Annotated in this window: 109 protein-coding genes and 1 pseudogene (2 of these 110 cut by a window edge); 76 read left to right on the top strand and 34 right to left on the bottom strand. The window is 61.9% G+C overall.

Annotated elements, in window-relative coordinates; genetic code table 11:
• The 43 genes from EGJ27_RS12200 to EGJ27_RS11985 form a co-directional block, all read left to right on the top strand.
• Positions 1-2570 carry the 3' portion of a glycosyltransferase gene (locus EGJ27_RS12200; protein WP_125830996.1) on the top strand. The gene continues 1009 nt to the left of window position 1, outside the view, so the window shows 2570 of its 3579 coding nt (coding positions 1010-3579); the start codon falls outside the window, past its left edge; it ends in the stop codon at positions 2568-2570.
• A gap of 73 nt (positions 2571-2643) precedes the next feature.
• Complete coding sequence (locus EGJ27_RS12195; RefSeq protein ID WP_125830995.1) at positions 2644-5517, top strand: TIGR00180 family glycosyltransferase; 2874 nt, start codon at positions 2644-2646, stop codon at positions 5515-5517.
• Positions 5518-5827: 310 nt separating this feature from the next.
• Positions 5828-6754: a ketoacyl-ACP synthase III gene (locus tag EGJ27_RS12190; protein WP_177523008.1), complete on the top strand. Its 927-nt coding sequence runs from the start codon at positions 5828-5830 to the stop codon at positions 6752-6754.
• A gap of 573 nt (positions 6755-7327) precedes the next feature.
• Positions 7328-8176 carry a flagellin domain-containing protein gene (locus EGJ27_RS12180; RefSeq protein ID WP_125830993.1) on the top strand — a complete coding sequence of 283 codons (849 nt, stop codon included), beginning with the start codon at positions 7328-7330 and terminating at the stop codon, positions 8174-8176.
• Between the two features lie 71 nt (positions 8177-8247).
• Complete coding sequence (locus tag EGJ27_RS12175) at positions 8248-8640, top strand: flagellar protein FlaG (RefSeq protein WP_177523007.1); 393 nt, start codon at positions 8248-8250, stop codon at positions 8638-8640.
• 81 nt (positions 8641-8721) lie between these two features.
• Positions 8722-10143: a flagellar filament capping protein FliD gene (gene fliD / locus EGJ27_RS12170; protein WP_125830991.1), complete on the top strand. Its 1422-nt coding sequence runs from the start codon at positions 8722-8724 to the stop codon at positions 10141-10143.
• Positions 10144-10259: 116 nt separating this feature from the next.
• Entirely contained in the window at positions 10260-10646 is a 387-nt protein-coding gene (gene fliS, locus EGJ27_RS12165) for a flagellar export chaperone FliS (protein ID WP_125830990.1), read from the top strand.
• Positions 10647-10671: 25 nt separating this feature from the next.
• Positions 10672-10968, top strand: a complete 297-nt coding sequence (gene fliT / locus EGJ27_RS12160; RefSeq protein ID WP_125830989.1) for a flagellar protein FliT — start codon at positions 10672-10674, stop codon at positions 10966-10968.
• Positions 10969-11156: 188 nt separating this feature from the next.
• The gene (gene fleQ, locus EGJ27_RS12155) at positions 11157-12632 is read left to right on the top strand and encodes a transcriptional regulator FleQ (protein WP_125830988.1); all 1476 of its coding nucleotides are present in this window, start codon (positions 11157-11159) and stop codon (positions 12630-12632) included.
• A 122-nt stretch (positions 12633-12754) separates the two neighbouring features.
• Positions 12755-13969 carry a PAS domain-containing sensor histidine kinase gene (locus tag EGJ27_RS12150; protein ID WP_125830987.1) on the top strand — a complete coding sequence of 405 codons (1215 nt, stop codon included), beginning with the start codon at positions 12755-12757 and terminating at the stop codon, positions 13967-13969.
• Positions 13969-15372 carry a sigma-54 dependent transcriptional regulator gene (locus EGJ27_RS12145; RefSeq protein ID WP_125830986.1) on the top strand — a complete coding sequence of 468 codons (1404 nt, stop codon included), beginning with the start codon at positions 13969-13971 and terminating at the stop codon, positions 15370-15372. Before EGJ27_RS12150 ends, EGJ27_RS12145 begins: the two co-directional genes overlap by 1 nt.
• A gap of 251 nt (positions 15373-15623) precedes the next feature.
• Positions 15624-15953, top strand: coding sequence for a flagellar hook-basal body complex protein FliE (gene fliE / locus EGJ27_RS12140; RefSeq protein WP_177523006.1), 330 nt, complete (start codon positions 15624-15626; stop codon positions 15951-15953).
• A 15-nt stretch (positions 15954-15968) separates the two neighbouring features.
• Positions 15969-17762 (top strand): flagellar basal-body MS-ring/collar protein FliF, encoded by a 1794-nt coding sequence (gene fliF / locus EGJ27_RS12135; RefSeq protein ID WP_125830984.1) that lies wholly within the window; start codon positions 15969-15971, stop codon positions 17760-17762.
• Positions 17755-18771, top strand: coding sequence for a flagellar motor switch protein FliG (gene fliG / locus EGJ27_RS12130; protein ID WP_125830983.1), 1017 nt, complete (start codon positions 17755-17757; stop codon positions 18769-18771). The genes fliF and fliG overlap by 8 nt, the downstream gene beginning before the upstream one ends.
• A 15-nt stretch (positions 18772-18786) precedes the next feature.
• Positions 18787-19611 carry a flagellar assembly protein FliH gene (gene fliH, locus EGJ27_RS12125; RefSeq protein WP_125830982.1) on the top strand — a complete coding sequence of 275 codons (825 nt, stop codon included), beginning with the start codon at positions 18787-18789 and terminating at the stop codon, positions 19609-19611.
• The gene (gene fliI / locus EGJ27_RS12120; protein ID WP_125830981.1) at positions 19601-20959 is read left to right on the top strand and encodes a flagellar protein export ATPase FliI; all 1359 of its coding nucleotides are present in this window, start codon (positions 19601-19603) and stop codon (positions 20957-20959) included. Before fliH ends, fliI begins: the two co-directional genes overlap by 11 nt.
• Positions 20960-20965: 6 nt before the next feature.
• Positions 20966-21415: a flagellar export protein FliJ gene (fliJ, locus tag EGJ27_RS12115; protein ID WP_125830980.1), complete on the top strand. Its 450-nt coding sequence runs from the start codon at positions 20966-20968 to the stop codon at positions 21413-21415.
• 77 nt (positions 21416-21492) lie between these two features.
• Entirely contained in the window at positions 21493-21795 is a 303-nt protein-coding gene (locus EGJ27_RS12110) for an STAS domain-containing protein (protein WP_125830979.1), read from the top strand.
• Between the two features lie 4 nt (positions 21796-21799).
• Positions 21800-23506, top strand: coding sequence for a SpoIIE family protein phosphatase (locus EGJ27_RS12105; protein ID WP_125830978.1), 1707 nt, complete (start codon positions 21800-21802; stop codon positions 23504-23506).
• Positions 23507-23538: 32 nt separating this feature from the next.
• Positions 23539-23901, top strand: a complete 363-nt coding sequence (locus EGJ27_RS12100; protein ID WP_125830977.1) for an Hpt domain-containing protein — start codon at positions 23539-23541, stop codon at positions 23899-23901.
• Positions 23902-24030: 129 nt separating this feature from the next.
• Positions 24031-25407: a flagellar hook-length control protein FliK gene (locus tag EGJ27_RS12095; RefSeq protein ID WP_125830976.1), complete on the top strand. Its 1377-nt coding sequence runs from the start codon at positions 24031-24033 to the stop codon at positions 25405-25407.
• A 151-nt stretch (positions 25408-25558) separates the two neighbouring features.
• A complete protein-coding gene (fliL, locus tag EGJ27_RS12090; protein ID WP_125830975.1) occupies positions 25559-26059 on the top strand; it encodes a flagellar basal body-associated protein FliL in 501 nt (166 codons plus the stop codon).
• 9 nt (positions 26060-26068) lie between these two features.
• Entirely contained in the window at positions 26069-27037 is a 969-nt protein-coding gene (gene fliM, locus EGJ27_RS12085) for a flagellar motor switch protein FliM (protein WP_125830974.1), read from the top strand.
• 61 nt (positions 27038-27098) lie between these two features.
• Positions 27099-27557 (top strand): flagellar motor switch protein FliN, encoded by a 459-nt coding sequence (gene fliN / locus EGJ27_RS12080; protein ID WP_125830973.1) that lies wholly within the window; start codon positions 27099-27101, stop codon positions 27555-27557.
• Complete coding sequence (gene fliO / locus EGJ27_RS12075) at positions 27558-28025, top strand: flagellar biosynthetic protein FliO (RefSeq protein WP_371920851.1); 468 nt, start codon at positions 27558-27560, stop codon at positions 28023-28025.
• On the top strand, positions 28025-28777 hold the full coding sequence (fliP, locus tag EGJ27_RS12070; protein WP_125830972.1) for a flagellar type III secretion system pore protein FliP: 753 nt from the start codon (positions 28025-28027) through the stop codon (positions 28775-28777). The genes fliO and fliP overlap by 1 nt, the downstream gene beginning before the upstream one ends.
• A gap of 25 nt (positions 28778-28802) precedes the next feature.
• Complete coding sequence (gene fliQ / locus EGJ27_RS12065; protein ID WP_125830971.1) at positions 28803-29072, top strand: flagellar biosynthesis protein FliQ; 270 nt, start codon at positions 28803-28805, stop codon at positions 29070-29072.
• Positions 29073-29078: 6 nt separating this feature from the next.
• Positions 29079-29864 (top strand): flagellar biosynthetic protein FliR, encoded by a 786-nt coding sequence (gene fliR / locus EGJ27_RS12060; protein ID WP_125830970.1) that lies wholly within the window; start codon positions 29079-29081, stop codon positions 29862-29864.
• A gap of 1 nt (position 29865) precedes the next feature.
• Positions 29866-31005 carry a flagellar biosynthesis protein FlhB gene (flhB, locus tag EGJ27_RS12055; RefSeq protein ID WP_125830969.1) on the top strand — a complete coding sequence of 380 codons (1140 nt, stop codon included), beginning with the start codon at positions 29866-29868 and terminating at the stop codon, positions 31003-31005.
• A gap of 1049 nt (positions 31006-32054) precedes the next feature.
• Positions 32055-34184: a flagellar biosynthesis protein FlhA gene (gene flhA, locus EGJ27_RS12050; RefSeq protein ID WP_125830968.1), complete on the top strand. Its 2130-nt coding sequence runs from the start codon at positions 32055-32057 to the stop codon at positions 34182-34184.
• Positions 34185-34195: 11 nt separating this feature from the next.
• A complete protein-coding gene (flhF, locus tag EGJ27_RS12045) occupies positions 34196-35527 on the top strand; it encodes a flagellar biosynthesis protein FlhF (protein WP_125830967.1) in 1332 nt (443 codons plus the stop codon).
• A gap of 115 nt (positions 35528-35642) precedes the next feature.
• On the top strand, positions 35643-36476 hold the full coding sequence (gene fleN / locus EGJ27_RS12040; RefSeq protein ID WP_003343974.1) for a flagellar synthesis regulator FleN: 834 nt from the start codon (positions 35643-35645) through the stop codon (positions 36474-36476).
• The gene (gene fliA / locus EGJ27_RS12035; protein WP_125830966.1) at positions 36473-37213 is read left to right on the top strand and encodes an RNA polymerase sigma factor FliA; all 741 of its coding nucleotides are present in this window, start codon (positions 36473-36475) and stop codon (positions 37211-37213) included. The genes fleN and fliA overlap by 4 nt, the downstream gene beginning before the upstream one ends.
• A 251-nt stretch (positions 37214-37464) precedes the next feature.
• Positions 37465-37839, top strand: a complete 375-nt coding sequence (locus EGJ27_RS12030; protein WP_177523005.1) for a chemotaxis response regulator CheY — start codon at positions 37465-37467, stop codon at positions 37837-37839.
• Positions 37840-37858: 19 nt separating this feature from the next.
• Positions 37859-38644: a protein phosphatase CheZ gene (locus EGJ27_RS12025; RefSeq protein WP_125830964.1), complete on the top strand. Its 786-nt coding sequence runs from the start codon at positions 37859-37861 to the stop codon at positions 38642-38644.
• Positions 38645-38676: 32 nt separating this feature from the next.
• A complete protein-coding gene (locus tag EGJ27_RS12020) occupies positions 38677-40923 on the top strand; it encodes a chemotaxis protein CheA (protein ID WP_125830963.1) in 2247 nt (748 codons plus the stop codon).
• A 50-nt stretch (positions 40924-40973) separates the two neighbouring features.
• Positions 40974-42143: a chemotaxis response regulator protein-glutamate methylesterase gene (locus EGJ27_RS12015; RefSeq protein WP_125830962.1), complete on the top strand. Its 1170-nt coding sequence runs from the start codon at positions 40974-40976 to the stop codon at positions 42141-42143.
• The gene (locus EGJ27_RS12010) at positions 42143-42883 is read left to right on the top strand and encodes a flagellar motor protein (RefSeq protein ID WP_125830961.1); all 741 of its coding nucleotides are present in this window, start codon (positions 42143-42145) and stop codon (positions 42881-42883) included. Before EGJ27_RS12015 ends, EGJ27_RS12010 begins: the two co-directional genes overlap by 1 nt.
• Positions 42884-42889: 6 nt before the next feature.
• Positions 42890-43777 carry a flagellar motor protein MotD gene (gene motD / locus EGJ27_RS12005; protein WP_125830960.1) on the top strand — a complete coding sequence of 296 codons (888 nt, stop codon included), beginning with the start codon at positions 42890-42892 and terminating at the stop codon, positions 43775-43777.
• A 46-nt stretch (positions 43778-43823) separates the two neighbouring features.
• Positions 43824-44612 (top strand): ParA family protein, encoded by a 789-nt coding sequence (locus tag EGJ27_RS12000; protein ID WP_125830959.1) that lies wholly within the window; start codon positions 43824-43826, stop codon positions 44610-44612.
• Between the two features lie 102 nt (positions 44613-44714).
• Entirely contained in the window at positions 44715-45548 is an 834-nt protein-coding gene (locus EGJ27_RS11995; protein WP_125830958.1) for a CheW domain-containing protein, read from the top strand.
• Between the two features lie 57 nt (positions 45549-45605).
• Entirely contained in the window at positions 45606-46085 is a 480-nt protein-coding gene (locus tag EGJ27_RS11990) for a chemotaxis protein CheW (protein ID WP_003370201.1), read from the top strand.
• Positions 46086-46487, top strand: coding sequence for a DUF2802 domain-containing protein (locus tag EGJ27_RS11985; protein ID WP_125830957.1), 402 nt, complete (start codon positions 46086-46088; stop codon positions 46485-46487).
• A gap of 343 nt (positions 46488-46830) precedes the next feature.
• Here EGJ27_RS11985 and EGJ27_RS11980 read toward each other — a convergent pair whose 3' ends face one another.
• A complete protein-coding gene (locus EGJ27_RS11980; RefSeq protein ID WP_125830956.1) occupies positions 46831-47154 on the bottom strand; it encodes an EscU/YscU/HrcU family type III secretion system export apparatus switch protein in 324 nt (107 codons plus the stop codon).
• The gene (locus tag EGJ27_RS11975; RefSeq protein WP_125830955.1) at positions 47154-48761 is read right to left on the bottom strand and encodes a flagellar hook-length control protein FliK; all 1608 of its coding nucleotides are present in this window, start codon (positions 48759-48761) and stop codon (positions 47154-47156) included. Before EGJ27_RS11975 ends, EGJ27_RS11980 begins: the two co-directional genes overlap by 1 nt.
• A gap of 192 nt (positions 48762-48953) precedes the next feature.
• Here EGJ27_RS11975 and ccmA point away from each other — a divergent pair, with 192 nt between their 5' ends.
• Genes ccmA through EGJ27_RS11925 form a run of 10 tightly spaced genes read left to right on the top strand, consistent with a single transcriptional unit; the run spans position 48954 to position 56342 of the window.
• On the top strand, positions 48954-49595 hold the full coding sequence (gene ccmA, locus EGJ27_RS11970) for a cytochrome c biogenesis heme-transporting ATPase CcmA (RefSeq protein ID WP_125830954.1): 642 nt from the start codon (positions 48954-48956) through the stop codon (positions 49593-49595).
• Positions 49592-50263 (top strand): heme exporter protein CcmB, encoded by a 672-nt coding sequence (gene ccmB, locus EGJ27_RS11965; RefSeq protein WP_125830953.1) that lies wholly within the window; start codon positions 49592-49594, stop codon positions 50261-50263. The genes ccmA and ccmB overlap by 4 nt, the downstream gene beginning before the upstream one ends.
• Before the next feature lie 54 nt (positions 50264-50317).
• The gene (locus tag EGJ27_RS11960; RefSeq protein ID WP_125830952.1) at positions 50318-51106 is read left to right on the top strand and encodes a heme ABC transporter permease; all 789 of its coding nucleotides are present in this window, start codon (positions 50318-50320) and stop codon (positions 51104-51106) included.
• A gap of 1 nt (position 51107) precedes the next feature.
• Entirely contained in the window at positions 51108-51284 is a 177-nt protein-coding gene (gene ccmD, locus EGJ27_RS11955) for a heme exporter protein CcmD (RefSeq protein WP_125830951.1), read from the top strand.
• Entirely contained in the window at positions 51281-51748 is a 468-nt protein-coding gene (gene ccmE, locus EGJ27_RS11950) for a cytochrome c maturation protein CcmE (RefSeq protein ID WP_125830950.1), read from the top strand. The genes ccmD and ccmE overlap by 4 nt, the downstream gene beginning before the upstream one ends.
• Before the next feature lie 2 nt (positions 51749-51750).
• Positions 51751-53724: a heme lyase CcmF/NrfE family subunit gene (locus EGJ27_RS11945; RefSeq protein WP_125830949.1), complete on the top strand. Its 1974-nt coding sequence runs from the start codon at positions 51751-51753 to the stop codon at positions 53722-53724.
• Positions 53721-54254, top strand: coding sequence for a DsbE family thiol:disulfide interchange protein (locus EGJ27_RS11940; RefSeq protein WP_125830948.1), 534 nt, complete (start codon positions 53721-53723; stop codon positions 54252-54254). Before EGJ27_RS11945 ends, EGJ27_RS11940 begins: the two co-directional genes overlap by 4 nt.
• Positions 54251-54721 carry a cytochrome c-type biogenesis protein gene (locus EGJ27_RS11935; RefSeq protein ID WP_125830947.1) on the top strand — a complete coding sequence of 157 codons (471 nt, stop codon included), beginning with the start codon at positions 54251-54253 and terminating at the stop codon, positions 54719-54721. The genes EGJ27_RS11940 and EGJ27_RS11935 overlap by 4 nt, the downstream gene beginning before the upstream one ends.
• A complete protein-coding gene (gene ccmI / locus EGJ27_RS11930; RefSeq protein ID WP_125830946.1) occupies positions 54718-55911 on the top strand; it encodes a c-type cytochrome biogenesis protein CcmI in 1194 nt (397 codons plus the stop codon). The genes EGJ27_RS11935 and ccmI overlap by 4 nt, the downstream gene beginning before the upstream one ends.
• Before the next feature lie 11 nt (positions 55912-55922).
• On the top strand, positions 55923-56342 hold the full coding sequence (locus tag EGJ27_RS11925) for a hypothetical protein (protein ID WP_125830945.1): 420 nt from the start codon (positions 55923-55925) through the stop codon (positions 56340-56342).
• Positions 56343-56506: 164 nt separating this feature from the next.
• Here the strand turns inward: EGJ27_RS11925 and EGJ27_RS11920 are convergent, their stop codons facing one another.
• The 7 genes from EGJ27_RS11920 to EGJ27_RS11890 form a co-directional block, all read right to left on the bottom strand.
• Complete coding sequence (locus tag EGJ27_RS11920; RefSeq protein WP_125830944.1) at positions 56507-57505, bottom strand: sulfate ABC transporter substrate-binding protein; 999 nt, start codon at positions 57503-57505, stop codon at positions 56507-56509.
• A 98-nt stretch (positions 57506-57603) separates the two neighbouring features.
• Complete coding sequence (locus tag EGJ27_RS11915; RefSeq protein ID WP_125830943.1) at positions 57604-58437, bottom strand: ion transporter; 834 nt, start codon at positions 58435-58437, stop codon at positions 57604-57606.
• A 125-nt stretch (positions 58438-58562) separates the two neighbouring features.
• A complete protein-coding gene (locus tag EGJ27_RS11910) occupies positions 58563-59993 on the bottom strand; it encodes an efflux transporter outer membrane subunit (protein ID WP_125830942.1) in 1431 nt (476 codons plus the stop codon).
• A complete protein-coding gene (locus EGJ27_RS11905) occupies positions 59990-60874 on the bottom strand; it encodes an HlyD family secretion protein (RefSeq protein ID WP_125830941.1) in 885 nt (294 codons plus the stop codon). Before EGJ27_RS11905 ends, EGJ27_RS11910 begins: the two co-directional genes overlap by 4 nt.
• Positions 60871-61080 (bottom strand): DUF1656 domain-containing protein, encoded by a 210-nt coding sequence (locus EGJ27_RS11900; protein ID WP_125830940.1) that lies wholly within the window; start codon positions 61078-61080, stop codon positions 60871-60873. Before EGJ27_RS11900 ends, EGJ27_RS11905 begins: the two co-directional genes overlap by 4 nt.
• On the bottom strand, positions 61077-63161 hold the full coding sequence (locus tag EGJ27_RS11895; RefSeq protein ID WP_177523015.1) for an FUSC family protein: 2085 nt from the start codon (positions 63159-63161) through the stop codon (positions 61077-61079). The genes EGJ27_RS11900 and EGJ27_RS11895 overlap by 4 nt, the downstream gene beginning before the upstream one ends.
• Before the next feature lie 23 nt (positions 63162-63184).
• Positions 63185-63628: a MarR family winged helix-turn-helix transcriptional regulator gene (locus EGJ27_RS11890; protein ID WP_125830939.1), complete on the bottom strand. Its 444-nt coding sequence runs from the start codon at positions 63626-63628 to the stop codon at positions 63185-63187.
• A gap of 544 nt (positions 63629-64172) precedes the next feature.
• On the opposite strand from EGJ27_RS11890, the gene EGJ27_RS11885 reads away from it, so the two are divergent.
• Positions 64173-64841 carry a polysaccharide lyase family 7 protein gene (locus EGJ27_RS11885; protein ID WP_125830938.1) on the top strand — a complete coding sequence of 223 codons (669 nt, stop codon included), beginning with the start codon at positions 64173-64175 and terminating at the stop codon, positions 64839-64841.
• A 17-nt stretch (positions 64842-64858) separates the two neighbouring features.
• Here the strand turns inward: EGJ27_RS11885 and EGJ27_RS11880 are convergent, their stop codons facing one another.
• Both EGJ27_RS11880 and EGJ27_RS11875 read right to left on the bottom strand, forming a co-directional pair.
• The gene (locus tag EGJ27_RS11880; RefSeq protein ID WP_125830937.1) at positions 64859-66250 is read right to left on the bottom strand and encodes a heavy metal sensor histidine kinase; all 1392 of its coding nucleotides are present in this window, start codon (positions 66248-66250) and stop codon (positions 64859-64861) included.
• Positions 66223-66918 (bottom strand): heavy metal response regulator transcription factor, encoded by a 696-nt coding sequence (locus tag EGJ27_RS11875; protein WP_125830936.1) that lies wholly within the window; start codon positions 66916-66918, stop codon positions 66223-66225. The genes EGJ27_RS11880 and EGJ27_RS11875 overlap by 28 nt, the downstream gene beginning before the upstream one ends.
• Positions 66919-67137: 219 nt before the next feature.
• Between EGJ27_RS11875 and EGJ27_RS11870 the strand changes: the two genes are divergently transcribed.
• The 3 genes from EGJ27_RS11870 (at position 67138) to EGJ27_RS11860 (ending at position 69187) form a co-directional block, all read left to right on the top strand.
• Positions 67138-67743 carry a hypothetical protein gene (locus EGJ27_RS11870; protein ID WP_125830935.1) on the top strand — a complete coding sequence of 202 codons (606 nt, stop codon included), beginning with the start codon at positions 67138-67140 and terminating at the stop codon, positions 67741-67743.
• A gap of 68 nt (positions 67744-67811) precedes the next feature.
• The gene (locus EGJ27_RS11865) at positions 67812-68432 is read left to right on the top strand and encodes a cytochrome b/b6 domain-containing protein (protein WP_125830934.1); all 621 of its coding nucleotides are present in this window, start codon (positions 67812-67814) and stop codon (positions 68430-68432) included.
• The gene (locus EGJ27_RS11860; protein ID WP_125830933.1) at positions 68429-69187 is read left to right on the top strand and encodes a molybdopterin-dependent oxidoreductase; all 759 of its coding nucleotides are present in this window, start codon (positions 68429-68431) and stop codon (positions 69185-69187) included. Before EGJ27_RS11865 ends, EGJ27_RS11860 begins: the two co-directional genes overlap by 4 nt.
• A 225-nt stretch (positions 69188-69412) precedes the next feature.
• On the opposite strand, the gene efeO (EGJ27_RS11855) is transcribed toward EGJ27_RS11860, so the two are convergent.
• The 5 genes from efeO (EGJ27_RS11855) to ampC all read right to left on the bottom strand — a co-directional run bounded on the left by efeO (EGJ27_RS11855) (position 69413) and on the right by ampC (position 75115).
• On the bottom strand, positions 69413-70237 hold the full coding sequence (gene efeO / locus EGJ27_RS11855) for an iron uptake system protein EfeO (RefSeq protein WP_125830932.1): 825 nt from the start codon (positions 70235-70237) through the stop codon (positions 69413-69415).
• A gap of 29 nt (positions 70238-70266) precedes the next feature.
• Complete coding sequence (gene efeB, locus EGJ27_RS11850; RefSeq protein ID WP_125830931.1) at positions 70267-71577, bottom strand: iron uptake transporter deferrochelatase/peroxidase subunit; 1311 nt, start codon at positions 71575-71577, stop codon at positions 70267-70269.
• Positions 71578-71599: 22 nt separating this feature from the next.
• A complete protein-coding gene (gene efeO, locus EGJ27_RS11845; protein ID WP_125830930.1) occupies positions 71600-72808 on the bottom strand; it encodes an iron uptake system protein EfeO in 1209 nt (402 codons plus the stop codon).
• A 7-nt stretch (positions 72809-72815) separates the two neighbouring features.
• Positions 72816-73670 carry an iron uptake transporter permease EfeU gene (gene efeU / locus EGJ27_RS11840; protein ID WP_125830929.1) on the bottom strand — a complete coding sequence of 285 codons (855 nt, stop codon included), beginning with the start codon at positions 73668-73670 and terminating at the stop codon, positions 72816-72818.
• Between the two features lie 269 nt (positions 73671-73939).
• Positions 73940-75115, bottom strand: a complete 1176-nt coding sequence (gene ampC, locus EGJ27_RS11835) for a class C beta-lactamase (protein ID WP_125830928.1) — start codon at positions 75113-75115, stop codon at positions 73940-73942.
• 204 nt (positions 75116-75319) lie between these two features.
• Between ampC and EGJ27_RS11830 the strand changes: the two genes are divergently transcribed.
• Both EGJ27_RS11830 and zapE read left to right on the top strand, forming a co-directional pair.
• Positions 75320-76765, top strand: a complete 1446-nt coding sequence (locus tag EGJ27_RS11830; RefSeq protein ID WP_125830927.1) for a SulP family inorganic anion transporter — start codon at positions 75320-75322, stop codon at positions 76763-76765.
• A 38-nt stretch (positions 76766-76803) separates the two neighbouring features.
• Positions 76804-77919: a cell division protein ZapE gene (gene zapE / locus EGJ27_RS11825; protein ID WP_125830926.1), complete on the top strand. Its 1116-nt coding sequence runs from the start codon at positions 76804-76806 to the stop codon at positions 77917-77919.
• On the opposite strand, the gene rarD is transcribed toward zapE, so the two are convergent.
• Positions 77920-78804, bottom strand: coding sequence for an EamA family transporter RarD (gene rarD / locus EGJ27_RS11820; RefSeq protein ID WP_125830925.1), 885 nt, complete (start codon positions 78802-78804; stop codon positions 77920-77922). It lies immediately after the preceding gene.
• 244 nt (positions 78805-79048) lie between these two features.
• Between rarD and EGJ27_RS11815 the strand changes: the two genes are divergently transcribed.
• Positions 79049-80200: an MFS transporter gene (locus EGJ27_RS11815; protein ID WP_125830924.1), complete on the top strand. Its 1152-nt coding sequence runs from the start codon at positions 79049-79051 to the stop codon at positions 80198-80200.
• A gap of 6 nt (positions 80201-80206) precedes the next feature.
• Here the strand turns inward: EGJ27_RS11815 and EGJ27_RS11810 are convergent, their stop codons facing one another.
• A complete protein-coding gene (locus EGJ27_RS11810) occupies positions 80207-81040 on the bottom strand; it encodes a PhzF family phenazine biosynthesis protein (protein ID WP_125830923.1) in 834 nt (277 codons plus the stop codon).
• Between the two features lie 102 nt (positions 81041-81142).
• Positions 81143-82054 (bottom strand): LysR family transcriptional regulator, encoded by a 912-nt coding sequence (locus EGJ27_RS11805; protein WP_125830922.1) that lies wholly within the window; start codon positions 82052-82054, stop codon positions 81143-81145.
• Positions 82055-82389: 335 nt separating this feature from the next.
• Between EGJ27_RS11805 and EGJ27_RS11800 the strand changes: the two genes are divergently transcribed.
• From EGJ27_RS11800 to EGJ27_RS11785, 4 genes are all read left to right on the top strand, one after another.
• A complete protein-coding gene (locus EGJ27_RS11800) occupies positions 82390-83625 on the top strand; it encodes an OprD family porin (protein WP_125830921.1) in 1236 nt (411 codons plus the stop codon).
• 90 nt (positions 83626-83715) lie between these two features.
• A complete protein-coding gene (locus tag EGJ27_RS11795; protein ID WP_125830920.1) occupies positions 83716-84450 on the top strand; it encodes a DUF969 domain-containing protein in 735 nt (244 codons plus the stop codon).
• A complete protein-coding gene (locus EGJ27_RS11790) occupies positions 84447-85397 on the top strand; it encodes a DUF979 domain-containing protein (protein WP_125830919.1) in 951 nt (316 codons plus the stop codon). Before EGJ27_RS11795 ends, EGJ27_RS11790 begins: the two co-directional genes overlap by 4 nt.
• 187 nt (positions 85398-85584) lie before the next feature.
• The gene (locus tag EGJ27_RS11785; RefSeq protein WP_125830918.1) at positions 85585-85791 is read left to right on the top strand and encodes a DUF6434 domain-containing protein; all 207 of its coding nucleotides are present in this window, start codon (positions 85585-85587) and stop codon (positions 85789-85791) included.
• 184 nt (positions 85792-85975) lie between these two features.
• Here EGJ27_RS11785 and EGJ27_RS11780 read toward each other — a convergent pair whose 3' ends face one another.
• A complete protein-coding gene (locus EGJ27_RS11780; RefSeq protein WP_125830917.1) occupies positions 85976-87022 on the bottom strand; it encodes a class I SAM-dependent methyltransferase in 1047 nt (348 codons plus the stop codon).
• A gap of 344 nt (positions 87023-87366) precedes the next feature.
• Between EGJ27_RS11780 and EGJ27_RS11775 the strand changes: the two genes are divergently transcribed.
• Entirely contained in the window at positions 87367-89460 is a 2094-nt protein-coding gene (locus EGJ27_RS11775) for a PAS domain-containing sensor histidine kinase (RefSeq protein WP_177523004.1), read from the top strand.
• A gap of 133 nt (positions 89461-89593) precedes the next feature.
• Here the strand turns inward: EGJ27_RS11775 and EGJ27_RS11770 are convergent, their stop codons facing one another.
• Both EGJ27_RS11770 and katB read right to left on the bottom strand, forming a co-directional pair.
• Positions 89594-90142, bottom strand: a complete 549-nt coding sequence (locus EGJ27_RS11770) for an ankyrin repeat domain-containing protein (RefSeq protein ID WP_125830916.1) — start codon at positions 90140-90142, stop codon at positions 89594-89596.
• A gap of 59 nt (positions 90143-90201) precedes the next feature.
• Positions 90202-91680: a catalase KatB gene (gene katB / locus EGJ27_RS11765; RefSeq protein WP_177523014.1), complete on the bottom strand. Its 1479-nt coding sequence runs from the start codon at positions 91678-91680 to the stop codon at positions 90202-90204.
• 418 nt (positions 91681-92098) lie between these two features.
• Between katB and EGJ27_RS11760 the strand changes: the two genes are divergently transcribed.
• The 4 genes and pseudogenes from EGJ27_RS11760 to EGJ27_RS11750 all read left to right on the top strand — a co-directional run bounded on the left by EGJ27_RS11760 (position 92099) and on the right by EGJ27_RS11750 (position 95561).
• Positions 92099-92821 carry a GNAT family N-acetyltransferase gene (locus tag EGJ27_RS11760; RefSeq protein ID WP_125830914.1) on the top strand — a complete coding sequence of 241 codons (723 nt, stop codon included), beginning with the start codon at positions 92099-92101 and terminating at the stop codon, positions 92819-92821.
• A 169-nt stretch (positions 92822-92990) separates the two neighbouring features.
• Positions 92991-93773 (top strand): annotated as a pseudogene (locus EGJ27_RS25325) (MCP four helix bundle domain-containing protein); the annotation flags it as partial.
• On the top strand, positions 93768-94631 hold the full coding sequence (locus tag EGJ27_RS25320) for a methyl-accepting chemotaxis protein (RefSeq protein WP_371920855.1): 864 nt from the start codon (positions 93768-93770) through the stop codon (positions 94629-94631). The pseudogene EGJ27_RS25325 and the gene EGJ27_RS25320, both read left to right, overlap by 6 nt.
• A 78-nt stretch (positions 94632-94709) precedes the next feature.
• Positions 94710-95561 carry a CAP domain-containing protein gene (locus EGJ27_RS11750; protein ID WP_125830912.1) on the top strand — a complete coding sequence of 284 codons (852 nt, stop codon included), beginning with the start codon at positions 94710-94712 and terminating at the stop codon, positions 95559-95561.
• Between the two features lie 43 nt (positions 95562-95604).
• Here EGJ27_RS11750 and EGJ27_RS11745 read toward each other — a convergent pair whose 3' ends face one another.
• From EGJ27_RS11745 to EGJ27_RS11725, 5 genes are all read right to left on the bottom strand, one after another.
• Positions 95605-96033: a nuclear transport factor 2 family protein gene (locus EGJ27_RS11745; protein WP_125830911.1), complete on the bottom strand. Its 429-nt coding sequence runs from the start codon at positions 96031-96033 to the stop codon at positions 95605-95607.
• Positions 96034-96399: 366 nt separating this feature from the next.
• On the bottom strand, positions 96400-98469 hold the full coding sequence (locus tag EGJ27_RS11740) for a TonB-dependent siderophore receptor (RefSeq protein ID WP_371920854.1): 2070 nt from the start codon (positions 98467-98469) through the stop codon (positions 96400-96402).
• Between the two features lie 270 nt (positions 98470-98739).
• Positions 98740-99489 carry a thioredoxin family protein gene (locus EGJ27_RS11735; protein ID WP_125830909.1) on the bottom strand — a complete coding sequence of 250 codons (750 nt, stop codon included), beginning with the start codon at positions 99487-99489 and terminating at the stop codon, positions 98740-98742.
• A gap of 90 nt (positions 99490-99579) precedes the next feature.
• Positions 99580-100524: an alpha/beta hydrolase gene (locus tag EGJ27_RS11730; protein ID WP_177523003.1), complete on the bottom strand. Its 945-nt coding sequence runs from the start codon at positions 100522-100524 to the stop codon at positions 99580-99582.
• Positions 100525-100634: 110 nt separating this feature from the next.
• A complete protein-coding gene (locus EGJ27_RS11725) occupies positions 100635-101522 on the bottom strand; it encodes a LysR family transcriptional regulator (protein ID WP_125830908.1) in 888 nt (295 codons plus the stop codon).
• An 80-nt stretch (positions 101523-101602) separates the two neighbouring features.
• On the opposite strand from EGJ27_RS11725, the gene EGJ27_RS11720 reads away from it, so the two are divergent.
• Positions 101603-102559 (top strand): DMT family transporter, encoded by a 957-nt coding sequence (locus EGJ27_RS11720; RefSeq protein WP_158619348.1) that lies wholly within the window; start codon positions 101603-101605, stop codon positions 102557-102559.
• Between the two features lie 79 nt (positions 102560-102638).
• Here the strand turns inward: EGJ27_RS11720 and EGJ27_RS11715 are convergent, their stop codons facing one another.
• The gene (locus EGJ27_RS11715; protein ID WP_125830906.1) at positions 102639-103562 is read right to left on the bottom strand and encodes a hypothetical protein; all 924 of its coding nucleotides are present in this window, start codon (positions 103560-103562) and stop codon (positions 102639-102641) included.
• A 362-nt stretch (positions 103563-103924) separates the two neighbouring features.
• On the opposite strand from EGJ27_RS11715, the gene EGJ27_RS11710 reads away from it, so the two are divergent.
• The 5 genes from EGJ27_RS11710 (at position 103925) to EGJ27_RS11690 (ending at position 108502) form a co-directional block, all read left to right on the top strand.
• Complete coding sequence (locus tag EGJ27_RS11710; RefSeq protein WP_125830905.1) at positions 103925-104407, top strand: GNAT family N-acetyltransferase; 483 nt, start codon at positions 103925-103927, stop codon at positions 104405-104407.
• Positions 104408-104837: 430 nt separating this feature from the next.
• The gene (locus EGJ27_RS11705; RefSeq protein ID WP_125830904.1) at positions 104838-105116 is read left to right on the top strand and encodes a DUF1652 domain-containing protein; all 279 of its coding nucleotides are present in this window, start codon (positions 104838-104840) and stop codon (positions 105114-105116) included.
• Between the two features lie 654 nt (positions 105117-105770).
• Complete coding sequence (locus tag EGJ27_RS11700) at positions 105771-107168, top strand: pyridine nucleotide-disulfide oxidoreductase (protein WP_256672802.1); 1398 nt, start codon at positions 105771-105773, stop codon at positions 107166-107168.
• A 96-nt stretch (positions 107169-107264) separates the two neighbouring features.
• Positions 107265-108200: a ketopantoate reductase family protein gene (locus EGJ27_RS11695; protein WP_125830903.1), complete on the top strand. Its 936-nt coding sequence runs from the start codon at positions 107265-107267 to the stop codon at positions 108198-108200.
• Between the two features lie 59 nt (positions 108201-108259).
• Positions 108260-108502 (top strand): hypothetical protein, encoded by a 243-nt coding sequence (locus tag EGJ27_RS11690; RefSeq protein ID WP_125830902.1) that lies wholly within the window; start codon positions 108260-108262, stop codon positions 108500-108502.
• A 52-nt stretch (positions 108503-108554) separates the two neighbouring features.
• On the opposite strand, the gene EGJ27_RS11685 is transcribed toward EGJ27_RS11690, so the two are convergent.
• From EGJ27_RS11685 to EGJ27_RS11660, 6 genes are all read right to left on the bottom strand, one after another.
• On the bottom strand, positions 108555-109403 hold the full coding sequence (locus tag EGJ27_RS11685) for a DUF3618 domain-containing protein (protein ID WP_125830901.1): 849 nt from the start codon (positions 109401-109403) through the stop codon (positions 108555-108557).
• On the bottom strand, positions 109400-109819 hold the full coding sequence (locus EGJ27_RS11680) for a phage holin family protein (RefSeq protein ID WP_125830900.1): 420 nt from the start codon (positions 109817-109819) through the stop codon (positions 109400-109402). Before EGJ27_RS11680 ends, EGJ27_RS11685 begins: the two co-directional genes overlap by 4 nt.
• Complete coding sequence (locus EGJ27_RS11675; protein WP_125830899.1) at positions 109819-110496, bottom strand: hypothetical protein; 678 nt, start codon at positions 110494-110496, stop codon at positions 109819-109821. The genes EGJ27_RS11680 and EGJ27_RS11675 overlap by 1 nt, the downstream gene beginning before the upstream one ends.
• A 257-nt stretch (positions 110497-110753) precedes the next feature.
• Positions 110754-110942 carry a carbon storage regulator CsrA gene (csrA, locus tag EGJ27_RS11670; protein WP_125830898.1) on the bottom strand — a complete coding sequence of 63 codons (189 nt, stop codon included), beginning with the start codon at positions 110940-110942 and terminating at the stop codon, positions 110754-110756.
• Between the two features lie 536 nt (positions 110943-111478).
• A complete protein-coding gene (locus EGJ27_RS11665) occupies positions 111479-112831 on the bottom strand; it encodes a GntP family permease (RefSeq protein ID WP_125830897.1) in 1353 nt (450 codons plus the stop codon).
• A gap of 137 nt (positions 112832-112968) precedes the next feature.
• The gene (locus EGJ27_RS11660) at positions 112969-113460 is read right to left on the bottom strand and encodes a gluconokinase (protein WP_125831126.1); all 492 of its coding nucleotides are present in this window, start codon (positions 113458-113460) and stop codon (positions 112969-112971) included.
• Between the two features lie 273 nt (positions 113461-113733).
• Between EGJ27_RS11660 and EGJ27_RS11655 the strand changes: the two genes are divergently transcribed.
• On the top strand, positions 113734-114307 hold the 5' portion of the coding sequence (locus EGJ27_RS11655) for a LacI family DNA-binding transcriptional regulator (RefSeq protein WP_125830896.1). The gene runs 443 nt beyond the window's last position; the window shows 574 of its 1017 coding nt (coding positions 1-574); it begins with the start codon at positions 113734-113736; its stop codon lies off the right edge, out of view.

Raw genomic sequence — 114307 nt, 5'->3', positions numbered from 1 at the left:
CGCGCATCGTGCCGATCATCATCGATGAAACGGGCGACCCGAGCCTGCTGGATATCACCCTGCGCAGTATTGTCGCGCAAGACTACCCGGCCCATGCGGTGGTGGTGCTGACCCAGGCGCAGGAAATCGCCGATCCACAGGTATTGCGCTTCACGCTCCAGGACAACCGCGCCCGGCAGCTCAACGAAGTGCTGCCGCTGCTGGAGCCGGCCGACTGGATCTACCTGCTGCGTGCCGGCGACCGATTGGTGGCGCCGGCATTGCTGGTCCTGGCCGAGCGCGTTGCCCATCGCACCGGCCTGCTGTGTGTCTACAGCGATGAGGGCGCGCTGGACGATGAAGAATCCCGCGAGCCGGTGTTCAAACCCGATTTCAATCTCGACCTGATGCGCGGCTATCCCTATGTCGGGCGCGCATTGGCGTTCGAGCGCCGTCACCTGCTTCAGATCGGCGGTTTCGACGAGCAGCATCAGGAACTGGCGCCTCAGGATGTGATCTGGCGCCTGGTCGAAAGCGTCGGGCCGCAGACCATCGAGCACATCGCCGAAGTGCAGGTCGAATCGACCCTGGCCTATGCCCAGTGGCTATCCCTGCCGCAGGTGATGCAAGGCAGCGAGGCGCTGGTCGCGGCGCACCTGCAGCGGATCGGTGTGGAGCATGTGATCCATCACGACGAGCTGCCGCTGCTCAATCGCATCGAATACCTGCACCCGGTACAGCCGCTGGTCTCGATCATCATCAGCACTCACGACCAGACGGCCTCCGTGGAGCGTTGCCTGGACAGCCTGCTGAGCAACACCACTTACCCGTTCTATGAAGTGCTGATCGTCGACCGGGCCAGCGAAACCACGCAGGCCAGGGACTGGTTCGCGGCCATGGCGGGGCTGGGCGGTGACAAACTGCGGATTCTCAGCCTGAATCTGGCGGACAACGATGCGGCCGCCTACAACCTGGCGGCGCAGCACGCGCGCGGGGATTACCTGCTGTGGCTCAGCCCGTTCGCGCTGATCCACCAGCCCGACTGGCTGCAAGGCATGCTCAATCATGCCCAGCGCCCGGAAGTCGGTGTGACCGGACCGCGCATTCTCGATCCCCAGGGCCTGGTGCTGTCTGCCGGCATGGTGCTGGGCATGGATGGTGTCGCAGGACGCCCCGGTGTCGGCACCGACCCGTCTGCGCCTGGCTACCTGCATCGCCAGCAACTGGCGCAGAACTGGAGCGTCCTGAGCGACAGCTGCCTGATGGTCCGCAAGGACGTGTTCGAGGCCGTCGGCCCGCTGGACGAGCAAGATTTCAGCCTGGGCCTCAACGGCATGGACCTGTGCCTGCGCGCCGGACGCGCCGGCTTTCTGGTGGTGTGGACACCCCAGACCAGCCTGTTCCTGGCCGAGCCGGCCGCACCCCAGCGCGATGACGCCTGGCGCGAACGGCTGCAACTCGAACAACAGCGGTTCGCCCTCAAGTGGCTGCCCGAGATCGCCCAGGAGCGAGCCTACAACCCGAACCTGGGGCAGACCGAAGCCATGGCGTTTCGAATGGACCCGGGGCAGCTGCATGGCTGGAATCCATTCTGCACGCGCCACCTGCCTTCGATCCTGTGCATGGCCATCAACACTTCGGCGGTGGGGCACTATCGCGTCAGCCAGCCGTTGCTGGAACTCGAGGCCGCAGGCCGGGTAGTGGGGCGCATGACCTACGAAATGCCGACCATTGCCGAAGTCGAGCGTCAGTCGCCGGATGTGGTGGTGATCCAGGGCCGGTACAGCGAGCACAAGGTCAAGGACATCGCTCAGATCAAGACCTTCTCCAAGGCCATGCGCATTTTCGAGCTGGACGATTACATTGTCGATGTTCCGCTCAAGAACGAGCACCGGCGCAGCATGCCCGACAACATCGAACATGCGTTGCGCACCGGAATCGGTATGTGCGACCGAGTGGTGGTGTCCACTCATCCGCTGGCCGAAGCGCTGTCGAGCATGCACAGCGATATCCGCGTGGTGCCCAACATGCTGGCCCCCGAGCTGTGGAGCACCCTCAAGGGCCGCCGCCGGACCTCCGACAAACCGCGCATCGGTTGGGGCGGCGGAACCAGCCACCGTGGGGATCTGGAATTGATCGCCGATGTGGTTCGCGAACTGGCCGACGAGGTGGAGTGGGTGTTCTTCGGCATGTGTCCGGACCTGCTGCGCCCATATATCCACGAGTTCCATACGGCGGTCGGCCTGCAGCGCTACCCGGCCAAGCTGGCCAGTCTGAACCTGGACCTGGCCCTGGCGCCGCTGGAATTCCACATCTTCAACGACTGCAAGAGCAACCTGCGCCTGCTGGAATATGGGGCGTGTGGTTATCCGGTCATCTGCTCGGACACCAAGGCCTACGCCGGCCACCTGCCGGCCACCCGAATCAAGAGCAACAGCGCCGAGGAATGGCTGGAGGCGATCCGCATGCACTTGTCGGACCCGGCCGCCAGCTACCGGATGGGCGATGATTTGCGTGACACCGTGCTGCGCGATTTCATGCTGCGTGGCGAAAACCTGCAGTACTGGGCCAATGGCTGGTTGCCGGACTGATCCGCGAGCGCGATGGCACTCGAACGAGCCCGGCACCTGAGGCGCGGGCTGTATCTGGATATTAGGAAGAATCATGCAGAGCGATAGCGACAGTAAAGCTCCCCTGAACCAGCGCCTGACCCTGGTGCTGCTGGCCGACGAACAGACGGATTTCCTGCACCGTGCCCTGACGTTCTATGGCGACTCTGCGGCCGCGATCATCGTTCAGGATGCCAGCGAACAGGTCGATACCCAGGCCGCGGCCCGGCCCGGCGTCAGCTACCGGCATACGCCTGGGCTGTCCGGGGCCACGCTTGCCCGGCGCATGGGTGAAGCCGTGGGGCAGGTGAGCACGCCCTTCGTGGTGTTTGCCGATGTCAGCAGTTTCCTGCTGCCCGAAGCCGTGCACCAGGCCCTGGCGTTTCTTGAAAGCAACCCCGGCCATGGCGCGTGCCAGGGCTACAGCCTGAGCTATCGGGCGCATATGGATCGCGTCGACTACCTGCGCCTGGACCACCAGGTGCACGAGGACTTCGACAGCGAAGACCCGGCCCGACGCACAGCGCGCTTTCTGGAACAGAGCGTGCCGCTGTTCAATGCGGTGACCCGCACTTCGCTGTTGCAAGGCTGGCTGGGCGCATTGCCGCCGGATACCGACGAGGTCTGGCAGGAAATCGCATTGGCCTGCTACCTGCTCAATGCGTCGCGGGTGCGCATTCTGCCGACCGGCTACGGGCTGCACCTCGACCACGAGGGTCGGCAGTCGCGCCATAACCAGAACATGGAAGCGGCGGTATGTCACATCGATCCCAAGGCCCGTGGCGAGCGTGAACGTATCGCCGCCACCCTGGCCTCGGCGCTCGGTGGTCAGGCGCAGCCGATCCTCGACGCGTTCCAGGCCATGGCCGACAGCCTCAGACAACAGCCGTATCAGGGCGGCGGCGAGCTGTTCAGTTCGCAGTGGAGTGTCGCGTTCGAGCGGCCCGAAGTGAGCTTCGCGCCCCGTCAGTTCGTCGAGATGCCGTTTTACAACCGGGCATTCTTCGACGGCCTGGCGCGTATCGAATTTTTGATCCACGTGTTGCCCGCCGGTGCCCGGCAACTCGACGAGCTGGAGGCCGTGCTGCTCAAGCAGGTTGAACTGACCGGGCCGCACAGCCAGGTCGACGCCCGCACTCGGCGCAGCAGTCTGTGGCAGGCCTACGGCGCCTATGCGTTCAACGCGGGTATCGTCGAGCGCCTGGGCGAGGTATTGAGCCAGACGCCGGGCGACGAGGAAGAAGCCGAGCGTATCCTGGCCTGGAGCCAGTGCCTGGGTGCGGTGTCGCAGCGCGACAACGGTTCGTTGCTGGCGGACATGCCTTCGGGACGCTTGCTGGACTGGTTGGCGTCACGCCGGCCCACGCCTGACGAGTTGAAGAAGCTCAACGCTCGTTCCGGCAGCCAGGGCAGCGGCGCGCAGATCGGTATTCTGCTGCTGGACCTGCAGGCCGATGTGTTCAAGCTGCAGGCCACCTTCGACAGCCTGATCAGCAGTGACTACCGCGCGTTCAAGGTGATCGTGTTCACCACCGGCGAGCTGCCGGCGACCACCACGGTGCAGAACACGGTGCATTTCGTGAAAGTCACCGAAAGCAACTATGTCGACAAGATCAACCAGGTGCTCAAGCAGTCGCCCAGCGACTGGCTGATGCTGGCCCAGGCCGGTGAGCAGTTCACCGCCAGCGGGCTGTTGCTGGCCAGCGCCGAACTGGCCGATGCCTCCGAGTGCCGAGCGGTGGCGGTGGATGAAATTCAGCGCCGGGCCGATGGCCGACTCGAACACTTGCTGCGCCCAGGCTTCAACCTCGACCTGCTGCAATGTGTGCCGACGCTGATGGCGCGCCATTGGCTGGTTCGCCGTGAGTTGCTGGTGGAAGTCGGCGGCTACAGTCGCGAACTGCCGCAGGCGCTGGAATTCGACCTGCTGCTGCGCCTGATCGAGCAGGGCGGCGTGGGCGGTCTGGCGCACCTGAGCGAGCCGGTACTGATCTGTGACGCGCCCCTGCTGGCGGTCAACGAAGACGAGCAGAAAGCGCTGACCCGGCATCTGGCCAATCGCGGTTATCAGGCCGAGGTCGGTTCGCCGGCGCCTGGCCTGTACAAGATCGACTACCGCCATGAGCATCGGCCGGTTGTATCGGTCCTGATCAACAGCCAGGACAATCTGGCGGATTTGCAACGTTGCCTGCACAGTCTGTTGCAGCGCACCCGGTACCCGCGTTTCGAAGTGCTGATCGGCGACAACGCCAGCCGCAGTGCCGAGCTGTCGACATGGCTCGACGAGCAGGAGAAGCTTTCCAGCCGGGTGCGCGTATTCCGTGCCGACCAGGCGATCGGCGCGGCGGCGATGTATAACCAGTTGAGCCAGCAGGCCAAGGGTGAATACCTGATCGTGCTGGATGCCGAAAGCCAGATCGTCAACGTGGGCTGGATCGAGTCGCTGCTCAATCAGGCCCAGCGTCCGGAGGTCGGCGTGGTCGGCGTCAAGCTGGTGGATACCGAGGGTTCGGTGACTCAGGCCGGCCTGATCCTGGGCTTCGACGGCAGCGTGGGCTCGGCTTTCGTCGGTGAGTCCAAGCGCGCTCGCGGCTACATGCAGCGGCTGGTGGTCGAGCAGAACTATTCGGCAGTGTCGGGCGCCTGCCTGATGATCGGTAAGGAGCTGTTCGAGGCGGTGGGCGGCATGGATGATGGTGTGTTCGCCGAGAGCCTGGCGGATGTCGACCTGTGTCTGAAGGTGGCCCAGGCCGGTTACCTGACGGTGTGGACGCCCCATGTCCAGGTGGTGCATTCCGGCCGGGTGCAGGCGTCGGACAGCGTACGTCAGGCACTGGCCGACAAATGGTCCGCACCGTTCGAGCAGGATCAGGCGTACAACGAAAACCTTGATCTGCACGGCCGGGGCTTTACCCTGAACGCCTTCTGACCTTCCCTTGAACCGGCGCTCCGCTCCCGTTACAGGGCGGATCGCCGGATCCTCGCCTGGCGGCATGCCACCGTGCCGCTGCCTGCGCCTCGGGCTTTGCCTTTCCTGTGAAACACACAAAGCGCACCGGCAGGAGTGACCTGCAGGTCATAAAGTGCATCTTCACAGTATCGTTTTGCGGGAATCGACGTTCGTCCGGCTTGCCTGAACAGGCTCCAGCCCTTGAAAATGTCCGCAACTCAACTTCATTCGGTAGCGCCCTGATATTTCTGGGACGAACATTGACCTGTTTACTAATCGGGAAGCCATGATGATTGGCATAAAAAGCATAGCGAGTTACGTGCCCACCGACGGCGTGGATAACTACGCTCAGGGCGCCAAATTCGGCAAGGATGAAGAATTCATCTTTGGGAAAATTGGCTCCACGTTCCTGCCGCGCAAGCAAGACGCCCAGGAAACCTCCGATCTGTGTGTTGAAGCCGCCAATGTGCTGTTTGCCAACAACCCGCAACTCAAGCGCGAAGACATCGATGTCCTGATCGTCGTCACCCAGAACGGTGATGAAGAAGGCTTGCCGCACACCGCAGCCATCGTCCAGGACAAGCTCGGCCTGTCGACCAATGTCGCCGCGTTCGACATTTCGCTGGGCTGTTCGGGTTATGTCTACGGCATCTACGCGATCAAGGGCTTCATGGAAGCCACGGGCCTGAAGAATGGCTTGCTGATCACCGCCGATCCGTACTCCAAGATCGTCGACCCCGAAGACCGCAACACCACCATGCTGTTCGGCGACGCGGCCACCGCCACCTGGATGGGGCACGATGCTCCGTGGCAACTGGGCAAGGCCAAGTTCGGCACCGACGGCTCCGGCGCACCGCATTTGAAGGTCAGCAACGGTGTGTTCTTCATGAACGGCCGCCAGGTCTTCAACTTTGCGTTGCTCAAGGTGCCGGCGCACTTGCACGAGCTGCTCGACGACTCCGGCCTGACGCCTGACGACATCGACGCGTTCTGCATTCACCAGGGCAGCGCGGCCATCGTCGATGCCGTCGCGCGGCGCTTCGAGGACAAGCCTGAGAAGTTCGTCAAGGATATGGTCGAGACCGGCAACACGGTGTCGTCCAGTATTCCGTTGCTGATCGAGAAGCACGTGCTCGATTCCAGCTGGAACCGCGTCGCACTGAGCGGCTTCGGCGTAGGCTTGTCGTGGGGCTCGGCGATAATCTATCGCGCCTGAACGACCTCGACCCGCAGTAGCGAGCGGGTCCGCGAAGGCGTGCTGTCCGGCGATAGATAGGTTGTGATGTACCGGCCTCTTCGCGAGCAAGCTCGCTCCTGCGGTGTGGGGTGAGTGAATGGCCGTGGCAGCGGACTGTTCGCGAAGGCGTGCTGTCCGGCGATAGATAGGTTGTGGATGTACCGGCTCTTTCGCGAGCAAGCTCGCTCCTGCGGTGTGGGGTGAGCGAATGGACGTGGGAGCGGACTTGTCCGCGAAGGCGTGCTGTCCGGTGATAGATAAGTTGTAGATGTACCGGCCCTTTCGCGAGCAAGCTCGCTCCTGCGGAAGCGGTACACCGCACATCTCCTGCGTGCGAGCCCTTCGGCGCGCATCTTGCTGACGCCATTTTCTCGTTGTTTTCGTCCCAAACCCTTGTTTTACAAGGGGTGGCAGGCTGCCAGCAAAATTTTTCAAAAAAATACTCAAGCAACCCGCCACCACGACGATAACTATTACGAAGGTTCTCTAGGCACACCCGGCGCTTGCAGGGGCCGGAAGCCACGTAGTACCCAAACCAACGAGGAATTCATCATGGCTTTAACAGTAAACACCAACGTTGCATCCTTGAACGTTCAGAAGAACCTTGGCAAAGCATCTGACGCTCTGTCGACTTCGATGACCCGTCTGTCCTCCGGCCTGAAAATCAACAGCGCCAAAGACGACGCCGCCGGCCTGCAGATCGCTACCCGCATCACTTCGCAGATCCGTGGTCAGACCATGGCAATCAAGAACGCCAACGACGGTATCTCGATCGCTCAGACCGCTGAAGGCGCTCTGCAAGAGTCCACCAACATCCTGCAGCGTATGCGTGAACTGGCTGTTCAGTCCCGTAACGACAGCAACAGCGAAAGCGACCGTACCGCTCTGAACAAAGAATTCACTCAGATGAGTGAAGAGCTGACTCGTATCGCCAACAGCACCAACCTGAACGGCAAGAACCTGATCGACGGTTCCGCCAGCACCATGACTTTCCAGGTAGGTTCCAACACCGGTTCCGAGAACCAGATCACTCTGAGTCTGAGCGGCAACTTCGACGCTGACACTCTGGGCGTTGGTTCGGCGATCACCATCGGTGGTTCCGACAGCGCTGCTGCCGAGACTAACTTCTCTGCTGCAATGGACGCGATTGACTCGGCTCTGTCGACCATCAACGCCACTCGTGCTGACCTCGGTGCTGCACAAAACCGTCTGTCCAGCACCATCTCCAACCTGCAGAACATCAACGAAAACGCCAGTGCTGCACTGGGTCGCGTACAAGATACCGACTTCGCTGCTGAAACTGCACAGCTGACCAAGCAGCAGACCCTGCAACAGGCTTCCACCTCTGTTCTGGCTCAGGCTAACCAGCTGCCATCCGCTGTACTGAAACTGCTTCAGTAATATCGGAATGAGTTTGGCGGGGGAGTGCGGAATCGTGCTCTCTCGCTTTTTTACTTTCAGAGGTCATGGTCATGGATATGAGTGTAAAGCTGAACGTATCTTATCCGGCCGCTCAATCGGCCGCTCAATCGGCTACTCCAGCGACTTCGGAACAGCCTGTTGATAAGCCCGTCGCCGAGCGCCCCGTCGCTGCGCCGACTGAAAGTAATGGCTCAGGCTTGAAGAAAGAAGATGCTCAGGAAGAGGCAAAGGTGAAAGCCGCCGCCGAAGATATTCAGAAATTCTTCCATTCGGTCAAACGCAATCTTGAGTTTTCGATCGATGAAGCGTCGGGTAAGGTGATCGTCAAGGTCATTGCAAGTGACTCCGGTGAAATCGTCAGGCAGATTCCCAATGCGGAAATCCTGAAACTGGCGGAAAGCCTGAGCGATGCGAACAGCTTGTTGTTCCACGCGCGGGCCTGAACTGGCACGTATCTTGTTGCAGGTTCGATGATTCCTTGAAAGGGTCAAAAGACCGACGGCAGTCCTGAAAGGAGATGCATCATGGCAAGTCCAATTACGACCTCGACCGGTTTGGGGTCGGGCCTGGAAATCGGCACGATCGTCGAAGCGCTCGTTTCTGCAGAAAAAACACCCAAGCAAAACCAGATTACCAAGTCGACCACGGCCAACACGGCTTCGTTGTCGGCTGTCAGCCAGCTCAAAAGCGCGCTGGCCACGTTCAAGACCACGCTGGATACCCTCAACAGCACCACCACGCCCGCGTTTCTCGGCTTCGCTGCAACGTCGTCCAATGAGTCGGCGGTCAAGGCTACGGCTACCAACTCCGCGGTCAACGGTACCTATTCCATCAAGGTCGTCAACCTGGCAACCGCCTCGAAGGTGGCCACAGCCGCGATCGACACAGCAACGGCAAGTGCTATTCCGAGTGGTGAGCTGACCATCAGTCAAAATGGCATTAACCACAAGGTCACCATAGCCGACGGTTCCACCCTCCAGCAGGTGCGGGACAAGGTCAACTCCGATCTGCAAGGCAAAGGCATTACCGCCAACATCATCACTGACCAGAGCGGCTCGCGCCTGGTGTTCAGTTCCACGACCACCGGCGCAGGTAGCGATATCTCGGTCAAGGGCAGTGGCTCGATCGGCACCTTGCTGGATATCGATGGGACCACCCGGATGACCGCGGGCGATGCGACCTCGGCGGGGGCGATCAAGGACCTGGCGACCGATGCGACCATCGAAATCGATGGCCTGACCGTCACCAGCAAGTCGAACAAGATCGATAGCGCGATTTCCGGTCTGACCATGGAGCTGCTCCCGGCCGCAGTGAACACCACGTCCACTGTTACCGTAGCCACCAACACCGAGGGCTTGCAGAAGTCCCTGCAGTCCTTCGTCGATGCGTTCAACACGCTGGTGACACTGACCAAATCCCTGACTTCCGCTACCCAGCAGACGGACGGCACGTACAAGAACGCCGCCATGACGGGCGACTCGATGCCGCGCGCGCTCCTGGCGTCGATCCGTAACGAGATCGCGACCGCGACATCGACCAGTGGCTTGGGCAGCCTGTCGCAGCTGGGCATCATGACCAGCCAGACCGACGGCAAGCTGACGCTCAACAGCACCACGTTCACCACCGCGCTCAACGACAAGAAACTGGGCAGCCAGATTCAGACGTTGTTCACCGGTGACAATGGTCTGTTGGCCCGCGTCGGCAAGGCCATCGAACCCTACACCAAAAGCGATGGCGTCCTGGCGCAACGGACCACCAGCCTGAACAAAACCACTACGCGTCTTGCCGCGGACCAGGAAGCGCTGGATCGGCGGATTGAAACCCTGACGACCACGCTGACCAAGAAATACAACGCCATGGACCTGGTGGTGGCGCAGCTCAAGGCCACCGCATCGAGCGTGACCTCGATCTTCGAAGCCATGAACGCTCAGAAAAATGCTTCGTAATTGAAGCAGGTGCCAAGAACCCGACTCCGTGTCGGGTTTTTGCTTTGGGTCTAAAGTTTTTTGACTCCACGTCGATAGCGTGGGTATACGAATCTGGAGTGGCTACGAGGTCCCCTATGAATCCGATGTTAGCGTTGCGTCAGTATCAGAAGATTGGCTCCCAGGCCCAGACGTCCGAAGCCAGCCCCCACCGTCTGGTTCAGATGTTGATGGAAGGCGGCCTGGACCGCATTGCCCAGGCCAAGGGTGCCTTGGCGCGTGGTGACATCGCCAACAAAGGCGTATGCATCGGCAAGGCCATTGCCATCGTCGGCGGCCTGCGTGAAGGTCTGGACCTCGAAGACGCAACGCCTGCACTGCGCAACCAGGACAATCTTTATCACTACATGATGAAGCGCCTCGCCGAGGCCAATATCAAAAATGATCCTAAGATGCTCGACGAAGTTGCCGGTCTCTTGACTACGGTCAAGGAAGGCTGGGATGCGATTGGCGCGCTGCAATAGTTTGCTGTATTGAGGAGGTCACACCATGAGTGCTGCGCTCAAGCGTATCGAAGAAACCCGTGAAGCCCTGGTCGGAGCATTGGCCGAGCGCGACTGGGAGGCCATCGGCAAACTTGATCTGGCGTGCCGGGAATGCGTCGAGGCGGTCGTCAGCGAAGCGCCGGCGGACGAGCCGGGCCTGCGCAGCAATCTGGAAGAGCTGCTCGGGGTCTACAGACAACTCATTGACGTTGCGAGTGGCGAGCGTCAAGCCATTGTCGACGAAATGACTCAGTTGCAGAACGCAAAAAACGCATCTAAGGTTTATCATCTTTTTGGCTAGCTTTTATTTGTCGTTTTAATTATCTTTTGATTGTCCGACAAAATGTTCGTCATTAATTTGACTGTGTGCGTTTTTTTGACTTAACTAGTGTTGTTTACTATTTTCTGGCATTTCCAGCCTTACAGTGGCTGAAACGTCAAGCTGCCCCTACTAGCGGGCATTGAGTTGACTAGGGAAGTTGCTATTGCATGTGGCGTGAAATCAAGATTCTGCTAATCGATGACGATAGCCAGCGCCGCCGGGATCTGGCGGTCATCCTTAATTTTCTAGGCGAAGAGAATCTGTCCTGCTCAAGCCAGGACTGGCAGCAGGTTGTAGGTTCTCTGGCATCCACTCGCGACGTGCTCTGCGTGCTGGTGGGCGCTGTCAATGCGCCGGGCAGTCTGCAAGGGCTCCTTAAGACAGTGGCGGCATGGGATGAGTTCCTTCCCGTATTGCTGATGGGTGAAAATTCTTCCCTGGACATGCCCGAAGACCTGCGTCGCCGGGTGCTGTCCTCGCTGGAAATGCCGCCCAGCTACAGCAAGCTGCTCGACTCACTGCACCGTGCCCAGGTCTATCGCGAGATGTACGATCAGGCGCGTGAGCGCGGTCGTCATCGTGAACCGAACCTGTTTCGCAGCCTGGTCGGCACCAGCCGCGCCATCCAGCATGTGCGGCAGATGATGCAGCAGGTGGCCGACACCGACGCCAGCGTGTTGATCCTGGGTGAATCCGGGACCGGCAAGGAAGTGGTCGCCCGCAACCTTCATTACCATTCCAAGCGCCGCGACGCGCCGTTCGTGCCGGTCAACTGTGGCGCGATTCCGGCCGAGCTGCTGGAAAGCGAATTGTTCGGCCACGAGAAGGGCGCCTTTACCGGCGCCATCACCAGCCGTGCCGGACGATTCGAGCTGGCCAACGGCGGTACGTTGTTTTTGGATGAAATCGGCGACATGCCGTTGCCCATGCAGGTCAAGCTGTTGCGCGTGCTTCAGGAGCGTACGTTCGAGCGGGTCGGCAGCAACAAGACCCAAAGCATCGATGTACGCATCATCGCGGCCACGCACAAGAATCTCGAGAACATGATCGAGATCGGCAGCTTCCGCGAAGACCTGTACTACCGTCTCAACGTGTTCCCGATCGAAATGGCGCCGCTGCGCGAAAGGGTCGAGGATATTCCGCTGCTGATGAACGAACTGATCTCGCGCATGGAGCACGAGAAGCGCGGTTCGATCCGTTTCAACTCGGCGGCGATCATGTCGCTCTGCCGGCATGGCTGGCCGGGCAACGTTCGTGAGCTGGCCAATCTGGTCGAGCGCATGGCGATCATGCATCCCTACGGGGTGATCGGCGTCGCCGAGCTGCCGAAGAAGTTTCGCTACGTCGATGACGAAGACGAGCAGATGGTCGACAGCCTGCGCAGCGACCTCGAAGAGCGGGTTGCCATCAACGGCAACACGCCGAACTTCGCCACCGGCGCGGTGCTGCCGCCTGAAGGCCTGGACCTCAAGGACTACCTTGGCGGTCTGGAACAGGGGCTAATCCAGCAGGCGCTGGACGACGCCAATGGGATCGTGGCCAGGGCCGCGGAGCGACTGCGAATCCGGCGCACCACGCTGGTCGAGAAGATGCGCAAGTACGGCATGAGTCGCCGCGATGGCGATGATCAGGCAGATGATTGACGCCTTTTCTGACGGTCAAAAATTAAACCTCTGATTTATCAGAGGTTTTTTTTCGGCATGAGGATTGCAAAGTCTCTTTCAACACACCGTTTACTGACGGTTCGCCATGCGAGAGATGATCAATGTCCAATGCCGCCCAGTTGTCTTCAGACGTATTCAGCCCAGCGCCATCTTCCTTTGAGCTTGAAAGTCGCAACGGCCTTGAACAGGCGTTTTCGCTGTTCAACCAGATGTCGTCCCAGTTGACCGATTCCTACGGACTGCTGGAAGCGCGGGTGGCCGAACTCAAGGGCGAACTGGCCCAGGCTGGTGTCGAACGCATGCAGGAACTGGCGGAAAAAGAGCGCCTGGCCAACCGTCTGCAGAACCTGCTGGATCTATTGCCCGGCGGCGTCATCGTGATCGACGGCATGGGCGTGGTACGCGAGGCGAACCCGGCGGCCATCGATCTGCTGGGCCAACCGTTGCTCGGCATGTTGTGGCGCCACGTCATCAGCCGTTGCTTCGCACCCCGCAAGGACGACGGCCACGAAGTCTCGCTCAAGGACGGTCGTCGGTTGTCCATCGCCACCCGTTCCCTGGACGCCGAGCCAGGCCAGCTGGTGTTGCTCAACGACCTGACTGAAACCCGTCGCCTGCAGGAGCAGTTGGCGCGCCATGAGCGCCTGTCTTCTCTGGGCCGGATGGTCGCGTCCCTGGCGCATCAGATTCGCACGCCGCTGTCGGCGGCGATGATCTACGCCAGCCATTTGACCGAACAGGCACTGCCGGTGGAAACCCAGCAACGCTTTGCCGGACGTCTCAAGGAACGCTTGCACGAGCTGGAACATCAGGTGCGCGACATGCTGGTATTCGCTCGCGGCGAGCTGCCGCTGACCGACCGCGTCAGTGCAGGTGCATTGTTCCAGGCCTTGCAGCAATCGGCGCAGACCCATCTGCAGGATGTCGCGGTGCGTTGGCAATGCGACAGCGTCGACGGCGAAGTGCTGTGCAACCGGGACACGCTGATCGGCGCGTTGCTGAACCTGGTCGAAAACGCCGTGCAGGCCAGCGCCGGTCGTACCCGATTGAAGATTCACGCGTACCGGCGCGGCGATGAGTTGCGCCTGTGCATCAGCGACAACGGCAGCGGTATGGACCAGGCTGCGCTGGCGCGTATCGGCGAACCCTTCTTCACCACCAAGACCACCGGCACCGGGCTGGGCCTGGCGGTGGTCAGCGCCGTGAGCCGCGCCCATCAGGGCCGCGTGCATTACCGCTCGCGGGTCGGCCGGGGCACCTGTGCGACGGTCAGCCTGCCGTTGATTCCCGCTGCCACTTCAGTGAGTAACCACTGATGTCGATCAAGGTGCTGCTGGTCGAAGACGACCGCTCTCTGCGCGAGGCGCTGGGCGAAACCCTGGAGCTGGCCGGTCATGGTTTCCACGCGGTGGGGTGTGCCGAAGAAGCATTGCTCGCGGCCGAACGCGAGCCGTTCAGCCTGGTGGTCAGCGATGTGAACATGCCGGGCATGGACGGCCATCAGTTATTGGCGCTGTTGCGCAGCCGCTTCCCGCAGCTGCCGGTGCTGTTGATGACCGCCCACGGCGCGGTCGAGCGGGCAGTGGATGCGATGCGTCAGGGTGCGGCGGATTATCTGGTCAAACCCTTCGAGCCCAGTGCCTTGCTGGCCCTGGTCGCCCGCCATGCCCTCGGGCGCCTCGGGCCGGTTGAAAGCGACGGGCCGATTGCCGTCGAGCCGGCCAGCCTGCAATTGCTGAACCTGGCCAGTCGCGTGGCTCAGAGCGATTCCACCGTGCTGATTTCCGGGGAGTCGGGCACCGGTAAAGAAGTTCTGGCGCGCTACATTCATCAAAAATCGCCACGTGCCGATAAGCCTTTCATAGCGATCAACTGCGCGGCGATTCCGGACAACATGCTGGAAGCCACGCTGTTCGGCCATGAAAAAGGCTCGTTCACAGGCGCCATCGCGGCCCAGGCGGGCAAATTCGAACAGGCGGACGGCGGGACCATCCTGCTGGACGAGATTTCCGAAATGCCCATGGGCTTGCAGGCCAAGTTGTTGCGGGTCCTGCAGGAGCGGGAAGTGGAGCGAGTCGGCGCGCGTCGGCCGATCAGCCTGGATATTCGTGTGCTGGCGACCACCAACCGTGATCTGGCAGGAGAAGTGGCGGCGGGGCGTTTTCGTGAGGATCTGTACTATCGGCTGTCGGTATTTCCGCTGGCATGGCAGGCGTTGCGTCAAAGGACTGCCGATATCCTGCCGCTTGCCGAGCGGCTGTTGGCCAAGCACGTCAAAAAAATGAAGCACGCGCCAGTCCGTCTGTCGGCGCAGGCTCAGGCCTGTCTGGTGGGCTACTCGTGGCCAGGTAACGTGCGCGAACTGGATAACGCCGTGCAGCGGGCGCTGATCCTGCAGCAGGGCGGGGTGATCGAGGCCGAGGATTTCTGCCTGGCCGGCCCCATCGGCGGCATGCCCGCGGCGGTGGCGCCGAGCGTGCCTGCGTTGGTCGTAGCCGAGCCGGCAGTACCGGGCGCGGTGGCCGAATCCGCCGGCGCATTGGGCGATGACCTGCGCCGTCGCGAGTTTCAAATGATCATCGACACCCTGCGCAGCGAGCGCGGGCGTCGCAAGGAGGCCGCCGAGCGCCTGGGCATCAGCCCACGGACCTTGCGGTACAAGCTGGCCCAGATGCGCGACGCCGGAATGGACGTCGAGGGCTATTTATTTGCCACCTGAGCGGCCTGAATCGATGGGCGGTCCGGTTTTGTTTGTTCAGCTGTATTACAAGTGAGGCATCGCGTCGCAGGGTCGGCGCGCTGCCCGCACCTTTGATTGCCTGGCCTGCAGGCACTGATTTAGCGGCAAGGATGCAACCTGACGTCACCTGCGGCAAAAGCTTGCCGCATAGCTGGCACTCTTGTTGCTATGTCTTGTGTATCCGCTGAATCAGTGTCAAAAATTTGCGGGCCTTACGAGAGAAAATGTCCATGAGCCAAGGTGTTGAATTTAATCGCTTGATGTTGGATATGCGGGCCATGCAGATGGATGCCATGGCTGCGCCCAAGCCCGCCTCCGGTCCTGCGGAAGTCGGCGCCAGCAGTTTTGCCGATCTTCTGGGTCAGGCCGTCAACAAGGTGGCTGACACCCAGCAGGCGTCCAGCCAGTTGGCCGGTGCCTTCGAGATGGGCAAAAGCGGCGTGGATCTGACCGACGTCATGATCTCGTCGCAGAAAGCCAGCGTCTCGTTTCAAGCCTTGACCCAGGTTCGCAACAAACTGGTCCAGGCTTATCAAGACATCATGCAGATGCCGGTTTAAAGGACGTACTGAGTCATGGCCGAAGCTACAGCCGATCCGGTTCCTGCACGCGCGGGCACTCCCGACAAAAAACCATTGTTTGGTCTGGCGTTTCTGGAAAACCTTTCCGAAATGACCATGCTGCGTCAGGTTGGCCTCATGGTCGGTCTGGCCGCCAGCGTGGCCATCGGCTTTGCCGTGGTCCTTTGGTCGCAACAGCCCGATTACCGGCCGCTGTACGGCAGCCTTGCGGGTATGGACAGCAAGCAGATCATGGACACCCTGACTGCCGCGAACATTTCCTACAACGTCGAACCCAACTCCGGCGCGCTGCTGGTAAAGGCCGACGACGTGCAACGTGCGCGCATCCAGCTGGCCCAGGCTGGCGTGGTGCAGAACGATGCCAACATCGGTTTTGAAATCCTCGACAAGGATCAGGGTCTGGGTACCAGCCAGTTCATGGAAGCCACGCGCTACCGCCGTGGTCTGGAAGGCGAACTGGCGCGTACCATTTCCTCCTTGAACAACGTCAAGGCGGCCCGCGTGCACCTGGCGATTCCAAAGAGTTCGGTGTTCGTTCGTGACGACCGCAAGCCCAGCGCTTCGGTATTGGTGGAACTGTATGCCGGTCGTTCGCTGGAGCCGAGCCAGGTGATCGCGATCACCAACCTGGTGGCCACCAGCGTGCCTGAGCTGAGCAAATCGCAGATCACTGTCGTCGACCAGAAGGGCAACCTGCTGTCGGACCTGGGTGAGAACTCTGAGCTGACCATGGCCGGCAAGCAGTTCGATTACAGCCGCCGCATGGAAGGCATGCTGACCCAGCGTGTGCAGAACATCCTGCAACCCATTCTCGGCACCGACCGCTACAAGGCCGAAGTCTCGGCGGTGGTGGACTTCAGTGCCGTCGAGTCGACCGCCGAAAGCTTCAACCCTGACCAGCCTGCCTTGCGCAGCGAGCAATCGGTCAACGAACAACGCTCCAGCAGTCTTGGCCCGCAAGGTGTTCCAGGCGCCCTGAGCAATCAGCCGCCCGGTCCTGCGACTGCGCCGCAAACCACCGGCGGTGCCGCCGGTGCGGCTGCGGCTGCCATCGCGCCTGGCCAGCCGCTGCTCGATGCCAATGGTCAGCAGATCATGGACCCGGCCACCGGCCAACCGGCCCTGGCGCCGTACCCGGCCGACAAGCGGGTGCAGTCGACCAAGAACTTCGAGCTGGACCGTTCCATCAGCCACACCAAACAACAGCAAGGCCGTCTGACCCGTCTGTCGGTCGCGGTGGTGGTCGACGACATGGTGAAAACCGATGCGGCCACCGGCGACGTGACCCGTGCGCCGTGGAGCGCTACCGATCTGGCTCGCTTCACGCGGCTGGTTCAGGATGCCGTCGGTTTCGACGCCAGCCGTGGCGACAGCGTCAGCGTGATCAACGTGCCGTTCTCCAGCGAACGCGCCGAAACGCTGCCCGAGATTCCGTTCTACTCGCAGCCCTGGTTCTGGGACATCGTCAAGCAGGCCGTGGGTGTGATCTTCATCCTGATTCTGGTGTTCGGTGTACTGCGTCCGGTGTTGAACAACATCACCAGCGGCAAGAGCAAGGAACTGGCCGGTTTCGGTGACGACGGTCTGGGCGGCATGGGTGGCATGGGTGGCGGCATGGACGGTGAACTGTCCAACGACCGCGTCAGCCTGGGCGGCCCGCAAAGCATCCTGCTGCCTAGCCCGACCGAGGGTTATGACGCACAGTTGAACGCAATCAAGAGCTTGGTGGCCGAAGACCCGGGTCGTGTGGCCCAGGTTGTAAAAGAGTGGATTAACACTGATGAATGATCGAGCCGTCGTAGCCAAACTGACCAAGGTCGAAAAGGCAGCGGTCCTGCTGCTGTCGCTGGGTGAAACCGACGCAGCCCAGGTGCTGCGGCACATGGGCCCCAAGGAAGTCCAGAAAGTGGGCGTGGCCATGGCTCAGATGCGCAATGTGCATCGTGAGCAGGTTGAAGAAGTCATGAGCGAGTTCGTCGACATCGTCGGCGACCAGACCAGCCTTGGCGTCGGATCCGATGGCTACATCCGCAAGATGCTTACCCAGGCACTGGGCGAAGACAAGGCCAACGGCCTGATCGACCGCATCCTGCTGGGTGGCAACACCAGCGGCCTGGACAGCCTCAAGTGGATGGAGCCGCGCGCCGTGGCGGACGTGATCCGTTTCGAGCACCCGCAGATCCAGGCCATCGTGGTGGCTTATCTGGACGCGGACCAGGCCGGTGAAGTGTTGGGCCATTTCGACCACAAGGTGCGTCTGGATATCATCCTGCGCGTCTCGTCGCTCAACACCGTGCAGCCGGCGGCCCTCAAGGAACTGAACCAGATTCTCGAGAAGCAGTTCTCCGGTAACGCCAACACCTCGCGTACCACCCTGGGTGGTATCAAGCGTGCGGCGGATATCATGAACTTCCTCGACAGCTCCATCGAAGGCGCGCTCATGGATTCGATCCGCGAGGTCGACGAAGACCTGTCGACGCAGATCGAAGACCTCATGTTCGTCTTCAACAACCTCTCCGACGTGGACGACCGCGGCATCCAGGCGCTGTTGCGCGAAGTGTCTTCGGACGTGCTGGTGCTGGCGCTCAAGGGGTCGGACGAGGCGATCAAGGAAAAGATTTTCAAGAACATGTCCAAGCGTGCCGCCGAACTGTTGCGCGACGACCTGGAAGCCAAGGGTCCGGTGCGTGTCAGCGACGTGGAAACCGCACAGAAAGAAATCCTCACCATTGCGCGTCGTATGGCCGAGGCCGGCGAGATCGTGCTCGGTGGCAAAGGTGGCGAGGAAATGATCTAAGGATTGGCCCGACTGATGTCCAGCTCCAGCAAAGAACCGCAAAGCGACCTGATAAGGTCCGAAGACATCCGTGGGTTCGACACCTGGGCGCTGCCCAGTTTCGATCCGCAGCGCGAGCCTGAACCGGAGCCTGAACCGGAGCCGGTGGACGAGCCGGCCGAAATGGAAGAAGTTCCGCTGGAGGAGGTCCAGCCGCTGACCCTGGAGGAGCTGGAAAGCATCCGCCAGGAAGCCTGGAACGAGGGCTTTGCCACCGGTGAGAAGGAAGGTTTCCACAGCACTCAGCTCAAGGTCCGCCAGGAAGCGGAAGTTGCGCTGGCGGCCAAGGTCGCCAGCCTGGAGCAACTGATGCAGCACCTGCTGGACCCGATTGCCAGGCAGGACACCCAGATCGAGAAGATGGTGGTTCATCTGGTCGAGCACATCGCTCGCCAAGTGATCCAGCGCGAGCTGCAGACCGATTCGGCCCAGATCGCCACGGTGCTGCGCGATGCGCTCAAGCTGCTGCCGATGGGTGCCAACAACCTGCGTATCTTCATCAATCCTCAGGATTTCGTGCTGGTCAAGGCCATGCGCGAGCGTTACGAGGAAAACTGGAAGATCGTCGAGGACGACGAACTGCTGCCGGGCGGCTGCCGGATCGAAACCGAACACAGCCGCATCGACGCCAGCGTCGAGACGCGCCTGTCGCTGGCCATCGCCAAAATGTACGACCAGATGCACGATCAACTCGTGCATCCGGCGGCGCCTGACGTGAGCGTGGAGATCGACGGTGGCTCGGCAGCCGCCGAGGCCGCGCCGGTAACGAAAACCGCTTTGGATGATCCCGATGCGCCTTGATCGCACCAGTCTGGCCAAGCGCCTGGGCACTTACGCCGAATCCATTCGACTGCCCGCGCAGCCGGTAGTGGAAGGCCGCCTGCTGCGCATGGTCGGCCTGACCCTCGAAGCCGAGGGGCTGCGCGCCGCCATGGGCAGCCGTTGTGTGGTGATCAACGACGACAGCCACCATCCGGTGGAAGTCGAGGCTGAGGTCATGGGCTTTTCCGGCGGCAAGGTGTTCCTGATGCCGGTCGGCAGCGTGGCCGGCATCGCGCCGGGCGCCCGGGTCGTGCCGTTGGCCGACACCGGCCGCTTGCCCATGGGCATGAGCATGCTCGGCCGGGTGCTCGACGGCGCCGGTCGCCCGTTGGACGGTCGTCCGCCGATCAAGGCCGATGACTGGGTGCCCATGGATGGCCCGACCATCAACCCCCTCAAGCGTGACCCCATCAGCCAGCCGCTGGATGTGGGGATTCGCTGCATCAACGGTCTGTTGACGGTCGGTCGCGGCCAGCGCCTGGGCCTGTTCGCCGGTACCGGCGTGGGCAAGAGTGTGCTGCTGGGCATGATGACCCGCTTCACCGAAGCGGACATCATCGTGGTCGGCCTGATCGGCGAGCGGGGTCGCGAGGTGAAGGAATTCATCGAGCACATCCTCGGCGAGGAAGGGATCAAGCGAGCAGTGGTGGTGGCGTCGCCTGCGGATGACGCGCCCTTGATGCGTCTGCGGGCCGCCATGTACTGCACGCGCATCGCCGAATATTTTCGCGACCAGGGCAAGAACGTTTTGCTGCTGATGGATTCGCTGACCCGTTTCGCCCAGGCCCAGCGGGAAATCGCCCTGGCCATCGGCGAGCCGCCCGCCACCAAAGGCTATCCGCCATCCGTGTTCGCTCGCCTGCCCAAGCTGGTGGAGCGCGCCGGCAATGCCGAGGCCGGCGGCGGTTCGATCACCGCGTTCTACACCGTGTTGTCCGAAGGCGACGACCAGCAGGACCCGATTGCCGACTCGGCGCGGGGCGTGCTCGACGGACACATCGTGCTGTCCCGGCGACTGGCCGAGGAGGGGCATTACCCGGCCATCGACATCGAAGCGTCGATCAGTCGGGTCATGCCGGCGGTGGTCACGCCTGAGCACATGGCCCGCGCCCAGCATTTCAAGCAATTGTGGTCCCGCTATCAGCAGACCCGCGACCTGATCAGTGTCGGCGCCTACGTGGCCGGTGGCGATCGGGAAACCGACATGGCCATTGCGCTGCAACCGGTGCTGGTGCGCTACCAGCGCCAGGGGCTGCGCGACAACGAGAGCATGCAGGCCAGCGGCGAGCAGTTGGCGGCCGTGTTCAGTCCGGCCCCCGGCGGCTGATAAACCATGGCTCAAAGTCGAGCGGCGCGTCTGGCGCCGGTGGTCGAAATGGCCGAGGCGGCCGAGCGCAGTGCGGCGCAGCGTCTCGGGTATTTCCAGGGGCAGGTCAACCTGGCCCTCAACAAGCTCCAGGAGCTGGACCAGTTTCGCCACGATTACCAGCAACAGTGGCTTTCCAAAGGCAGCACCGGCGTTTCCGGGCAATGGATGATGGGCTATCAACGCTTCCTCAGTCAGCTCGATACTGCCGTTGCGCAACAGAACAAAAGCCTGGAGTGGCACAAGTCCAATCTGGAAACGGCCCGTACCGCCTGGCAACAGTGTTACGCACGGGTTGAAGGGCTGCGCAAGCTGGTCCAGCGCTACATCGACGAAGCCCGTCGTCTCGAAGACAAGCGTGAACAGAAGCTGCTGGACGAACTGTCCCAGCGTCTGCCGCGCCACGAGCCGGACTGATCGACAATCACATCGCCGAATTCGCAAACACCCTCTAAACTCCGGGTGTCTCGGTGATGGAACATTCAGGGATTTCTATGACAGTCACTTCCGAGCTTTCCTCTGATCGTCAGCAGTTGACGATTTTCATCGAGGGCCGATTCGATTTCGGCGCCCACCAGGATTTCCGCGCCGCCTATCAGGACCGGCCGGGAAACCTCAACTATGTCGTCGATCTGCGCGGCACCCAGTACCTCGACAGCTCGGCGCTGGGCATGCTGCTGTTGCTGCGCGACCATGCCGGTGGTGATTCGGCCCGTGTCCGATTGATCAACTGCACACCCGACGTCATCAAGATCCTGACCATTTCCAATTTTTCGAAGCTGTTCCAATTGGGCTGAGCCTTTGCAAAACCTCATCAAAGGCTTGTGCATCCTGATTGCCGAAGACAGCCCAAGCGACCGGTTGCTGCTGTCGACCATCATCGGCCGCCAGGGCCACCGCGTCCTGAGTGCCGCCACCGGCATCGAGGCAGTGGCGATTTTCGAGGCCGAGCGTCCGCAATTGATCCTGATGGACGCCATGATGCCGATCATGGACGGCTTCGAAGCCGCGCGGCGAATCAAGAAGCTGGCCGGCGAGGCGTTGGTGCCGATCATTTTCCTCACCTCGCTTACCGAGGGCGAGGCGTTGGCCTACTGCCTGGAAGCGGGCGGCGATGACTTCATCTCCAAACCCTACAACCCGGTGGTGCTGGCGGCCAAAATCAATGCGATGAACCGCCTGCGGCTGTTGAACGAGACGGTGCTGCAGCAGCGCGATCAGATCGCCCGCCACCACGAGTACCTGCTGCACGAGCAGCAGGTTGCCAAGGCGGTATTCGATCAGGTCGCACATTCGGGTTGCCTGAACGCGTCAAATATCCGTTACCTGCAATCTCCCTACGCGTTGTTCAATGGCGATCTTATGCTGGCCGCCTATACCCCGGCCGGACAGATGCACGTATTGCTCGGCGACTTCACCGGCCATGGCCTGCCGGCGGCGGTAGGCGCCATGCCCCTGGCGGAAGTGTTCTACGGCATGACCGCCAAGGGCCACGGGATGGCGCAGATCCTGCGCGAGATGAATGCCAAGCTCAAACGCATCCTGCCGGTGGATATGTTCTGCTGTGCGACCTTGCTGTGCGTCAATGTCGCCCAGCAGCAGGTCGAGGTATGGAGCGGCGGACTGCCGGAAGGCTATCTGCTGCGCGGTCACGGCGGCGAGTTCACGCCGCTGGCGTCCAGGCACCTGCCGCTTGGGGTGCTCAGTGTCGAAGCCTTCGATACCCGCACCGAGGTTCATCCTTTGGCGCCCGGCGACCGGATCTTTCTGTTGTCCGACGGCGTACTGGACACCAGCAACAGTCGCGACGAGATGTTCGGCGTCCAGCGCCTGCACCAGGTGCTGGCCGCCAATCGCCAGCCTGAATGGCTGATTCAGGAAATTCTTCAGGCTTTGAATGACTTCGGTGGCAAGGCCCGGGATGACGTCAGCATGCTGGAGATCACTGCCGACGAAGCCGCGATGCCGGTGCCGCCGCCGTTGATCTATTCCGACAGCGGCGCGTCCAGCCCACTGGACTGGTCTGCCAGCTTCGAATTTCGTGCCTCGACGCTCAAGCGTTTCAATCCACTGCCGTATGTCGTGCAGTTGCTGCTTGAAGTACACGGCCTGCGCGCGCAGACCAGCGCCTTGCATAGCGTGCTGACCGAGCTGTACAGCAATGCCCTGGAACACGGGGTGCTGGCGCTCGATTCAGCGCTCAAACATGATGCCGCCGGATTTGCCAGCTACTATGAGCAACGAGCTGCACGCCTGGCGACGCTGGACAGCGGCTTCATCCGCCTGCATGTCGGCGTCCAGCCCACGGCGCAGGGCGGCCGGCTGACGATCAGCATCGAAGACAGCGGCCAGGGTTTCGATGCGCGCAAGGTCCTGGATACACCGCCCGCGCTCGACAGCCTGTACGGGCGAGGCATCAGGCTGGTTTGCGAGCTGGGCCAGCAGGCGCGCTGGACCACCGACGGCAGGACCGCCAGCGTGGAGTTTTCATGGAACGGGGTGGCATAATCGGCCCGGAATCTTGGTCAAGGAGCGAACAAGTGTCGAGTCATCTGGATAGCAGTGTTTTGATTACCTTGCAGGACGTCATGGAAGAGGAATATCCGACGCTGCTTGACGTATTCCTCAAGGATTCCGAGCAGCGTGTGGCGCAGTTGCGCCAGTGCCTGAACGGCCCCGCGCCCGATCTCCAGGCGCTCAGCCTGGACGCCCACAGTTTCAAAGGCAGCAGCGGCAACATGGGCGCGCTGCAGCTCTCCGACTTATGCCGACAGCTTGAAGAACAGGCGCGCCGCGGTCAGCGCGAAGGCCTGGAGTTGCTTGTCGATCAGATCAGCAGCGAATATTTGACGGTGCGCCGGCTGTTCGACGCCGAGCGCCAGTTATTCAGCGAACAGTCCTGACGTTTTCAGGAGTCAATGCCGGCCCTCTCGCCAGCAGGCGGCGATCCGTCTTGCTGGCGAAGACTGAACTGAACGTTGGCCCGCATCTTGCTGGTATCCAGGCAATCAGCTGCTCATGCGGAGTTTCACATGGCCCTTGCCACCAACGTCCTTCTTCAGGCCAATACCACTGCGGCGTCCAAGTCCAGTGCGGCCAATAATCCGATCAAGTCAGCCGACACCAGCAAGGACGGCGCTTCCAGCTTCTCGAACGTCTATGAGAAACAGGCCAGGGACAAGGTTGCCACCCATAACGACGCGCCTGTCAAACCCGCGCGGGACAAGGCCGCGCCGGAGAAAGACAAGCCGGTGGCCGGCAAGGACAAGACCGACAACGACCCGTCGGCTGCCGGTCCCGAGTCGACCGTTGCCGATAGCGGCAAGGGCTTGCCTGCCGAGTCAGCCGGTTCCGCCACCGATCAGCAGGCTGGCGAAGATCAGACTGGCGCTGACGGCAGCGTTGACCCGGCGCTGCTCGGTGCACTGAACGCCGACGGCCTTGACCCCGCGTTGCAGGCTCTGGCGGCCCAGGCCGCACCGGCGGTACCGGCTGCCGCCGCTGCCCAGGCCGACGACAATCCGGCCCTTGCGCTGCTGGCGACCACGCCCGCCACCGCCGTGGCCGAAGAAGCGTTCGACCCCGATGCCGACCCGCTCAAGGATCTGCCTGCCGTGCAGCTGGCTCTGGAAAGTGCCAACGCCAAGACGCATTTCACCCCCCACAATAATCAGCCCGCCAACAATGTGCCGGTCGATCCCGAAGCCGATCCCGGTCAGAACCTCGCCAATAACCTGGCGGCCCTGACCCAGCAGCAGGCATCCGATGAAAGCAGCACTGAAAGCAGTGACAAGTCGTTCTCCGGTCTGCTCGGTGAGGGTCTCAAGGATGTGAGCAGCGCGGCGGGCGATACCCGTGTGGACAACTTCGCCGAGCGTCTGGCGGCGTTGAGTCAGGCGGCGCAGCCGGCCAGGACCGCAACACCGACGGCGCCACTGTTGAGTCAGCCTTTGGCCATGCACCAGAGTGGCTGGAGCGAAGGCATCGTCGAGCGGGTGATGTACCTGTCGAGCCAGAACCTCAAGTCAGCGGAAATCAAACTTGAGCCTGCCGAACTGGGTCGTCTGGACATCCGCGTCAATATGGCGCCGGACCAGCAGACTCAGGTGACGTTCATGAGTGCTCACCTGGGCGTGCGCGATGCCCTGGAAAGCCAGATGGCTCGCCTGCGTGAATCGTTCACCCAACAGGGTCTGGGCCAGGTGGATGTCAACGTGTCCGACCAGTCCCAGCAGCAGGCGCAACAGCAGGCTCAGGAACAGGCCAGCCGGGCACAACGCGGTGGCCGCAGTTCAGGTGCGTCAGGCAGTGACAGTGGCGACGACAGCGCCATCGCCGATGCCGCCGCACCGGTCAGCCAGCCGGCTGCCCGGGTGATCGGCACCAGCGAAATCGATTACTACGCGTAACGCATCGTTGCCCTGTAGGAGCGCGCTTGTCGTAGGAAGCGCGCCTTACAGTCATCCGATCCTTTCATCACCGCTCGCCAACTCTGGCATAACACTTGCTCAACACCTGTCATGTATTGAACATCCCCCTCAATAGTGACGGATTATTGGCATGGCGAAGAGCGAAGAACCCAAAGACCCCGCGTCCAAAGGAAAACTAAAGATCATCATCGTCGCGGTGGTAGCCTTGCTACTGGCGGTGGGTCTGTCCGTGGGTGCGACCTGGTTCATCATGCACAAGCCCGAAAGTGCCCCGGACCCGGCGGCGGCCGCTGCTGCGGCGAACGTCAAGCCGGTGGCAGTGTTCGAACCTTTGACCCCGGCGTTCGTGGTCAACTTCAATGCCAACGGTCGCCAGCGTTACATGCAGGTCAGCATCACCATGCTGTCGCGCAATGCCGCCGACATGGAAGCGCTCAAGGCGCACATGCCGGTGATCCGCAACAATCTGGTCATGCTGTTCGCCGGGATTCCCTTCGAATCCCTGGCATCGCCGGTCGGCCAGGAAATGCTGCGCCAGAAAGCGACCGCCAGTATCCAGGAAGTGGCCCAGAAAGAACTCGGCAAGACTGTGATCGAGCAGTTGCTGTTCACTAACTTCGTATTGCAGTAGGACTTCGACATGGCCGTGCAAGACCTCCTGTCACAGGACGAAATCGACGCGCTGTTGCATGGTGTTGACGATGGTATGGTCCAGACTGAAAGCCCCGGCGAACCCGGCAGCATCAAAAGTTACGACCTGACCAGCCAGGACCGGATCGTCCGCGGGCGCATGCCGACCCTGGAAATGATCAACGAGCGTTTCGCGCGGTATACCCGCATCAGCATGTTCAACCTGCTGCGCCGCTCGGCGGACGTGGCGGTGGGTGGCGTGCAGGTCATGAAGTTTGGTGAGTACGTGCATTCGTTGTACGTCCCGACCAGCCTCAACCTGGCCAAGATCAAGCCGCTGCGCGGCACGGCGTTGTTCATTCTCGATGCCAAGCTGGTGTTCAAGCTGGTGGATAACTTTTTTGGCGGTGACGGCCGGCATGCCAAGATCGAGGGTCGTGAATTCACGCCCACCGAACTGCGCGTCGTGCGCATGGTGCTGGACCAGGCGTTCATCGACCTGAAAGAGGCCTGGCAGGCGATCATGGAAGTGAACTTCGAGTACATCAACTCGGAAGTGAACCCGGCCATGGCCAACATCGTCGGCCCGAGCGAAGCGGTGGTCATCTCCACCTTCCACATCGAACTGGATGGTGGCGGCGGCGACCTGCACGTGACCATGCCGTATTCGATGATCGAACCGATCCGGGAAATGCTCGACGCCGGCTTCCAGTCGGACCTCGACGATCAGGACGAGCGCTGGATCAATGCGCTCAAGGAAGACGTGCTGGATGTCTCGGTGCCGTTGACCACGACCATCGCCCAGCGCCAGTTGCCGCTGCGCGACATCCTGCACATGCGTCCCGGCGATGTGATCCCGGTCGAACTGCCCGAATCGCTGGTCATGCGTGCCAACGGCGTGCCTTCTTTCAAGGTCAAGCTCGGCTCGCACAAGGGCAATCTTGCCCTGCAAGTAATCGAACCCATAGAACGGCGCTGACTCAAAAGGTCGGCACCGGACATTTTTGCGTAATTGAATCACTGCCCGCAGAGGACAACCGATGGCTGATGAAAATGAAATGACGTCTGCTGAAGATCAGGCGTTGGCCGACGAATGGGCTGCTGCCCTGGGCGAAGCCGGTGAAGGCGGCCAGGACGACATCGACGCGTTGCTGGCGGCCGATGAAGGTAACTCCAACCGTATGGCGATGGAAGAATTCGGCAGCGTGCCCAAGCCTGCCGGTGCGGTGAAGCTCGACGGTCCGAACCTGGATGTGATTCTGGATATTCCGGTGTCCATTTCCATGGAAGTGGGCAGCACCGATATCAACATCCGCAACCTGTTGCAGCTGAACCAGGGTTCGGTGATCGAGCTTGATCGCCTGGCCGGTGAGCCACTGGACGTGCTGGTCAACGGCACGCTGATTGCCCACGGCGAAGTGGTGGTGGTCAACGAGAAGTTCGGGATTCGTCTGACTGATGTGATCAGTCCGAGTGAACGTATCAAGAAGTTGCGCTAAGTGAAGCGGTTTCTGGCTGTTCTGTCGTTCTCGGCCGTCATGGCCGTCACGCCGACTCTGGTCCGGGCTGCCGAGCCTGTCGCGCAGGCGACGGCCGCGGCTGCGCCGCAGGTGGCCAACACCGCGGGCATGGGCATGGGCGGGCAACTGTTCCAGTTGTTGCTCGGCCTGCTGCTGGTCATCGGCCTGATTTTCGTGCTCGCCTGGGTAATGCGTCGCGTGCAACGGGTCGGTCCCAACAGCGGGCAGGTGATCGAGTTGATCAGCACCCGTGCGCTGGGCCCGCGTGACCGGCTGATGCTGGTTCAGGTAGGTAGCGAGCAGATCCTGCTGGGCATCACGCCGGGGCGCATCACGCCCTTGCATGTGCTCAAGGAGCCGGTGCAGGTGCCGGCCCGCGAATCGGTGACACCGGAATTCGCCCAGCACCTTATGAAACTGATGGGCAAGGATAAGGACAAGAAGTAATGGGCGCCTTGCGTTTCCTGATTGGCCTGCTGCTGCTGACCGCCGCACCGTACGTGTTCGCCGCCGATCCGTTGTCGATCCCGGCGATCACGCTGTCCAACAACCCCGACGGTCAGCAGGAATATTCGGTCAGCCTGCAGATCCTGCTGATCATGACGGCGCTGAGCTTTATTCCGGCATTCGTCATGCTCATGACCAGTTTCACGCGGATCATCATCGTGTTCTCGATCCTGCGCCAGGCCCTGGGCCTGCAGCAGACGCCGTCGAACCAGATCCTGACCGGCATGGCCCTGTTCCTGACCATGTTCATCATGGCGCCGGTGTTCGACCGGGTGAACCAGGACGCCTTGCAGCCCTATCTGGCCGAACAACTCAGTGCCCAGGACGCGGTCGCCAAGGCGCAAGTGCCGCTCAAGGATTTCATGCTGGCGCAGACCCGTACCAGCGATCTTGAGCTGTTCATGCGCCTGTCCAAACGCACCGACATCGCGACCCCGGACGCGGCACCGCTGACGATCCTGGTTCCGGCGTTCGTCATTTCCGAACTCAAGACAGCGTTCCAGATCGGTTTCATGATCTTCATTCCGTTTCTGATCATCGACATGGTGGTCGCCAGCGTGCTGATGGCCATGGGTATGATGATGCTGTCGCCGCTGATCATTTCCTTGCCGTTCAAAATCATGCTGTTCGTCCTGGTGGATGGCTGGGCGCTGATCGTCGGCACCCTGGCCGGCAGTTTTGGTGGTGTATGAGTCGTACTGACGAGAGGGCTGCGCAATGACGCCGGAAGTAGCGGTCGACCTGTTCCGCGAGGCGCTGTGGCTGACCACCGTGCTGGTTGCGATCCTGGTGGTACCCAGCCTGATCTGCGGTCTGATCGTGGCCATGTTCCAGGCCGCGACCCAGATCAACGAACAGACCTTGAGTTTCCTGCCGCGCCTGCTCGTCATGTTGTTGACGCTGATCGTGGTCGGCCCCTGGCTGCTGAAAATCTTCATGGAATACATCCTGTCGTTGTACGGCAGTATTCCGACGCTGATCGGCTAGGTTCGCATGCAGCCTTTGCTTGCGCTGACCGACACCCAGATCAGTACCTGGGTCGCCAGCTTCATGCTGCCGCTGTTTCGCATCGTCGCGATGCTGATGACCATGCCGATCTTCGGCACGACGTTGGTGCCGCGCCGTGTGCGCCTGTATTTCGCCGTGGCGATCACCGTGGTCGTCGCGCCGGTGCTGCCGGCCATGCCGCCGGTGGAGGCGCTGGACCTCAGTGCGCTGCTGCTGATCGGTGAGCAGATCATCATCGGCGCCGGCATGGGGCTTTGCCTGCAACTGTTCTTTCAGATATTCGTGGTGGCGGGGCAGATCATCGCGACCCAGATGGGCATGGGCTTCGCGTCCATGGTCGACCCTACCAACGGCGTCTCCTCGGCAGTCATTGGCCAGTTCTTCACCATGCTGGTCACATTGCTGTTCCTGTCCATGAACGGCCACCTGGTGGTGCTCGACATCCTTGTCGAAAGCTTCAACACGATGCCGGTGGGCGGTGGCCTGCTGGTCAACAATTTCTGGGAGCTGGCGACGGGCCTGGGCAAAGTGATGAGTTCCGGTTTGCGTCTGGTGTTGCCGGCGGTTACGGCGCTGCTGGTAATCAACATTGCCTTCGGCGTCATGACCCGCGCCGCGCCGCAGCTGAACATCTTTTCCATCGGCTTCCCGCTCACCCTGGTAATGGGCATGGTCATCCTCTGGATGTCCATGGCCGACATTCTCTATCAATACCAGCCGATGGCGACCGACGCCTTGCAGGCGCTGCGCGATCTGGTGAGGGCCCGCTGATATGGCCGAGAACGAGAATGGCCAGGACAAGACGGAAGACCCCACGGAGAAAAAGATCCGTGACTCCCGTGCCGAAGGCCAGATTGCCCGATCCAAAGAGTTGACCACTCTGGTGGTGATGCTGATGGGCGCCGGCGGTTTGCTGGTGTTCGGCAGCGGCATGGCGCAGATGATGCTTTCGCTGATGCGCGAGAACTTCACCATCAGCCGTGAAACCATCATGGACACCACGTTCATGGGCAAGATGCTGCTCAGCTCCGGGCAGCATGCGCTGATCGTGGTCCTGCCGTACCTGATCGCCATGCTGCTGGCGGCGTTGATCGGCCCGATTCTGCTGGGCGGCTGGTTGTTCGCCACCAAGTCGCTGATGCCCAAGTTCAGCCGAATGAACCCGGCGTCGGGCCTCAAACGCATGTTTTCGGCCAGTGCGCTGGTGGAGTTGCTCAAGTCCCTTGCCAAGTTTCTGATCATTCTTGTTGTGGCGCTGTTTGTACTGGCCAAGGAAAAGGACGACCTGGTCGCCATCGCCCATGAGCCGTTGGAGCAGGCGATCATTCACAGCCTGCTGGTGGTGGGCTGGAGCAGTTTCTGGATGGCCTGCGGGCTGTTTTTCGTTGCCGCGGCGGACGTGCCGTTCCAGCTGTACGAAGCGCACAAGAAGCTGTTGATGACCAAGCAGGAAGTGCGGGACGAGTACAAGAACAGCGAGGGCAGCCCCGAGGTCAAGCAGCGTATTCGTCAATTGCAGCGTGAGATGTCGCAGAGGCGGATGATGGCGTCGATTCCCGAAGCCGACGTGATCATCACCAACCCGACCCACTTCGCGGTGGCGATCAAGTACGACCCGGAGAAGGGCGGGGCACCCATGCTGATTGCCAAGGGTACCGACCTGATAGCGATGAAAATCCGCGAGATCGGTGCGCATCATCAGATTCTGATTCTGGAGTCGGCTGGGTTGGCGCGGTCGATTTACTACAGCACCGAGCTGGAACAGGAAATTCCGGCCGGGTTGTACCTGGCGGTGGCGCAGGTGCTGGCGTATGTGTACCAGATCCGTCAGTTCCACGCCGGCCGCGCGAAGCGGCCTGATCCGCTGGGGGATTTGCCGATTCCGACGGATTTGTGGCGAGACCCGGAGTGATAAGGGGCGTCATCCCGGTGGTTCCTGTATGTGCGGATGTACGGCTGACGCATCTTAGGTAGGAGATTCTATGGTTGTGATCCAGCCATAATCTGCCCTTTGGTTTGATATTCGCTCTGGCTCTTCAGCAGAGCGAACGCCACGCGGGCCAGCTTGCTGGCGAAGGCGGATGCTGGTGGTGTGGGCGTATCCGTTATCGGGTTGCCTGATTGTTTGGTTCCGGCCCTTACGGCCGGCCCCCTTTTGTTTCGGCAAAAGGGGGGAAAACCATTGCTCCTGGTTCCGGCCCCGCCTGTCGGCGGGGTTCCCTCGCTCCGGCATTGCTCCGGGGGCCGTGCTGCAAAGGGCCGTCCCGGCCCGCAGCACTCACTCGGCCTCCCTGCCTCGTTTCCCCCTGCGCAACGCCTCTACTCGGCCTCCACACGTCGCGTTCGGCGGTGACTGGACCATCGTGGTTTAAAAGCAAAAAGCAAAAAGCAAAAGGCCAAAGCTTTTGCTTTTGCTCTTCTCCACAAATCTCCCAGGCGCCGCCCATCGCGACTTGGGTGCAGGCCGAACGGAGGTGTCGCGGAATCGGGGAGCGAGGCAGGGAGGCCGAGCCAGCGCTGCGGGCCGGGACGGCCCTTTCAGCGCGGCCCGGTGGAGCGGCACCGCAGTGAGGGAACCCCGCTGGCAGGCGGGGCCAAACCAGGAGCAGTGGCTTTGGTTACTTTCCCCGAAAGGAAAGTGACCCGGCCGTAAGGGCCGGAACCAAACGATCAGGCAACCTGACAATGAATATGCCGCTAAACCGTAAGGTCGCCTTCACCAGCAAGCCGGCTCCTGCCGCAACGGCAGAAACGCCAACCATTGCGGCAGGGCGCAAGCCCTCTGTCACGGGTCTTCGTCCAGCCCTCGTCTTGCCTTAACAGCCGCAAACACGGCACACCGCCGCCGCGTAACACCATGCCACACCTGCCGTTGTCAAAGTTGGACAGCTTTTTGCACTAAGTCGAATCAGGTCGCCAAAGGCGTCAAAGTTTTGATTTAGTGCGCAGGGTGAAGAATCAGTGGAACGTTCTCAGATAATCAGTAGCGCACGTAGCAACCTGGCAGGGCTGGGCCGCGGTCAGCTGGGCGTGCCGCTGTTGCTGCTGGTCATGATGGCCATGATGATGTTGCCCATCCCGCCGTTCCTGCTGGATGTGTTCTTCACCTTCAACATCGCTCTGTCGATCGTGGTTCTGCTGGTCTGCGTCTATGCCCTGCGGCCGCTGGACTTCTCGGTGTTCCCCACCATCCTGCTGGTCGCCACGCTCTTGCGCCTGGCGCTGAACGTCGCTTCCACCCGCGTGGTCATGCTCCACGGCCAGGACGGCCACGCCGCCGCCGGCAAGGTGATCCAGGCCTTCGGTGAGGTGGTGATCGGCGGTAACTACGTAGTCGGTATCGTGGTCTTCGCGATCCTGATGATCATCAACTTCGTGGTCATCACCAAGGGCGCCGGCCGTATCTCCGAGGTGAGCGCGCGCTTCACCCTCGATGCGATGCCCGGCAAACAGATGGCCATCGACGCCGACCTCAACGCTGGCCTGATCGATCAGCCCGAAGCCAAGCGCCGCCGTGCCGAAGTGGCCCAGGAAGCCGAGTTCTACGGTTCCATGGACGGTGCCAGTAAATTCGTACGCGGCGACGCCATCGCCGGCCTGCTGATTCTGTTCATCAACCTCATCGGCGGCATGCTGGTCGGGATCTTCCAGCACAACATGGCCTTCGCTGAGGCGGGTCGTGTCTACACCCTGCTCACCATTGGTGACGGTTTGGTGGCACAATTGCCATCACTGCTGTTGTCCACCGCTGCGGCGATCATGGTGACCCGTGCTTCCGGTTCGGAAGAGATGGGCAAAATGATCAACCGCCAGATGTTCACCTCGTACAAGGCGCTGGCCGTTTCCGCGGCGATCATGGTTGTGATGGGCCTGGTACCGGGCATGCCGCACTTCGCGTTCATCAGCCTGGGCCTGGTGGCCGGCGGTGCCGCGTACCTGCTGTGGAAGAAAGAGAACCGCGTACAGGTCGAAGCATTGGCTGAAGTGCAGCGCCAGCAGGATCTGTTGCCGTCGCCGACCCGTGCGCAGGAAACCAAGGAGCTGGGTTGGGACGATGTGACGCCGATTGACATCATCGGCCTGGAAGTGGGTTACCGCCTGATCCCGCTGGTGGATCGCAACCAGGGCGGTCAGTTGCTGGCGCGGATCAAGGGTGTGCGCAAGAAGCTGTCTCAGGAACTGGGCTTCCTGATGCCGACGGTACACATTCGCGACAACCTGGACCTGGCGCCGAGCGCCTATCGTTTGACGCTGATGGGGGTAATCCTCGCCGAAGCGGAGATCTACCCAGATCGCGAGCTGGCGATCAACCCGGGCCAGGTGTTCGGCACGCTCAACGGCATCACCGCCAGAGACCCTGCGTTCGGCCTGGAAGCGGTATGGATCGAAGTCAGCCAGCGCAGCCAGGCGCAGTCGCTGGGTTACACCGTGGTTGATGCCAGTACTGTGGTGGCAACGCACCTCAACCAGATTCTGTACAAGCACTCCCATGAGCTGATTGGCCATGAGGAAGTCCAGCAACTGATGCAATTGCTGGCCAAGAGCTCGCCTAAACTGGCTGAAGAGCTGGTGCCGGGTGTGCTGTCGCTGTCGGCGCTGTTGAACGTATTGCAGGCATTGCTGGCCGAACATGTACCGGTACGCGATATCCGCAGCATTGCCGAGGCTATCGCCAACAACGCCGGGAAGAGTCAAGATACCGCCGCTCTGGTGGCGGCGGTGCGGGTCGGTTTGAGCCGCGCCATCGTGCAAAGCATTGTAGGCATTGAGCCGGAGCTGCCTGTTATCACCCTCGAGCCAAGGTTGGAACAGATATTGCTCAATAGTTTGCAGAAGGCTGGTCAGGGTCAGGAAGAAGGCGTTCTGCTTGAACCGAGCATGGCTGAAAAGCTCCAGCGTTCGTTGATCGAGGCAGCCCAGCGTCAGGAGATGCAAGGGTTGCCGGTAATTCTCCTGGTAGCGGGTCCGGTTCGGGCCATGCTGTCACGATTTGGACGATTGGCTGTACCGAACATGCATGTTCTGGCGTATCAGGAAATTCCTGACAACAAGCAAGTCACCATCGTAGCGACTGTCGGGCCTAACGGCTGAGGTAAAGAGTCATGCAAGTTAAGCGATTTTTCGCCGCCGATATGCGTCAGGCCATGAAGCTGGTTCGCGATGAGCTGGGCGCGGAAGCGGCCATCATCGGTAACCGGCGCATTGCCGGCGGTGTCGAGCTGACTGCCGCTCTGGATTACAAGCTGTCCGCGCTGGCCCCTCGGGTGCCGAACATGGAGCTGGAGGACGAACTGCGCAAGACCCAGTCGCGTATCGTCTCCGCCCAGGCCGAGCTGAATAATCGCAGCGACAGCGACGCGTCGATCAACCTCCAGTTGTTCTCCGGCAAGCCGCTGACCGCTGCCGATACGCACATCGAGCCAACGCTCGAAGAGCCACCGCGTCCGTATTCGTACGCGCCGCCGCCTGCCGCAGCCGAACCTGCCGGTGGCCAGCGCGCCTATGAGTCGATGCGTTTCGAATTGAATGGCCTGCGTGAGCTGCTGGAAGTCCAGCTTGGCTCCCTGGCCTGGAACCAGCTGCAGGGCAGTCGTCCGCAGCAGGCCAACCTGTGGCGTCGCCTGCAACGTGTCGGCCTGTCCGGCCCGCTGTCCCGCGACCTGCTGGCGATGATTCCCGACATCGATGAGCCGCGTCAGGCCTGGCGCATGCTGCTGGCGCACCTGGCGCGGATGATTGCCGTGCCGGAAGTCGAGCCGCTGGAAGAGGGCGGTGTGATTGCGATGGTAGGTCCGGCCGGCATGGGCAAGACCACCACCCTGGCCAAGCTGGCGGCGCGTTACGTGCTCAAGTACGGCGCGCAGAACCTCGCCCTGGTCAGCATGGACAGTTTCCGTATCGGCGCGCAGGAGCAGCTCAAGACTTTGGGCCGCATCCTCAACGTGCCGGTGACGCATGTGGACCCTGGCCAGTCGCTGGCCCAGGCGCTCGAACCCCTGCTGCGCAAGCGCGTCGTGTTGATCGACACCGCCGGCCTGCAGGCCAGCGATCCGGCACTGCGCCTGCAGCTGGAAAGCCTGGCGGGTCGTGGCATCAAGGCGCGCAATTACCTGGTGCTGGCCACGACCAGCCAGAAGCAGGTGTTGTCTGCGGCGTATCACAGTTACAAGCGTTGTGGCCTGGCCGGATGCATTCTGACCAAGCTTGATGAAACCGCGAGTCTCGGCGAAGTCCTGAGCCTTGCTATCAGCCATGAGTTGCCCGTGGCGTATCTGACTGACGGGCCACGCATTCCTGACGATGTGCATCTGCCGCGCCGTCACCAGTTGGTGAGCCGTGCAGTCAGTGTGCAGATGCAGGATGAACCGAGTGAGGAAGCGATGGCTGATATGTTTGCCGACCTCTATCACAGCCCCGGCAAGAGAGTGGGTTAAGTGATGGATATTACTGGAATGTCCCTGCATCGATGGTCTGCCAGGCATTGTTCACCCGCGAACGTGCAGCCCGTAATGTGGCTTCGGTCTACGCAAGACAAGGTAAAGAAATAACATGGGCAGCATGCATCCCGTTCAGGTCATTGCGGTGACCGGTGGCAAAGGTGGCGTAGGCAAGACGAACGTGTCGGTGAACCTTTCACTGGCATTGGCCGAACTCGGCCGACGCGTCATGCTGCTTGACGCCGATCTGGGTCTGGCCAACGTCGACGTTCTGCTGGGGCTCACACCCAAGCGCACGCTGGCCGATGTCATGGAAGGGCGTTGCGAGTTGCGCGACGTGCTCCTGCAAGGTCCGGGCGGGGTGCGTATCGTGCCTGCCGCTTCCGGCACCCAGAGCATGGTGCACCTCTCGCCTGCCCAGCACGCCGGCCTGATCCAGGCGTTCAGCGAGATTGGCGACAATCTCGATGTGCTGGTGATCGACACGGCCGCCGGGATCGGCGAGTCGGTGGTCAGCTTCGTGCGCGCCGCCCAGGAAGTGCTGCTGGTGGTCTGCGACGAGCCGACTTCCATCACCGACGCCTACGCATTGATCAAGCTGCTCAACCGCGACTACGGCATGAACCGTTTCCGGGTGCTGGCCAACATGGCGCAAAGCCCGCAAGAGGGTCGCAATCTGTTCGCCAAGCTGACCAAGGTCACCGACCGCTTCCTGGACGTTGCCCTGCAATACGTCGGCGCCGTGCCTTACGACGAATGCGTGCGCAAGGCCGTGCAGAAGCAGCGTGCGGTCTACGAAGCGTTCCCGCGTTCCAAGTGCGCCCTGGCTTTCAAGGCCATCGCGCAGAAAGTAGACACCTGGCCGTTGCCGGCCAACCCACGGGGTCACCTTGAGTTCTTCGTCGAGCGACTTGTCCATCAGACCAGCGCAGGGCCAGTTCAATGACTGCGAGCGGCTTCCAAATGTATAGCAAGGCATCCAGAAATTCGCAGTACGAGCTGATCGAGCGCTATGCGCCTCTGGTCAAGCGGATCGCTTACCACTTGCTGGCGCGCCTGCCGGCCAGCGTGCAGGTCGAGGACTTGATCCAGGCCGGCATGATCGGTCTGCTGGAAGTGTCGACCAAGTACGACTCCACCAAGGGTGCGAGTTTCGAGACTTACGCCGGTATCCGGATTCGCGGCGCGATGCTTGACGAGGTGCGCAAAGGTGACTGGGCGCCTCGCTCGGTGCATCGAAACACGCGCATGGTCAGTGATGCGATTCGTGCAATCGAGTCGAAAACCGGCCGTGACGCTAAAGATCACGAAGTTGCGGCCGAACTCCAGTTGAGTCTCGACGATTACTACGGGATTTTGAACGATACCCTGGGCAGCCGACTGTTCAGCTTCGACGACCTGTTGCAGGACGGCGAGCATGAAGGGCTGCACGAGGATGGCGCGAGCGGTTCGCTCGAGCCGTCACGCGACCTGGAAGACGAGCGCTTCCAGGCCGCGTTGGCCGAAGCAATTGCCAATCTGCCGGAGCGTGAGCGTCTGGTGTTGGCGCTGTACTACGACGAGGAGCTGAACCTCAAGGAAATCGGTGAGGTCCTGGGAGTCAGCGAATCACGTGTCAGCCAGTTACACAGCCAGTGCGCAGCTCGTTTGCGAGGGCGTTTGGGAGAGTGGCGAGCCCGTTGACGGACAGCCCGCGTCCTTGAGGGCGCGGGTCGTTCGCATACCGGCTGTGCAAAGCGTTACGTGGTAGCAGGACGGATTCACGAGCGGCCTTTCGGGTACTCCCCGATGGCCGCTCGCGGTATGTGCCTGTTGTTGTGCCAAGCCCGTCGTGTTTCGTACAGCCGGGGGTGTGCTGTGCCAGTATTGAGTGAACAGCGTGTTCAGGTGCTGAACGCGTCAAAGACTGCTTGGAGGTCGAATTGGACAAGAACATGAAAATCCTCATCGTTGATGACTTCTCAACGATGCGGCGGATCATCAAGAACCTGTTGCGTGACCTTGGGTTCACCAACACCTCGGAAGCGGATGACGGTATTACCGCGCTGCCGATGCTGCAAAGCGGCTCGTTTGATTTTCTGGTGACCGATTGGAACATGCCTGGCATGTCCGGTATCGATCTGTTGCGTCAGGTCCGTCTGGACGAGCGCCTCAAGAGCCTTCCCGTGCTGATGGTAACCGCCGAAGCCAAGCGTGAGCAGATCATCGAAGCTGCCCAGGCCGGTGTGAACGGTTATGTCGTCAAGCCGTTCACAGCCCAGGTGCTGCAAGAGAAGATCGAAAAGATCTTTGAACGCGTCAATAGCTGATGCATGCCGCGAGGGCGCTATGGAGAACAAAGATTCAATGGGTGACTTCGAGTCGACCCTGAAGAGACACGCACATGAACTCGTCACCAGCCTGGAAAAAGGCCGGTTCGGCGAAGCCGTGCAACTTATCCATGAGCTTAACCAGACCCGGGATCGCGGCCTGTATCAGGAAGTCGGCAAACTGACGCGCGAGTTGCACAGCGCGATCGTCAATTTTCAGATTGACCCGCACATGCCGCAAGCCGAAGAAGTGTCCCAGATCACGGACGCGACCGAGCGTCTGTCGTACGTTGTACGACTGACCGAAGGCGCGGCCAACCGCACCATGGACCTGGTCGAGCAGAGCACACCGTTGATGAACGGCCTGAGCTCCGACGCCAAGGCCCTGAGTGCGGACTGGGGGCGTTTCATGCGCCGTGAGATCGGTGCCGAAGAGTTTCGTGAGCTGGCCAAGCGGGTCGACGGTTTCCTGACGCGTAGCGAAAAGGAAACCCACGCCGTCGCCGGTCACCTCAACGACATTCTGCTGGCCCAGGATTATCAGGATCTCACCGGCCAGGTGATCAAGCGCGTTACGCAGCTGGTCACTGAAGTGGAGAGCAATCTGCTCAAGCTGGTGCTGATGGCCAGCCATGTCGATCGCTTTGCCGGGATCGAACATGACGCCGAAGCGATGCTGGCCGAAAAAGATCCTAAAAAACATCTCACTCAGGGTGAAGGTCCGCAGATTCATGCCGATAAACGTGAAGACGTCGTATCCGGTCAGGATGATGTAGACGATCTGCTATCGAGCCTCGGCTTCTAGGTCTGTTGACGGTTAATTTTAGGGAGCACCCCATGAGCTTCGGCGCCGATGAAGAAATCCTTCAGGATTTTCTGGTAGAGGCCGGCGAGATTCTGGAGCAGTTGTCGGAGCAATTGGTCGAGCTGGAAAGCCGACCGGATGATGCCGACCTGCTCAATGCAATTTTTCGCGGTTTTCACACTGTAAAAGGGGGCGCCGGCTTCCTCCAGCTCCATGAGCTGGTGGAGTGCTGCCACATCGCCGAAAACGTGTTCGACATCCTGCGCAAGGGTGAACGACGCGTCGATTCCGAACTGATGGACGTGGTCCTGGAAGCACTGGACACCGTCAACAGCATGTTTGGTCAGGTTCGCGAACGCACTGAGCTTACGCCTGCCACGCCGGAACTGCTGGCCGCGCTGTCGCGTCTGGCCGAACCGGAAGCGGCCCAGGCCGCGGAACCCGAACCTGTGCCTGAAGCGGCTCCGGTCGCGGCTCAAGAGCCTGCCGGCGACGACATCACCGACACCGAATTCGAGCAACTGCTCGACTCGCTGCAGGGCGCCAAGTCCGCAGCCATTGCACCTGCCGCACAAGCGCCTGCGCCTGCAGCGGGTGATGAAATCACCGATCAGGAATTCGAATCGCTGCTCGATCAGCTGCATGGCAAGGGCAAGTTCGCGGCCGAAACCGCTGCGGCTCCTGCGCCTGTTGCCGCGCCGTCGAGTGCGGAAAAACCGGTCGCCGGTGACGAAATCACCGATGACGAATTCGAAGCCTTGCTGGATCAACTCCACGGCAAGGGTTCCTTCGACGGCGCGGTCGCGGCGTCGGCTCCGGCGGCGGCCGTCAAGGCTCCGGCTCCGGCAGCCAAGGCTCCGGCCGCAGCGGCTTCGGACGAGATCACCGATCACGAATTCGAAAGCCTGCTGGATGAATTGCACGGCAAGGGCAAGTTCGAACCTGCCGCCGTGACCGGCGGTGCCGCACCGGCTGCGCCTGCTGCACCGGCAGCGGCGCCCAAGCCAGCTGCGGCGGCTCCTGCTCCTGCTCCTGCTCCTGCCGCCAAGCCGGCGCCGGCACCTGCCCGGGCACCTGCCACCGGTGGCGACAAGCCTGCGGCTTCGGAAGCGGAAACCACCGTGCGGGTCGATACCGCGCGCCTGGACGAGATCATGAACATGGTCGGCGAACTGGTGCTGGTACGTAACCGCCTGGTTCGCCTGGGTCTCAACAGTGGCGACGAAGCCATGTCCAAGGCGGTTTCCAACCTTGACGTGGTAACGGCCGACTTGCAGACCGCGGTCATGAAAACCCGCATGCAGCCTATCAAGAAGGTTTTCGGTCGCTTCCCGCGACTGGTTCGCGACCTGGCTCGCCAGCTCAAGAAAGAAATCAACCTGGAGCTGGTCGGTGAAGAAACCGACCTGGACAAGAACCTCGTCGAGGCACTGGCCGATCCGCTGGTCCACTTGGTGCGCAACGCGGTCGACCACGGTATCGAAACACCGGAAGAGCGCGAAGCCACGGGCAAGTCCCGCGGCGGTCGGGTGATTCTGGCGGCCGAGCAGGAAGGCGACCACATTCTGTTGTCGATCTCCGACGACGGCAAGGGTATGGACCCCAATGTCCTGCGCTCCATTGCCGTCAAGCGCGGCGTGATGGACAAGGACGCGGCCGATCGCCTGAGCGACAGCGACTGCTACAACCTGATCTTCGCCCCGGGTTTCTCGACCAAGACCGAGATTTCCGATGTGTCTGGTCGTGGCGTGGGCATGGACGTGGTGAAAACCAAGATCTCCCAGCTCAACGGCTCGATCAACATTTACTCTACCAAGGGCCAGGGCTCCAAGATCGTCATCAAGGTGCCGTTGACCCTGGCGATCATGCCGACCCTGATGGTGATGCTGGGCAACCAGGCGTTCGCCTTCCCGCTGGTCAACGTCAACGAGATCTTCCACCTGGACCTGTCGACCACCAACGTCGTCGATGGTCAGGAAGTGGTGATCGTGCGTGACAAGGCCCTGCCGTTGTTCTACCTCAAGCGCTGGCTGATTTCGTCCGCCGCGTATGAAGAGCAGCGTGAAGGGCATGTGGTCATCCTGTCCGTTGGTACTCAGCGCATCGGCTTTGTGGTCGATCAGCTGGTGGGCCAGGAAGAGGTGGTGATCAAACCGCTGGGCAAGATGTTGCAAGGTACACCGGGCATGTCCGGCGCCACCATCACCGGTGACGGCCGTATCGCCCTGATTCTCGATGTACCCAGCATGCTCAAGCGTTACGCCGCCCGGCGTATTTGATTCTGGGGTCGCGGGCAGCCTGGCTGCCTGCGGCGCCTATTGGAGTGTTTATGGCAGTCAAGGTCCTGGTGGTGGATGATTCCGGTTTTTTCCGGCGCCGCGTCACGGAAATTCTTTCTTCGGACCCCAACATCGAGGTCGTCGGTACGGCGACCAATGGCAAGGAAGCAATCGAACAAGCCCTGGCACTCAAGCCGGATGTGATCACCATGGACTACGAAATGCCGATGATGGATGGCATTACGTCGGTTCGCCACATCATGCAGAAGATCCCCACTCCGGTCCTGATGTTCTCTTCGCTGACGCACGAAGGTGCCCGCGTCACGCTGGATGCGCTGGATGCCGGCGCCGTGGACTTCCTGCCCAAGAATTTCGAAGACATCTCGCGCAACCCGCAGAAGGTCAAGCAACTGCTGTGCGAGAAGATCAACAGCATTTCACGCAGTAACCGGCGCTTCAGCGGATTCGCTGCGAGCAGCACCGCGCCTGCACCTGCACCGGCTACAGCGTCCGCCGCACCGGCGACCGGGCGCGCGCCTGCGCCTGCACCCGCGCCGGGTCGTGCCGTGCCGCCACGCCGGCCGGCCTCGCCCGCGCCGGCCCCAGCGTCCGGGCATTCCCATGCGCCGGCTCATCACTCGCCCGCGCCCAAGCGCAAGCCTTACAAGCTGGTTGCCATCGGCACTTCCACCGGCGGCCCGGTGGCTTTGCAACGGGTTCTGACTCAACTGCCTGCCAGTTTTCCGACGCCGCTGGTGCTGATCCAGCACATGCCGGCTGCCTTCACCAAAGCTTTCGCCGAGCGTCTGGACAAGCTGTGCCGGATCAGCGTCAAGGAAGCCGAGGACGGCGACGTGCTGCGTCCCGGCCTGGCGTTGCTGGCGCCCGGCGGCAAACAGATGATGGTCGACAGCCGCGGCGTCGTGAAAATCCTGCCCGGTGACGAGCGCCTCAATTACAAGCCCTGCGTGGATATCACCTTCGGGTCGGCGGCCAAGTCCTACGGCGACAAGGTGCTGGCGGTGGTGCTCACCGGCATGGGTGCCGACGGCCGCGAAGGTGCGCGCCTGCTCAAGCAGGGTGGCAGCACCGTGTGGGCTCAGGACGAGGCGAGCTGTGTGATCTATGGCATGCCGATGGCTGTCGTGAAGGCTGATCTGGCGGATGCGATCTATAGCCTGGACGATGTCGGTCGGCATCTGGTCGAGGCGTGTATCTGATGGATGTTCTGAGCCTTATCGGTCTTATCCTGGCATTCGTGGCAATCATTGGCGGTAACTTTCTCGAAGGCGGTCACCTCAGTGCGCTGCTCAACGGCCCCGCGGCATTGATCGTGCTGGGCGGAACCCTGGGCGCATCGTTGTTGCAGGCGCCCATGAGCGCGTTCATGCGGGCCATGAAAATCGTCAGCTGGATCCTGTTTCCCCCGCGTATCGACCTGGCCAGCGGCGTCGACCGGGTGATCGGCTGGAGCATGACCGCCCGCAAGGAAGGCCTGCTGGGCCTGGAAAGCGTCGCGGATGGCGAACCTGACAATTACGCGCGCAAAGGCCTGCAATTGCTGGTCGACGGTGCCGAGCCGGAAGCCATTCGCAGCATCCTGGAAGTGGATTTCATCACCCAGGAAACCCGTGATCTGCAGGCAGCCAAGGTGTTCGAGAGCATGGGCGGCTATGCGCCGACCGTGGGCATCATCGGCGCGGTCATGGGCCTGATCCACGTGATGGGCAACCTGGCCGACCCAAGCCAGCTGGGCAGCGGGATCGCGGTCGCGTTCGTCGCCACCATCTACGGCGTCGCCTCGGCCAACCTGATTCTTCTGCCGGTCGCCAACAAGCTCAAGGCCATCGTCCATCGTCAGTCGCGCTACCGGGAAATGCTGCTCGAAGGCTTGCTGTCCATCGCCGAGGGTGAAAACCCGCGCTCCATCGAACTCAAGCTGCAAGGCTTCATGGAGTAACAGGTCATGGCCCGCCGTCGTCAGCCCGAAGAGCACGAAAATCATGAGCGTTGGCTGGTGTCCTACGCCGACTTCATCACTTTGCTGTTCGCGTTTTTCGTGGTGATGTATTCGATTTCCTCGATCAACGAAGGCAAATACAAGATTCTTTCCCAGGCGCTGGTTGGCGTATTCAACGACTCCGAGCGCAGCATGAAGCCAATCCCCATCGGCGAGCAGCGGCCGTTGTCGGTCAAGCCCGCCGAGCCGCTGGTCAAGGACAGCGAACAGACCGACGCCGGTATCGGCCAGAGTTCCTCGGACGCGCTGCAGAGCATTGCCGACGAGGTGCGCGCCGGATTCGGCGACCTGATCAGCTCCGACCAGATGACCGTGCGCGGCAACGAGCTGTGGATCGAGATCGAACTCAATTCCAGCCTTTTGTTCGGCAGCGGCGACGCGATGCCCAGCGACCAGGCATTCAACATCATTGAAAAGGTGGCCGGGATCGTCAAACGCTTCGACAACCCGATTCATGTGGAAGGGTTCACCGACAACCAGCCGATCAGCACCGCGCAGTACCCCACCAACTGGGAACTGGCCTCGGCGCGCTCGGCCAGTATCGTGCGCATGCTGGCCATGGACGGCGTCAATCCGGCGCGGCTGGCCTCGGTGGGGTACGGCGAGTTCCAGCCCATTGCCACCAATGCCACTGCGGCTGGGCGTGCCAAGAACCGTCGGGTGGTGCTGGTCATCTCCCGCAATCTGGAAGTGCGCCGCAGCCTGACCAGCAACGGTTCGGCCAATGTGCAGCCGGATGCGGCGCTCAGGCGCGCTGGCACACAAACTGCACCAGTGCCAGCGAGGCCGCCGGTACGCACTAACACTGTCAATTCTCCGTCGCCTGCTCCCTAGTCATCTTCTCTGGTATGGACGTCGTTGTGCGCAAGGAAAAACATCAATGAGAGTCTGGGCAGTTGCCAACCAGAAAGGTGGAGTCGGCAAGACCACCACGACCATCGCCCTGGCCGGCCTGCTGGCCGATGCCGGCAAGCGCGTGGTGGTGGTCGATCTGGACCCGCACGGCTCGATGACCAGCTACTTCGGGCACAATCCCGATGAACTGGAGCACAGCGCGTTCGACCTGTTCCTGCACAAGGGCGCGGTACCGGCCGGCTTGCCCGGCCAGCTGCTGTTGCCGACCAGCGACAAACGTATTTCCCTGATTCCTTCCAGCACTGCCCTGGCTACCCTGGAACGTCAGTCTCCTGGCCAGAGCGGCCTTGGGCTGGTGGTCGCCAAGAGCCTGGCCCAGCTGTGGCAGGATTTTGACTACGCGCTGATCGACAGCCCGCCGTTGCTGGGAGTGTTGATGGTCAACGCGCTGGCGGCCAGCCAGCAACTGGTGGTGCCGGTGCAGACCGAATTTCTCGCGGTCAAGGGCTTGGAGCGTATGGTCAACACCCTGACCATGATCAACCGCTCGCGCAAGACGCCGCTTCCCTACACCATCGTGCCCACGCTGTTCGATCGCCGTACCCAGGCGTCGATGGGAACCCTGAAGCTGTTGCGCGACAGTTTTCCCGAACATGTCTGGCAGGCTTATGTGCCGGTCGACACGCGCCTGCGCGACGCCAGTCGGGCGGGCCTGACACCCTCGCAGAACGATGCCCGGAGCCGCGGCGTGATCGCTTATCGGGCCTTGCTCAAACATCTGCTCGCCGAACAGCTTTCCGCTCAGGTGGCCTGACATGCGTGCTCATTCTTTCTCCATGGTCCGCTCAAGTCGGACCTCGATGCGGCCGATAACAACATCAGGCGGCAATCGCTCCATTTATCGTTGGGTCCTGGCATGAACCGCCCCATAGAAGTTGCAACACGACCCAAAGTGGCATTGCAGTCCTATCTGGATGCCTTGCTGCAGGACGCTACCGCAGAGCTGGATGAACCCTCTGTCAGCGTCGATGAATTCCAGGCGGCCGTGCTCGAAGAGCAGGCCCTCGACGCGCGTGCGCAGGCCCGGGTGAAGGCTGTGGCTGCGCCAGTCATCGCCGCCGCGCCGGTAGTGGTGCCTGCGCCTGTGGTGGCCGAACAGGTCGTTGCGCCGAAACCGGCCCAAGTCCAGGTGCCGGTGGTGGAGCTGGTCGAGCCGGTGGCCGAGCTGAGCGTCATGGGCGCACAGCGCACGCCGACGCCGCCGCCGGCCCGCGAAGGTCGTCCGGCCTGGGCCGACGAACCGTTCGAGTGCCTGCTGTTCGATGTCGCCGGGCTGACGCTGGCGGTGCCGCTGGTGTGTCTTGGATCGATCTACCCGTTGGCCGGTCAGGAGCTCACGCCCCTGTTCGGCCAGCCGGACTGGTTTCTTGGAATCCTGCCGTGCCAGGCAGGCAACCTGAAAGTGCTGGATACCGCGCGCTGGGTCATGCCTGACCGCTACCGCGATGATTTTCGCCAGGGATTGCAGTACGTGATTTCGGTGCAAGGGTACGAGTGGGGGCTGGCGGTGCATCAGGTCAGCCGTTCGCTGCGCCTGGACCCCAACGAGATCAAATGGCGCAGTCAGCGAGGGCAGCGCCCCTGGCTGGCGGGCACGGTGATCGAACACATGTGCGCGTTGCTGGATGTAGCAGAGTTGGCCGAGTTGATAGCCAGTGGCGCGGTCAAGCAGTTCAACAAGTCGAAATAATCATTGGGCAGGCGCCGAACGCGTCGCCCGCAGAGAACACACGTGAGGGTTAGCGGTATGAATAAGTCGTCTGCACAGGGTTCCGAAGATCCTATCCTGCAATGGGTCACCTTCCGCCTGGACAATGAGTCATATGGCATCAATGTGATGCAGGTCCAGGAAGTGCTGCGCTACACCGAGATCGCTCCGGTGCCGGGTGCTCCAAGCTACGTGCTGGGTATCATCAACCTGCGCGGCAATGTGGTGACCGTGATCGACACCCGTCAGCGCTTCGGCCTGGCGCCGGTGGAGGTCAGCGACAACACTCGTATCGTGATCATCGAAGCCGACAAGCAAGTGGTCGGAATCCTGGTCGACAGCGTGGCGGAAGTGGTCTACTTGCGTCAGTCCGAAGTCGAAACCGCGCCGAACGTGGGTAACGATGAGTCGGCCAAATTCATCCAGGGCGTTTGCAACAAGAACGGCGAGCTGTTGATCCTGGTCGAGCTGGACAAAATGATGTCCGAAGAAGAGTGGTCCGAGCTGGAGAACATCTGATTGATTTTTGAGGTCGCTGTCATCGTACTGGGCATTCTCTGGGCCGTGACCCTGGGCATGTTGGTGTCTCAAACCAAGCGTCAGCGCAAGCTCGATGCCGAGCGTGACGAGGCCGATGCCCAGCGCGATCAGCGGATTCGGGACCTGGCCAGGCGTCTGGACAACTACCAGGGCGGCACGGTGCGCATGGGCGAAGCCCTGCATGAGTTGCGCGCCATCGTCGCCCCGTTGCCGGACAAACTGACGGTACTGGAGCAGCGCGATCCCTCGACGCTGTCCTTCGCCCAGGCCGCGCGCCTGGTCGGCATGGGCGCCAGCGTCGAAGAGCTGACCCAGTCCTGCGGCCTGACCCAGGCCGAAGCCCAGCTGATGACCAAACTGCACGGCAACACCCCTAAATAACCCCCCTCGCTCCGCTGATTTCTGTAGGAGCGAGCTTACTCGCGAAGGCGGTATTTGGGCCGATGCATGGTCTGAAGCCGCACCGGCCTCATCGCGGACAAGCGGAGCGCCGCCCGGTCCGCTCCCACAGGTCCGCCAACCAGTCAGTTAGGAAGGTAAGACAGTCGGCTCCCTCCCACAAGGTTGTGCCTTGGTCAGTAAGCAGACCCGTTATCGAGCCATCTGTGTTTTCTCCCAGCATTGTCGCAAGCCAGGGGGCACGCAGATATCTGTGGGAGGCAGCTTGCTGGCGACGGCGGTTTTCCAGGCGCTACATGCGCTGTGGATGTACCGGCCTTTCTGTTCAGCCCCTCGGCGTAATATCCCGCTCCACCGGTGGTGCATCCGGGTCCTGGCCGGCGGGGAATTTGCCTTTCAGGTGCCAGGCAAAGGCGATGATTTCCGCGATGGTGCGGTACAGCGGCTCAGGAATGCTATCGCCCAGTTCCATGCGCGCCAGCAGCTTGACCAGCTCGGCATTCTCATAGATCGGCACTTCGTATTCCCGGGCAATCGCCAGGATCGCTTCGGCCAGTTGGTCGTCGCCCTTGGCGCTCAGGGTCGGTGCCTGCTGGCCGTCGTAGGTCAGGGCAATGGCCTGACGGGGTGTGTGGTCGGGTTGGCTCATCAGGCGTTCTCGTCGATCCAGCGTTGTTCGAGCGACGTGCGCGGCCCCTGGGCAGGCACGCCGTGGTTGCAGGCCAGTTCACCGACCGCCAGACCGCACGCCACCAGCCGCTCACGCAAATGACCCAGCTCTTGGCCGATGAGCAGCGCGCTGTCCGGGCGTTCGGCCCACAGCTGACTCGACAGCGTGCCACGCAGCAACTGCGCCTGAACCTGCAACGGCCCCAGCGGTTCCAGATCGAACGCCAGTTCTATCTTCCACAGCTTTTCCCGGTTCTCGCCGATTTCGCCGGCGTCCCGCTCTTCAGCGCTGCCATGCTGTTCGGGCGTGTCTTCGCGCTGCACCTTGACCTGCAACGGCACGATGTCATGGGCGTTGCGCATCGGAATCTCGGTTTGCCAGGTGGTCACCTGGGTGCCATCGGCGTTGGTGCGGGTCTGTTCCAGGCCACCCAGTTGATGGCTCTGCAACCGGGATACGGCCGCCGCCGCCAGTTTCAGCAGTAGCTCAAGATCGTCCTCCTTATCGCCGCCGCCCAGATTGCGCGCGGGCAGCGGGAAACTGCCGGGCGGGGTACGCGGCGCGACCATCCCCAGGGTCCCCAGCGCGCTTCGGACCAGATTCGGCATGGCGCGGGCCAGGGTGTTCGAAGCGGCGGCCGCACCGTAGGACGCATTGTCCGGCAGACCGGGCAGGATCTGCGCGATCAACCGCATCAGATTGGCCTTGAGGTCCGGCGTCTGCATCGGGTCAAGGCCGCTGAGCAGCCTGGCTTCCATGAACAGGCCACTGGCATTCAACGCCTGAGCGACACCGGCCGGGCTGGTCATTTGTTTGAGATCCGGAATGCCGGCCAGCACCTGTTCAACGGCGGCCTGCAATGCCGGGCTGCCACTGGTCGTCGTGCGCGGCAGGTTCTGCAAGGCATTGAGCAAGGTGTCCAGCGAGCCTTGGCGGTTCTGCTGGGTGGTCAGCTGCTGCGTCAGCGCCAGTTGATCCATGCGGCCGGGCAGGGCGACGAAACTCAGCGCCTGATTGCCCTGCACCTGAGCGCTGAGCAGACTGCCGACGGTGAGAGGCTGTGGGCTGTCGATGGTCAGACTGGCGCCGGACTGCGCCGTGTTGAGCAGCATGACGATGGAGCGATACACCGCAGGCGTCGCCGCTTGGCCGGCCAGCTGGCTCACCGCCTGGGCCACCACCTGAGTGGTCAGCACCTTGCCTTGCAGCAACGTGCCGACCGGCAGTTGTCGGGTATCGATGCTGGTCAGCGAGTTTTTCAACGCCGTATTGATCTGCTGCAAGGTCAGCGTCAGTTCATTGGGCGATGCTTGCGCCACTTGCAGGCTGGTGCCGGGCGTGAAGGGCAGGGTGCTGGTGACCGGCAGGCTGGTTTGCGTGCCATTGGCGGAAATCAGTCGCAGCAACAGTTGGAAATTCTGGTCGACCTGTTTGAGGGCGACGACTTCGGCGTCCACGGTTTCACCCTGTGGCACCAGATTTTGCGATGCCTGCAGCAACGTCAGCACTTGAGCCTGGGTAATGCCCGCGCGCAGCTGCGCCGTGGAGGGCACGGCCGGGGGAACGCTGGTGATGTCACCTGTCATTTGGATGAACCTGCGCAAGTTGCCCGTCGGATAAGAGGGCATACATGTATAATGCTGGCCATTTTGCAGTGGCCGGACGCAACGAAGTTGCACCAATGTAACGGCCGTTTCAATCCCGACTTGAACCGCCTGGTGCCTGGCCGGTGCCGCACTCGGCGCTTTCGCAGCGCCCATGCCGTTCTGGAAACCCTGATGACCCGTGCGACTCCACTTCTGCAAGCCAGCGACCTGTGTTGCGAACGGGACGGTCGGCTGCTGTTCGAGAACCTCGTCGTGTGCCTCCAGGCAGGCGACATGATTCAGGTCAGCGGCCCCAACGGCAGCGGCAAGACCAGCCTGCTCAGGCTGCTGGCCGGCCTGATGCAGCCCACCGCCGGCGAAGTCCTGCTTGACGGCCTGCCGTTGCAGCGACAGCGAACGGAGCTGGCGCGCAATCTGCTGTGGATCGGCCATGCGGCAGGCATCAAGGAACTGCTGACCCCTGCGGAAAACCTGTCCTGGTTATGTGCGTTGCATCAGCCGGTCGGCGAGGCGGACATCGAATCGGCGCTGGCAGCCGTTGGCCTGCGCGGCTTCGAGGATGTTACCTGTCACACCTTGTCGGCCGGTCAGCAGCGACGGGTGGCGCTGGCCCGCCTGTACCTGCCCGGCCCGCCGATCTGGATTCTCGATGAACCCTTTACCGCGCTGGACAAACAGGGCGTCGCGCAGCTCGAAGCGCATCTGGCCCGGCACTGCGAGCAGGGCGGCATGATCGTGCTGACCACCCACCACAATCTGACGCAGACGCCGGCCGGCTATCGGGACCTTGATCTGGGACAGGGGCCGGTATGAAGAATGTCTTTACCCTGTTGCTCATCCGCGAAGCACGGCTGCTGGTTCGCCGTCCGGCGGAGCTGGCCAACCCACTGGTTTTTTTCGCTATCGTGATTGCATTGTTCCCTTTGGCCGTCGGGCCGGAGACTCAACTGTTGCAGACCTTGTCGCCGGGCCTGGTGTGGGTAGCGGCCCTGCTGGCCGTGCTGCTGTCGCTGGACGGGCTGTTTCGCAGCGATTTCGAAGACGGATCCCTCGAACAATGGGTCCTTTCCCCGCACCCATTGCCGGTGCTGGTGCTGGCCAAAGTGCTGGCCCATTGGGCCTTTTCCGGGCTGGCGCTGGTGTTGCTGGCGCCGCTGCTGGCGTTGATGCTCGGCCTGCCGGGCCGTTGCCTGCCGGTATTGCTGTTTTCCCTGTTGCTGGGCACGCCGGTCCTGAGCCTGCTGGGCGCGGTGGGCGCTGCCCTGACTGTCGGCCTCAAGCGAGGTGGCCTGTTGCTGGCCTTGTTGATCCTGCCGCTGTATATCCCGGTCCTGATCCTGGGCAGCGGCGCACTCCAGGCGGCACTGCAAGGCATGCCGACCGCCGGTTACCTGCTGTGGCTCGGCAGCCTGGCTGCCCTGGCGGTAACCCTGACACCCTTTGCCATAGCGGCTGGCCTGAAGATCAGCGTCGGCGAATAATTGAGGTTGCGAACGGGCGCTGTCCGGCTCGCGCAAAACCCTGGATGCACCGTGATGAAAAGCAATGTGATCAAAAGCAGCATCAGCTGGGCCTGGTTCCACAAGCTCGGTTCACCGAAATGGTTCTATGGCACCAGCGCGCGCCTGATGCCGTGGCTCGCTATCACTGCCGCACTGTCGCTGGCGGTGGGCCTGGTCTGGGGCCTGGCGTTCGCGCCGCCGGATTACCAGCAGGGCAACAGCTTCCGGATCATCTACATCCATGTGCCCGCCGCGATGCTGGCGCAGTCCTGCTATGTGATGCTGGCAATCTGCGGCGTGGTGGGGTTGGTGTGGAAGATGAAGCTGGCGGATGTGGCACTGCAATGCGCGGCGCCCGTCGGCGCCTGGATGACCGCGCTGGCGCTGGTCACCGGCGCCATCTGGGGCAAGCCGACCTGGGGCTCATGGTGGGTGTGGGATGCGCGACTGACCTCGATGCTGATTCTGCTGTTCCTGTACTTCGGCCTGATTGCCCTGGGCAATGCCATCCGCAATCGTGACAGCGCGGCCAAGGCCTGTGCGGTACTGGCCATCGTCGGCGTGGTGAACATCCCGATCATCAAATATTCGGTGGAGTGGTGGAACACCCTGCACCAGGGCGCCACCTTCACCCTGACCGAAAAACCCGCGATGCCCATCGACATGTGGCTGCCGCTGCTGTTCACCACCCTGGGTTTCTACTGCTTTTTCGGTGCGGTGCTGCTGTTGCGCATGCGCCTCGAAGTGCTCAAGCGTGAAGCGCGCACCCAGTGGGTCAAGGCAGAGCTGCTTCGCAGCCTCGGTCACGGGAAAGGGGAATAAGGTGAGTTTCGAGTCATTCAGCGATTTTCTGGCCATGGGCCGTCACGGCCTGTTCGTCTGGTCGGCGTACGGCATCGCGCTGCTGGTGCTGGTCATCAATGTGGCGCTGCCGGTCATGGCGCGTCGGCGTTATCTGCAACAAGAGGCGCGTCGTCTGCGCCGGGAGAGCTCAACGTGAATCCTGCGCGCAAGAAGCGCCTGTTGATCATTCTCGCCATTCTGGCCGGCGTCGGTGCGGCGCTCGCCCTGGCGCTCAGTGCTTTGAAAGAGAACATCAACCTGTTCTACACCCCGACCCAGATCGCCAATGGCGAAGCGCCGCTGGAGACCCGCATCCGCGCCGGCGGCATGGTTGCCCAGGGTTCGTTGCAACGCTCGGCAGACTCGCTGGACGTGCGTTTCGTGGTCACCGACTTCAGCAAATCGGTGACCATCACCTATCGCGGCATCCTGCCGGATCTGTTCCGCGAAGGGCAGGGTATTGTCGCCCTCGGAAAACTCAACGCCGACGGCGTGGTGGTCGCCGACGAAGTGCTGGCCAAGCACGACGAAAAGTACATGCCGCCTGAAGTCACCAAGGCCCTCAAGGACAGTGGGCAAGCGGCACCGGCTCCGGCCCCCACACCATCGAAACAGGGTTGATCATGATTCCTGAACTCGGCCATCTGGCCATGATCCTGGCGCTGTGCTTCGCCGTGGTACAAGCCTTTATCCCGCTGATCGGTGCCTGGCGCGGCGACCGCTTGTGGATGAGTCTGGCGCGGCCGGCCGCGTGGGGCCAATTCGCCTTCCTGGTGTTCGCCTTCGGCTGTCTGACCCAGGCTTTCATGGCTGACGATTTTTCGGTCGCGTACGTCGCCGAAAACTCGAACAGTGCGCTGCCGTGGTATTACAAGTTCAGCGCCGTGTGGGGCGCACACGAAGGTTCGCTGCTGCTCTGGGCGTTGATCCTCGGCGGCTGGACCTTCGCGGTGTCGGTGTTCTCCCGCGGACTGCCGCAAGTCATGCTCGCGCGGGTCCTGGCGGTGATGGGCATGATCAGTGTCGGCTTCATGTTGTTCCTGATCCTGACCTCCAATCCGTTCTCGCGAATCCTGCCGCAGATTCCGGCCAATGGCCGCGATCTGAATCCGCTGTTGCAGGATATCGGGCTGATCGTGCATCCGCCGATGCTCTACATGGGGTACGTCGGTTTCTCCGTGGCCTTCGCCTTTGCCATCGCCGCCTTGCTGGGCGGTCGACTCGACGCGGCCTGGGCACGCTGGTCGCGGCCGTGGACCATCGTGGCTTGGGCGTTCCTGGGGATCGGCATCACCCTGGGTTCCTGGTGGGCCTATTACGAACTGGGCTGGGGCGGCTGGTGGTTCTGGGACCCGGTGGAAAACGCCTCCTTCATGCCGTGGCTGGTGGGCACTGCGCTGATTCACTCGCTGGCCGTCACGGAAAAGCGCGGCGTGTTCAAAAGCTGGACCGTGCTGCTGGCCATTGCGGCTTTTTCCCTGAGCCTGCTGGGCACTTTCCTGGTGCGTTCCGGCGTGTTGACCTCGGTACATGCGTTCGCGTCCGATCCGGCCCGCGGCGTGTTCATCCTCGCATTCCTGCTGGTGGTGGTCGGCGGTTCGCTGACGCTGTTCGCGATTCGGGCGCCGGTGGTCAAAAGCCACGTTGGTTTCGGCCTCTGGTCGCGGGAAACCCTGTTGCTGGGCAATAACCTGGTGCTGGTGGTGGCGGCCTCGATGATTTTGCTCGGCACCCTGTATCCGCTGGTGCTCGATGCCTTGAGCGGCGCCAAGATGTCGGTCGGGCCGCCGTATTTCAATGCCATGTTCGTGCCCTTGATGGCGCTGCTGATGGGGGTCATGGCGGTTGGCGTGCTGGTGCGCTGGAAAGACACGCCGCTCAAGTGGCTGGTTGGCATGCTCACCCCGGTGCTGCTGGGCAGCGCCGCGCTGGCGGTGGTGGTGGGCCTGCTCATGGGCGATTTCAACTGGGCGGTGCTGGCGACTGTATTGCTGGCCGCCTGGGTGCTGTTGGCCGGGGTTCGCGACCTGTTGGACAAGACCCGCCACAAGGGACTGTTCCAGGGCCTGCGCGGCCTGACCCGCAGTTACTGGGGCATGCAACTGGCGCACATCGGCATTGCCGTTTGTGCACTGGGCGTGGTGCTCTCCAGTCAGTACAGTGCCGAACGCGATCTGCGCCTGGCGCCCGGTGAGTCCACCGAGCTGGGCGGTTACCGGTTCGTATTCGACGGGGCACGCCATTATCAGGGACCGAACTTCACCTCCGACCGCGGCACCATCCGCGTGCTGCGCGACGGCCAGGTGATCAGCGTCCTGCATCCGGAAAAACGCCTGTACAGCGTGCAGCAGTCGATGATGACCGAAGCGGGTATCGACGCCGGTTTCACCCGTGACCTGTACGTCGCCCTCGGCGAACCGCTGGGCAACGGCGCCTGGGCGGTGCGGGTCCATGTCAAACCCTTCGTGCGCTGGATCTGGTTCGGCGGGCTGCTGACCGGGCTGGGCGGTGTGCTGGCCGCGCTGGATCGACGTTATCGTTCCAAGGCCGAGCGCCGGGAGCGCGAGACGCTGGCATTGACGGGAGCAGCAGTATGAAGCGCTGGATCATGGTATTGCCGCTGTTGATCTTCCTTGGCGTGGCGCTGTTTCTCTATCGCGGCCTGTACCTGGACCCGGCCGAGCTGCCGTCGGCCCTGATCGACAAACCGTTCCCGGAGTTTTCCCTGCGCGAGGTGCAGAGCGACAGGCTGCTGACCCGCGCCGACCTGCTGGGCAAACCGGCGCTGGTCAACGTCTGGGCCACTTGGTGCATCGCCTGTCGCGCGGAGCATCCGGTGCTCAACAAACTGGCCGGACAAGGCGTGCGGATCTACGGCGTCAACTACAAGGACGTGAACGCCGACGCCCTCAAGTGGCTGAAGGATTTCCACGATCCTTACCTGCTCAATATTCGTGACGAGCAAGGCTCACTGGGCCTCAACCTGGGCGTGTACGGTGCGCCGGAAACCTTCCTGATCGACCGCAAGGGCATCATTCGTCACAAATACGTCGGGGTCATCGACGAAACGGTCTGGCGGGAAAAACTCGCCGGGTTGTATCAGGCCCTTGTGGATGAAACGCCATGAAGCGCTGGATGCTTGCCGCAGTGTTGAGCATCGGATTGGCCGGTGTCGCCCAGGCCGCCATCGATGCCTATCAGTTTCGTGACGAGGCCGAACGCGCCCGCTACAGCGAGTTGACTCGCGAGCTGCGCTGCCCCAAATGCCAGAACCAGGACATCGCCGATTCCAACGCGCCGATCGCGGCCGACCTGCGCAAGGAAATCTATCGCATGCTCGAAGAAGGCCAGAGCAATCGGCAGATCATCGAATTCATGGTCGACCGCTACGGTGAGTTCGTGCGCTACAAGCCCGAGCTGAGTTCCCGCACCTGGTTGCTGTGGTTCGGCCCGGCGCTGTTGCTGGGCGGCGGGCTGGTGGTGATCGGCGTCATCGTCGGCCGTCGTCGTGGCACTCGCCGCGAACAGGCCGATGTGCTTTCCGACGAGGAGCGTCAGCGCCTCTCCCAACTGTTGGATAAGAACCGAGAATGATCGATTTCTGGATGGCCGTCGGCCTGCTGCTCCTGGCGGCCTTGAGTTTTCTACTGGTTCCGCTCCTGCGTGGTCAGCGAGCGCTGGTCGAGCAAGACCGTGAAGCGGTCAACGTTTCGTTGTATCAGGAACGTCTGGCGCAACTCCACGACCTGCGTGAAGAAGGTGTGCTCAGCGCCGCGCAGCTGGAAAACGGTCGAGCCGAAGCCGCCCGCGAATTGCTGGCCGATACCCAAGACGCCACGACGGCCCGCAATGCCCGGCTGGGCAAGGCGCTGCCGTTGCTGGCAGCGCTGCTGGTGCCGCTGACCGGCCTGGGTCTGTACCTGCACCTGGGTTCCAGCGACAAGGTCGAGCTGACCCGCGAGTTCGAGCAGCCGCCCAATTCCCTGGAGGATGTGATCCAGCGGCTCGAACGTACCGTCAAGGCACAGCCCGATTCAGTCCAAAGCTGGTATTTCCTGGCGCGCAGCTACATGTCCCAGGAACGGCCGGTGGAAGCGGCGCGCAGTTTCGAACGGGCGGTCGCGTTGGCCGGGCGTCAGCCGGAACTGCTCGGGCAGTGGGCTCAGGCGCTGTATTTCGCCGGCGACAAGTCATTCACTCCTCAGGTCCAGGCGTTGACCGACGAGGCGCTCAAGGGCGATCCCAAGGAAGTCACCAGTTTGGGACTGCTGGGTATCGCCGCGTTCGAGACCGAGCGCTATGCAGCGGCCGTCGATTACTGGACGCGGCTGCTGGCGGCACTGCCGGAGAAGGACCAGTCCGGTTCGGCGCTGGAAGGCGGCATTGCCCGCGCGCGGGAAAAACTCGCCGAGGGCGGCGAACAGGCAGCAAACGTTGCGCAACAGGCGGGTATCAGATTGCGGGTCGAGCTGGCGCCGGCGCTCAAGGCCAGGGTGCTACCGGGTGACAGCGTGTTCATCTTTGCCCGCGCCGTGGAGGGTCCGCCGGCACCGCTGGCGGTCAAGCGGGTGACAATTGCCGATCTGCCGACCGAGGTACTGCTGACTGATGCCGACGCAATGATGCCGCAACTGAAACTGTCGAACTTTGCGCAAGTCCAACTCAGTGCGCGGGTGTCCCGTGCAGGTCAGCCGACCACTGGAGAGTGGATTGGCCGCAGCCAGCCCCTGGCCGCTAGCGTAACCGCTCTGCAGACGCTGACCATCGACAGTCCAGATAACTAGAGAATTCGCTTATGTACCGCACTGCTCGTGTCACCTTGTTGGGTATGGTTCTTGGCCTGAGTGCCTGTGCGGTGCATCAGCCTCCGGGACCACGCAGTCAGGAACCGATCCAGACCTTGCCCGGCACTCAGCAGCCGGGTGCGCCACGTCCGGGCGCGACCCCGAAGAAACCACCTCAGGCGCCGGCCAAGGCGCCGTCCAGCGGGCCGAAAACTTCCGCCAGCTTCGCTCCGCCACCGGGCGGTGACAGTCATTGGGATGCGCGGATGGGCGTGTACGTGATGGACGGTCAGCCCAATACCTTCTACCGCCAGCGCACCTACTACAAATGGAACGACGGCTGGAGCTGGGCCACCAGTCTCGACGGCCCGTGGGAAGCCACCGATGCCAGCGGTGTACCGGCCGGATTGGGTCGCAAGTTCGGGCAGTGATTGACCTAAAAAAACGGCGACCTCAGGGTCGCCGTTTTTATTCGTGGGAGGGAGCTTGCTCGCGACAGCGGATGCACAGACCCCGAAAATGCTGTGGATTCACCGGCCTCGTCGCGAGCAAGCTCGCTCCCACAGGAGGTCGCCGTTTTTACGTCGAGCTATTACTACTTCGCCGGATAAATCTGGTCGAACACCCCGCCGTCGATGAAGTGGGTCTTCTGCACGGTGCGCCAGTCACCGAAGGTTTTCTCCACGGACAGGAAGTCGACTTTCGGGAAACGGTCCTTGTACTTGGCCAGCACGTCCGGGTTACGCGGACGCAGGTAGTTGGTGGCGGCGATTTCCTGGCCTTCCGGCGACCACAGGTATTTCAGATAGCTTTCGGCCAATGCCCGGGACTGTTTCTTCTCGACCACCTTGTCCACCACGCTCACCGGCGGTTCGGCTTCGGCAGAAACGCTCGGGTAGACCACTTCGAACTGATCGCGGCCGAATTCACGGGCGATCATTTCCGCTTCGTTTTCGAAGGTCACCAGCACGTCGCCGATCTGGTTGGTCATGAAAGTGGTGGTCGCGCCACGGCCGCCGGTGTCCAGCACCGGGACGTGGGCAAACAGCGCACCGACGAACTTGCGCGCTGCGGCTTCGTCGCCGCCGTTCTTCAGGGTATAGCCCCAGGCAGACAAGTAGGTGTAGCGGCCGTTACCCGAGGTTTTCGGATTGGGCACGATCACTTCCACGCCGTCCTTGATCAGGTCCGGCCAGTCCTTCAGCGCCTTGGGGTTGCCCTTGCGCACGATAAACACGGTGGCCGAGGTGAACGGTGCGCTGTTGTTCGGCAGGCGACTGACCCAGTCCTTCGGCACCAGTTCGCCGTTATCGGCCAGCGCGTTGATGTCGGTCGCCATGTTCATGGTGATGACATCGGCCGGCAGCCCATCAATGACCGAACGCGCCTGCTTGCTAGAACCGCCGAAGGACATCTGCACCGTCACGTCTTCTTTGTGCTCGGCTTTCCAATGCTTCTGGAAGGCGCTGTTGTAGTCCTTATAGAAGTCACGCATGACGTCGTAGGAAACGTTGAGCAGGGTCGGGGCAGCCTGGGCCGCGCCAGCGAAGGCCAGGCCTGCGGCGAGTAACGAAGCGGCGAAAAGTCTGTTCACTGCAAAGTCCTTGTTATGTCGATGTCGTCGATTGATGGCGGATTGCCGCGACTATAGCCGCAGAGCCCGCGCCTGCTAAAGATCAAAAACGTCTGTGCTTATAGCTGCTTTTCCAGCCTGGTGAACAGCGCGTTGCCGCAACGCGAGCAGAACGCGGCGCCGTGCTCGTGAAATTTTTTAGCGCACACCGGGCAGTCGTGCTTGAGCTGTTCACCGCGCATGGCATTGGCCAGCTCGGCGGTGAAGATGCCGGTGGGCACGGCGATGATCGAGTAACCGGTGATCATCACCAGCGAAGAGAGCATCTGGCCCAATGGCGTCTTGGGCACGATGTCGCCGAAACCCACCGTGGTCAGGGTCACGATCGCCCAGTAGATGCCCTTGGGAATGCTGGTGAAGCCGTGCTCGGGGCCTTCGATCACGTACATCAGCGTGCCGAAAATGGTGACCAGTGTGGAAACCGTGACCAGGAACACGATGATTTTCTGCTTGCTGCCGCGCAGTGCCGCCAGCAGGTAGTTGGCCTGGCGCAGATAGTTGCCGAGCTTGAGCACCCGGAAAATCCGCAGCATGCGCACGATCCGCACGATCAGCAGGTATTGGGCGTCGCTGTAATAGATCGCCAGCACGCCCGGCACGATGGCCAGCAGATCCACCAGGCCATAGAAGCTGAACGCGTATTTCATCGGTCGCGGCGAGCAGTACAGGCGCAGCAGGTATTCGACGGCGAAGGTGAGGGTGAAGCCCCATTCGATATAGGCGAACAGGTCCGCGTACTCGCGGTGGATGCTTTCGATGCTGTCGATGACGGTGACCAGCAGACTCAGCAGGATGATGACCAGCAGAATCTTGTCGAAGCGGCGTCCCGCGGGCGTGTCAGCCTGGAAGATGACGACATGCAGCCGTTCGCGGCGGCTGAGAGAGGTGTCCATGGTGTTTTCCGAAATGAAGATCGCGTGAGCCTAGGAGGAATGGGGGTTGTAGCGCAAGGGCAAGGATAAGAACACGGTGGGAGCGGACCGGGCGGCGCTCCGCTCCCACAAGTTCTGCGCCGTTCCTACTGTGGAACATCCTCCTTCTCCCAACCCCCACCCAGCGCCAGGAACAGGTCGATCTGGCCGATGGCAACCTGGGTGTTGGCGGCGGCCAGTTGGGCGCGGACGTCGGTGTAGGTGCGGGTCGCCTGCAGGTCGGCCAGGAACGAAGCGCGGCCTGCCTCGTAGAAACGGTGCGTCTGCTCGGCCGCTTCCTGGGCGGATTGCTCGGCTTCCTTCAATGCATCGCGACGGTCCAGCAGCGCGGTGTATTGCGCAAGGCCGGTCTGGGTTTCGCGGATGGCGTTGAGCACCACGCCGTCGAAGCGCGCCAATGCCGCCTGGGTCGAGGCTTCGGCTTCATGGATGCGCGCGCGGGAACCGTTGGACGGCACGGTCCAGTTCAGCAACGGGCCAAAGCCCCAGCGATTGGCCGCCGGTTTGCCGAGGTTTTCAAGCATGCCGATGGTGCCGATGCTCGCGCCGATGCTGATGTCCGGATACAGCTCGCCGGTGGCCACGCCGATGCGTGCGGTGGCGGCGGCCAACTGGCGTTCGGCCTGGCGCACGTCCGGTCGGCGTTTTAACAGCGCAGCGCCATCGCCCACCGGCATCACCTGGGCGATGTGCGGCAGCTCGTTGCAGTGGCTTACTCCCGCCGGCAGTTGCTCCAGCGGCCTGGCCAGCAGCATCGACAGTTTGAACAGCCCGGCCTGGCGCTGCGCTTCATATCGCGGTAGTTCTGCGCGCAAGGATTTGAACTGAGTCTGGGACCGGGTCACCTGGGTTTCATCGCCACGGCCCGCATCGCGTAGCCGCTGGTTGAGCGTCACGCTCTGCTGCTGCAAGTCCAGGGATTCACGGGCAATGTCCAGCTCTTCGTTGGCGGCGCAGACCTGCGTGTAGGCGCGAACCACATCCGCCACCAATGTGATGCGCGCCGTATCGGCCGCCGCCTGGGCCGCGTCGACATTGGCCTGGGCCGCTTCGATACCGCGCTGCAACGTCCCGAACAGATCGAATTGATAGGACGTGGTCAGGCCCACGTCACCGACATTGGCCACCGGCACCTTGTCGGCCAGCAGAAAGGCTTCGCCAGATTCCTGCAAACGCTGGGCGCCGACTTTGGCGCCACTGCTGAAACCACCGGCAGCCTCGGCTTCGGCGGTCTGATAGCGCGCCCGTTGCAGGTTGGCGGCGGCGATGCGCAGGTCGGTGTTGGACGCCAACGCCTGGCGCACCAGTTCATCGACACGCGGGTCCTGGTACAAACGCCACCAGTGAGCGGGGACCGGCGCCGATACGGCGTTCACCGAGCTGCCGGCCAGTGCGCCTTGCAGGTCGGGCCGGGTGATGGCGCCGTCTTCTGGCATCCGGTAGTCCGGGCCGACCATCTGGCAGGCGGACAGCAACAGGCCGAATCCGACCGTTGCCAGGCGGGCGAGGTGATTCATTGTGCGGCTCCCGGACGCTCATCGATGATCGACACCGTGGCAGTGCGCCCGGCGATCATGCGGAAATCGGCGGGCACTTCATCGAAGGCGATCCGCACCGGAATCCGCTGGGCCAGGCGTACCCAGCTGAACGCCGGGTTGACGTTGGGCAGCAGGTTGGAGCCGCTGCTGCGGTCGCGGTCTTCGATACCGGCGACGATGCTCACCACATGGCCGGTCAGCCGGGCGTTGTCGCCGATCACCCGGATGTCCACGCCCTGGCCGATATGAATGCCGTCGAGCTTGGTTTCTTCGAAATAACCGTCGATGTGGAACGACGCCGCATCCACCACCGACAGCACCGGGCGGCCGGCGGTGACGAACTCGTGCGTGCGCGGGGCGCGGTCGTTGAGATAGCCATCTACCGGGCTGCGGATCACCGAACGGTCCAGGTTCAGCTGGGCAGCGTCCACGGCGACTTTCGACTCGTTGAGGGCCGACAGTGCCCGGGCCTCGCGGGACTGGCTTTCTTCCAGCTGCTCGCGGGCCACCAGGTTGCCCAGGCCACGGTTGCGCTTGTTCTCGCGGCGAGCCTGTTCCCAGGTTTCCTGGCGCTCGGCGACCGTCGCCTGGGCCTGGCGCAATGCCAGGCGGAAGCGGTCCTGATCGATGGTGAACAGCACCTGGCCTTGGTGCACGGGCTGGTTGTCGGTTACCTCGACCTTCTGGATCAGCCCGGACACGTCCGGCGCGATCTGCACGATGTCGGCGCGAATGTGGCCGTCACGGGTCCAGGGCGCGTACATGTAATACATCACCATGCGCCACACCACGACTGCGGCGAGGGCAACCACCAGCAAAGTCAGGACCACGCGGCCCAATGTCAGTATCGGTTTTTTCATGTCATCAGGTATCGACTGAGAGTATCCACGGCGCCGAGGAGCAAAGCGTATAGACCTACGTTGAACAAAGCCCGGTGCCAGACCAGGCGGTAGAAATGAGCGCGCGACAGCACGGCATGCACGCCGAGAAACAGCACATAGGCAAAGCCCATCAGTGCCAGAAAGGTGGGGATGAAGATGCCGCTGATATCCAGGTCACCGATCATAACGGGGCTCCATCCAGCCCGTGGGGCAGTGGTTCTGTGGTTTCACCGGCGGCGACGATCTCCACACCCGGCAGCAGCGCCAGACGCAGGCCGCTCAGGGCATGCAGTAAATGCAGGCGCGCCGGATCGTCGCCCATGTCCTGAGCGGTCAAGGCGCGGCGGGCGCGGTCCATGGTCATCAGCAGGGCTTTGGGCGCCGGAGCGCGTTCGCCGGCCTTCAAGCAGGCGCGGAAATAGCTCCCGACTTCCTCCACCACCTGCCGCAGCAGCGCCTGAGCACCTGATGCCGCACGTGGCGTGTAGGCCAGCAGGTCCAGCATGTTCAGGGCCACCCGCAGTTCGCGCAGGGCGATGTTGGTGTCCTGTTTGGTGAGGGTCAGGCGTGGCAACTGCTGCATCAGGCGGTCGAGCATCTGTACGCCTAACCGGCGATGCTCGGCCAGGGTCGCGTTGTCGCTGAGGCTGGCAATGTCGCGCCAACTGAAGCGGGTCAGGCGCTTGGCCGCCAGCTCCACGCCGAACGGGCGCAACACCAAAGTCCAGATAAAGGCGAACAACAAGCCGGCAGGGCCAGCCAGGTTGGAGTTGAGGAAATTCAGGAAGTCGGCGTCGTAGGCACTCTGGATGCTGATGAAGGACGAGGTGTTGACGATGGTCAACAAGGTGCCGAGGAAGAAGCGCGGCTGGACGGTCAGGGTGCCGACGCAAATGAACGGCACGGCGAAAGCCAGCACCAGCATCGGGAAGTCGTGCAGATTGGGCAGCACCACGAACAGGTACAGGCTGGCGAACACCACCGACAGCATGGTCCAGAAGAAGAACCGATAGATCTGCGGCGCCGGGTCATCCATGGCCGCAAAGAAACTGCACGACACTGCCGCCAGAGCCACCGCGCTGGCGCCGTCCTTCCAGCCCAGCAGAATCCACAGCACCGAAGCGACGATAATGGCCAGCACGCTGGAAATGACCGAATACAGCATCAGCCCGCGGTCCAGGAACGGTGTCAGCCGGCCCAGCCGCCAGTGCCGGTACACCGCGCGCCATTGGGATGGGTCGTCGGTCGTGATGGCGTATTGCAGGGTCCGGCAATCGAGCCACAGGTCGATCCATTCACCCAGGCGGAACAGGGTATTGGACAGCAGCAATTGATCGCGGTCGTCCAGGGCGGCGGAGTCCGGTTGCAGGCGCTGCATTTCCCGGTGCAGCAGTTGCCAGCGGTCCAGTTGCGGCCCGTCGGCCGTGCTTTCCAGCCATTCCCGTGCCTGCATGAGCAACGGCGAGAGGCTGGCGAGCAGGGCAGGGGGTCGGCGTTCCAGCGCCCAGAGTGCGTCGTCGAGTGCATCGATGACCGGCAACAGGTGGATCATGCGCCCGCGCAGTTCATGGGCATTGCGCACGGTCTGCCTGCGGGTGCCTTCGTGACTGAGCTGGCCGATCATCATTTCCAGCGAGTTGAAGCTGGCGACCATCGAGTTGCGCAGCGCACCGACTTCTTCGGCTGCGAAATTGCGGCCCAGAAACCGCTCACTGTAGGCTGCGGCATCGTTGAACCATTTTTCGGTTGTGGCCTGGAACACCGGCGCCAGGCGCCGGGGCCAGAACATCGAACCCACCACCGCCGCACAGAGAATGCCGAGAAAGATTTCCTCGGTGCGCGACACCGCCACTTCGAACACCGCTTGCGGGTTGTCCACCACCGGCAGGGAAATCAGCGGCATGGTGTAACCGGCCAGCATCAGCGCGTAGCTGTTGGCGGTGCGCAGGTGCAGCGACAGAAACAGTAAAGTGCCGGTCCACAGGCCGATGACCACCGCCAGCAACAGCGGCGTCTGCACGAACAGCGGCACCAGCAACACCGACGCCACCGCGCCGGCCAGGGTTCCGACCACGCGGTACAACGCCTTGGAACTGGTGGGGCCGACAAAGGGGCTGGAAACGATATAGACGGTCGCCATCGCCCAGTAAGGCCGCGGCATTTCCATCAGCAGCGCGATGTACAGCGCCAGCATCGAGGCGCCGAAGGTGCGCACCCCGTAGAACCAGTCCCGAGCAGGCGGCACGCCGTCGAAGAAACCTTTCACGGCCAGGTTTTTCAGGGCAAGGCTCACGACTGCGCCTCGCCGGACAAATCGCTGAAAGCCTGGAATACCCGCAAGGTCGCTTCCAGATCGGCCTGGTCGATGCCCTTCAGGGCATGGGCGCGCAGGCGCGTCAGTTCGCCTTCGATGGACGATGCCAGCGTCCGGCCGTGTTCGGTCAGACTCAGGGCCTTGGCGCGACGGTCATTGGGATCTTCGGTGCGGCAGACGATGCCGGCGGCACACAGCTGATCGAGCAAGCGCACCAGAGTCGGGCTTTCCATACCGGCGGCCTGAGCAACTTTCACCTGATGGACGCCGTCGCCCAGGCGAGCGATGGCCAGCAGCGGCCCGGCGCAGGCTTCGGAAATGCCATAGGTCACCAGCGTGGCCTGGCAACTGCGCCGCCAGTGACGGGACGCAGCCACCATCGCACTGCTGACGGCTCGGTGAAGTGATTCCAGGGACATGAAAAACAACCGGGTATGAAGGGTATTTAGTTCGCAGCCATATTGTTAGCCGCGACATTAGTAGCTTGCTAACTATAATATCCTGTAACAAAGTCTTTCGGTCAACCGGAAATTGCCGGCTGCGACGCCGGACCGCGGAGCAGAGCGGACAACGGGATGCCACGGCGACGAAAGGTCGACCCGGCACTGCGAGATGGGAAAAGTTCAGGTGAAAAAGAACTAATTCGTTACCGTTCGTCGGTATTTCTGTATCAATTTTGAGAATTGAACTACGCGTCGTTCAAAAAAATGACGCCAGTCTTATGGCGTGCAGGGCACAGGAACCGGTTCTCCGGTCATTTTCCTATCCATTCGGAGGAGTGGGTTTTCTGATATCAAAATAGTGGCTTTGACGCTTTTTCGACTGATCCTTGACGGCTGCTCGCCCGGGCAGCTGTTTAAAAAACGTTCAATACTGCCGATAGCGATGATGAATCCAACGGGTGCTCAATGCCCCGTTTTAGAGCCATCTGTCGGCGCCAAAGGGTGCCTTGCGAGCCATACCATGATCGACCTCGCCACCTGGAACCTTTCCGTACCCGTCGGAATCCCAGCCGCCACTATCGCCACTCAACAATTGGTCAGCGGTTACCAGGACGGTTACTTCAAGTCCGGCAACACGTTGTTCTTCTGGGCGCCGGTGACCGGTTCCACCACCGACAATGCCAAGTTCCCGCGCACCGAGCTGCGTGAGACCACGCCCGACGGCCGCGCCAACAACTGGACCTACCCGCAGGCCGACAACTTTCTGCGCGCGGCCTTGACCGTGAATCAGGTGCCGTCGAGCGGCAAGATCGTGATCGGTCAGATCCACGCGTTCCAAAGCACCGAGCCATTGCTCAAAGTCGAGTACCAGTACAAGGAAAAGCTCAAGACCGGCAACATCGTCGCCAAACTGCGCCGCAGCCCGGATGCTGAAATCGAGGTGATCACCGTGGCCCAGGGCGTGCCGATGAACGAGCGCTTCAGCTACAGCATTCACCTGACGCCGGCCGGGAACCTGTCGGTCAATGCCTATGATTCGGTATGGAATGTGAAGCTGGATTCGGCCTGGAGCACCCGTTTGCTGTACTTCAAGGCCGGCGTGTACACCCAGGACAACACCGGCTACGCCACCGAAGGCGGCGCGGCGACCTTCTACAAACTGACCATCAACCACGACAAGAAGGCCTGAGCCCGGCTTGCGGATGGTCAGCGCGGGAAGATCAGGCTGAAGCGGATCTGCCCGCGCACCGGTTGCGTGACTTCGACCCGCCCGCCATGCAGTTGCATGATCGCCGCGACGATGGCCAGGCCCAGGCCGTTGGAATCGGAGCGCTGATGGCGGGAGGGGTCGCCTCGATAGAATCGGTCGCACAGTCGGTCGAGACTGGCCTGGGGCAGCTCCGGCCCCTGGTTTTCCACTTCCAGGCGACAGCTGCCGTCGACCCGGCTGACCCGCATGTGAATTTCGCTGCCTTCATCGGCGTAACGAATTGCATTGGCGACCAGATTGCTCAAGGCGCGCCGTAGCAGGATCGGCTCGGCGAGCAGCGTGTCTTGGCCATCAGCGTGCAACAGCAGTCCGCGCTCGTCGGCCAACCCCTCGAAATAGCCCGCTACCCGTTGCAGCTCGTCATGCATGTCCAGCGGTTTGCGCTCCAGCACCGCCTTTGGGTCGTCGGCGCGGGCCAGAAACAGGATGCTTTCCACCAGCCGGGAAATGCGCTCCAGTTCTTCCAGGTTGGAGGCCAGCAGCGCTTGGTACTCGTCGGCGCTGCGGTTCTGGCGCAACGCGACCTGGCAATGGCCCATCAACGAGCCGACCGGGGTGCGGATTTCATGGGCCAGGTCGGCGGAGAACTGCGTCAGGCGCCGATAACCGTCATCCAGCCGATCCAGCATCGCGTTGAACGCTTCACCCAATGGTTGCAGCTCCACCGGCGCGTCCCGGCTGTCCAGACGGGTATGCAGGCTGGCCGGGGTGATCGCGGCGGCGTGGGCGGCCATTCGGTGCAGCGGCCGTAGCCCGCGGCGCAACAGCACGTAGCCCAACAGCGCGGTGATGACGAAGGCCAGTGCCACGGCGGCATAGATCTTCTGGCGCAGGCCGGCGAGCATGGCCGTTTCCTTGACCATCAGGTGTGCGGCCTGCAAGCGCACCTGCATGCCGCCGGACATCACTTCCACGGCGGCGGCCCGCAACGGAACGCCCTGCAGGCTGGCGCCGCTGCGCAGGTCCTGGACTTTCAACGCCTGGTCCTGGGCGACCGTGGGCAGTTCGGGCAACGGCGCGTGCAACGGGTTGACCGAAATCACCGCAGGCTTGCCCGGCTCGCCGATGATGAAGATGTCATCTTCACTGTCGAGCATGTTCTCGAACAGCTGCGGGCTGCTCTGCAGGTTGTCCAGAGTCAGGTCGTAGCGCAGCAGTTTGCGGAAATGGTCCAGCCGCGCCAGCACCGCGTGGTCGCTGCGCTGCATCACCGTCTGTTCCATCGCCCGATACAGATAAAGGCCCGCGCCGCCGACGGTGAACATCGCCACCAGGGCGAAGGCCAGCGTCGAGCGCAGGGTCAGGGAAGGCTGGCGTCGGGCGCGCATGGCCGAACCTCGCACACGTAACCGATGCCGCGCACGGTATGGATGAGTTTGACCGGGTAGGGCAGGTCGACTTTGCTGCGCAGGCGCTTGATGGCGACGTCGACCACGTTGGTGTCGCTGTCGAAATTCATATCCCAGACTTCCGAGGCGATCTGCGCCCTGGACAGCACATCGCCTTCGCGGCGCAGCAACAGATGCAGCAGGGCAAATTCCTTGTTGGTCAGCACGATCACTTGCTGCTGGCGGGTCACCCGACGGCGCAGCAGATCCAGTTCCAGATCCGCCAGATGAAAGTGATCCGCCTCGCGCACCACGCCCCGGCGCAGGATGGTGCGAATGCGCAGCAGCAGCTCGGTGAACGAGAACGGCTTGACCAGATAATCATCGGCGCCCAGTTCCAGACCGCGAATCCGGTCCTGCAACTGGTCACGGGCGGTCAGGAACAGCACCGGCACATCCTGTTTGGCGCGCAGCACTTCGATGATCTGCCAGCCGTCGATGCCGGGCAGCATCACGTCCAGCACGATCAGGTCGTAGCGGTTTTCCAGGGCCATGTGCAGGCCGTCGGCGCCGTGGGTGGCCCAGTCGACCTGATAGCCGGATTCGCCGAGGCCCTTTTTCAGGTACTCGCCGGTCTTGGTGTCGTCTTCGATCAACAGGATATGCATGCCGGGCTTCGCCAGATGGATGCGGGTCAGAGGGGCGCCGCGGGGCGCCGGACCGAGAGTCTAGCGAACTGAGGCGCCCGCGTCGGTGACATTTTTGTCATTGATCCGGCGCGGTCGCGAATGACAAAAATGTCATCGGCAGGTCATTTTCCAGTACCGGTGACGGGTCGAGCATGGGTGTCGTTCTCCTCGAAATGCCTTCAATACAAGGAACCACCGATGAAGACTGCACTGTCCACCACCTTCGGCCTGCTTCTGCTCAGCGCCGCCGTCATGACCCAGGCCGCCGATCTGCCGGTGGTCAAGCCGATGCGCGGCACCGTCGACAGCCTGCAAGCCGACACCCTGAACTTCACCACCCGGGCCGGCCAGCACCAGAGCATTCAGCTGACCGACAAGACCGGCATCCGCCTGGTCTCCAAGGCGGAGCTGGACACCATCAAGGCCGACAGCTTCGTCGGTTCGGCCGCCATTCCCCAGGCAGACGGCACTTTGAAAGCGCTGGAAGTGACGGTGTTCGAAGCCAGCCTCAAGGGCAGCGGCGAAGGGCACTACGGCTGGGAAAACGCCGACGGCAGCACCGGCACCATGACCAACGGCACCGTGGGCAAGCTGTCCAAGGCCAACGGCCGCACCTTGACCGTGCAGTACAACGGCGGCGAAAAGCAGTTGGTCGTGCCTGAAGATGTACCGATCGCCTACGTGGAACCGGGCCAGCGCAGCGCGCTGAAAGCCGGTGCCAAAGTCGTGCTGTTCCCGGCCGATGACGGCAAATCCGCACGCGGCGTCGCGGTCGGCAAGGATGGTTTCACGCCACCGATGTAACCCGCATGGCGCGGCCCGGTTTGCGCCGGGCCTGCGTCTGGCCTCGTCCATCATTCGGGATCTTCACCATGAAAACCCGCCCGATTCATCCCTGGCCCGTGCGCCTGACCCACTGGGTCAACGCGGTGGGCATGGTCTGCATGTTTCTGAGCGGCTGGGGCATCTACAACGCCTCACCCCTGCTGCCATTCACTTTTCCCAAGGCACTGACCCTCGGCGGCTGGCTGGGCGGTTCCATCGCCTGGCATTTCGCGGTCATGTGGCTGCTGGTCATCAATGGCCTGGTTTACGTGCTGTACGGCGTGTTCAGTCGGCATTTTCGTCGCGACCTGCTGCCGGTGCGGCCTGCCCAAGTCAAACGTGACGCCCTCGACGCGCTGCGTTTACGGCTGGTGCATGTGCACGGTCAATACAATGCGGTGCAGCGCTTGATGTACTGGCTGGTGTTGGCGATGGGTGTGCTGGTGGTGCTGTCCGGGCTGGCGATCTGGAAACCGGTGCAGTTTCAGGAACTGACCAGCCTGATGGGCGGTTTCGACACCGCGCGTTGGGTGCATTTTGCAGCGATGGCTGCCATCGGCGCGTTCGTCGTCGTCCATCTGGCACTGGTGCTGCTGGTGCCGCGCACCTTGCTGCCGATGATCACCGGCGGTCGTCGTGTACAGGATCAAGGAAGCATCGAGTCATGAGCGAATCACGCAAACGCATCCATCTGGAACCTGCGCAGCAGCGCCAGCTGGTGGATATCCAGCGCCGCAATTTCCTGCGCACCGGGCTGACCGTCGGCGCCATGTCGATGCTCACCGGCTGCAACCTGCAGGACGGCGATCAGGTGGACAAGGCACTGTGGGCCATGTCGCGCTGGAATGATCGGGTTCAGGCCTGGCTGTTCAAGGGTCAGAAACTGGCGCCCACTTATACCAGGGCGCAGCTGACCAACCCGTTTCCGTTCAATGCGTTCTATCCCGAGTACAACGTGCCGGAACTGGAGCTGTCGGACTATCGACTGGCGGTTTCCGGGCTGGTGCGCGACAAGCAGGCGTGGACGCTGGAAGGCCTGCGCAAGTTGCCGCAACGCACGGATATCACGCGGCTGATCTGCATCGAAGGCTGGAGCGCGATAGGGCAATGGGGCGGCGTGCCGCTCAGGACCTTTCTGGAATACATCGGGGCCGATACCACGGCGCGATACGTCGGTTTCAAATGCGCCGACCGCTACTATTCCAGCCTGGACATGCCCACAGCGCTACATCCGCAGACGCTGTTGGCACTGGACTTCGGCGACGTCGCCTTGCCACCCGACTACGGCTACCCGTTGCGGGTAAGGGTGCCGACCAAACTGGGCTTCAAGAACCCCAAGCACATCGTCGAGATCATCGTCAGCAACGACAACCCCGGCGGGTATTGGGAGGATCAGGGGTACAACTGGTTTAGTGGGGTTTGAGACTAAAAGCTTGGCACGGCCCTACAAATCGGGGGTCGCCGTATTCTATAACTGCTGCCGCTGCGCGCCGGATCGCCAGCACGCTGGCTCCTACAGGATCGCGGCTGCAGGAGCCAGCGTGCTGGCGAAGGGGCCGGTGTTGAGACAGAGATTGCGTCGTTCCGGATGCCGTCTTCGCGACCAGGACGGATCGCCGTCCGGTCGCTCCCACGGTTGATCCAGGTGTCAGTTCAGCCCCAGCTTCCCACGCAGGGTCGACAGGTCTTCGGCCAGGGTATTCACCGGGCCGACCAGCGCCTTGCGGTCGTTGTCCTTGACCTTGTCGTAGGTCTGGAAACCGCCGTCCTTGGTTTTGTAACGTGCCAGGATCTTGTTCACGGTGGCAAAGTTTTTGTCGACTTTGTCGGTGAACGCCTTGTCCTGGGTTTCGATGTGCGGGCGGAACAGGTCGACGATTTTCTTCGCGCCGTCGATGTTGCCCTGGAAGTCGTACAGGTCGGTATGGCTGTAGCGGTCTTCTTCGCCGGACACTTTGGTCGCCGCGACTTCTTCCAGCAGGGCCGCCGCGCCGCCGACCACTTTCTCCGGCGGGAAGGTCAGCTCGGCCACGCGCTGCTCCAGGTCCTTGACGTCGGCCATCAGCTTGTCAGCGATAGCGCCTTGGTCCTGAGTGGTGTTCTTGGCGAACAGTGCGTATTCCAGGCGGTGGAAACCAGTGAAATCGTCAGCTTCGACACCTTGCTCGTGATCATCTTCGCGGGAGTCGATCGAGGCATCCAGGTCGCTGAACAGCTCGGCGATCGGCTCGACCGATTCGTAGAACACTCGGGTCGGCGCATACAGCTTCTTGGCCGTGGCGATGTCGCCTTTCTTGACCGCATCGGTGAACTGCCGAGTGTGGCTGACCAGCTCTTCAATGTTCTCGGTCACGTAGATCTTGTAGTCCGAAACCGGGCCGACCAGGTCCAGCGGCGCCGTGGCGGCAAAGGCGGCCAGCGGGGTCTGGAGCAGGCCGAGGGTCAACAGCAAAGCCAGGGGCGTCTTTTTCATGGTTGTCTTCCGGGTCATGAGGTTGAAAGTCAGGCGGTTTTGGCAGGCGTTGCAGCGGCCAGCAATGAGCGGCCAAGAAAATCCTTGCTGTCGGTCACACCGGGCAGGGTGAAGAAGTAGCCACCGCCGATGGGCTTGAGGTATTCCTCCAGCGGCTCGCCATTGAGACGGTTCTGCACGGTGATGAAGCCTTTTTCCAGGTCCGACTGGTAACAGATGAACAGCAGGCCCATGTCGAGTTGGCCGTTCTTGTTGACGCCGTTGGAATAGTTGAACGGCCGACGCAGGATCAAATTGCGCTGGCTTTGTGGCGTACGCGGATTGGCCAGACGGATGTGGGAATCCAGGCGAGTCTTCTTGCCGTGCGGGTCGGCTGCGTAGTTCGGCACATCGGTTTCCACCTTGCCGTCCATGGGCGCGCCGGCGTTCTTGGTGCGGCCGAAAATCGACTCCTGTTCCTGCAATGGGGTACGGTCCCAGCGCTCGACGAAATTGCGAATGATGCGCACCGCCTGATAGCTGCCGTGGGCTGCCCAGGCCGGTTCGTCACTGCCCGGTTGCACCCACACCAGTTCGTTCATGGCTTTCTGGTCGTTGGAATCGGGGTTGGCCGAACCGTCGCGGAAACCCAGGAAGTTGCGCGCGCTTTCCGGCGGCTGGCCCGGCTTTTTCGGCGCTTGCGGAGGCACGGTGCCTTCCTGTTTCCAGCGCACGAACAGCAGGTCGGGAAGGTTCTTCACGATGTCGCGCAGGGCGTGAATGTTGCTGTCCGGCGTGTTGGAACAGAACTGAATGCTCAAATCGCCGTGGCAGTTGGCTGCATCCAGCGCGTCATTGGGAAAACCGACCATGCGGCTCAGGCGCTTGGGCTTGACGTCGGTCAGGCCGAAACGCTCGTCGAACAGCGACTCGCCCACCGAGACGGTGATCGTCAGGTTATCCGGCGTGACCACCGGGCCGAGAATGCCCGAATCGGCAGGCGGCAGTTTCGGATCGACTTCCGGTACCGGGCCACCGGTCATCAAAAAGGCGATGCGCTCATTCAGGGTGCGAAACATCCGCTCCAGGTCTTCGCGATCAGCGGCCAGTACATCAAAGGCCACCAGCATGCCGGCGGTAGGGCGCGGGTTGACGATGCCGCTCTGATGCACGCCGAGGAACGCGTTGCGGTCTTCGGTTTTTTCGCTGTTCGGCGCTTCGGTGACTTGCGCGGGGGCGGCCGCCAGCACGTTATTGCTCAGGCTGCTGCCGGCCAGTGCGGCACCGGCCGCGCCCAGCCCCATCAGCACGCGGCGGCGCTGGATCGATTGCGGGGCGTTGTTGGCGTCGGGGGTTTTCATCGTGGTGCTGTGCTCCAGTGGATCAGAGGCTCGAAAGGCCAAGTGCAGGGTCGACGCCTTCCAGCGCGTCGGCCAAAACGCGTGCCTGGTCGGCGATCTGCTGGCGTTGATCGGCCGAAACCTGGTCGTAAGGGCGATAGCCGCCGTCGCTGCTCAGGGCACTGAGCGTGCTGTCCAGGTCGGCAGCCGCTGCGTCGATTTTCTGCAGCAGTTCGCCGCTGGTTTTGGCCAACAGCGGACGCAGCAGGTCAACGACCTTGCGCGTGCCTTGCAGATTGGCGGCAAAGCCGTTCAGATCGGTGTGGCTGTAGCGCTCTTCTTCGCCGTTGTGGCGCACGTCCGCCAGACTGCGCAGGTTGCGGATGACGATGCCGGTCAGTTGTTCAGGCGCCAGGGATTGAGCCAGCAATTGTTGCTTGAGCTCGGCCACGTCGACAGACAGCCGCTGAGCCACCGGCGCGAGGACGTCGAGGCTGTGCTGGCTGAACAAGGCGTATTCGATGCGGTGGAAACCGGCGAAACCTGCGTCCTGCTCACGCTTCTCGAAGTAGTCGGCGCGGGCATTGATGGCGTTGTCCAGTTCCGCCAGACGCTGTGCGGCAGGGGCGATGCGCTGGTAAGCGGTGCGCGCCGGCAGGTAAGCCGCTTGCGCGGCGTCAAGATCGCCGGCCTCGATGGCCTGTTGCAGTGCGGTGGCGGCTTTGATCAGCGCCGAACCCTGCATGCTCAGATACACCCGGTATTCCGAGAGCGGGCCGATGAAGGCGGTCATCGACGGCCGCGCCTTGGCCTTGGCGTCGGACTCGGCGGTCGGTGTCACATGCAAAGTGCCGCGCGGATTGCTCAGCAGGCCACAGGTGATGGCGTAGTCGCCAGGCATCAGGTTGGCGTTGATCACCTGGCTCAGACCCGGCGCGATGTTTTCCCGCTCTTCGACCACCAGCACGCCATCTAGAATTTCCCACTCGACGGCACGCTCCGAACGATTGACGATGCGGAAGGCGTTCTTGCCCGCCGCAACCGTCAGCGCATTGGGCTCGCAATTGTGCGCGTGAATATTGACCACGGTTTCTGCGCCCGCATTGGCGGCGCGCTTGGTGGCCGCCACTTGGGAGGCGTAGTAGAACAGGCCGCCGGCGGCGATCATCAGGATCACGGAACCGGCCACTGCCAATCGCAAGGCGCGGGGAGGTCTGGCGTGTTTGCCAGCACCTGAAGGTGGGTTCGACATGGGGCCCTTATTCGTTAATGGCTGAAGAGGGTGTGCGCGCAACCGTCTGGCCCGCGCTCGGGGCGTGCGGCAGGAAGAACAGCGCCAGCGATCCGATCAGGTAAATGAGGTACACGCTCAGGGTGCTCACGGTCGGCGCGTCCTGGTAACCGAACATGCCGGCCAGCACCGAACCGGTCGGGCCGTCCATCGGCAGAATCGGGCTGATGTCGAAGACCACGTCCTGCAAGTGGTTCCAGAGGCCCGCTTCATGCAGCGCCTGCACCGAGTTGGCGAGAATTCCGGCCGCCACCACCAGGATGAACAGGCCGGTCCAGCGGAAAAACAGGCTCAGGTTCAGGCGCATGCTGCCTTTGTACAGCGCGACGCCGAGCGCCACCGCCAGCAACAGGCCCAGCAGCGCACCCAACGGCGCGCCGGAGCCTTCGCTCTGCTGGAACACCGCCAGCAGGAAGAACACCGTTTCCAGACCTTCGCGGGCCACGGCGAAAAACACCATGGCGATCAGCGCGTAGGTCTGATTGTTCGAGCCGCCGAGTGCAGCGTCCAGGGATTCATGCAGGGCGCTCTTGATCGAGCGGGCGACCTTGCGCATCCAGAACACCATGGAACTGAGAATGCCCACCGCAAGCAGGCCGACGATGCCTTCGAACAATTCCTGCTGTTTCTGCGGGAATTCAGCGCTCATCAACTCCAGACCACCGCCGACGAACAGCGACAACGCGCCTGCGAGAAACACGCCGATCCACACCGCAGGCATCCACTCGCCACGGCCGGTCTGTTTGAGGTAGCTGGCGATGATGCCAACGATAAGCGCGGCTTCGATGCCTTCGCGCAGCATGATCAGGAAAGGAACGAGCATGATTCACCGGGTAAGACGGGCGGTCGACAAGATGTTTCGCAAGCGGAAATACTGCGTAACATAATGATACTCATTCTTGAATGAAGGTAGTTGTTTTTTTAGCGATTTTAATTTTCTGAAATTTGTTCAGGTCCGGTTCAGTTGTGCCCGGAGTCTGCAGGAGCCAGCCTGCCGTCGGCGGCCATCCGACGAAGACGGTTGTTCAGATCGAATGAATGCAGCGCACATCCTCGTTCGCCAGCGAGCTGGTTCCTACAAACGTCATGCGTTTACCTGGCCGAACAGCACCCCAACTCACTGAGAATCCGATACGCCAGCTTCACCCGTTCTTCATTGGGGTAATTCCTGTTCGCCAGCACCACGATCCCCAGTTGCCTGCCCGGCACGAACGCCACGTAGCCGCCGAACCCGTTGGTGGAGCCGGTCTTGTTCACCCAGGTATCCTCCAGCCCGGGGAAGGGTTTGAGCGGGAGTACCGGCTGGGTGTTCAGGGCCATCTTGCTGGAATTGCCTTCTAGCAGCGCGTTCAGTTGTACCGGTTGCCGATAGTGTTCCCACGCCAGATCCTGAACCATGGCGCCGACCTCGAAGTAGCCGGTACGAGTGTCCAGCAAAGCACGCTGGAGTGGCGTTTCCAGGGGCCTGGCTTGCAGATTGGCTTCCACGAACCGCAGCAGGTCACGACTCGTGGATTTCACCCCGTAGGCCTGGGCCGCCAGCACGCCCGCATTCAGGCGCACCGGCGCGCCGGTCTTGTCGTAGCCCTGAGCGTAGGTTGCCAGTTTGTCGTCCGGCACGTCGAGCCAGGTATTGTTCAGGCCCAAGGCCGGAAACAGCTGCTGCTCCATGGCCTGCTCGAACGGCAGTTTCAGGCTGCGTGCGGCGACGACGCCCAGCAAGCCGATGCTCGGGTTGGCGTAGGAACGGTGGGTGCCGGGCAGATATTGCGGCTGCCAGGCCTTGAAATAGGCCATCAGCTCGTCGTCATTGCTCACCTTGTCCGGCACCTGCAGCGGGAAGCCGCCTGCAGTGTGGGTCGCCAGATGGTAGACCGGCAGTTTGCCGAGGCGGCTGCCTTGCAATTGCGGCATATAGGTGTCGATGTTTTCGGTGAGCGACAACTGGCCGTTGGTCTGCGCCCAGGTCGCGAGGGTCGCGGTGAAGGTCTTGCTGATCGAACCCAGCTCGAACAGCGTATCGCGGGTGACGGGCTGGCCGGTCTGCCGTGACGCAACGCCGAAATTGTAGAAATGCTGGCGGCCACCTTCGCTGATGGCAATCGACATGCCTGCGATGTCGTTTCGCTGCATCACGGCTTGGGCGGCTTCGGTCACCGTGACGCGTAGCGAATCGGCCCGCTCGCTGTCAGCTTGGGTAACTCCACTGATCAGGGCGCCGCACGCCAGTATGGCGATATTCAGGCGGCTTGGAAGGCTCCGGCGCATCGGCTGCTCCTCTTGTTTTTTGTCAAGCGGCGAACCTTAGCAGGCAGAGTGGAACCCTCAATAAACATTTTTTCTCAGCATATTGCCAGCCGTTTAATACGTCGGTGCGATGCGGGGTGGTGGCCGCTTGCCAAGGGTTTGCGTACCATGCCCGCTTTTTCCAGCCTCTCTTGCTTACGCGGGCGGGACGCAGTCGGGTACCCCATGAAAACGAACCGTATACGCGCCGACGTGCTTGCCGGCCTCACCACTTCCTTTGCGTTGGTGCCCGAGTGCATCGCCTTTGCGCTGGTGGCCCATCTCAATCCGCTGATGGGGCTGTACGGCGCGTTCATCATTTGTACCCTGACCGCGCTGTTCGGCGGTCGGCCGGGGATGGTCTCCGGGGCGGCGGGTTCGATGGCGGTGGTGATCGTCGCGCTGGTGGTGCAGCAGGGTGTGCAATACCTGTTGGCCACGGTGCTGCTGGGCGGTCTGTTAATGGTTCTGTTCGGCCTGCTGCGCCTGGGCAAACTGATCCGGCTGGTGCCTTACCCGGTGATGCTCGGCTTCGTCAACGGCCTGGCGATTGTCATCGCGATGGCCCAGCTGGAGCATTTCAAGTCCGGCGAACACTGGCTCAGCGGCACGCCGCTGTATGTGATGCTTGGGCTGGTGGCGGCCACCATGGCCGTTGTCTATCTGCTGCCGCGCCTGACCAAAGCCGTACCGCCGGCGCTTGTGGCGATTCTCGGCGTGGGTCTGGCGGTGTATCTGCTGGGTCTGCCGACCCGCACCCTGGGTGACATGGCGAACATTGCCGGCGGCTTTCCCGCGCTGGCGTTGCCGCAGGTGCCGTGGACTCTGGAAACCCTGCAGATCATCGCGCCCTATGCCGGGCTGATGGCCATGGTCGGCCTGCTGGAAACCCTGCTGACCCTGAACCTGACCGACGAAATCACCGAGAGCCGCGGCTTCCCGGATCGCGAGTGCGTGGCACTGGGCGCAGCGAACGTAGCGTCGGGCCTGTTCGGCGGCATGGGCGGTTGCGCGATGATCGGCCAGACCGTGATCAACCTCAGTTCCGGCGGGCGCGGGCGACTGTCCGGGGTGGTGGCCGGGGTCATGATCCTGATGTTCGTGCTGTTCCTGTCGCCGTTGATCGAACGCATTCCGCTGGCCGCGCTGGTGGGCGTGATGTTCGTGGTGGCGCAGCAGACATTTGCCTGGGCGTCATTGCGGGTGCTGCGCAAAGTGCCGGTCAGCGACGTGCTGGCGATCATTGCCGTGACCGTGGTGACCGTCTTGACTGACCTGGCGATGGCGGTGATGTTCGGCATCATCATTGCCGCGATCAATTTCGCCTGGCAACAGGCCCGCGAGCTCTATGCTGACAGCCATCTGGAGGCCGACGGCAGCAAGCTTTATCACCTGCATGGCACCTTGTTCTTTGCCTCGACCACGCCGTTTCTCGACCAGTTCGACCCGGCACAGGACCCGGCGCACGTCACGCTGGATTGCCGGCACATGCGTTTTGTCGACTATTCGGCCATCGCCGCGCTCAAGACCCTGCGCGAGCGTTACACCAAGGCCGGCAAGCACTTGCGCGTGGTGCATCTGTCCGAGCGCTGCAAGCGCCTGCTCAAGCGCGCCGGTGTGCAACCGGCCTGAATCCGGATCTTCAATCACGTCAAAAAGGTAGGTGCCCGATGCAGGTACTGTCTCCGCTGGATGCCTATGAACGGGCTTTGCAACGCGGCTTTCAGCCCGACGCCGCGCAGTTGCAGGCCGCGCGCCGGTTGCAGGATTGCTTCGACGCGCTGAACGGCAACGGCAGCCGCGCCCAGGGCGTGTACCTGTGGGGACCGGTGGGGCGCGGCAAGACCTGGCTGATGGACCGCTTTTTCGACAGCCTCGGCGTGGCGGCGCGGCGTCAGCATTTTCACCATTTCATGCGCTGGGTGCACAAGCGCATGTTCGAGCTGATCGGCACGCCGCAACCGTTGATTGTCATCGCCCGTGAACTGGCCCGTGAGGTGCGGGTGATGTGTTTCGACGAGCTGTTCGTGACCGATATCGGTGATGCGGTGATTCTCGGCGGCCTGTTGCAGGAAATGTTCGAACAGGGCGTGACGCTGGTCTGCACCTCCAACCAGCCGCCGGATCAGCTCTACAGCCACGGGCATAATCGCGAGCGGTTCCTGCCGGCCATCGCGGCCATCCAGCGGCACATGCAGGTGGTGGCGGTGGACGGCGGCGAAGATCATCGCCTGCATCCGGGACAATTGCTGCAACGCTACTGGGTCAGCGAACCGGGCAAGCCCAGCGCGCTGGGCGATATCTTCAGCGCGTTGAGCGCCGGGCAACCGGTCCACGACACGCAGGTGATGCTTGGCTATCGCAGCATCAATGTGCTCCAGCACGCCGACACGGTAGTGTGGTGCCGCTATCGCGACCTGTGCGAGCAGCCTTTGGCGGCAATGGATTTCATTGCCCTGTGCGACCGTTTTCAAGTGATTCTGCTCAGTGAAGTGCCTGCGTTGAGCGCGGCGCAGCGCGAAGCGAAAATCGCACGTGGCACCGAAGACGGGGTCGAGCAGGTAGCGGCAGGGGACCGCGAGCTGCCGCAGCTTTCGCCGCACGATGATGGCGTGCGGCGCTTCATCGCGCTGGTGGACGAATGCTACGACCGGCGTATTCCGCTGTATGTCGAGGCGCAGACGCCGATGGATGCGTTGTACACCGAAGGTTATCTGTCCTTCGCGTTCCGCCGGACCCTCAGCCGGTTGCAGGAAATGCAGCTGGCGCGTTTCACCGAACGTTAGTCACGCCGCGTCGCGGCGACGCTGGGCCAGCAGGTGCTTGGCACCCTCGAGCATCAGCACCAGCACTGCCAGCCAGATCGGCAGGTATGTCAGCCATTCATCGCGACCGATGATTTCACCCAGCAGCAGCGCAACGCCCACCAGCAGCACCGGTTCCACATAGCTGAGCAGGCCGAACAGGCTGAACGGCAGCAGGCGGCTGGCGATGATGTAGCTGACCAGCGCCGACGCACTGATGACGCCGAGCAGCGGAATCAAGCCGTACAGCGCCGGCGTCTGCTGGATCGCCAACGGGTCGCCCTGGGCGATGAACCACAGGCCGACCGGCAGCATGAACGCCATGTCGAACCACAGCCCGCCGAGGTTGTCGGTCCCGAGGCGACGACGCAGCACGAAGTACATCGGGTAACCCAGGGCCACCACCAGGGTTTCCCAGGAGAAACTCCCCAGTCGCCACACTTCATGACCCACGCCGATCAGCGCGAAGGTGGCGGCGACCTTCTGCAGCCAGGACAGATGCTCGCCGTAGACGATGCGGCCGGTGAGGATCATGGTCAGCGGCAGTAGAAAATAGCCCAGCGACACTTCCAGGCTGCGGCCATGCAGCGGCGCCCACATGAACATCAGCAGTTGCACGCCCAACAGCAACGACGAGAGCAGCAGGCCGAACACCAGCGTCGGGTTCTGCATCAAGCGAGCGGCAAGGCCGCGCGCCAGCTGCCAGTCGCCGCTGACCAGCATGAACAATGTGGCGAACGGCACGGTCAACAGCATCCGCCAGCCGAAGATTTCTTCACCGGTGAGCGGTTTCATGAGCGAGGTATAGAAATACATGACCCCGAACAGCACCGAGGCAGAGACCGAAAGCATGACACCTTTGTACACAGCGGCCTCTTTATGGGTAGTCCGGTAAATGGTTGCACCGTATTGGGGCGCGTGGCGCGTATTCTAGAGCGCTTTGCGAGAAATATCCGGTGCTTTTTGAAGAGTATCCAGCAGGAATACTGCGGATCATCTGAGCATCGAGCCATGCCCCGTTTCTGCACACCGACCATTTGGATCACCGCCAGGCTTTGCTAGGCTGTCGAGCTGGCCGGCACGATCTGTCGGTCCCATACAAGGAGGATGAATGACCAGTTTCAACACCACGGCCCAGGACACCCGCGCCGTGCAGGAGCAGAATTCCACCCGCATCGCGTTCTTCATCGCCGGTTTCAGCATCGCTTCCTGGGCGCCGATGGTGCCTTACGCCAAGGCGCGGGTCGGGCTGGATGACGGCACGCTGGGGATGTTGCTGTTGTGCCTGGGTGTAGGCTCGATCATTTCGATGCCCATGGCCGGCGCCTTGGCGGCGAAATACGGCTGCCGGCGTTTGCTGGTCGCCTCTACGGTACTGATCTGCCTGTGCCTGCCGTTGCTGGCGACGGTGTCCAGCCTGCCGCTGCTGGTCGCGACGCTGTTCATCTTCGGCGCGGGGATGGGCGGTGTGGATTGCACCGCCAACGTCCAGGCGGTGATCGTCGAAAAGGCCAGCGGCAAGACCATGATGTCCGGCTTTCACGGCTTGTTCAGCCTCGGCGGGATCGTCGGCGCGGCCGGGGTAAGCGGTCTGTTGGCGCTGGGCATGTCGCCGTGGGTGGCGATGTGCGTGGTGGTGGTCCTGACGCTGTTGGCCCTCGCCAAGGCCACGCCGGGCCTGTTGCCCTATGGCAGTGCTTCGGACGGACCGGCTTTCGCCATTCCCTATGGCGTGGTGCTGTTCATCGGCTTGCTGTGCTTCACGGTCTTTCTGGCCGAAGGCGCGATGCTGGACTGGAGCGCGGTGTTCCTCAGTTCACTGCGCGGCGTCGATACGGCCTATGCCGGGCTGGGTTACGCGGTGTTTGCCGTGACCATGACCCTGGGCCGACTGTTCGGGGACGCCATCGTGCACCGGGTCGGCTCGACCCGCGTGATCATTCTCGGTGGCCTGTGCGCTGCGGCCGGTCTGGCCATCGCCACGCTGGTGCCCGCCTGGGAAGCGGCATTGCTGGGTTACGCGCTGGTCGGTGCCGGTTGCTCGAACATCGTGCCGGTCTGCTACAGCGCGGCGGGGCGGCAGAAGACCATGCCTGAAAGCGTGGCGATCCCGGCGATCACCACAGTCGGTTACGCCGGGATTCTGGTCGGCCCGGCTGCCATCGGCTTCGTCGCCCACATCAGCAGCCTGGAAGTCGCGTTCATGATCGTCGCCGTGATGCTGTTGGGCGTGGCGATCAGCGGCAGCAAACTGCGCGCCTGACGTGTCTCAGAGCTTGCGCGCCATGCCCGACACCCTTATCGAACTGCCGGGCTGCTCGGAAATTTCGGCGCGCAGGCGAGACGGGCTGCCCATGTCCTCGCCCTGCAGGATGTCGATCATCCCGCCGTGGGGCCAGCCGATGTCACGCAGGTAACCGGCGAACGCCGCAGTGGCCGCGCCGGTAGCCGGGTCTTCATACACGCCACCGAAGGCAAACGGGTTGCGGGTATGGAAGAACTGCTCGGTTTCGGCAAAGACCAGCAGGATCGTTGCCCAGCCTTCGCGCACCATGAGTTCGCGCCCGACTTGCTGGTCGTAATGCATGGCTTTGAGGGTTGAGCGATGCTTGAGCGCCAGCACCAGATGCCCGGCGCCGCCGTTGATCGAGGCGGGCGGAATGCGTTCGTCGAGGTCGTCCCGGGTCAGGCCGAACAGGTTCAAGGCCTCGTCCAGCACCGCCGGGCTGACGGGCGCGCTGTGGGTCGGTGGCGATTGCAGTGCGGCCGAGATCAGGTCGCCCTGGGCGTGGCCTTCGACAGTGATCTGCGCATTATTGAGGGTCAGATTGAACAGGCCGTCGCCTTGCTGGCCGGCCAATGCCGCACCCAGCGCAATGGTGGCGTGGCCGCAGAAGGGCACTTCGGCCAGCGGCGAGAAATAGCGAACCCGCCAGCCGCCTTCGATGGGCGCGGCGAACGCGGTTTCAGAGTAACCGACCTCGGCAGCGATGCGCTGCATGCTGTCTTGGTCGGGCAGCGCGCCGCCGATCCACACGCCTGCCGGGTTGCCGCCGTGCTCGCCATCGCTGAAGGCTGCCAATCTGAGAATTTCGGTTGTCATGTTCGCCGGCTCCATTCCGTTTTCGAGGGGACGCCAGTGTGCGTCAACTGCCGGGAAATAATCCATCCGCGAATGCGGACGAATGGGCGGGAGCCGGGCGCTTTACACGCATGCTCCTTCGGGCAAAGTCGCATCGAACTCGGCCACCACCTCACGGGTCATACCGACGATGTCTTCCACCAGTTCCATTCCCGCGCCGGTGCGCCAGCTGGCGACGATGTCCATGATGTGCGGCACTTCAATACCTTCCACCAGCGTCAAGACACCCTGAGCCAGTTCGCCACGAACCAAGGCCGCCGGCATTGCCCCGATGCCGAAGCCGTCACGCACCAGGCGGGTGATGGCCGACGCCGAGTTCACGCAGTTGATGCGCGGGTTGATCAGATTGGCCGAGTGCATCATGTTCAGAATGTCCTGATGCGGCCGGGAGTTGCGCGAGAACGTGACGATACGCTCTTCGGACAACTCCTCCAGCGAGGCGTAAGGCCGGTCGTAGACCGAGCCGGTCGGCACTACCCAGTGCATCGGGTAGCGCGTCAGAACGGTATTGCGCACCGAGTCGAAGCGCAGCATGTCGGTCTGGAAAATGATGTCCTGGTAACCCTTCTCCAGTTGCGTGCACAGATTGGCGGCGGTGTCGGCGGTCAGTTCGATTTCAAGCGCCGGGTAACACTTCATCAGACGTGTTACCAACGGGCTGAGCCAGGTGTGTATCACCGTATCCATCGCGCCGATGCGAATCCGGCCGCGAACCTGGCTGGGATCACGAATCGCTGCCTTCATGCCCTGCATGGTGTCCATGATGTGCTCGGCGTATTCCAGAACCCGCGCACCCTCGGTGGTCAGCGATACACCCCGGGAATCGCGAACGAACAGCCGCACGCCCATTTCATCTTCCAGCGCAGCAATCCGGCTGGAGATGGAGGCCTGGGTGCTGAACAGTTTTTCCGCGGTCAGCCGGAAGCTTTTCAGCCGTGCGACCCAGACGAAGGTTTCCAGAAACTTGAGGTTCACCGTTTTGGTTCCTTAACACATGAATGAACGCGCTCATCGTGCCTCGGCCATCAGGATTGCGCAGCCACGACAGCCTGGATGAAATTGCAGTTTGTATGCCAGCCGCGGTACAGAAATTCTTATGGGGCATAGCGGTTTTTTCCCGTTGGACGCCGCCAGCCGGCTGCCGAAACATTGCCTGCGAACGAGAAAGGTCCGTGTCGATGCTGGCGTTTGGAGTGCAGCGTGGCACGAAAACCTTCGAGGTGTCGGGGTTCGGACCGCGCCATACCAATAACAATGCGCTCTGCCAACAGCCGGTCGATACCGCTGTGCGCTCATGGGGAATTCTTTCAATGAGCAATAATTCAACATCCCGAGTCTGGGCTCTTGTGGTGGGTGGCACCACGTTGGGGTACGGTCTGGCTGCGCAGGCGGATTTCATCGCCGACAGCAAGGCTGAACTGGAAGCCCGCAATTTCTACTTCAATCGCGATTTCCGCCAGACCGACGCCCGAGACAAGGCCGAGGAATGGGCGCAAGGTTTCCTGTTGCGTCTGCAATCGGGTTACACCGCCGGCACGCTGGGTTTGGGCGTGGACGCGTTGGGCATGGTCGGGGTCAAGCTCGATTCCGGATCGGGCACTGCAGGCACCGGGTTGTTGCCGGCGGACCTGTCTTCCGGCGGCTCCCAGGACAACTACGCCAAGCTGGGCCTGACCGCCAAGGCGCGGATTTCCAAGAGTGAGCTGAAGGTCGGCAGCCTGTTGTTTCGCAGCCCGATGGTGTCCGCCAACGACACGCGGCTGTTGCCCCAGACCTTTCGCGGCGCACTGCTGACTTCCCAGGAGCTGACCGACGTCAAGTTCACCGCAGGCCACATCGACCGTATCAAGGCCAACAGCTCCAGCGATTTCACCGAGCTGAGCGGCAACCGCATCGGTGGCACCAGTAATGAGTTCAACTTCGGCGGCGGCGACTATCAGATCACCCCGCAGTTGGCCCTCAGCGCCCATTACGCGCAACTGGAAAACGTCTACCGCCAGGCTTACGGCGCTCTGGTGCACGTCTTGCCGTTGAGCGCGGGGCAAAGTTTCAAGAGTGATGTGCGCTACTCCAGCAGTCGCGAAGATGGCGCGTTTCGCGCGCTGGACAACAGGGCGTTCGGCTCGATGTTCACTTACCGGCTCAACGCCCACGCGTTTGGCGCCGGCTATCAGCGCATGAGCGGTGACGATCCGTTCCCCTACATCGCGGGCAGCGATCCGTACCTGGTCAACTTCATCCAGATCGGTGATTTCGCCAACACCGATGAACGCTCCTGGCAGGTGCGCTACGACTACGACTTCACCGCGCTGGGCATGCCCGGCCTGACCTTCATGACTCGTTACGTGTCCGGCGACAATGTGCAGCGTGCGGCGGGCGGCGAGGGCAAGGAGTGGGAGCGCAACACCGACGTAGGCTACGTGTTGCAAAGCGGCGCGCTCAAGAATCTTGGGGTGAAGTGGCGCAACGCGACGGTGCGTTCCAACTTCGGTAATGATCTGGACGAAAACCGCTTGATCGTCAGCTATACCCTGCCGCTCTGGTAGCGTGGAGTCTGGCGCGATTCGTGCGTTGCTCCGCGCAGCGAAATGTACAGCTCACTCTTTTCATCGATTCAGGCAAACGAGATGTCCTCTATGCAAACTGCAATCAACCTCTGGCCTCTGCTGGGCGTGCTGGTGATCATCATCGGCTTTGTACTGCGTTTCAATCCGATGCTGGTGGTCGCGCTTGCGGCCGTCGCGACCGGCTTTGCCGCCAGCATGCCGCTGGACAAACTGCTGGCCGTGATCGGCACCGGTTTCATCAAGACCCGCACCTTGCCGTTGATCATCCTGCTGCCGCTGGCGGTGATCGGCCTGTTGGAACGCCACGGCCTGCGCCTGCATGCGCAGAACTGGATCGCCAGGTTCACCGGCGCCACGGTCGGCCGGCTGTTGATCGCTTATCTGTTTGTGCGGGAGTCCACCGCAGCGCTGGGTCTGACCAGTCTGGGTGGCCATCCGCAGATGGTGCGTCCACTGCTGGCGCCCATGGCCGAAGGCGCCGCCGAAGCCCGCTTCGGCAAGTTGCCTGAACCGATCCGCACTCGGCTGCTGGCCTTGTGTGCCGCCACCGATAACGTCGGGCTGTTTTTTGGTGAAGACATCTTCGTGGCCTTCGGTGCCATTGCCTTGATGCACACGTTCCTGCTGGGGTCGGGGCTGGATGTAGAGCCGATTCACATCGCGCTGTGGGGGATTCCGACAGCGATCTGCGCGTTCATCATTCATTCCTGGCGGCTGCATCGCTTTGATCGCCAGCTGGTGCGAGAGCTGCAAGGCCAGGCGCCTGCGGTAACGCCGTCCGCCGCTCAGGAGCGTGCGCAATGATCATTTCGATTCAATACCTGTACTGGCTGGCGGGGGTGATCCTGGCGATCACCGCATTCATGACCCTGACCGACAAGAGCAACCCGAAGCGCTGGACGACCGGCCTGTTCTGGGGGCTGTTCGCCGTGGCATTCCTGGTGGGCGAGCGCCTGCCGCCGGCGCTGGTCGGCGTCGGTGTGCTGGTGATGGCAGTCATTGCCGGCTTTGGTGGGGTCGGGTTCGGCAAGCATCAAGACATGCCGGACAAGGCGCGCCGTGCCAGCGCCGGTCGGCTGGGCAACAAGCTGTTCATTCCGGCGCTGGCTATCCCGCTGGTCACGGTGTTCGGCGCCATGTTTCTCAAGGACATCAAGTTCGGCGGCGTATCGTTGCTGGACCCGGCCAACAGCACGTTCGTGTCGCTGGGTCTGGGTTGCCTGATTGCCTTGGGCCTGGCGTGCTGGCTGACCCGGGATACGCCGGTGCAGGCAATGCGTGAGTCGCGGCGGCTGACCGAAGCCCTGGGCTGGGCGCTGGTGCTGCCGCAGATGCTGGCCATGCTCGGTCTGATGTTCAACGACGCGGGTGTCGGCAAGGCCGTGGCGCATCTGGCGACGGCCTATATCAACATGGACTTCCGTCTGGTCGCGGTGATGGTCTACGTGCTGGGCATGGCGTTGTTCACCATCGTGATGGGCAACGGCTTTGCGGCGTTCCCGGTCATGACCGGCGGCATCGGGGTGCCGGTGCTGGTCGGCATCTACGACGCCAATCCGGCGGTGATGGCCGCCATCGGCATGTTCTCCGGCTACTGCGGCACACTGATGACGCCCATGGCGGCCAACTACAACATTGTCCCGGCGGCGTTGCTCGAATTGCCGGACAAATACGCGGTGATCAAGGCGCAGATCCCCACCGCACTGGCCCTGCTGGTGGCCAATATTGTGCTGTTGTACCTGCTGATGTAACGCCAGGCAGCGGTCGGCCTCCCACGCAATCGCGACGTGCGGGTACCGGTGGGAGGGAGCGTGCTCGCGACTGCTACCTGTTTGCCCCTGCAACGGTGACTGGCGCACCGCAGTCGCCAGCGAGCTGCCTCCTACAAAATCGCGGCTTACCTGGCTCCCACGATGATGCTCACAAGGGAATTACCGCATGACGTTCAATTGGCACAACGACCCCATCGATCGTGATACTCCAGTCAACGGCGCTTACAAGAACACCCAGAATGTACGCCGTTTCCTGACCGACCAATGTGGCCCGGGTTTCAAATTCGACCGAGCGTTCATGGCGTGGATCAACGATGGCCGCGCCAAGAGCATGGGCGACGTGGTGGATCAGTGGCTGAACCGGCATCGCTGATGAGCCAGGTCGATGCCGCGATTCGCACCACTGCGCCGTGCTTGGAACACCGTGGGAGCCAGGTTGCTGGCGAAAGGGCGGGTGCAGGCGCAGCATCGGTAACGCCTGAACAAACGTCTTCGCCAGCAAGCTGGCGCCTACAAAAATGCGGCGTAGTCGGACCTGTAGGAGCCACCCCATCGTATTACCTGCGCGCTTCCAGGATCAGGTTGAAGGGCGTCTGCGCAGCACGGCGAAAACGCGAGAAACCGGCCTTGGTGAACACATCGCGCAACCGGGCTTCTCCGGCTTGCGCACCCAGCCCCAGGCCAACTTCCTGGGACAGCGAGTTGGGCGTGCAAATGAAGGTCGAGGCCGCGTAGAACAGCCGGCCCACCGGCGTGAGGTTGTCGTCGAGCCGGTCATTGGCGTAAGGCTCGACCAGCAGCACCGAACCGTCGGGCTTGAGCGATTGCAGGGCATGACGCGCCGCGCCCACCGGGTCGCCCATGTCGTGCAGACAGTCGAAGTAGCACACCAGGTCGTAGTCGTTGCCCGGATAATCCTTGGCGCTGCCTTTGACGAAGCGCACGTTGGCCTCGGTGCCCGCCGCCTTGGCCCGCTCGGTGGCGGTTTGCACCGACGGTGCGTGGTAATCGAAGCCGATGAACTGCGACGCCGGAAACGCCTGGGCCATCAGAATGGTCGACGCGCCGTGGCCACAGCCGATATCCGCCACCTTCGCTCCGTCCTTGAGCTTGTCCACCACGCCTTCCAGCGCGGGTAGCCATTCGGCGACCAGGTGCGCGCGATAGCCAGGACGGAAGAAGCGCTCGGTTCCGGCGAACATGCACGGATGATGGTCACCCCACGGCAGCGCGCCGTCGCCGCGCATGGCGGCGACCAGCTTGTCTTTGTCGTGGTACAGCGCCGAGACCACCGCCGCGCCGCCGGCGACGTACACCGGCGAGTCTTCGATGGCCAGGGCCAGCGCCTGTTCTTCCGGCAGGCGAAAACTGCCGTCGCGGTGCTCCATGTAGCCGGATGCCGCTTGGGCGCTGAGCCATTCGCGCAGCAGGCGTGCATTGCAGCCGGTTCGTTCGGCCAAAGTCTCCGGGCTGATCGGCTGGCCGTCGGCCATGGCGCGGTACAGGCCCAGCTCATCGCCCAGGATCATGTTGGCGAGCATCGCTGCGCCGCCCATGTCGTTGACCAGCTTGCCCATGAACTCGTTGAGTTTTGCCTCGTTCATTGCTTGTCCTCCTCTGAAGGCCACCGTCGAGGGCGGTTCGGACAAACGAGGTGCTCGGCAGTGGTCGGTTGCATGGCAACGGCTGCCACGTCCGGCAGCCGGGCGGCCAGGCGGGCGAGTCGTGGTTTGAGTTTAGGTCGTCGCGGGCTGCCTTCATGCCTCTGGAGACGGGCTGTCAGGTCAGCCGGCCGAGTGGTTCTGCCGTCAGATGCGCGCTGTTTGCGGACAATTGTGCGCCGCAACACCGTTTTCTTTGCCAGCGCGTGCGTTTTCTCGTAGCGTGCGCGCATGCCATTCCTCCTTGCCGGAGCACCGGTAACTTTCCCGTTTCAGGTAGACCCGTCGTGACCGCGACCGATATCCAGAGTATGCAAAGCCGATTGCAGGCCCTTGAGCAGGAAAATGCCTTGCTCAGGCGAGAGCTGCGCGTGTCCGGCCAGGAGGCCGAGGACGCGCTGGCGTTGTCTCGTGAGCGCTATCGCTTTTTGTTCGAGGCCATGGATGAAGGTTTTTGCATCATCGAGTTCTTCGACGGCCCGCATGGCCCGCTGAGCGATTACATCCATATCGAGGCCAACCCGGCCTATGCGCTGCATGCCGGCATTCCGAATGTCGTGGGCCAGAAGCTGCGAGAGATGGTCCGCGAGGAAGCCGATGGCTGGGTCGAGCTTTACGGTTCGGTATTGAGGACCGGCGTGCCGATCCGCTTCGAGCGCGAACTGGTGGCAACCGGGCGTTACCTGGGTGTGACCGCATTCCGCATCGAGCCGGCCGAGCGCAATCAGGTGGCGGTGCTGTTTCAGGACATTACCGAACGCAAGCGGGCGGAGCTGGCCCTGCAACGGCTCAACGAGACCCTGGAAGCCCGGGTGATCGAGGCCGTTGCCGAACGCAAGGTGCTGGCCGATGTGGTCAATGGCACCTACGCCTTCATCCATGTGATCGATCACCAGTACCGCTGGCTGGCGGTCAACGGCTCGGCGGCGCGGGAGTTCGAGCGGCTGTTCGGCGTGCTGCCCAAGATCGGCGACAACATGCTCGAACTGCTGGCCGACAGTCCGGACACCCAGTCGACCATGCAGGCGCGCTGGGCGCGGGCGCTGGGCGGAGAAGAGTTCATCGAAATCTCGCACTTCGACGATTCCAGCGACGCCTCGCGTCATTACGAAACCCGTTTCAGTACGTTGCGCAATGCCGAGGGCGAGCAGATCGGCGCCTACCTGTTCGCCTATGACATTACCGAACGCCTGGCAGAACAGGACCGTCTGCGCAAAGCGGAGGAAGCGCTGCGCCAGTCGCAGAAAATGGAAGCGGTCGGCCAGCTCACCGGCGGTATCGCCCACGACTTCAACAACCTGCTGACCGGCATCACCGGTTCGCTGGAATTGCTCAAGTCACGCATGAGCCAGGGCCGCTTCAAGGAAATCGACCGCTATGTCGCCGCCGCCCAGGATGCCTCCAAGCGCGCGGCGTCGCTGACCCACCGCTTGCTGGCGTTCTCGCGTCGCCAGACGCTGGACCCCAAGCCGGTGGACATCAATCGCCTGGTGGTGGGCATGGAAGAGCTGATCCGTCGCTCGGTCGGGCCGCACATTACGGTGGAAGTGGTGACCTCGGTCGGGCTGTGGTCCACCTTCATCGATGCGCCGCAGCTGGAAAATGCCCTGTTGAACCTGTGCATCAACGCCCGGGATGCGATGCCCGGCGGCGGGCGCATCACCATCGAAACCGCCAACAAGTGGATCGACGAGCGAGCTTCGCGGGATCGCGACCTGACGCCGGGGCAATACCTGTCGCTGTGCGTCAGTGACACCGGCACCGGCATGTCTGCCGAGGTCATCAACCGCGCTTTCGATCCGTTCTTCACCACCAAGCCGCTGGGCCAGGGCACGGGGCTGGGATTGTCGATGGTCTACGGATTCGTGCGCCAGTCCGGCGGGCAGGTGCGCATTTATTCCGAGCTGGAGCAAGGCACGACCATGTGCCTGTACCTGCCGCGTCACTACGAAGGGGCTGCGCCGGAACAGCCCGAGTCGATGCCCACCGAAGCGCGCCGCACTGCGTGCGAGCGCACGGTGATGATTGTCGACGACGAGCCGACCATCCGCATGCTGGTCTGCGAAGTGCTGGAAGATCAGGGCTATGTGCCGCTGGAGGCGGGAGAGGGCGCGACGGCATTGAAGATGCTGGAATCCGATGCGCGCATCGACCTGCTGGTAACCGACGTCGGCTTGCCCGGCGGCATGAACGGTCGCCAGCTGGCCGACGCCGCACGCATCATCCGGCCTGATCTGCCGGTGCTGTTCATCACCGGCTACGCAGAAAACGCCATCATCGGCAATGGCCATCTCGACCCAGGCATGTGGGTGCTGACCAAACCCTTCACCATGGAAGCGTTCGCCAGCCGGATCTACGAAATGATCGAGCGCGAGGGGTAAAGCTGCCGCGGCATGAGCGCGAGCATGTGGGAGGCAGCTTGCTGGCGACAGCGCCGGTTCTGCTCAAACATCTCCTGTGTCGGATAAAGCGCTGTCGCGAGCACGCTCCCACCCACCAGATCTATCGGCCCGTTCACCGCACCGCTGGGGCCTGGAACTCGCCTCGGCTCAAGCCGTCCACGTCATTGCCCATGCTGTCGCGCAGGTTCAGGTCGGCGCCTTTGGCGGCCAGGGCCTGGAGGATTTCGCTGCGCTTGAACAAGGCCGCGTACATTGCGGCGGTCTGGCCGGCGTTATTGGTCAGGTCCGGCCCGCAGTCGGCCTGGACCAGCCGTTTGGCAATGGCCAGCTCGCCTTTGAATATTGCGCCCATCAAGGCGGTGTTGCCGCGATTGTCCTTGGCGCATGGGTCGGCGCCGGCGTCGAGCAAGTGCGTGACGGCCTGCTCGTGGCCGTGATACGCGGCAAGAATCAATCCGGTGTAGCCCTTCTCATCGCGCACGTTCAGGTCATAGTGCGCCTCGATGAAGGTGTCGAGCATGCCGGTGTTGCCTTCGCGCGATGCATCGAAAAACAGCGCGCGAAGCTGGCGGGTGGTCTGATCCTGCTCGGCGTCGACTGCCGCCACAGCCAACTGAGGCAGGGCAGCGGCCAAGATCAACCCGTATAAAAAGCGTCTCATCGACCGTCTCCCGAAAAGATCCCGCTCCGGCGTTTCGGCGCCGGGCGGGATGATTCATGTCAGTCCTTGAGTTGAGCGGCCAGCGCCTTCACTTTGGCCAGGTCGCCCTTGGCCACTTCGGTGACACGCGTGCCATAGGTCGGGTCCGCCTTGAACAGGAACGACAGCATGATGTTCTTGCTCTCGGTGTCGGTGCCGGCCAGGGACTCGCCGAAGCTCTGCACCAGGTCGGCCTGTTCCTTGGCGGTGTAGGAACGGTACAGGTCACCGGCCTGCTTGAAGTTCTGCTCGCGGGTGATTTTCGCTTGCTGCGTGTTGCCGCTCAGCGGTGCCACGCTGTAGCGCGCCGACTCAGTGCTTGGGCGCGGGTTCAGGCGACTTGGCTCGTAGTTGACGCCGCTGGTGGTGTGACCGGTGTTCAGCGCGCCATCCTGATTGCCATTGTTGACCGCCACCTTGGGCCGGTTGACCGGCAGGCTCAGGCCATTGGCGCCCAGGCGATACATCTGGGTATCGGCGTAAGAGAACACACGACCCTGCAACAGCCGGTCTTCGGACGGCTCGATGCCCGGCACCACGTTGGCCGGCGCCATGGCGACCTGTTCGGTTTCCTGGAAGAAGTTGTCGACGTTCTTGTTCAGCACCATCTGGCCGATTTTCTTCTCGGGAACGTCAGGCCAGATCTTGGTGGCGTCCAGCGGGTCGAACTCGAAGCGCGCCAGCTCCTCAGGCTTGAGCACCTGGATGTACAGGTCCCATTTCGGGAAGTCGCCTTTCTTGATGGCGCTGACCAGATCGTTGGTCAGATGGCTGTAGTCCTTGCCCTGCATCTGGGCGGTTTCGGCCGGGTCAAGGTTCTTCAGGCCTTGCAGCGACTTCCAGTGGAATTTCACGTAATGCACCTGGCCCTTGGCGTTGACCAGCTTGTAGGCGTGCACGCCATTGCCGTCCATGAAGCGGTAGCTCGCCGGCGTACCTTCGTTGGAGTACAGCTGGGTCAGGGTGCGGGTGGCTTCAGGTACGTGGGAGAAGAAATCGAAACGGCGCGAGTCGTCGTCCAGGTTGGTGCGCGGATCGGGTTTGAAGGCGTGGACCATGTCAGGGAACTTGATCGCGTCGCGGATGAAGAACGTCGGGAAGTTGTTGCCGACCAGGTCCCAGTTGCCATCGGCGGTGTAGAACTTGGTCGCGAAGCCGCGCGGGTCGCGCAGGGTTTCGGGCGAATGGTTGCCATGCACGACCGCAGAAAAGCGCACGAACACCGGGGTGACTTCACCGTTGCGGAACACCGTCGCCTTGCTCAGGTCGCTGATGTCCGCCTGCGCGGTGAACTGGCCGTGCACACCGGTGCCACGGGCGTGCACCACACGCTCCGGAATGCGCTCGCGGTCGAAACGCTGGAGTTTCTGCAGCAGTTGGACATCCTGCAGCAGTACCGGCCCTTGAGCACCGGCGGTCTGGGAATTCTGGTTGTCGCCAACGGCCGCGCCATTGTCGCGGGTGAGCGGATCGGCGGCGTAGGCCGTGGGCAACGTCATGACGCCAATGGCGGCAAACCGCACCAAATGAGTGGATAAGTTCGATAACGACATGGTGATTACTCGTGTCTTATTAGTAGGGCGCTTTATCGTAGGCGCGAAAGACACGGCGGATTAATCGTAAAAAAACCATCACCCCGATAAATAAAGATGTGTGGATTAGTCAAAACAGGAAATTTTTGATGTTTTCCAAGTGACTGAAAATAAGCAATATTTCGTTATTTTTTCGGTAGCAGCGCTCTCATCCAGAAAGGCTGAAGAGCCGGCGTTACTTGTAAGGCGACGGTACTGACCCCTTCGCGGACAAGCGCAGCGCTGTCCGGTCCGCTTCGGCAAGAATTGGACTCCTGCGCGATGCAAGCGGCCGCTGCGCGTTATCATGTGCCATCCAACCGACCACGCCGGAGCCGTACCTTCGATGTCTACCCTGATGCTGCTGCAAAGTCCGCCGCCCGAGTTCATCCGCAGCCAGATCCAGCAGATGGTCGTCGACTATGCGACTGACATCAGCCAAGTGGGCCTCACGCCGGACAACCCGCTGTACAACCTGTATCAGTATCAGGTGGGCTACGAGGTGCACCTCTACCTCAATGCCATGGACGGTTCCCGGGACATGCCGGTGGAACTGATCGTGGCGCTGGACGATGACGACCCGGAAATCGTGCAGGGTTTTCTCCTGTATCTGCCGGTCAGCGACGACCCGGATGCCTGTGCAGTCGCCTACATGGCGGTGCTGCAAAGCCATCGACGCCAGGGCATCGCCCGTTCGCTGCTGGAGAAAATGCGGAGTCGTTATCCCCATGCCGAGCTGACCTGCGTACCTGGCAAAGTGGCGTGGTTCGAGGCACTGGGCTTTCAGATGCTCGGCGCACGTGGCCCGCAGGTGGTGATGAATACCCGTGATCACGGCACCAACGGGCGAGTGGCGGTGATCGATGTGGCGCCGATTTTTCAGTCCGTGGAGGTGCGCCAGATCCATGCCTATCTGCTCAAACAGCATGGCGAACAGGCAATGATCGATGCTGAACGGCAGCGGGATGAGCAACTCGACCGTATGACCCGCGAAGCCGAAGCCTGCGTGGCTCGCCATCTGGGCAGCACATCGCTTCTGCACGACGTGCATCTGCCCAGAACCATTTAGAAACAATCACCTGAGAGCGCCGGGGCACGCGGCTTTGAGCGGTTTTCAGCCAGGCGGGGACGACAAACGATTGGAACGCTGGCGTTAGAGTGAAGTCATTGTGACATCACTGCTGATTCGTACAGGAATCCTCCTTCGAATCTTTCCTAGCCTAGCGAGTCCTTGCAGCATGAACTTTTTGAATCATTCCAGGTTTTCCACCAAGCTTCTTGCGTCGTTCATCATGTGTGCCTTTATCACCCTGGCCGTCGGCGGCCTGGGAATGGCCGGGATCAGCCGTTTGGCCGGCGCTCTGTCGCACGCCTTCTCCGTGAATCTGGTGGCGGTCGCCAGCACCAGCGAGACGCTGACCAGCCTGTATGCCCATAACCGTGGCCTGTACCGTTTGCTCGATGCCCAGAGCGGCGGCGTTGCCGAGGCCGACAAGGACATCATCCAGCAAGGGTTGGCTACCGACCTGAACCGGGCGCAGGAAGTGTTCAGCGCCTACCGCGCCATTCCGCACCCGGCTGACGAAACCCTGGCCGGCGACCAGTTGCAGCAAGTGTTGCCCGGCTATGTTTCCGGCGCGCAGCAGGTGACCGGACTGATTCGCGCCGGCAACCTCGACGCCGCTCGGGACCGCCTCAATCGGCTGACCGACGACGAGTTCCTCCAGGCTCGCAGCCTGCTGCGCGCCATGATCGATGCCAACAATCGCCAGGTCGAGGAGGGTGCCGTTGCCGCCGACGAACTCAAGCAGAGCGCAACGGTGAACCTGCTGCTGGCGGTACTGGCGGCATTCATCGTGGCGATTGCCCTGGGCTTCGTGATCACCCGGATGATCACCCGGCCGTTGGCGGTGGCCGTTGCCTGCGCCCAGCGGATTGCCGGCGGCGACCTCACCCAGTCGATCACCCACGAGCGTGGCGACGAAGCCGGTCAGTTGCTCGATGCCCTGGCGGCGATGCAGCAGGGCTTGAAGGGCACCCTCGAGCAGATTGCCAGCGCGTCGGACCAGTTAGCGTCTGCGGCTGAAGAACTCAGCGCCGTGACCGAGGAGAGCACTCGCGGCCTGACTCGGCAGAATGACGAAATCCAGCAGGCGGCCACGGCGGTCAACCAGATGACCGCCGCCGTCGAAGAAGTGGCGCGCAACGCAGTGTCCACTTCCGAGGCGTCGAAGACGGCAAGCGATGATGCGCTGGACGGGCGTGGACAGGTGGATCACACAGTCAAGGGCATCACCACCATGGTTCGCGAGATCACCGACTCCACCGAAGCGGTGTCTGAGCTGGCCGGCCATGTGCGCGAGATCAGCAAGGTGCTGGATGTCATCCGCAATGTGGCCGAGCAGACCAACCTGCTGGCGCTCAATGCCGCCATCGAGGCCGCCCGTGCCGGCGAGCAGGGCCGCGGGTTTGCGGTGGTCGCCGACGAAGTGCGTGCCCTGGCGCATCGCACCCAGGCCTCAACCGTGGAAATCGAAGGCATGATCGGCTCGGTGCAGGCGGGCGCCGACGGCGCGGTGGCGGCGATGGGCAAGAGCCTGTCACTGGCCACCACCACCCATGAGCAGGCCCAGCGCGCCGGGGCTGCGCTGGAAAAAATCACGCGCGGCGTGGCGACCATCAACGAGCGCAATCTGGTGATTGCTTCGGCGTCGGAACAACAGGCTCAGGTCGCCCGCGAGGTGGACCGCAATCTGCTCAATATCCAGGATCTGTCGACTCAAAGTGCCGCCGGAGCCAACCAGACCAGCGCCTCCAGCCAGGAGCTGTCGCGCCTTGCGACGTCCTTCAACACCCTGGTGGCGCAATTCCGGCTTTGAGCATGAATGTAAAAAGGCGTTGCGCGGTGTAGGGGAAAATCGCGCATGATGTAGGCATTCTGCTTTAGGGAGTTACTCATGCGCGTTCTGTCACCGGTTTTTCGTCTGGCCTCTTTGTCCCTGGGCCTGTTTTTCGCGACCGCAGCCCTGGCGACCGAAGAGCCGAAACTGATTGAGTCGATCAACGCCTATCGCAGCCAGGCACAACGCTGCGGCGGGCAGGTTTCGATGGAATTGCCACCGTTGGTGAACGACTCGCGGCTGGTCTTGCCTGCCAGCGGCAGCGGCGATCTGCAACAGGCCATGGCGCGCGCGGCTTATCCGATGGTCACGGTGCAGGCGATCAGCCTGTCCGGGCCGCGTGATGTGCAGTCGGCCATGGATGCCATTCAGGAAAGCTTTTGCCAGGTGGTGCTTGACCCGCAGTTCGTCGATGTCGGGGTCAGCCGTGAAGGTCGCGACTGGCGGATCGTGCTGGCCCGCTCACTGTTGGCATCGCGCCTGGGTGATTCGCAGACCGAAGGGCAGCGCCTGCTGGAAATGGTCAACACAGCCCGCAGCCAGCCTCGGCAATGCGGTACCCAGTCGTTCACCGCCACCACGCCACTGGTGTGGAATACCGTTCTGGCCGGCGCCGCCATGTCCCATTCCCGCGCCATGGCCAACAACAATTACTTCGACCACAAGGACCGTGACGGCCGTATGCCCGGTGACCGCGCCGAGCTGGCCGGGTATGTCGGGCAGCAGACCGGCGAGAACATCGCAGCCGGGCAGGACGATACACGCAAGGTGGTCGATGGCTGGCTGGCCAGCCCTGGCCACTGCGCCAATCTGATGAATCCCGGTTTCAAGGAGCTGGGCGTTGCGTACGCGATCGATCCGAAAAGCGACGCCGGTATCTACTGGACCGCGATGTTCGGCACGCCTTGATATCGGGCCGGCGTACCAAACGGGTCGCGGGGCATGCGGTGGGTCAGAAGCGGAACGCCTGACGTCCGATCAGCAGCCACTGGCCTTTCTGTTTCTGCCAGATCTGGAAGTTCTCGATCTCGGTAGGCACCACTTTGCCGCTGTTCACTGCCTGAGCTGAAAAGTGATTGCGCACCAGCGCCGTGTCTCCGGACAGGATGATTTTCTGGTTGAGCATTTTCAGCTCATTGAAGGCGCTCTTGCCGGTCTCGATGTCGGCGATGAAGGCCTGCTTGTCCTGAATGTTGCCGCTGGAGTGACCGTAGGAGAGGTTGTCGGCGGTCAGCGCCTTGAGCTGGGAAATGTCCTTGTGCCACATGGCCTGAGTCAGCTTGTCCACGGCCGCTGCCACGTCGGCTTCATCCGACGGCGCCGCGGCGACATAGCCGCTGAACAGGCACAGAAACCCCACGATCAGTTTGAATCTCTTCATGTCTCTATCCTTTTTGTATTTATTGGATGATGAGCGTAGCTGTTGAGACAGAATTCGTCTGTCGTCGTACAACTAAGCGGATTCTGCCTGTGCGGCGTTTGGGTTACAAGGTGCGCGTAAGAGCGCGCTTGCCGGCGACGGCTTATGGATGGACAGATACAACCTCTGTGACCGTGCAGGCTGATTGCCAGCAGGTTGGCCTGCAGTCTGAGGCTCATTCCTAGCCTGTGGAAGGCAGCTTGCTGGCGACGGGGCCGGTGCAATCACGAAATATCTGTTATCTGAAGTACCGTCGTCGCGAGCAAGCTCTCTCCCACAAAATCAGCCGCCGCTGCACTCGTGCAGCGCCCGTGAATATGCTTCGTACTAGAACGTCACGCTGGCACTCAGACGCGCCGTACGCGGCTCACCCACATTGACCTGCAACTGGCTGCCGGTGCTGGACGGGTAGTACTGCTTGTCGAACAGGTTGTCGACGTTCAATTGCAGACGGGTCTTGTAACCGGCCATTGGCACGTCCCAGCGCAGGAATGCGTCGGCCACGGTGTAGCTGCTCATGTAGTAGGTATTGGCATTATCGCCGGCGCGTTCGCCTACGTAACGCGCACCTGCGCCGGCATGCCAGTCGCCCGGGCCGGCCGGGATCTGCAAGTGATGGCTCAGGTACAGGCTGGCGGTGTGCCTGGCCGCCTGGTTCAGCCGGTTGCCCTTGTCATTCAGGTCTTCCAGGATTTTCGTGTCGGTGAAAGCGTAGGTTCCGATCATGTCCCAGCGCTCGGCGATGCGCCCGCTGACGTCCAGTTCCAGCCCGCGAGAACTCACCTTGCCCGCAGCATCGGTGAGGGTTGCCCCGTCAATGGTGATACTGCTGACCACGTTTTTCTTTTCGATGTCGAACAGCGCCAGATTCAGGTTCAGCCCCGGCTTGAGAGCGTACTTGGCACCCACTTCATAGCTGCGGCCTTCCTCAGGATCGTAGGTGCTGCCATCGTCGCCAACCGTGTCGTTGGGCACGAACGAGCGGCTGTAGTTACCGTACAGCGACAGGTCCTCGTTGACCTTGAACACCAGGCCGGCCATCGGCACAAAGGCCTCGCCGTTGCTATCGCGATTGACCACCCGGGTGTCCATACCCTGGTCGCTGTATTGGTCGTAATGCTGGTAGCGGCCGCCCAGCACCAGGATCCAGCGATCATCGAGGTGCCAGTTGTCCTTGATGTATACCGAAGAAGAGGTGAGTTCGTTACGCAGGTTGCTGGTCGCGCGACTGACCACACTGGGCTCGGCCAGGCCGCCATAGCCCGGCGAATTGACGTTGAACCCATTCTGCGCGGCATTGCGGTAAGTCTTGCCGCGGTATTTATCCGATGCTTCCTGCTCGGCACCGATCAGCAGGTCGTGCTGCTGGCCGAAGATTTCCTGCTGGCCGATGAAGTCCCAACTGGCGTAACGGGTTTCGTAATCATAGTGACCGCCGTTGGCGCGGCGGTTCAGCACGCCGGTGCTCGACAGCGTATTGGGCTGGGCAATCGAAAGGCTGTAGCGATCGTTGTTCCAGCCGTAGGTCAGGCGGGTTTTCCAGTCCTCGGACAGTTGATATTCAAAGCGTGCCGTGGCGCTTTCGCTGATGCCTACGGTGTTGGACCATTTCTCGTCGAGACGTTTGCGGTAGCTGATATTCGCCGGATGGCCGTTGCTGAACACCGTGCCTCGGTCGAACGGGCTGACGTAGTCGTTGTACTCATAGGCCAGGGTCAGGCTGGCGCGCTCACCGGTCCAGGACAGGGAAGGGGCAATCAGCGTGTGCTGGTCCACGCCGTAATTGCGCCAGTAATCTTCGCTCTTGCGCTCGGCCACCAGCCGATACGCCAGCCCGGTATCCCCCAGCGGGCCGGTGGTGTCGACCCCGAAGCTGCCACCGCCTTCACTGTAAGCCGAGCCACTGAGCGTAGTGCTCTGCACATAGCGCGGCTGTTTGCTGATCACGTTGATCACGCCGCCAGGTTCCATAGCCCCGTAGAGCAGGGACGCCGGGCCCTTGAGCACTTCGACGCGGTCAGTGGTGGCGCTGAAATTGCGGGACACCACCGAACGCACGCCATCACGCAGGATCGAGCCGTCGTCGTTGGTGCCGAAGCCACGCTTGACCAGCGAGTCCTTGGTGTTGCCCAGCGTGTTGCCCTGGCTGACGCCGCTGACAAACTTCATCGCGTCGTCCAGCGACTGCACGCCGTAATCGGAAATCGTCTGGGGTGTCACGACGATCACCGACTGCGCTTCGTCCTTGAGCGGTACATCACTTTTGCTGGCGGTGCTGGCGCTGGTAGCCGTGTAGCCCCGTTCGGTATCGTCGCGATCGGCAGACACCTGCGTGGCCGGCAAGGTGGCTTGTTCAGCCGCGTGAACGATGCAGCTGGAAAGCAGCGCGAGGGCCAGCGCCGACCGCAGGAAAGGGGCAGGGGATTTGAGGGAGGTGCGCAAGGACAATGCTCGATCAGGAGGTGGTAAATAGCAATTATTATAATTTGATATTAATTCTCAGTAAATGGCGAGACCTGAGTCGGACGCGCCTCCGTCATGGCAGCACAGGCTGTTCCGCTGACAAGCCGTTCCCACGGCGCGTGCAGGAGCGGACTTGTCCGCGAAGCAACGATGCGAACGCAGCAGTTTCTCGGCGGCAAGGATGGTTTGCCACGCCTCCCGCTGCTACAGGTCTGGCGCTCCACAACATGCGTGTCGGCCATCCCCGGTTTCATACCGATCATGCAACCTCACCCAATCCATGATCGGGTCTTCATTTCGTCCCTTGGGAGTCAGGTCAAGAAAGTTGTACGCCCCGACCAGCAAATCCAGCCCGCGGGCGTAGGTCGAGTAGGTATGGAAGACTTCACCTGCTTCATTGCGATAAAACACACTCAGCCCCGGCATTTCTTCGAAAGGGTCCCGGCTCCTTTCGTAGTTGTAGGTCACGTCGCCCCTGGCCATTTGCGCAGGGGATGCGGACACGCCGAAGTCCTCATTGAAGGAACTGCCCGCCGAGGACACCCATTTGAATCGCCAGCCCATGCGTTCGCGAAACGTCTGAAACTCGGGCCACGGCGCGTGGGAGACTACGACCAGTGACACGTCGTGATGCGCCAGATGCAGGTTCGCGCCGTCCAGGTGGTCGGACAGGAACGAGCAGCCGTCGCAGCCTTCCTTCCAGCCGGCACCGAACATGAAGTGGTAGATGATCAACTGACTGTTATTGCCGAACAGGTCGGCCAGGCTTTGTTGCCCGTCAGCGCCCTCGAAGAGGTAGGGCGTTTCGATGCGTACCCAGGGCAGGGCGCGTCGCTCGGCGCTGAGCTGGTCACGCTGGCGGGTCAGGGCTTTTTCATGGAGCAGATGCTGACGCCTGGCGTCGAGCCACTGTTCGCGGGACACGATCGGGTGCGAATGCAGGTTGTCGTTCATGACGTTTCTCCTGAATGGAAAGAGTGTCATGAAAGGGTCGATTGGCCTGCCGCTGAATCGACAGGCCGGCGCTGGAGAATGTTCGCGGCATCAGCCGGCGTGGGTGGAGCGCTCGGTTCGCTTGCTGGCGTGGCTGACGGTGGGCGGAGTCTTGAGCAGCGTCTGGATCGCCTGGCTATAGGCCTGGTGCCCGAGGCGCATGCTGTTGTTATGCGTGCCACCGGGCACCAGCAGCAGATTCTTCGGTTCCCGGGCGGCGGCGAACAGCTGCTCGCTGAAGCGCGCCGGTACGTAGCGGTCCTCGGTGCCGTGCACGATCAGCACAGGCATGTTGATGTCCGCGATCTTGTCCAGCGAATCGAATTTCTGCGACAACAGCCAGCGCACCGGCAGCGACGTATTGGCCAGTGCGGTGGCGACGTCGGCCAGGTTGGTAAAGGTCGATTCGATGATCAGCCCACGCACCGGTACCTGGGTTTCTTGCCTGCGGGCGTCGCGACCCAGCTCGGCCGCCAGGTCCACGGCCACCGCACCACCCAGCGAGTGGCCGTAGATCAAGCGTTTCTGAGGATCGGGTTGCAACTGCACCAAGCGTGCCCAGGCAATCCGCGCGTCTTCATACACCGTGGTTTCGGACGGCAGCTGGCCCATGCTCTGGCCAAAGCCGCGGTAATCGATGGCCAGGACAGAGAAGCCCAGCGCCCTGAGCTGTTCGATGCGAAACAGCTGGCCGGTCAGGTTCCAGCGCGACCCGTGCAGGTACAAAACCGTGGGTGCGTCCTTGCGTTGCGCCGGCCACCACCATGCGTGGATATTCTGGTTGGCGCCGAAAGCCGGAGCCTTGAGTTCCAGCTCCTGCACGTCCGCCGGCAAGCCGTTGTACCAACTGGCGGTACCCGGCTCGATACGAAATACCAGTTCCCGTTCCTTGTGTTGCAGGACGGCGCAGCCCACCGGCAGCCCGATGATGACGGCGACCATGCAGGCCCAGGTAAAGCGCCGCGCCTTGAGACGGGCCAGAGTAAATATCGGCATGGGAGTGTTCCGGTCAGCAATGTGAAATAAATGCCGATTTTGCGTTGAGCGAGCAATGCCGGGCAGTGGATATCGGTTACAGGATATTGCGTTCGGCCTGCAGCAGTCGTTCAGCGGCGGAAATGTTCCCCCATCAGCTGCGCCACTGCCAGAACGGCTTCAGAGGTATCGCCCGGTGTGCCGATCAGTTGAATCTGGTGCACGGTCAGCGCGGGGAATCCTTCATCGGCGTCCAGTACCCGCATCCGCGGGCCGACCCGGTGGCGGTCGACGATGCCGATGGCCTGCCCGCTGCAAATGGCCGTTTCCAGGATGGTCATGCTGGCACTCATGATCGCCACACGCCACGGCCTGTCCAGCCGGGTCAGGGCATCCAGGCCCACGCTGCGATACGGGCAGCCGTCGGCATGCAGGGCCAACGGCAATGGTTGTTCGGCACACACATGATAGTCCCGGGCCGCGACCCACACCGGTTCGGTACTGCCGAAGCGCTGCAACGTCTGCGCATCCAGAGGCTCGGCATCCAACGGGTCCACCACCACTGCCAGATCCAGCTGACCGCTGTCCAGGCGGGTTTTCAGGTTCCCGCTTGAACCGGTCTGGACCTCAAGCTCTATATCGGGGAACCCGGCCGCGAGGGAGGCCAGCAGTCCTTGCAGCAAATGCTCGGCGTATTCATCGGAAATCCCCAGGCGTACCCGACCGCAGGCGCGGGTTTGCGCGTAGCTGGCGAGCATGCGGTCGTGGACGGACAACAGTTCACTGCTCTGCAAGGCAAAGCGTCTGCCCAAGGGCGTGAGGCTGACGGTCTGGTTGTCACGTTCCAGCAGACGACCCCCGACCAGCGTCTCCAGGCGCCGGATGTGGACGCTGACCGCCGAAGGGCTGCGGTTCAGATAACTGGCGGCCGCCAGAAACTGCCCGAAGCGCACCACCGCCTGAAAGGTGCGCAGCAGGTCTATCTCAAAGGCATGGTGGGTGGTTGCGAAATTATGCATGACTGCTGCCGATCGTTTCGTTTGATGGGATGACTGCTGTCTTCATACCATCTGGCTCACACGAGGGAAAGGAGTGGGCCATGAACGCACGACAGACGGGGCTGCAATGGGCAACACGCCATCCACGCCTGATTGCCGGGCTGTTGCTGGGCACGATGGTGGTGAGCTGGAGTTCCGGCTTCATCGGCTACCGATACGCGGCCGATCAGGGCGGCGTTATGCTGGCCAGCTTCTGGCGCTTCACGCTTGCGGCGCTGATCCTGCTGCCTTGGGGCTGGAGCGCCTTGCGGTCGCTGGGCCTCAAGCAGGTGCTCGGTCAGGCATGGGTCGGTGTGTTCGCCATCGCCGGGTTCCTGACGCCCATCGCCAAGGCCATCGAGTGGGGGCTTGCGCCGGGTATCGCGGCGCTGATATCCAATTTGCTGCCGGTGGCGATCATCACACTGTCGTTGTTATCCGGGCAGCGGACCTCCATTCGCCAGTCCGCCGGGCTGGCGGTTTGCTTCACCGGAATGCTGATCAGCAGCCTGGCCGGCGTGCAGGCGCAAGGCGCTGAGTATTGGCTCTACCTGCTGCCGGTGATAGGCGTGCTGTCTCTTGCCGGATCGAGCCTGTTCCAGCGAGGCGCCGGCGAGACACCGGTTCCGGCATTCGGCGGCCTGTTCATCCAGATCTGCGCGACGCTGCCGGTTTTTGCATTCCTTGCCTGGCACGAAGGTTCTCTCGCACCGGTACTGAGCCAGGGATTCGTGGTGGGGGTAGGCTGGTTGATGCTGTTCTCGACCTTGGGCGGGTATGGGTTCTATTGGCTGTGCCTGCGCAGATTTTCCATGGCGACCGTCAGCGCAGCACTGTTCCTCACGCCGCTGGTGACCCTGGCATGGGGCAGTGTTCAGTTCGGCGAGTCCCTGACTCCATGGGCGATCACCGGCTCGGCCATCACCGTCCTGGGGGTGCTCATTTTCGGAACCCGGGTGCGACCCAAGCCGCATCCCCCGAAGGAGGAAGCGGCTTGCAGCCCGGACCTCAATGCATGAAAAGAGCAATCAAAATGATGATCGGAATAGGTATGCCGAGCATCCACAGCAGTATCGAGCGCATTCGACTTCTCCAGGCTTAACGAGCGGTTCTTGTGGTGTAGACAGGATGAGTGACGGCCGCATCGCGACGCCGGCCACCATAGATTGCGGCCAGGCTGGCGAAGAACGCACCCAGCAGCAGCGTGACGAATGTCCACAGCGCGGTGCCGGCGGCGACGGCAGCGGCCGTGTCGGCAGCTTCCTTGGCGGCGTTCTTGGCGTCTTCGACGGATTTCACCGCCTGGGCGTAGACTTCGTCGACCCGGCGCTCGGCGTCCGCCTGACTCAAGCCGGTCCGCTGGGCGACCAGGCGCGCCAGATAGCTGCGGTCTTCGGGGCTGATCTGGCCGTTGTTGTCCAGTGTCCGGGTGAATATCCGCAGCACCACCGTATGAGCCGAATCGTCGCTCACCGCTGAAGCATCGTCGGCGCGGAACAGGTTGTCTACGAAGTATGAGTAGTCCTGACCGCTGACATTTCCGGCCGCGCCTCCCGCCGCCTGGGAGACCGCACCGGCCGCGCCGGAGGCCACGCTGGCGCCAGCCTGCACGCCGGTGCCGATGGCGCTGGCGGCAGAACCGACGATCAGTGTCGCCGCCAGCAGCGTTGCCACCGCCCAGGCCAGGAACCCATGGGCGGTATCGCGAAAATACACTTCATCGTCATGCACATTGACCCATTTCACCCGCAGTCGCCCGGCCAGGTAGCCCCCCAGCGCCGATGAAAGAACCTGCACGATGACCAGCCAGATAATGGTGGAGATGCCCAGCGCCTCGGCGCTGGCGCCTTCGTCGGCCCAGGGCGATACGGCTGAGAAACCAAGCCCCAGGCCCAGCATCAATAGCAGCATGGACATGATGGCGGCTGCGGCGGCTCCCGCGAATATCGCCCCCCAGGACACGCCTGAGAGATGACCTGCATGTTGTTCGGCTCCGACATAAGTGTCATTGGGGGAAACCATGGTCGTTACTCCGTACTGAATGAGGGTGGGGACAACGCTCTGAAATCGCACCGGCTGGCCATCAATGGATATTCACGATCCCGGCCTCGACGTGTTCACCCGCAATGCGGCACGCATTCAATGCACAAGGCATAGGAGTAAATCCCGAGACTTCAATGGGTTGCAGCGAATGATTGAAGAGTAGCCTTAATATTCTGCGACTTTAGTTCCATTTGTTATTAAACCCTTCGCGCTTGCGCTCTTTACCACGCATGCTGTACCAACCCAGAGGCGGAATTCTGTCGCCTCGCAGTGCGAAACGTGCGGCTTCGCTTATAGTCACTACCGCTGCTTCTTCAATTTCTTCAAAAGGTTACCGCTCAATGTTTCTACATCGCCCCCTGGAAGAAAAAGACATCCCTGTCGTATGTGGACTGCCGCAAAATGCCGACGAGCTGTTCTACATGTTTCCCAGAGCGGTCTATCCGTTTACCCCGGCCCAGCTGCGCGATGCGCTGGAGTCGCGGTATGACTCCACAGTGATAGAAATGAATGGCGAAGTCGTGGGGTACGCCAATTTCTCCCGCTGCGAGTTTCGCGGCCGGTGTTCGCTGGGTAACGTCATCATCGCACCGCACGCACGGTCCAGAGGCGTGGGCCGCTATATGATCAGTTGCATGATGGACATCGCGTTCGATAAACATGAAGCCACTGAACTGACCGCGACCTGCTACAACCACAACGTTCCCGGCCTGTTGTTTTACCCGCGCATGGGCTTCAAGCCTTATTCGATCGAAGAGCGCAGAGACAAACAGGGTGCTCGGGTCGCAGTGATTCATCTGCGGCTGCCGCGCTCGGCGGACTGAATGCAACGCTGGCGAGTCCAGGCCCGGTGTTCAGCCTTCGAGCCAGGACTGTACCAATCGCGGGCATTTGCCAAAGCCGGCTGGCCTGGCGGTCAAATGGTCGACCGTTCGTCCGGCAATTGGAGCGTCGTAAAACAGTCTTTTATTCCCGGATCACGACATATAGCGGATTAACGACCGGGAAGTAGGAGATGAATCGATTTTTCCCGGGCAGAATGCCTGCGGATCGCGGCGCGAGACAGCCCGATGCCACAGCCGGGCAAGTTGCCTGGGTGCAGGGCGTGGGGTATAACGGTTCAGACGGATCAAGTAAGTGGCGACAATTAATTGGCAGGCAATGGGATTGCCTCGTTTCAATTGTTTAACTGCAAACCCGTTTATTACTGCCGGTGCCTGGCAGCGCTTACATGTTTAATAAGGAGATAAAGAAATGATCGCAAGTGGACTGTCTACCCTTGAACTACGCAGCATCGTCGAAGGTGCTTTTCTCCCGCTGCGATGTACCTGCACTGTCGCGCCCGATTACTCGATGACCGTGCAGATCGCAGACCCTGTCACCAGCCGCGTTGACCTGCTGGTCACCGGGATCTCGCTGGACCGGCTCAAGACCAGCCGTGACATTTCCAACCTGGTGGCCGAGCTGCGTGACGAGCTTGCCCACGGTGTGCCGTTGCAGGCCGCGCAAACAGCGCAATACCGTACCGCCTGAGCCGTACTTACCTCTTAAAACGTTTGTCAAACCCCGGTCATTGCTGCCGGGGTTCTTGTTTGTGGGTGAAGAGGGCTGAATCGCTTATGGCTTGTAAATCCAGTCAAATCGCTGGCGGCAGTTATTTGTAAAGTTTTCCGACCAGGTTGGAAAAATCAATCGGCGTTCTGCCTGTTTCATAAGGGCGAAGCCTGGCACTGTTTCAGCGATGACTCTCTGTTTCGTCCATTGAAATCAAGGCTTTGCGATATTTCGTGGCGCAAGGCCGCCGCGTATTCGGTTATTTGACACTCTCCGGATTCTTTGCAACTATCAAATCGCTTGTTTCCCGATTGCGCCTTCCCACACCACCGCTTTGTCCTGCTGAAATGCCTGTTCCAGAGCCTGTCTGGCGGGGCGGTAGCATGGCGCGTGGAGATGACGGCAGAAATTCCCGCTCATGACAATTCTGCCCGATCAGTATGTTTCGGTCCGGTAGCAGAAGTGTGGGCAACGTTTAAATAGTTCAGTTAATACATTAATCGTTTTTACAGTCCGGGCATTCAAGACGCTTTTTAAACGTGCATGAGCGCGGGTCCGTATTCTCTACCCGGTCATGGATCATCCGGAACTTCTGGCGTGCATCTACGTGTTGATATGACAGGGAGCATCATGATGTTTGAAGATCATTTGGAAACCAGTTGCGGATGTGTCGTCGGCGGCGCAGGTGTCGCGGGAATGGGGTTTCTGTTCAACGCGTTGAAAAGCGGCCTGCTCCCCGAGCTGGCCGCCAACGGCCTGATTGTGATCGACGCCAGCGATAAGCCCGGCGCAGGGACGCTGGGTCAATACCGCATTACGGCGAATTCGGTGGGTGACGTGTTCATCGACTGCCTGCGGGACCCGGCACTTCGTGAGGTGTTCGGGCCGCTGGAATACTCGCCCGCCTACTGGCGCATTCGAGGCCAGGCGCAGAGTGCGCCGCCGCTGACGGATGTGGGCGTGCTCATGGCCGAAGCTTCCAGGCTGGTGCTCGATTACATCGTGCGCCACTACGGCGTGAAAGTCTGGCACAGCACAACCATCACCGAAGTCACGTGTGACGACGATGAATTCTGTGTGCAGGTCGAAACGGAAGGCTGTGTCCGGCGGGTACGCTGTCAGGCACTGGTCCTCAATCTGGGTGGGCACCAGCAGCCGCAGCACCTGATCGACAGTCTGGCCCGGCAGCGCCTGCCGCTCAGTTCGGCGGCCAATATACAATGTTCCGACCAGTTGCTGCGGATGAACGCGGTGCAACTGCGCCAGGTGTTTGCCACGGCGCTGGCCTGTGATGGGCGGATCACGGTGGTCGGCGGCTCCCATAGCGCGTTTTCGGTACTGGAGAATCTGGCCGATGCACTGGAGTTCGCAGGTCTGCGGGAAGTTACGCTGATTCATCGCTCGCAGATCCGCCTGTTTTACGAAAACGCCGAGCAGGCGGCGGCGGCCGGCTATGCGTTCGACCCGGTCAGGGATGTCTGTCCGGTGTCGGGCCGGATCAACCGCTCCGGCGGTCTGCGCTACCGCGCGCTGGATATCGGCCGCGAGGCGCTCAAATCCGGCCGCATCGGCAAGACCGGGGTACGCGTCCAGCTGTTGCAGACGGACGGCGCAAAGCCTGGGGATTACGAACGGGCCAGGGCTGCGTTGGCCGAATCGAGCGTCGTGGTGCAGTGCACCGGCTATCAGCCTCGCTTGCCGGTGCTGCGCCATGGAAACGGCAGCGCCATCGTGCTGCGTGAAGCCAAGGGTGGGCTGGATTCGGACGCCTGCGGTTGCCCGGTGGATAAAAACGGCCGCCGCCTGCAGGGTTTGCATCTGTTCGGCCTGGGCGCGGGGCTGGGGGCCGATCCGTTGCTGGGCAGCGAAGTTTCATTCGATGGCCGCATCTATGGCGTCTGGCAGTTCCATCACGATGCCAGCCGCGTGGTGATCGAGGCGGTGCTGGCCCGCTTGAACAGCCAGACTGCGGCCATCCACGCCTCACGAGTGCCCCCGCCCCGCCAGGCGGAAAACAGGTTCCCGGCTTGAACGGGCAGGCGATATGCGGTGACATCCTGTTCATTGAGCCGGATTGAAAGTTCTTCTACGCTCGCCTAATGAACAAACCGCACAAGGGGATCGGCCATGCGCATCCTGATCGTGGGAGCCGGGGCGACCGGTGGCTATTTCGGTGGTCGTCTGCTTGAGGCCGGGCGCGCGGTCAGCTTTCTGGTCCGGCCAGGCAGGGCCGAAGAGCTGGAGCGCGACGGGCTGGTGGTGCGCAGCCCGATGGGCAATTTCCAGTACCCATCGCCGCCGCTGTTGCTGGATCACCAGCTGGACGTGCATTTCGATCTGATCGTGCTCTGCTGCAAGGCTTACGACCTGGAAGCGGCGATCGAGTCCATCGCGCCGGCGGTCGGGCCGCAGACTTCCATCCTGCCATTGCTCAACGGTCTGTCGCACCTGGACCGCCTGACCGAGCGCTTCGGCAGTGAGGCGGTCTTGGGCGGGCAGTGCATGATTTCCCTGGACCGGGATTCGACCGGCGCCATCCTGCACCTTAATGAGGCCAATCAGCTGTCGTTCGGCGAATTGAGCGGCGGCCTGACCCCACGCATCCTGCGAGTGGCCGAGGCGTTGTCCGACGCCGGTTTCGAAGCCAATCTGAGTCAGCATATCCTGCAGGACATGTGGGACAAATGGTGTTTCATCGCGACCTGCGCCGGAGTGACCTCCACCATGCGCTCGGCCATCTGCGATGTGCTGGACGCCGAAGGCGAATGGTTGATCCTGGCGCTGATGAGCGAATGCGTGCTGATTGCCACCGCAGCAGGTTACCCGCCCGGCGAGCAGGTCCGTCAGCGCCATCTCAAAACCCTGACCGAACCTGGATCGAAGCTCACGGCCTCCATGCTTCGAGACATCGAACGTGGCGTAGGCACCGAGGTCGAACAGATTCTTGGCGACCTTTCAGTCAGGCGCGCAGCCTTGGGCGTAATGCCTGCGACGCCGTCGGTCCTGGATTTCGCCTGTGTCCACCTCAGAGCGTACGAAGCGCGCCGCGTGCGCGAGCAATAACGGCCGGATAATGCCCTGCCAGCCTTATGTATCGAGTAGTCATACAGGAGATGCGAGTCATGCCAGTCAAACACGATTTATTCGCGGATTTGAAATTGACCCGAGACGAGGTCGCCGAGCGCAGCAGGAGCGATGCGCGGCTGCAGCAATTGCTCAGTGACTATGACGAGACAGACCTTCAGGTGCTCGACGCCGAAAAGGGCCTGGCGGGTGGCGTGGGTGACGACGATCTCAAGAAACTCAAGGAAAAACGCTTGCTGGTCAAAGACAAGATCGTGCAGCGCCTGACCTCACCGCGGTAGAACCGCATACCGAACAACGGCCCTCGCTGAGGGCCGTTGGCTTTTCTGCCGGTCATCCCAGTCCGGGCGTGGAGCCGGTGGCCGGCCCATGACGAGGATGCGGCGCCGGCGAAGTGCCCGGTCGGGCGGCAGGATCGGCGCCGACGATATCGCTGCCTTCCACCCCGGTCATGCCGGATGTGCCGGGCAGACTGCCTGGGCTCGAAGAAGACGCCGCCTGGGTGTCGGCCGATCCTGTGTCGCTCAGCTTGTCACGGGCCAGGCTCAGCACTTTTTTCTCCGGCTCGCTGCTCGGCAGGACGGCGCCGATGGCGGCACCCAGAGCAATGCCGATCACCGCCACCACCACGGGTTGCTCGTGCAGCAGGTTACTGGCGCTCGACTGCACTCGCCGGCCCCTTTCACGCAGCGTCGCCACCGCCTGTGTCCCGTCGGATTTGCCCGGCAAGACCTGGGCCGCCGTGTCAGTCAGTTCGCCGGCCTTGTCTTTCATCAGCGCCACGGTTTGCTGGAGCCGGGATTTGGCGTCCGTGACACCGCCTGCCACGCTACCCGCCACGCCACCCACCTTGTCGCTGACCTTTTCCAGCAGGGAAGGGCCCGGCGACGGGGTTCGCCTGCCGGTCATCAGCCACAGGATGCCGACGCTCGTCAGCACCGTGGCCAGTGGATTGGCCTTGATCTGGTTGCCCAGGTTGGCGAACGTCTCGCCGCCGTGGTCCTTGACGTAGCCCAGCGCCTGATCGACCAACTGGCCGGGAGACATGCGTTTCTCCAGGGCATCGACCAGGTTGCCGATGCTTGAGCGCTGCTGGTCGATCTCCCGCTCAAGGGTTTCTGCGCTTTTTTGCGACTGTTCCTCGAAATGCTCAGGCGTGTCGAACGTGCTTTCGGTGCTCATGAGATTTTCCTCCTGATCGCGTCCTTGTCTTTCTGCAGACTGCTGGCCGCCCGATCAGGGGTCAGATTCGACGGTTCGAGCTTCTTGTTTCCCGCCTGAACCATGAAGAAGCCGATGACCAGTGCAGCCACGCCCACGATCAATGCCGCCAGCCAGGGGTCCAGAACGTGAGACAGCGCATACACGCCGGCCAGCAGGACCATGATCAGCCCGCCGAGCATGACGATGGCGCCTGCGCCCACGGCAAACGCCCCTTGCTTGGCGGTCTGTACCGACTCCCGCAGCTCGGCCTTCACCAGCGCCATTTCCTTGGTGACCAGGGTGGGAACTTCGTGGGCCAACTGCCGCAGCAGGCCCAGCACCGAGGTGTCATTCTCCGAGGTTCCGTCCGGCGGGACGTTGGGGGTCGTGGTCATCACACGCCTCCCCTTGGAAAGCCGGAACGCGACGTACCGCTACCGGGCAATCCATCGTCCAGATCGCCGCTTCGGTGGATGTCACCGGCAGGATCGGGAATACCCATGCCGGGACGGGCGCTGTGGCGCACGTCCCCGTCGTGGGGATGGGTGGCGACCATTTCTTCGGCTGCCAGTGTCGCCGGGCTGATCGGGTCGTGCAGGGGAGGGGTTTGATGACCTGCGCTGTAGCTCGGGTCCAGGGAGTCCAGGGAACGGCTCGGTGCGCCGTCAGGCACGGACGCCTTGAGCAGACGTGACAGGCCCAGGCCCAACACAATGCTGCCGGCTACAAACAACAGCGGGTTTTCCCGGGCCAGTCGTCCGGCGTCCTGCAACAATTGCTCGGCGTTCTTGCTGCGCAGATTGTCGGCCATGCTGGTCATCTGCCCGGCGACGTCCGCCACGTAGCCGGACAAGCCCAGTGTGTCCTTGTCGTCGATCCTGTGGGCCGCCGATTCCGCGTTCCTGGCCAGGCTTTCCAGCTGGTTCGCCGCGCTGTCCTTGTAGTGATCGGCCTGTTGCCTGACGTTTTCCACGGCGCCTGACAGATCGTCCTTGAGCGCTTGCCGGTGGTCCTGGCCGGCCTGGCTGCCTGGATTGCCCTGGGCAGCAGAATTTTCATTGGTGGTTACCATCTTGATTCACCGTTTGGTTGCTACCGGAAAGAGAATGCCGGCTCACGACGCACAACGGGCTGGCATCGACGTACATGCTTACCAAGGGGTGGACTGGCGGTATTTGCGTGACGTTCCGGGCGGCTGACCAATGGTCGAGGCGGGTGGGGCGGGCGGGAGAAGCGCATAAAAAACGGCGTCATGAGAACGCCGTATGGCTGACCTGCCCGAGTGAGCGGGGCAGGTCAGCATCGAATGAGGGGGGTGTTGCGGCGGACTTATTGTGGCTCTTGCTGAGGCGCGAGTTCGGCCTGGATGCGTTTGTAGATTTCTTCGCGATGCACGGAGACATTTTTGGGTGCGTTGATACCCAGACGGACCTGCAGTCCTTGAACGCCGAGAATCGTCACGGTGATCTCGTCACCGATGTTTATGCTTTCGCCTACTTTGCGAGTGAGTATCAACATAATCTTTTCCTTGATGGCCTCTTGTAACGCCTCTCTCAAGAGGCTGGCGATTGCCTTTGCGTGGTGATTGTTGCCGAGTACATTCAAATGCGTCCGTCATAGGACGTCGCCGGATTGAAATTAATTCCCTCGGGTCATTTTCCTGTCATCGAGATTTGCATCTGCGATTCGACGGGGGCGCCAATTCTGCCCGTTTCGACACGGAAATGCCCGTATTTACTGGCGAAAGGTTAAAAGTAACCCAGGCAACGGCACGCGCCCCAGTGCCCGTCGGGTCACCGGAAGAGGTTGTCGACATCCGCCACCGGATGAATATAAGCGTAGGCACAAGTTTGTAACATTGCCTGAGCTTTCCGAGATTTCACCCGGAAGGCGCTGTAAAGCGCGTAGGAAGGGGCGTTCAGAGGCTTTACACGGGTTGGCAGGGCAATGCAGGAGCCAGCTTGCTGGCGATCTGGCGCGAAGCGGCGGCAATAATTGCCTAGGTTGCCTTCGCCAGCAAGACGGCGATCCGTCTTGCTGGCGAAGGCGGACTGTCAGATAACGACCGACAACAGCAGGATGAAGATCAGGGCCACCACCGAAAGGATGGTTTCCATGACTGTCCAGGTCTTGAAGGTTTCGGTCACGGTCATGTTGAAGTACTGCTTGACCAGCCAGAAACCGGCATCGTTCACGTGAGACAGGATCACCGAACCGGCGCCGGCGGCCAGTACCAGCAGCTCACGGTTCACGCCCGGAATCAGGCCCACGACAGGTGCCACGATACCGGCACCGGTAATGGTCGCCACGGTGGCGGAACCTGTAGCGACCCGAATCACCGCCGCGACCAGCCAGGCCAGCAGGATCGGATTGACCTGCGCCTGCACCGCCATGTGACCGATGATGTCACCGACACCGCTGGCGACCAGCATCTGCTTGAAGCCACCACCGGCACCCACGATCAGTACGATGGCCGCAACGGGCGCAAGGCTCTGGTCCAGCAGCTTCATGATCTTGGCACGGTCAAAGCCGCGCGCGGCACCGAAGGTGTAGAACGCCAGCAGCAAGGCCGCCAGCAGCGCGGTGATCGGGTGACCGATCAGGTCCATCCAGATGCGGAACATGTGGTTTTCCGGTAGCACCACATCGGCAAAGGTCTTGAGCAGCATCAGGAACACGGGTAACAGGATTGTCACCAGGGTGATGCCGAAGCCCGGCAGGTTCTCGCTGCTCGATTCCTTGGCGATCTGGTCCATCAATTCCTGGGAAGGGGTACCCGGAATGTACTTGGAAATCCAGGTACTGAAGATCGGACCGGCGATCATGGCGGTCGGCAGGGCAACGATCAGGCCATAGAAAATGGTCTTGCCGATGTCCGCGCCGAAGATGCCGATCGCCAGCAGCGGCCCCGGATGCGGCGGCACCAGGCCGTGTACCGCGGACAGGCCGGCCAGCAGCGGAATACCGATCTTGACGATGGAAACCCCGGTGCGCCGCGCCACGATGAACACCAGCGGGATCAGCAGCACGAAACCGATTTCGAAGAACAGCGGGATGCCCACCAGGAATGCGGAGAACATCATGGCCCAGTGGACCTTCTGCTTGCCGAACACGCGGATCAGCGTCTGCGCAATCTGGTCGGCGCCGCCCGAGTCGGCCATCAGCTTACCGAGCATGGTGCCCAGGCCCAGAATGATGCCGACAAAACCCAGCACGCCGCCGAAGCCGTCCTGGAACGACTTCATGACTTTTTCCACCGGCATGCCGGAGGTCAGGCCGAGGAAGCCGGCGGCGATGGTCAGCGCGACGAAAGGGTGAACCTTGAATTTGGTGATCAGCAGCACAAGGCCGATGATGGTCACCAGAGCATCGATCAGCAGATACGTCTCGTGGGTCATACCGAACATGGGGATGTCTCTCCGGTTATCGTTGTTTTTACAGATCGGGTGAAAACCGCTGCGCTCGCGACGTTTTCACACAATCCGTTTGGGGAGCTGTTGCATACACTGTCGGCAAGACAGCGCTGTCTTTCGCACTCACGCCTTTAGCTTGCACGCGACGCTTTCCACCAGTTGGCGGCCTGCTGGCCGATTGCATCGATGGATTGGGTCGCGTCCACCACCAGAGTCCGGTCTTCGCCATAAGGCGGTTCAAGGGTGGCGAACTGGCTGTCCACCAGACTGGCGGGCATGAAATGCCCCGGCCGGTGAGAGCAGCGTTCGGTGGCCATTTCCCGAGTCAGCTCCAGAAACACGAAGCCCAGGCCCGGCACCGCTTCGCGCAGGCGATCGCGATATTTGAGCTTGAGCGCCGAACAGGTCAGCACCGGATGTTCACCGTTACGCAAGGCAGTGGCCATCTCTTCACCCAGACGGGTCAGCCATCCGGCGCGATCGTCATCGTTGAGAGGGGTGCCGGCGCTCATCTTTTCGATGTTGGCAGGGGGATGGAACGCGTCGCCTTCGATCAGGCGTCCGCCACTGTGGAGGGCGATTTCAGCGCCTACGACACTTTTGCCGCAGCCGGAAACGCCCATCACCACCAGGGCGGTGATAGCAGAATTAGCAGTTGTCACAATTAGGTACCTCGTCTGGAGACAGCGCTGTCTCTGACCGACGGACATCAAGTCCGGGCTTGGCCGCCCCAGTTATTGTCATTTTTTTGGATTCTGCATTGTCCATCGCAAGTACCTCTCCGTGCTGCCGAAGCAGCGTGCAAGCGAGCGATAAGCGTTGTCACGGTCCCTGAGACAGCGCTACCTTATGGGGCATGTGTCATATTTGGCAACCCCTATGTTAGTTGGCAACGCATGATCCGCACTGGTTCTCGTTCTTCCGGCCGTCCTACCCTGAATGAAGTGGCCCATCTGGCCGCGGTGTCGCCCATTACCGCTTCCCGTGCGCTGCGCGGAATTCCCACGGTAGCGCCGGAGCTGGTGGAGAAAGTCCGGGCCGCCGCCCTGGCGCTGGGCTACGTCGCCAACCCCGCGGCGCGCGCCCTCGCATCGTCCTGCAGCCAGACCGTGGTGGTGCTGGTGCCCTCGCTGTCCAACCAGTTGTTTATCGAGACCCTGGAAGCGATTCAGGATGTGCTCAGCGTTCGTGGCCTGGACGTGGTGATCGGCAACTACCACTACTCGCCCGATGAAGAAGAAAAGCTGCTGCGCAACCACCTGGTCAATCGCCCGCGCGGCATGCTGCTGACCGGTTTCGACCGGACACCGGCCTCGCGACAGATGCTCGAAGCCAGTGGCGTGCCGTGCGTACACATGATGGAGCTGGAGACCGAGCGCGGTGCCTATTGCGTGGGCTTCTCCCAGGAGCAGGCCGGCGCCGCCGCAGCCCGCCACCTGGTCAGTCGCGGGCGCAAGCGGCTGGCCTATA

It is taken from the genome of Pseudomonas sp. v388 (assembly GCF_003935425.1).
GTDB lineage: Bacteria > Pseudomonadota > Gammaproteobacteria > Pseudomonadales > Pseudomonadaceae > Aquipseudomonas.
The sequence above is the reverse complement of the archived record's forward strand: the minus strand, read 5'-3'. Positions and strand labels throughout refer to the sequence as shown.

Bases quoted from the DNA above. Each gene is read 5' to 3' on its own strand.
- EGJ27_RS12195 (WP_125830995.1), top strand. From the start codon at position 2,644: ATGCAGAGCGATAGCGACAGTAAAGCTCCCCTGAACCAGCGCCTGACC.
- EGJ27_RS12190 (WP_177523008.1), top strand. From the start codon at position 5,828: ATGATTGGCATAAAAAGCATAGCGAGTTACGTGCCCACCGACGGCGTG.
- EGJ27_RS12180 (WP_125830993.1), top strand. From the start codon at position 7,328: ATGGCTTTAACAGTAAACACCAACGTTGCATCCTTGAACGTTCAGAAG.
- EGJ27_RS12175 (WP_177523007.1), top strand. From the start codon at position 8,248: ATGGATATGAGTGTAAAGCTGAACGTATCTTATCCGGCCGCTCAATCG.
- fliD (WP_125830991.1), top strand. From the start codon at position 8,722: ATGGCAAGTCCAATTACGACCTCGACCGGTTTGGGGTCGGGCCTGGAA.
- fliS (WP_125830990.1), top strand. From the start codon at position 10,260: ATGAATCCGATGTTAGCGTTGCGTCAGTATCAGAAGATTGGCTCCCAG.
- fliT (WP_125830989.1), top strand. From the start codon at position 10,672: ATGAGTGCTGCGCTCAAGCGTATCGAAGAAACCCGTGAAGCCCTGGTC.
- fleQ (WP_125830988.1), top strand. From the start codon at position 11,157: ATGTGGCGTGAAATCAAGATTCTGCTAATCGATGACGATAGCCAGCGC.
- EGJ27_RS12150 (WP_125830987.1), top strand. From the start codon at position 12,755: ATGTCCAATGCCGCCCAGTTGTCTTCAGACGTATTCAGCCCAGCGCCA.
- EGJ27_RS12145 (WP_125830986.1), top strand. From the start codon at position 13,969: ATGTCGATCAAGGTGCTGCTGGTCGAAGACGACCGCTCTCTGCGCGAG.
- fliE (WP_177523006.1), top strand. From the start codon at position 15,624: ATGAGCCAAGGTGTTGAATTTAATCGCTTGATGTTGGATATGCGGGCC.
- fliF (WP_125830984.1), top strand. From the start codon at position 15,969: ATGGCCGAAGCTACAGCCGATCCGGTTCCTGCACGCGCGGGCACTCCC.
- fliG (WP_125830983.1), top strand. From the start codon at position 17,755: ATGAATGATCGAGCCGTCGTAGCCAAACTGACCAAGGTCGAAAAGGCA.
- fliH (WP_125830982.1), top strand. From the start codon at position 18,787: ATGTCCAGCTCCAGCAAAGAACCGCAAAGCGACCTGATAAGGTCCGAA.
- fliI (WP_125830981.1), top strand. From the start codon at position 19,601: ATGCGCCTTGATCGCACCAGTCTGGCCAAGCGCCTGGGCACTTACGCC.
- fliJ (WP_125830980.1), top strand. From the start codon at position 20,966: ATGGCTCAAAGTCGAGCGGCGCGTCTGGCGCCGGTGGTCGAAATGGCC.
- EGJ27_RS12110 (WP_125830979.1), top strand. From the start codon at position 21,493: ATGACAGTCACTTCCGAGCTTTCCTCTGATCGTCAGCAGTTGACGATT.
- EGJ27_RS12095 (WP_125830976.1), top strand. From the start codon at position 24,031: ATGGCCCTTGCCACCAACGTCCTTCTTCAGGCCAATACCACTGCGGCG.
- fliL (WP_125830975.1), top strand. From the start codon at position 25,559: ATGGCGAAGAGCGAAGAACCCAAAGACCCCGCGTCCAAAGGAAAACTA.
- fliM (WP_125830974.1), top strand. From the start codon at position 26,069: ATGGCCGTGCAAGACCTCCTGTCACAGGACGAAATCGACGCGCTGTTG.
- fliN (WP_125830973.1), top strand. From the start codon at position 27,099: ATGGCTGATGAAAATGAAATGACGTCTGCTGAAGATCAGGCGTTGGCC.
- fliP (WP_125830972.1), top strand. From the start codon at position 28,025: ATGGGCGCCTTGCGTTTCCTGATTGGCCTGCTGCTGCTGACCGCCGCA.
- fliQ (WP_125830971.1), top strand. From the start codon at position 28,803: ATGACGCCGGAAGTAGCGGTCGACCTGTTCCGCGAGGCGCTGTGGCTG.
- fliR (WP_125830970.1), top strand. From the start codon at position 29,079: ATGCAGCCTTTGCTTGCGCTGACCGACACCCAGATCAGTACCTGGGTC.
- flhB (WP_125830969.1), top strand. From the start codon at position 29,866: ATGGCCGAGAACGAGAATGGCCAGGACAAGACGGAAGACCCCACGGAG.
- flhF (WP_125830967.1), top strand. From the start codon at position 34,196: ATGCAAGTTAAGCGATTTTTCGCCGCCGATATGCGTCAGGCCATGAAG.
- fleN (WP_003343974.1), top strand. From the start codon at position 35,643: ATGGGCAGCATGCATCCCGTTCAGGTCATTGCGGTGACCGGTGGCAAA.
- fliA (WP_125830966.1), top strand. From the start codon at position 36,473: ATGACTGCGAGCGGCTTCCAAATGTATAGCAAGGCATCCAGAAATTCG.
- EGJ27_RS12030 (WP_177523005.1), top strand. From the start codon at position 37,465: ATGAAAATCCTCATCGTTGATGACTTCTCAACGATGCGGCGGATCATC.
- EGJ27_RS12025 (WP_125830964.1), top strand. From the start codon at position 37,859: ATGGAGAACAAAGATTCAATGGGTGACTTCGAGTCGACCCTGAAGAGA.
- EGJ27_RS12020 (WP_125830963.1), top strand. From the start codon at position 38,677: ATGAGCTTCGGCGCCGATGAAGAAATCCTTCAGGATTTTCTGGTAGAG.
- EGJ27_RS12015 (WP_125830962.1), top strand. From the start codon at position 40,974: ATGGCAGTCAAGGTCCTGGTGGTGGATGATTCCGGTTTTTTCCGGCGC.
- EGJ27_RS12010 (WP_125830961.1), top strand. From the start codon at position 42,143: ATGGATGTTCTGAGCCTTATCGGTCTTATCCTGGCATTCGTGGCAATC.
- motD (WP_125830960.1), top strand. From the start codon at position 42,890: ATGGCCCGCCGTCGTCAGCCCGAAGAGCACGAAAATCATGAGCGTTGG.
- EGJ27_RS12000 (WP_125830959.1), top strand. From the start codon at position 43,824: ATGAGAGTCTGGGCAGTTGCCAACCAGAAAGGTGGAGTCGGCAAGACC.
- EGJ27_RS11995 (WP_125830958.1), top strand. From the start codon at position 44,715: ATGAACCGCCCCATAGAAGTTGCAACACGACCCAAAGTGGCATTGCAG.
- EGJ27_RS11990 (WP_003370201.1), top strand. From the start codon at position 45,606: ATGAATAAGTCGTCTGCACAGGGTTCCGAAGATCCTATCCTGCAATGG.
- EGJ27_RS11980 (WP_125830956.1), bottom strand. From the start codon at position 47,154: ATGAGCCAACCCGACCACACACCCCGTCAGGCCATTGCCCTGACCTAC.
- EGJ27_RS11975 (WP_125830955.1), bottom strand. From the start codon at position 48,761: ATGACAGGTGACATCACCAGCGTTCCCCCGGCCGTGCCCTCCACGGCG.
- ccmA (WP_125830954.1), top strand. From the start codon at position 48,954: ATGACCCGTGCGACTCCACTTCTGCAAGCCAGCGACCTGTGTTGCGAA.
- ccmB (WP_125830953.1), top strand. From the start codon at position 49,592: ATGAAGAATGTCTTTACCCTGTTGCTCATCCGCGAAGCACGGCTGCTG.
- EGJ27_RS11960 (WP_125830952.1), top strand. From the start codon at position 50,318: ATGAAAAGCAATGTGATCAAAAGCAGCATCAGCTGGGCCTGGTTCCAC.
- EGJ27_RS11945 (WP_125830949.1), top strand. From the start codon at position 51,751: ATGATTCCTGAACTCGGCCATCTGGCCATGATCCTGGCGCTGTGCTTC.
- EGJ27_RS11940 (WP_125830948.1), top strand. From the start codon at position 53,721: ATGAAGCGCTGGATCATGGTATTGCCGCTGTTGATCTTCCTTGGCGTG.
- EGJ27_RS11935 (WP_125830947.1), top strand. From the start codon at position 54,251: ATGAAGCGCTGGATGCTTGCCGCAGTGTTGAGCATCGGATTGGCCGGT.
- ccmI (WP_125830946.1), top strand. From the start codon at position 54,718: ATGATCGATTTCTGGATGGCCGTCGGCCTGCTGCTCCTGGCGGCCTTG.
- EGJ27_RS11925 (WP_125830945.1), top strand. From the start codon at position 55,923: ATGTACCGCACTGCTCGTGTCACCTTGTTGGGTATGGTTCTTGGCCTG.
- EGJ27_RS11915 (WP_125830943.1), bottom strand. From the start codon at position 58,437: ATGGACACCTCTCTCAGCCGCCGCGAACGGCTGCATGTCGTCATCTTC.
- EGJ27_RS11910 (WP_125830942.1), bottom strand. From the start codon at position 59,993: ATGAATCACCTCGCCCGCCTGGCAACGGTCGGATTCGGCCTGTTGCTG.
- EGJ27_RS11905 (WP_125830941.1), bottom strand. From the start codon at position 60,874: ATGAAAAAACCGATACTGACATTGGGCCGCGTGGTCCTGACTTTGCTG.
- EGJ27_RS11900 (WP_125830940.1), bottom strand. From the start codon at position 61,080: ATGATCGGTGACCTGGATATCAGCGGCATCTTCATCCCCACCTTTCTG.
- EGJ27_RS11890 (WP_125830939.1), bottom strand. From the start codon at position 63,628: ATGTCCCTGGAATCACTTCACCGAGCCGTCAGCAGTGCGATGGTGGCT.
- EGJ27_RS11885 (WP_125830938.1), top strand. From the start codon at position 64,173: ATGATCGACCTCGCCACCTGGAACCTTTCCGTACCCGTCGGAATCCCA.
- EGJ27_RS11880 (WP_125830937.1), bottom strand. From the start codon at position 66,250: ATGCGCGCCCGACGCCAGCCTTCCCTGACCCTGCGCTCGACGCTGGCC.
- EGJ27_RS11875 (WP_125830936.1), bottom strand. From the start codon at position 66,918: ATGCATATCCTGTTGATCGAAGACGACACCAAGACCGGCGAGTACCTG.
- EGJ27_RS11870 (WP_125830935.1), top strand. From the start codon at position 67,138: ATGAAGACTGCACTGTCCACCACCTTCGGCCTGCTTCTGCTCAGCGCC.
- EGJ27_RS11865 (WP_125830934.1), top strand. From the start codon at position 67,812: ATGAAAACCCGCCCGATTCATCCCTGGCCCGTGCGCCTGACCCACTGG.
- EGJ27_RS11860 (WP_125830933.1), top strand. From the start codon at position 68,429: ATGAGCGAATCACGCAAACGCATCCATCTGGAACCTGCGCAGCAGCGC.
- efeO (WP_125830932.1), bottom strand. From the start codon at position 70,237: ATGAAAAAGACGCCCCTGGCTTTGCTGTTGACCCTCGGCCTGCTCCAG.
- efeB (WP_125830931.1), bottom strand. From the start codon at position 71,577: ATGAAAACCCCCGACGCCAACAACGCCCCGCAATCGATCCAGCGCCGC.
- efeO (WP_125830930.1), bottom strand. From the start codon at position 72,808: ATGTCGAACCCACCTTCAGGTGCTGGCAAACACGCCAGACCTCCCCGC.
- efeU (WP_125830929.1), bottom strand. From the start codon at position 73,670: ATGCTCGTTCCTTTCCTGATCATGCTGCGCGAAGGCATCGAAGCCGCG.
- ampC (WP_125830928.1), bottom strand. From the start codon at position 75,115: ATGCGCCGGAGCCTTCCAAGCCGCCTGAATATCGCCATACTGGCGTGC.
- EGJ27_RS11830 (WP_125830927.1), top strand. From the start codon at position 75,320: ATGAAAACGAACCGTATACGCGCCGACGTGCTTGCCGGCCTCACCACT.
- zapE (WP_125830926.1), top strand. From the start codon at position 76,804: ATGCAGGTACTGTCTCCGCTGGATGCCTATGAACGGGCTTTGCAACGC.
- EGJ27_RS11815 (WP_125830924.1), top strand. From the start codon at position 79,049: ATGACCAGTTTCAACACCACGGCCCAGGACACCCGCGCCGTGCAGGAG.
- EGJ27_RS11810 (WP_125830923.1), bottom strand. From the start codon at position 81,040: ATGACAACCGAAATTCTCAGATTGGCAGCCTTCAGCGATGGCGAGCAC.
- EGJ27_RS11800 (WP_125830921.1), top strand. From the start codon at position 82,390: ATGAGCAATAATTCAACATCCCGAGTCTGGGCTCTTGTGGTGGGTGGC.
- EGJ27_RS11795 (WP_125830920.1), top strand. From the start codon at position 83,716: ATGCAAACTGCAATCAACCTCTGGCCTCTGCTGGGCGTGCTGGTGATC.
- EGJ27_RS11790 (WP_125830919.1), top strand. From the start codon at position 84,447: ATGATCATTTCGATTCAATACCTGTACTGGCTGGCGGGGGTGATCCTG.
- EGJ27_RS11785 (WP_125830918.1), top strand. From the start codon at position 85,585: ATGACGTTCAATTGGCACAACGACCCCATCGATCGTGATACTCCAGTC.
- EGJ27_RS11780 (WP_125830917.1), bottom strand. From the start codon at position 87,022: ATGAACGAGGCAAAACTCAACGAGTTCATGGGCAAGCTGGTCAACGAC.
- EGJ27_RS11770 (WP_125830916.1), bottom strand. From the start codon at position 90,142: ATGAGACGCTTTTTATACGGGTTGATCTTGGCCGCTGCCCTGCCTCAG.
- katB (WP_177523014.1), bottom strand. From the start codon at position 91,680: ATGACGTTGCCCACGGCCTACGCCGCCGATCCGCTCACCCGCGACAAT.
- EGJ27_RS11760 (WP_125830914.1), top strand. From the start codon at position 92,099: ATGTCTACCCTGATGCTGCTGCAAAGTCCGCCGCCCGAGTTCATCCGC.
- EGJ27_RS25320 (WP_371920855.1), top strand. From the start codon at position 93,768: ATGCAGCAGGGCTTGAAGGGCACCCTCGAGCAGATTGCCAGCGCGTCG.
- EGJ27_RS11750 (WP_125830912.1), top strand. From the start codon at position 94,710: ATGCGCGTTCTGTCACCGGTTTTTCGTCTGGCCTCTTTGTCCCTGGGC.
- EGJ27_RS11745 (WP_125830911.1), bottom strand. From the start codon at position 96,033: ATGAAGAGATTCAAACTGATCGTGGGGTTTCTGTGCCTGTTCAGCGGC.
- EGJ27_RS11735 (WP_125830909.1), bottom strand. From the start codon at position 99,489: ATGAACGACAACCTGCATTCGCACCCGATCGTGTCCCGCGAACAGTGG.
- EGJ27_RS11730 (WP_177523003.1), bottom strand. From the start codon at position 100,524: ATGCCGATATTTACTCTGGCCCGTCTCAAGGCGCGGCGCTTTACCTGG.
- EGJ27_RS11725 (WP_125830908.1), bottom strand. From the start codon at position 101,522: ATGCATAATTTCGCAACCACCCACCATGCCTTTGAGATAGACCTGCTG.
- EGJ27_RS11720 (WP_158619348.1), top strand. From the start codon at position 101,603: ATGAACGCACGACAGACGGGGCTGCAATGGGCAACACGCCATCCACGC.
- EGJ27_RS11715 (WP_125830906.1), bottom strand. From the start codon at position 103,562: ATGGTTTCCCCCAATGACACTTATGTCGGAGCCGAACAACATGCAGGT.
- EGJ27_RS11710 (WP_125830905.1), top strand. From the start codon at position 103,925: ATGTTTCTACATCGCCCCCTGGAAGAAAAAGACATCCCTGTCGTATGT.
- EGJ27_RS11705 (WP_125830904.1), top strand. From the start codon at position 104,838: ATGATCGCAAGTGGACTGTCTACCCTTGAACTACGCAGCATCGTCGAA.
- EGJ27_RS11700 (WP_256672802.1), top strand. From the start codon at position 105,771: ATGTTTGAAGATCATTTGGAAACCAGTTGCGGATGTGTCGTCGGCGGC.
- EGJ27_RS11695 (WP_125830903.1), top strand. From the start codon at position 107,265: ATGCGCATCCTGATCGTGGGAGCCGGGGCGACCGGTGGCTATTTCGGT.
- EGJ27_RS11690 (WP_125830902.1), top strand. From the start codon at position 108,260: ATGCCAGTCAAACACGATTTATTCGCGGATTTGAAATTGACCCGAGAC.
- EGJ27_RS11685 (WP_125830901.1), bottom strand. From the start codon at position 109,403: ATGAGCACCGAAAGCACGTTCGACACGCCTGAGCATTTCGAGGAACAG.
- EGJ27_RS11680 (WP_125830900.1), bottom strand. From the start codon at position 109,819: ATGACCACGACCCCCAACGTCCCGCCGGACGGAACCTCGGAGAATGAC.
- EGJ27_RS11675 (WP_125830899.1), bottom strand. From the start codon at position 110,496: ATGGTAACCACCAATGAAAATTCTGCTGCCCAGGGCAATCCAGGCAGC.
- csrA (WP_125830898.1), bottom strand. From the start codon at position 110,942: ATGTTGATACTCACTCGCAAAGTAGGCGAAAGCATAAACATCGGTGAC.
- EGJ27_RS11665 (WP_125830897.1), bottom strand. From the start codon at position 112,831: ATGTTCGGTATGACCCACGAGACGTATCTGCTGATCGATGCTCTGGTG.
- EGJ27_RS11660 (WP_125831126.1), bottom strand. From the start codon at position 113,460: ATGGGCGTTTCCGGCTGCGGCAAAAGTGTCGTAGGCGCTGAAATCGCC.